Genomic DNA, 114,435 nt, shown 5'->3' on the forward strand with positions numbered 1-114,435 from the left:
CGATACTTTGCTTTGGTTTTAGGCGTTTTTCCGCCACGTGGCGCATCGCTGGACAATTCAGACAACGAAAAACCGAACTCTGCTGCGGCTTTTTCTGCCGCTTTCAAAGCCTCTTGCCGTTCGCGTTTTTCGGCGCTGACAAGCGCTTTTTCTATTTCATCACGTAAAGATAACAGTTCTTTTCGCGACATTTGTTCCAGATTGATCCCCATCAGTCCTCTCCGATTGAATTAAAATACGGTGCGTATTGGCGCGCACCGTATTTCCAAAAACAGGATTATTCCATCCCAAAGATTTAAAGGACAGAAACGGGGAAAAAAGAAGTAAACGCCTCAATTATTCAGCGGCAAGCGTCTTGGGGTCTGCCAAAACAACGATATCGCCCATAATTGCGTTCAATTCAAAGTTCTTAGGGGTGTAAACCTTGGCCACCCCCATGGCTTTCAATTTTTCGGCATCTTCATCGGGAATAATCCCACCGACAACAACCGGAATATGGGACAGCCCTTCTTTTTGCAGGCGTGACAATACCTCTTCGACCAGCGGCAGGTGGCTGCCGGACAGGATGGACAGGCCGATCACATGCGCGTCGTCTTCGCGCGCGGCGTCCACGATTTCCTCTGGGGTCAGGCGGATGCCCTCATAGCTGATGTCCATACCGCAATCTCGCGCACGGAAGGCGATCTGTTCGGCCCCGTTGGAATGGCCATCCAATCCGGGTTTGCCGACCAGGAACTTGAGACGACGACCCAGTTTGTCACTGACCGCGTCGACCGCAGCGCGCAGATCGTCCAACCCTTCGGTTTTGTTTGAAACCGAGCCTGAAACGCCCGTTGGACCGCGATAGGTGCCATAGACTTTGCGCATCTCTTCCGCCCATTCGCCTGTGGTGACGCCTGCCTTGGCCGCAACGATCGAGGGTTCCATCACGTTGGCTCCGGTCTGCGCTGCTTCGCGCAAGGCTGCCAAGGCTGCCGTGACTGCTGCGTCGTCGCGTTCTGCACGCCATTGGCTCAGGCGATCGATCTGTTCTTGTTCAACCGCAGGATCGACAACCATGATGCCGCCATCTTCGGTCTGCAAAGGTGAGGCCTCACCTTCAATCCATTTGTTCACACCAACAACAACGGTTTCGTTCCGTTCGATCCGGTTCAGTCGGTCTGCGTTCGAGTCTACGAGGCGGGATTTCATGTACTCGATGGAAGCTACCGCGCCACCCATCGAGTCCAGGTTTGCCAACTCGGCCCGCGCACCTGTTTTCAGGTCTTCAACTTTGGCATCGACGGCGGGGTTGCCATCGAACAAATCGTCGAATTCCAACAGGTCAGTCTCATAGGCCAGAATTTGCTGCATCCGCATCGACCATTGCTGATCCCAGGGGCGCGGCAGGCCAAGTGCCTCGTTCCACGCAGGCAACTGCACCGCACGGGCGCGCGCGTTTTTCGACAGCGTCACTGCCAGCATCTCGATCAGGATGCGATAGACGTTGTTTTCAGGCTGTTGTTCGGTCAGACCCAGCGAGTTCACCTGAACGCCATAGCGGAATCGGCGGAATTTGGGGTTCTCGACACCATAGCGTTGTTGCAGAATCTCGTCCCAAAGATCCACAAAGGCGCGCATCTTGCACATTTCGGTAACAAAACGGATACCCGCGTTTACGAAAAACGAAATCCGACCGCACAGCGCTGGAAAATCTTCTGCCGGTACGCGCGGGCGCAGTTCGTCCAACACGGCGATGGCAGTGGCCAACGCATAGGCCAGTTCCTGTTCCGGTGTCGCGCCAGCTTCCTGCAGGTGGTACGAGCACACGTTCATCGGGTTCCACTTGGGAACGTTGGTATAGCAATACTCGGCCACGTCCGCGATCATCTTGAGCGACGGTTTGGGCGGGCAAACATAGGTGCCGCGGCTCAGATATTCCTTGATCAGGTCATTCTGAACCGTGCCCTGCAATTTCGACACGTCTGCGCCTTGCTCTTCCGCGACAGCGATATAAAGCGCCAAAAGCCATGGGGCAGTGGCGTTGATCGTCATCGAGGTGTTCATCTGCTCAAGCGGGATTTGGTCGAACAGAACCCGCATGTCGCCCAGATGACAAACGGGAACACCTACTTTACCGACTTCACCGCGCGCCAAGGTGTGGTCGCTGTCATAGCCCGTTTGCGTCGGCAGATCGAAGGCCACGGACAGACCGGTTTGCCCTTTCGCCAGGTTCCCCCGGTAAAGCGCGTTCGAGGCTTTGGCCGTGGAATGACCGGCATAGGTTCGGATGAGCCAGGGGCGATCTTTCTGCGTCTGCGTCATAGCGGGGCCTCGCGTTTCGGTGGGCAATAAAATTACGTCTTGGGGTTCTAAAGCGCAATTTTTGGGACATGTCAATTCGCTGCGTTGCGGCATCCATTAATTGTTCAGATTGTGGGCAGTTGCGATTGGTGGCAATGTGCCGCCATGACGCAAACCGTGGAACTTCCGCTTTGGCTTTTCCTGCTGATCGTGGTCTTTGCCATGGTCACTTTTGCTTCGCATTTCCTGTTCCCTTCGGTGCGTTGGTTTTTTCGCCGCAGGTTGGAACGCGCCGTTTCGCGCCTGAATCAAAGGCTTCAACGTCCTATCCAGCCGTTTAAGCTGGCGCGGCGACACGACATGATTCAGCAGTTGATTTACGACCCTCAGGTCGGGCGTGCGGTTCAACAACATGCGCAGGACGAAGGCATTCCCGAGGCGGTCGCTTTTGAAAAAGCCCGTCGCTATGCGCGCGAGATTGTTCCGTCGTTTTCCGCTTTTGCGTATTTCAGCTTTGCCATCCGTCTCGCCCGTCTGTTGAGCAATACGTTTTACGAAGTCCGACTCAGCCATCAAGACGAGGCTGCGATAAAGAACATCGATCCGGACGCCACCGTGGTTTTTGTGATGAACCATCGCAGCAATATGGACTATGTGCTTGTGACCTATCTGGCAGCACAGCAATCAGCCTTGTCTTATGCTGTTGGCGAATGGGCGCGCGTTTGGCCGCTAAGCCGTTTGATTCGCGCGATGGGAGCTTACTTTATTCGGCGAAAATCAGGCAGCGAGCTCTATCGGCAAGTGCTGTCCTGCTATGTGCGCCATGCGACCGAAGCTGGTGTGACGCAAGCCATGTTCCCGGAAGGCGGCTTAAGCCTGACCGGCGCACTGGGTCGCCCAAAGTTGGGTTTGCTGAAATACATTATGGATGGAACCTCGCCCGACGGGCGTGATGTGGTTTTTGTCCCCGTCGCACTGAACTATGACCGGGTGCTTGAAGATACCATCCTGACCCGCGCTGCCTTGGGGTCAGAGCGCCGGTTTCGCGCTCGGATTGGCGTGATCTCGCGCTGGATCCTCAAGCAGCTCTGGCGACGTCTGATCGGGCGGTACAAGCGATTTGGCGTTGCCTCTGTACGATATGGAGTTCCGATTTCGCTGAAGGAATTCCGCGCTGTCAGCGATGACGATGTCATGACGGATTTGGCCCGAGAACTGATGCAACGCATCGGGCAGGCGATCCCGCTGGTTCCGGCCCCTGCGGCTTGCCGGTTGTTGCAACAGAACGGATCTTTGCCTGAAGAGGCCGTTCGATCCCAAATACTGTCCATGTTGGCCGAAGACGGCCACACGTCGGATCAGGACGAAACGGCAGTGGATAACGCCGTGAATCAGTTGGTCGAGCGCAGGATCTTAAGCCGCCAGGGGGACAATCTGACCCTTTCAGGTCAACGTGAGGATCTGTTGGGCTATTATGCAGCTTCTGTGCCAATCGACAGGAAATCCGATAATACTGCGGCTGCAAAATAACTTTCTGCATCCGCTGGGTCATAAAATTACAAATCAAGGCCGAAAACGGTTGCATTATTACTTGGCGGTCAATATTCCAGTCTGTGAAGCGCGCGATTCTGCGTTGCGGCAATGGTATTGAGAAAAAGGAGGCCAGCATGGCTTTGGACACCGAAAGCGGTATCGCGTCGTACGAGGCACCCGAAAAGGACCTCTATGAAATGGGTGAGATCCCTCCGATGGGATTTGTCCCCAAGCAGATGTATGCTTGGGCCATCCGCAAGGAGCGCCACGGCGAGCCGAATACTGCAATGCAGCAGGAAGTGGTCGAGGTGCCCGAACTGGACAGCAACGAGGTGCTGGTTCTGGTGATGGCGGCTGGCGTCAACTATAACGGTGTCTGGGCCGCTCTAGGTCAGCCAATCAGCCCGTTTGATGGTCACAAAGCCCCCTATCATATTGCCGGTTCGGATGCGTCAGGCATTGTCTGGGCCGTCGGCGACAAGGTGAAGCGGTGGAAAGTGGGTGATGAGGTCGTTATCCACTGCAACCAGGACGATGGCGACGACGAGGAATGCAACGGTGGTGATCCGATGTACTCTCCCAGCCAGCGAATCTGGGGCTATGAGACGCCGGACGGGTCGTTCAGCCAGTTCACTCGCGTTCAGGCACAGCAGTTGATGCCGCGCCCCAAGCATCTGACCTGGGAAGAAGCAGCATGCTACACCCTGACTCTGGCGACCGCTTACCGGATGCTTTTTGGCCATGAGCCGCATGATCTGAAACCGGGCCAGAACGTTCTGGTTTGGGGTGCGTCGGGTGGTCTGGGGTCCTATGCGATCCAGCTGATCAACACGGCCGGTGCAAATGCGATTGGCGTGATTTCGGACGAAAGCAAGCGCGACTTCGTCATGGGCTTGGGTGCCAAGGGTGTTCTGAACCGCAAGGACTTCAACTGCTGGGGTCAATTGCCCACGGTGAACACGCCGGAATATGCCGAATGGTTCAAAGAGGCCCGCAAGTTTGGCAAGGCGATCTGGGACATCACCGGCAAAGGCAACAATGTGGATATGGTGTTTGAACACCCCGGTGAAAGCACGTTCCCGGTTTCGACCTTTGTTGTCAAAAAGGGCGGTATGGTCGTGATCTGCGCCGGCACTACCGGCTTCAACTGTACCTTCGATGTGCGCTACATGTGGATGCATCAAAAGCGCCTGCAAGGGTCGCACTTTGCGCATCTCAAACAGGCGGCTGCCGCAAACAAGCTGATGGTCGAACGTCGCCTGGATCCCTGCATGTCAGAAGTGTTCACCTGGAACGATCTGCCCGAGGCGCACATGAAGATGCTGCGGAACGAACATAAGCCGGGCAACATGTCTGTCCTTGTACAGGCACCCCGCACTGGCTTGCGCACCCTTGAAGAGGTTCTTGACGCAGGTTGATCCCTCTTTGGGAAAGTAGACAAAAAAAAACACCCGCGAATCGCCTGGCCGGTTCGCGGGTGTTTTGCGTTTTGACAGAGCCTTTCGGACTTTCAAACACTTACATTTTCTTCCCCCGCTATTTTTGGGGAGTAGAAACCGGTGAATAGGTCGAAAAAGATCATACATGTTATGGTTGTGTTAACGCTTCGTTAACTGTTTCAGAGAGACCCTAATGGCGCAGAATGAGTGGATATTGGACGTATTGTCGGACCTCAATGCTTTCGCCGTTGCGAACGGGTTGAGCGCGCTTGCCGAGCAGCTGGATGACACAAGGCTGATCGCTGCGGCCGAGATTGCGTCCCTGAAGAACGAGGCACGAGCGCCCGCGGATGGGAACGGAAGTCGAATTGGGTCAAATCCTACTGGATTTGGAAAACACCAACACGCTTGAAGAGCTCAGCAACGTTGCAGAGCGATTGCGTAGTATTCTTCAGGTCGAACATCTGACCTATCACTGGGTTGATGGCGCGGGCGATCAGTACGGTTACACCACGTATTCAGATACCTGGGACGAACGCTATCGGGACAAGAACTACCATCGGATTGATCCGGTTATTCTTGGATGTTTCCAAAGATTTCATCCGGTCGACTGGAAATCTCTGGACTGGTCAAGCAGGATCGCAAAATCCTTTCTTCAAGACGCCCGTAACCACGGTGTTGGCAATCAAGGCTATTCCATTCCGATCCGAGGTCCGAACGGACAGTTTGCCCTATTCACCGTAAACCACAGTTGCGATGATCAGACCTGGCAACGTTTTATTTCGACCTACGGGCGGGATTTGATTTTGGTTGCGCATTTCATCAACCGCAAAGCGCTTGAGTTCGAAAAAGACAGGCAACCGGATTCCACGCGTAATCTGTCACCACGGGAAATAGACGCTATTACCCTTTTGGCTTTGGGCTACAGCCGTGCCCAAGTGGCGCATTCGCTGTCGATTTCAGAGCATACGCTGCGGGTCTATATCGAAAGCGCCCGATCGAAATTGGGCGCTCATAACACCACGCATGCAATCGCAACCGCGCTCAGCCGAGGATTAATAGTGGTTTAAGACCAGCGCGCACCCCACACGCAATATTAACCACGACTCTGTACCCCCTTCGTTCCTGCACAGGACGACAAGGGGAATAAGTCATGTTGCGTTATTTATATGCCGATGAGTTGCACAGATTTCCAACTCTGGCAGAGGGGATGTTCAAGGATCGAGCGGATCAGTTCAAAACCCGGCTGGGGTGGGATGTCCATGTCAATGAACAGGGGAAGAGCGGGATGAGTATGACGCACTCAACCCGCTTTATGTCATCTGGGAAGAGCCAGACGGCAGTCATGGCGGGTCGATGCGGGTGTTGCCCACAACGGGTCGGGTGATGATCAACGAGGTTTTCGGGCATCTCAACGGCGGCAAACCCATTTGCAGCCCGTTGATCTGGGAAGTGACACGGTTCTGCCTGTCACGCAACGCAGGCCCTCATACGGCCGGGGCTATTATGCTGAGCGGCGGTGAGATGATGGAAGGGTTTGGCTTGACACACATCGCCGGTGTGTTTGATGCGCGTATGATCCGTATCTATCGTCTGATCGGCTCATCGCCCGAGGTTTTGGGCACTCAGGGCAGTGGGCGGGATCAGATCTCGGTCGGGTTGTGGCCTTATTCTGCGGATGATTGCAACCGCGTCGCGAAACGTGCTGGCATCCCGCGCGAACTGTCGCGCCTGTGGTTCAACACAGCGTTTGGGCCCAAAAAACAGCACCGGTTTGCCTTGTCCGCATAAGCGGTTGAAAACGCCATTCCGCATCTGGTGATGGTCGGCGCGGCCCTGTAGGGTCGCGCCATGTCTTTGCAAAATGTAACCTTCTCGGATGATCAGGCCGCCGCATTTGACAGCATCGCCGAGATGCTGAGATCAGCAGGTGTCGATCTGGAAGATGACGCCCTTCTCAAACTGCCGGGGGCGGGGAAATCGGGCGTAATGGCCGTGATCGGCAAGGCTGGTTCTGGTAAAACCCTGCTGCTGGCTGAACTGTATAAGGCGCTGGCAGAGACCGGGGTACAGGTCGTGTCCGGCGACTATGAAAGTCGCAAGTCCAGGGACAAGCGTAGCCTTGCTATCCTGGCCCCCACCAACAAGGCCGCAAGTGTTCTGCGTCTGCGCGGCGTGCCCGCCACCACAATTCACCGCATTCTCTACACGCCTGTGTACGACCCGGAATACGAGCGCATCGCTGAATGGCTGGCGGGCAATGACGAACGACCCGAGATTGAAGGACTGACCGATGAAGCCCTGGATCGGGCTGCGGCGTTTTACGAAAACAACAAGTCCATGCCTGGGGCACTGGCTGCTGCCGGATTGCGGGGATCGGATTTCATCACGGGGTGGAAACGGCGCGACGAACCTTTGGACATCGGGTTTGTCGATGAAGCGTCGATGCTGGACGACCGTCAATTCGAGGATCTGAAAGAGATTTTTCCAACCCTTTTGTTATTCGGTGATCCGGCACAGCTGGCACCGGTAAATCAATCGGGCAGCATGGTTTTTGAGTCCTTGCCCGAACCCAGAAAACTGACGCTTCAACGCGTTCACAGACAGGATGCAGACAACCCAATCCTTGATCTGGCCCATGCTCTGGCTGACTCGGCGATGGGGTTTGAAGACTTCGAGCGTTTGGTCGAAGAGACGGCGCGCCGTGACGACAGGGTGGTCTGGGGGCAGCGGGTCGAAGTCGACCTGATGGCGCGCAGCCCGGTTTTGGTTTGGCGCAACGCAACACGCATTCGACTTATTCAGGCGTTCAGGAACGTCCATGGCGCACCAGAGACCGAGTTATTGGAAGGGGAACCGCTGATTTGCGACGGGATCGAACTGCCTTTGAAACATCGCAAGAAACGGCTGGATCTTGAGGCGCGTGGGCTGATCAAGGGGGCTCAGGTGGTGTACCTGGGGCCGGGGCGAAAGCCGGGATTCTCGCGGCTGCATGTGATGGGTGCCGAAGACCCTCAGGTCAGCGCGGCGTCGATTGTCCAGATCGAGAAGCCGGATGAGGAAGAACCGTTCATTCCCTTTGCGGCGCGTATGGGCGCAACGTTCCTGCACGGTGCGGCAGTGACGATACATAAGGCGCAAGGTTCTCAGTGGGACACGGTTCAGGTTTTTGCACCGGACATCTACGCCGCAGCCCGAATGGGCCGGACCGAGGCAGGACAACCCTTGTGGAAACGTTTGGCTTATGTGGCGATCACGCGCGCGCAGGAACGTCTGATCTGGGTCGTCCGCAACCGATTGTCGAAGCCAACTTATCCGCTGCGAGTGGACGACCTGCGGGCTGTCCCGGCGGCGTCACTGACATTGGAGGCGGAAGAGACATGACATCCATTATCGTTACCGGCGCAAGCTCTGGTATAGGACTGGCCACGGCGGAACTGTTCCTGGCCCAGGGGTGGACCGTCGGCGTGTTGGCACGCAGTGCGGATAAGCTGAATGCCCTGGCACAAAAGCACGGCAACGCCGTTGCGCTGCCTGCGGACGTAACAGAGCCTGAGGCAGTGAAGACTGCGTTCCGAAAGTTTACGGACGAGGTTGGTCGTCTGGATGTCTTGTTCAACAACGCAGGCATCTTTGCACCGGGCGGTACTATCGACGAAATTGCGCTGGAGGATTGGTATCAAAGCGTCAACGTCAACCTGAACGGCATGTTCCTGTGCGCACGCGAAGCCTTTGGGATCATGCGGCATCAGGACCCTCAGGGCGGACGCATTATCAATAACGGCTCGATTGCCGCCCATGTTCCGCGTCCGAACTCTGTGCATTATTCGGCGACTAAACATGCAATTACCGGGCTGACCCGCAGCCTGTCTCTGGATGGGCGGTGCTTTGGAATAGCCTGCGGGCAGATCGACATCGGGAACGCCCGGACACAGATGGTTCAGGGGCTGGTGGACGCGGCGCAGGCGGCGGGGGAAACGCCTGACCCGACCATGGCCGTCGAAGACGCGGCGCGATCTGTTCTGCATATGGCAACCCTGCCGCCCGAGGCGAATGTTCAGTTCATGACCGTCATGGCGACGACCATGCCCTATATCGGCAGGGGATAACCGTCACTTGTCGCGCAACAGACGGAATGCCGTCGAAGCACCCCAGCCAGCAGCAATTGCGATGACCAGAGACATCAGACCGTACCAAACAGGTTGCTGACGCGACATGTTGTACAGGAACCGTTCCAGGCCAACTTTGCGGACATCGATGGTTGTTTCGTACTGCGAAACCACCTCGCCACCGCGCGTCAGGAAGATACGGGCGGCATAATCCCCCTCTGTCAGGTCGGCAGGCATGTCGATTGAGGTGCGGAACAGTGTTTGTTCGTCCACGGCGACCGTGTCTTCGCGGATGGAATACAAGTCTTCTTCCTCGCGAATGCGAACTACCGCGTCTGCGAAATCCTGCGCGCCGCGGATATGCATCGCGGCACCAACGGACCGGATCGCACGTTCTATCGAAATGCGATAACGAAGATCTTCGGTGTCAGTCAGAATGTCATCTAACGGCCCGCTGGTTGCGACCGCGTAAAAGCTGGGCGCAAGATCGACGAGAACACTGTCGGTGTTGACCCAGATCCCCAGCTTCCGTTCTTTGCGGCGTACCGTGACAGGCTCGGACGGACCAGCGACCGCAACGATGACCTCGACCGGTGGGCCGGACGGAATCGGGGTTTCCCGTTTGATGGCCCCAAAAATGAGAAGCTCTGAGCCGTCAAAGGTCGCTGTAATCGCAACGCGATCCTGGCTAAGACCAAGGACAACCTGTTCTTCCGCAGCAAACGCGGGCAGGCACATAAGACAAACGGCGGCAATGAGTGAACGCAGCATTCTCAGTGCCCTCCGCCGGTTCCAAGCGAATAAAGCTCGGCAGGTTCAAGAAGCAGATCAAGCGCAAGCTTGCCGCACACCGCCAGAACCAAAGCAGCCAGCAAGACGCGCAGTTGTTCTGCCGGCATACGCGCGCCAATCACAGTACCGATCTGCGCGCCAATCACACCGCCAACCAGCAGCAGAACCGCCAGAACAATGTCAACCGTATAGTTCGTGGTGGCGTGCAGCATCGTGGTGAAGGCCGTCACAAAGATGATTTGAAACAGCGAAGTGCCGACAACAACCTTTGTGGGCATGCCCAACAGGTAAATCATGGCGGGAACCATGATAAAGCCGCCGCCGACACCCATGATTGCAGACAAAACCCCGACGCAAAGCCCAACCATAACAGGTGGAATGACCGAGATGTAAAGACCAGATGTGCGGAATCGCATTTTGAAGGGCAGGGCATGAATCCAGCCCCGTTGACGGCGTTTCGCGGCAACAGCTCCGCCTCGTTTTGCCTTTCGTAGCGCCCTGAGGCTTTCGACGAACATCAGGCTGCCGATGACGCCAAGGAAAACGACGTAACACAGTTTGACCAGCAGATCGACCTGACCCAGGCTTTTGAGATAGTTGAAGACAACCACACCCAAAGCGGCCCCGATCAGGCCCCCGACAAGCAACACAGTCCCCATCTTTAGGTCTACGGTTTTTCGTCGGAAATGGGCCAACACGCCGGAAAAGGACGAAGCAACAATCTGATTGGCCTCGGTCGCAACCGCCACCGCTGGTGGAATGCCGATGAAGAACAGCAGCGGCGTCATAAGAAAACCGCCGCCGACCCCGAACATTCCGGACAAGACGCCAACCATTCCACCCAAACCAAGCAGGAGGAATGCATTCACCGATACTTCGGCTATGGGCAGGTAAATGTACATGATACCGTCACTTTGTGTTTTGCGTCGCCGCGCTGCCGCATGCAGTCCATTGGTAAGCCATTGATGCAGTTTTTTGCATGTATATCATTGTCACATGCCTCCCGGCTCGATGAGCCCAAAGATGTCTTCTGATTGCAAAACGAGATCAGCTTTGATTTTGAAAGCACCGCCCAACGTTAGGGAAGCGCTGACAGAAACTTTGGCTATGGGCAGATAGACTTGCATACCCCCTTAGAGCGGGTGCGGCATGCAAAATCAACTCTGCATGCCGCTCTGCAGCGAACAGGACCCAGAATTGATCCTGAACTGGACTTATCAGCGTTCCTTTACGTACGGTTCGCCACCGGCACGTGGGGGAACGGCTTTGCCGACAAACCCGGCCAGAATCACAACTGTCAGGATGTAGGGCAGGGCGTCCATCACCTGTACCGGGATCACAATTCCGCCCAGGTCGATATTCTGGAAACGCAGGGCAACGGCTTGCAACAGGCCAAACAGCAGACAGGCCCACATGGCATGCCAGGGGCGCCATTTCGCAAAGATGAGCGCCGCCAGTGCGATGAACCCGCGCCCGGCTGTCATTTCCTTGACGAACCCGGCCTGCAATGCGGTGGCCAGATAGGCACCTGCAATGCCGCACAAAACGCCACAGATCGCGACTGCTGCGAAGCGCAGGCCAACAACGGATACGCCTGCTGTATCAACCGCCGCCGGGTTTTCACCCACCGCCCGCAATCGCAGGCCAAAGCGGGTGCGATAAAGAACCCACCATGTCGCCGGAACCATCAGAAACGCCACATAGACCAGGATTGAGTGACCCGAGAGCAATTCTGAATAAATCGGGCCGATAATCGGCACACCGCTGATTGCTTCCGCAAATGGGAAATTGATGGGCTCAAATCGCCCACCTCCAAACAGGGACGGTGTCCGCCCGCCTTGCTGGAACCAGCTTTGGGCGACCAGTACGGTCAAACCCGAAGCGAGAAAGTTGATCGCCACGCCCGAGATCAGCTGATTGCCCCGGAATGTAATTGACGCCAGCCCGTGGAGCCCCGATAGCAATAATGAAGCTGCAATGCCCGCCAGCAAGCCCAACCAAACTGAACCGGTAACAGCCGCAATGGCTGCGGAAAAGAACGCCGCTATCAGCATTTTGCCTTCGAGGCCAATGTCAAAGATACCAGCACGTTCCGAATAAAGCCCGGCCAGACAGGCCAGCAGCAGCGGGGTGGACAGGCGGATGGTCGAATCCAGGACCTGGATGAGGGTAACGAAGAATTCCATCACTCAGCCCTCTTCCGCATACCAAGGAACAGTTTTTCAAGCGGCATTCGCACCATGTTGTCCAACGCCCCGGTGAACAGAATGACCAACGCCTGAATAACAACGATCAGCTCACGTGGGATCGAGGCCCACAAAGCCAGTTCTGCCCCGCCCTGATAGAGGAAGCCAAACAGTAAGGCGGCTAGAAAAACGCCAAACGGGTGGGATCGGCCCATCAGCGCGACGGCGATTCCGATAAAGCCCGCGCCCTCGGTCGAGTTCAGAACCAGCCGCTCGGCCTCGCCCATCACGTTGTTGATGGCCATCAAACCTGCCAGCGCGCCCGAAATGAGCATGGCTATGATGGTGATCCGCACAGGCGAAATACCAGCGTAAACCGCCCCGGTTTCCGAGTGGCCATAGGCGCGGATTTCGTACCCCAGCCGGGTCCGCCAGATCAGTGCCCAGACAACGACACAGGCCAGCAGCGCGATGAAGAACGTGATGTTCGCCGGAGCCCCGCGGAACACCACATTCTCAGCGGTTGAGAATATCGACTGGAAGGTCGGCAGGTGAACGGTTTCGGGGAATCGTGCGGTGGCCGGGTCCTGCGATCCTTGCGGGCGCATGACATTGACCAGCATGTAGTTCAGGAACGCGGCTGCGATAAAGTTGAACATGATCGTGGTGATCACGATGTGGCTGCCGCGTTTGGCTTGCAAATAGGCCGGAATGGCAGCCCAAAATGCGCCGAACAGCATTGATGCGGCGCAGGCCGCAAGCAAGGCAACGCTCCAATGGGGCCAGTCGACATAAAGGCAGACCATGGCGACGCCAAGCCCGCCCAGCATCGCCTGACCTTCGCCGCCGATGTTAAAGAGGCGCGCATGAAACGCCACGGCAACCGCAAGTCCGGTGAACATGAAATTTGTCGCGTAGTAAAGCGTGTAGCCCCAGCCATAGGTCGACCCCAGCGCGCCGGTCACCATAAGCTGAACCGCTTCGATTGGGTTTTCTCCGATGGCGAGGATGACCAGCGCCGACAGGATTGCGGCCAGTATCAGACTGATCAGCGGGATCAGGATGACATCGGCCCATTTGGGCATTTTTTCCATGTTACGCGGCCTCTCCCGCAACACCGGCCATCAACAGGCCCAGTTCTTTTTCATCCGTCTCATGGGGCAGTCGTTCACCCATGATGTGTCCGTCAAACATCACCGCAATCCGGTCGGAAAGCGAAAAGATCTCTTCCAGCTCGACCGAGACCAACAGAATGGCTTTGCCCTGATCACGCAGAGCGACGATCTGCTTGTGAATGAACTCGATCGCACCGATGTCTACGCCGCGTGTGGGTTGTCCGACCAGCAGCAGATCCGGGTTGCGCTCGATCTCGCGTGCGACAACGATCTTTTGCTGGTTGCCGCCAGAAAAGCTCTTGGCCGCCAACCATGGATCGGGCGGGCGAACGTCGAATTTTTCGATCTTGGCTTCGGTATCGGCGCGCAAGGCGGCATTGTCCATGAAGATGCCGCGTTTGTATGCCGGGTCACGATGATAGCCGAAGGCGACGTTTTCCCACGCGTGGAAATCCATAATCAAACCTTCGCGCTGCCGGTCTTCCGGCACATGTGCGATATGCTGGGCGCGGCGGGCCTGACCGTCCGATCCTGCGCCACTCAGTGCCAAAGGCTGACCATTCAATTTGATCGAACCCTGGCCCGGGCGCATACCGCCCAGAACCTCAAGCAGCTCGGATTGTCCGTTGCCAGCCACCCCGGCGATGCCGACGATTTCACCTGCGCGGACGGTCAGATCAATGCCTTTGACCCGTTCCACTCCGGTCGAATCGAAAACGCTCAGCTTTTCAATCTCAAGAATGGGTTTACCGGGTTTGGCAGGAACTTTGTCGACCTGAAGCAGAACCTTGCGGCCTACCATCAGTTCGGCCAACTCTTCGGGGCTGGTTTCGGACGTTTTGACAGTTGCCGTCATCTGCCCCCGTCGCATGACCGAGACGGTGTCGGTATTCTCCATGATCTCACGCAGTTTGTGCGTAATCACGATGATCGTTTTCCCCTCGGCCCGCAGGCGGTCGAGAATGCGAAACAACTGATCTGCTTCAGCCGGGGTCAGTACGCCGGTTGGTTCGTCCAGAATCAGAATCTCAGCCTTGCGATACAACGCCTTCAGAATTTCGACGCGCTGTTGCATACCGACACCGATCTCGTCGATGCGTTTGTCTGGGTCGACGAACAGTTCGTACTCTTCTTCCAGGTCTTTCAACTCTTTACGCGCCTTGGACAAAGACGGGGCGAGCAGCCCGCCATCTTCGGCACCCAGCACGATATTTTCCAGAACGGTAAAGTTTTCAACCAGCTTGAAATGCTGGAATACCATCCCGATGCCAGCAGCGATTGCGGCCTGGCTGTCAGGGATATCTGTCTTGGATCCGTTGATCCAGATTTCGCCTTTGTCGGCTTTGTAGAAGCCGTAGAGGATGCTCATCAGCGTGGATTTGCCCGCGCCGTTTTCACCGATGATCCCGTGTATTGTACCGGGGGCGACACTGATGGAGATGTCTTTGTTGGCCTGAACCGGCCCAAAGGCTTTGGAAATCCCTTTGAGCTCAATGGCGGGGACGGTCATGTCTTGTCCTCAATTGCCGAAAGGGCCGCACGGACGGCGCGGCAGAGTGGAAAACGGGGCGGAGGAAACCCCCACCCCGTATGTATTTTTAGAACTGCAGTGCCGGGCAGCTGTCGTTCTCGTAATAGCTGACAACGTTGATGTCGCCGTTGATGATGGCGCTACGCGCATCGTCCACAGCGTCTGCCATGCGGACGGACACGAGGGCTTCGTTGTTTTCATCCATCGCAACGCCAACACCGTCTTCGGCCAGACCCATGGTGAAGATACCGGTTTCTACGTCGTCGCCTGCTTTCATCGCTTCATAAACGGCAACATCCACGCGCTTGAGCATCGAGGTCAGAACTTTGCCCGGGTGCAGGTGGTTCTGGTTGCTGTCCACGCCGATTGACAGGATGCCTTCGTCGGCAGCGGTTTGCAGAACGCCAACGCCGGTGCCACCGGCGGCTGCGTAGATCACGTCTGCGCCTTGGCTGATCTGTGCCTTGGTCAGTTCAGATCCTTTCACAGGATCGTTCCATGCTGCCGGAGTGGTGCCGGTCATGTTGGCCACGACGTTGATGTCAGGGTTCACAGCCTTGGCACCCTGCGCGTATCCACAGCCAAAGTGACGGATCAGCGGAATGTCCATACCGCCGATGAAACCAACAGTGCCCGATTCCGACGCCATCGCGGCCATCATGCCAACCAGGTACGAACCTTCATGCTCGGCAAAGCCAATCTGACGGATGTTTGGAATGTCCAACCAGTTCACGTCAACGGCGACGAACTTGGTATCCGGATAGTCGCCCGCGACTGCTGACAGCGGATCAGCCATGCCAAAGCCCATGGTGATGATCGGGTTTGCACCGGATTCGGCAAAGCGGCGCAGGGCCTGCTCACGCTGTGCTTCCGACTGGATTTCGATCTCACGGTACTTTCCACCGGTCTCATTTGCCCAACGCTGCGCGCCGTTATAGGCGGCCTCGTTGAACGACTTGTCAAATTTGCCGCCCAGATCAAAGATCAGCGCCGGTTCAGCCAGAGCGGCACCTGCAGTCAGAGCGACGGCAGCGGCAGCGCTCATCAAGGATTTCATCAGGGTCATTTCGGTCTCCCAGTTTTATGTTGGCACGGGATCAGATTAGTCCCGTTTACCCACGTTTAGCGAGCATAACTGTTGTGATGGCGGGTATTAAGGGGGTTTGCAACCGTCATGGTCAATTGATTCCTGACCAAATGGTCCAAAAAATGTTCACTTGCCCTTAGGGCAGGCGGCATTCCATCACCAGAGCGTCGGTTTTTGTACCCGTTTCGCGCGAATAATACGCACGCCGCACGCCGCAGCGATGATACCCGCAGCGTTCATATAGGGCGATTGCCGCCACATTGTCAGCTGCGACGTCCAGAAAGGCCCGGTTTGCCTCCATGGCCGCGGCCTGACGGTGCCATTCACGCATCGTTTCCAGGGCCAGCCCCTGACGTTGTACCGAAGGGTGAGTCGCAATTGTCAGCAGCTCGGCCTCGCCCGCGATCACCTGAAACAACGCAAAGCAGCGCGGATCACCAACGTAATGCGTAATCGGGTTGTCCAGAAGGCTTTCAAATTCGCTGGCGGACCAGGGGCGCGACTGCGTAAACGCAGCGGCATGAGTCGTTGCCATGTCGTGCGGCGTCATTCGTCTAACATGACCGGAGGCACATCACGCGACGGGGCCGCGTCTGCGGGCCGGACATACAGAGGTGCCGGCGGTGCGCTGACATCGCGCCAACGTTCAGCCGTCAGACGTGCAATGGCTTGGGCGTGTTGGTCCGGGTCATTGCAGGAAAACAGCGATCCAAGTGCCTCGGCCTCTACCCTGGGCATCAGGCGTGGATCATCGCCGACGGCCTGAACATAAACCTGATCGCGCGGGGCTGGTATACATGGAATCTGGTCCGCGCCGCCGAGCTCCATCAAGGCATCGAAGCCTGAAACACCAACGGCAGGGACGCCGAGGCCCAAGGCAAGTCCGCGTGCGGCAGAGACCGAGATTCGAATGCCAGTGAAATTACCCGGGCCGACACCCACGCCTATGGCGTCAAGATCGGACCAAGCGCAACCACCCTGAGCAATTATGTCTTCGAGCATCGGCATCAGGCGTTCGGCCTGCCCGCGCGACATTGCTTCGGCCCGAGAAGTTATGATTTCACGACCGCGCAACAAAGCGGCCGCGCAATGCGCGGCCGATGTATCAAATGCCAGAATCGTCGGGTCAGACGGCAACAGGGCGAACCTCGGTCACTTCGGGGATGTAGTGACGCAGCAGGTTCTCGATACCCATTTTCAGTGTCAGCGTCGAAGACGGGCAGCCTGCGCAGGCCCCCTGCATGTGCAGGTAAACAATGCCGCGATCAAAACCGTGGAAGGTGATGTCACCACCGTCCTGAGCCACCGCCGGACGCACGCGGCTGTCCAGCAGATCTTTGATCTGATTGACGATTTCAGCGTCTTCCCCAGTGTGTTCTGCATGGCCAGATGCGGCAGTTGCATCTGCACCCATCACGGGTTGACCCGATTGGTAGTGCTCCATCACTGCACCCAGGATCGCCGGTTTGATGTGATCCCACTGAACCTCATCGGATTTGGTGACAGTGACAAAATCGTTGCCAAAGAACACGCCGGTCACACCGTTAACAGCAAAGATTCGTTTGGCCAGAGGAGATTTCTCGCCCGCTTCCAGCGTTGGGAAATCTGCAGTTCCAGCCTCAAGCACCGTTTGGCCGGGCAGGAACTTCAACGTGGCCGGGTTTGGGGTGGATTCGGTCTGGATGAACATGAGGCAGCTCCGTCTGATGTGCCTCTGATATGCGCGCAGGGGCGCGGGAAGTCAAGATTTGGAACGGTTCTAAATTGAAGCCGCGTGTTCCAGCGCCTCATCCAGACGGTCGTCGCCCCAATACAATTCGTCATCGACCAGAAAACTGGGCGCTCCGAACAGATCAAGGTCTTTGGCGCGGTTGGATTGCGCAAACAGCGCAGCCTTGATGTCCGGGTCCTGCACGCGGCCCAAGGTGTCAGTTGGCAAGCCTGCCGTTTCCAGGCAATCCATCAGCACGTTCTGATCCGAGATATCGCGCCCCATCCCAAACTCTGCGCTGTAGACCGCCCTGACAAAAGCGGCCCGCCCATTTTGACCTTCAATAGCCAGCGAGAGACGTGCTGCCGAAAGAGAATTCTGCGGAAAGGGATCAGGTCGTACTAATGGCAACCCCCGCGCCGCACACAGGCGTTCCATGTCACGCCACATGTACCGCCCCTTGGCAGGGTAGAGATTAAACGGAGACGTTTGCCATCCCTGAGCTGCAAAAATGGGACCAAGCAGAAAAGGGTGCCATTCGACCGAAACACCCTTGGCTTGCGCCGCGGCTTCGATTCGCATTGCGCTGAGATAGGAATAAGTCGAGGCGAATTCGAACCAGAACTGTATCGTCTTCGCCATCGTCGGTCCTCAGGTGATTTCTTCCAGCTTTTCTTTGCTCAGATCGCCGGGAACAATGGTGATCGGGATCGGAAGGCTGCCCGAGTTTTTCGTCAACTGAGTCACCAGCGGGCCTGGGCCCTTTTTGTCGGTGCCCGCCCCAAGTACAAGAACTCCGATTTCGGGATCAGACTGAACATGTTCTATGATCTGTGGCACCGGATCGCCTTCGCGGATGGCCAGTTCGGGTTCCACATTCTGTTTGTCGCGCATCCATTTTGCAAAAACCTCGTAATGCGCATGGATACGTTCACGCGCTTCTTCGCGCATGGTTTCGGCGACACCGATCCAGTGGTTGAACTCGTCTGGCGGGATCACCGACAGTATCGTCACTCCGCCACCGGTATGTGCGGCACGCATCGCGGCAAAGCGCATGGCGTTCAAGCATTCGCGGCTGTCATCCAGAACAACTAGAAACTTACGCATGGGTGTCCTCTTCAAGTTTCACAGATCATGCCCCAGCGGTTGCGTTGTGGCAACTCGGACACGTTCAAAGTGACATGCTAGCGTTCGCTTGCAGCCCAATCCCAGTAAAGTCCACGGGCGCGGCGGGCAATAGGGCCAACTTGAAATTGCGTATCGTCCAGAGCTGTAACAGGTGTCACCTTGTTCATGTTGCCTGACATGAACACTTCGTCTGCCCCGTGAAAATCCTCGAAACTCAAAACCGTTTCGTGGACCGCAACACCGTCGTCGCGCAAGTTCTTGATATGTCGCGCGCGCGTGATCCCCGCCAGAAACGTGCCGTTGGGGGCCGGGGTGAAGACCTCGCCGTCTTTGACCATAAAGATGTTTGCCGTTGCGGTTTCAGCCACGTTCCCCATCGCGTCTGCGACCAGAGCGTTCGAGAACCCCTTTGACCGAGCTTCTTGCAACATGCGTGCATTGTTGGGGTACAGGCACCCGGCCTTGGCGTTTACAACTGCACTTTCCAAAACAGGGCGGCGAAACCTTGTGGTTGTCAAAGTGACCGAGGCTGTGTCCGGTGCCATCGGGATCTGTTCCAGACAAATGGCAAAGCCCGTGCTGTTTTCCTGTGGGACAATGGCGGTCTGGTCGCCGTCGATCCCCCAATACATCGGCCGAATATAGACAGCGGTATCTGCGTCGTAGGATTGCAATCCTTCGCGCACCAGCTCCACCATATGTTCAGCTGTTACAGTCGGGGTCAGCATCAAAGCTTCTGCAGATCGGTTTACCCGCGCACAATGCGCATGCAAGTCGGGTGCAAGGCCCTCGAAATATCGAGCGCCATCAAAGACAGAAGACCCCAACCAGGCCCCGTGATCGGCGGCGCGCATGATGGGTGCATCCCCTTCATGCCACTGGCCTTCGAAATATGTGCGGATATTCTTGCCTGTTGCCATGATGCCCTCCCAAGCTTTGGGCAAACCTAGGAGGGCGTCAGAAAAAGGTCCAGTGCAATCAGCGTGATGCTGACCCAACCATGCCTACGATTTCGTAGGTCTTGTGCAGGATCGGAGCAGCAATCTCACGCGCACGCTCGGCTCCGCGTGCCAGGATGCGATCAATTTCAGCCTGATCTGCCATCAAACGAGACATTTCGGTCGAGATCGGCGCCAGTTTCGCCACCGCCAGATCGGCAAGCATCGGTTTAAAGTCACCAAACTGCTTGCCGCCGACCTCGGCCAGAACCTGTTCGACACTTTGATCGTTCAGCGCCGCGTAGATATTGACCAGATTGCGCGCCTCGGGGCGATCCTCGAGCCCATCAACATCCGACGGCAGCGCGTCCGGGTCGGTCTTGGCCTTGCGGATTTTCTTGGCAATCGCGTCGGCATCATCGGTCAGGTTGATCCGGCTCATGTCTGAAGGATCTGACTTCGACATCTTTTTGGACCCGTCCCGCAAGCTCATGACGCGGGTGGCCGCGCCTTCGATCACCGGCTCGGTAACGGGAAAGAAATCAACGCCAAAGTCGTTGTTGAACTTGATGGCGATATCACGGGTCAACTCCAGATGCTGTTTCTGATCCTCACCGACCGGCACATGGGTCGCGTGATAGATCAGAATGTCAGCCGCCATCAGCGACGGGTAGGCAAACAACCCCAGCGAAGCGTTCTGCTGGTTCTTGCCTGCCTTGTCCTTCCACTGGGTCATGCGTTGCATCCAGCCCATCCGGGCGACGCAGTTAAAGATCCAGCCCAGTTGTGCATGTTCGGGCACCTGGCTTTGGTTGAACAAAATCGACTGTTCGGGGTCGATGCCCGCTGCGATGAAGCCTGCGCATAATTCGCGAGTGTTGTGGGACAGCGCGGCGGGGTCCTGCCAAGTGGTGATCGCGTGCAGATCGACCATGCAATAGATGGTTTCGAAATCTGCACCCTGCATATCCACAAAGCGCTTCATTGCGCCCAGATAGTTGCCCAGGGTCAGCCCGCCCGAAGGCTGGATGCCGGAAAACACGCGCGGCGTGAACTGGGTCTCGGTCATCGAAGGGAACTCCCGTCTGGAAAAATCAGCCCCCGTCGCTTACCCATGAGGCACAGGGACGTCAACAGCCGCGAAAGGCCCGCCCAATGAGCAGTGAGCATTACACACCCGCCGTGAACCCTTTGCCGCCCGTTGTCGTGGCGCTGGTTCTGTTCATCATCGGCATTGAACTCGCCTTTACGCTGGGATCGCGCGGTTTGGTCGGAGGGCCAACAGCGGTCGGCTGGCGGCTGGACGCAATACAACATTATGCGTTTTCGGCGGATATCTTCGACTGGATGGTGCTGAACGGGCGCTGGCCGTTTGAACATGTGATCCGGTTCGTGACCTATCCGTTTGTCTCGGCCAATTTCACGCAGGCGGTGTTTGTTTGCGTCTTCGTTCTGGCCATGGGCAAGATGGTCGGTGAAGTGTTTGGCGGCTTCCCCATGCTGTTGATCTTTGTCGTCTCAGGGATCGGGGGCGCGTTGGCTTATGCCGTTCTGTTGGATCCCCGCTATCCCCTGATCGGAGGGTTTCCTCCGGTTTACGGCCTGATCGGCGCATTTACTTGGTTGTTGTGGCGAAAGCTGTCTTTGGTTGGCGCAAATCAGGCACGGGCATTTCAGCTCATTGCCGTTCTTATGGGCATTCAATTTCTGTTTGGTCTGATCTTCGGCGGCAATTGGGAGTGGGTCGCCGATCTGGGCGGGTTTGCCACCGGTTTTGGCGTATCTTTCCTTGTCGCACCCGGCGCCTGGGATCGCATCGTTGGGCGCATACGCCGCGACTGATCAGGAGCGGCGCAGGGCGCGTTTGAACTCGGAAAGTTTGAATGCGCCCAAGAGGTGGCCCAGGCCGAAGTAAGAAGTCGCAGCGACCATAATCAGGACAAGCAGCGCCAGATATCTCCAACCGGGAACATTCAACGTCCAACCAAACGCCAGAAGCGCCGCATACAAGACCACGCCCATGCCAATTGAGGCCAGCACGATCCGACCCGCGCGCTGTTTGAACCGGTCATCGAACCGGGCTTCGTCTCCCATGTTGCGCGCGCCTATGGCCAACAGAACGACCATGGCCCAACCCGCTGTCGATGCAGCAATGGCGGGTGCGATCCAGCCCACAAGCGGGAAGAGGCCAAACGCCAAAGCCGCATTCACGATCATCGCCACGACAGCATAGTAAAACGGAGAGCGCGTGTTCTCGCGTGCGAAATACAGAGGCTGCAGCAGTTTTTGCAGCATGAAGGCCGGTAGTCCGATGCCATAGATGGCAACGGCCAGCGCTGTGGCTGTGGTATCTTCAGAGGTGAATTGCCCCCGTTCGAACAGAACCGAGACCAGCGGGTTCGGGATGACCAGAAACGCCACGGTCGAAGGCAGGGTCAGCAGCAACATGAACTCTCCGGCACGGGAAAACGCGTTGCGCGCGCCTTCTTTGTCTTCGGCGCGCAGACGGCGTGACAGGTCGGGCAGTAGAACAATACCGATGGCGATACCAACCACGCCAAGCGGCAGTTGGTACAGCCGATCTGCCGCAAACAGCCAGCTCACGGCCTTTTCGGTTTTCGACGCCACCAATTGACCGACCACCAGATTAACCTGCGTGACCCCCATCGCCAGAGCGGCAGGGACCGCGATGCGGACCATCCTGCGCATCTCGGGCGTGAGTTTAGGCAGGCCGGGTCGAATGCGGATACCAGCCCGTTCTGTTGCAACCCAGACCAGCGCCAATTGGGCGATACCTGCAGCCGGAATAACAGAGATCAGCCACCGAATGACCTCGCCGCCTGAAAGGGCTCCGGCGATCAGCGCCGTACAGGCAAAGATGTTCAACAAAACCGGTGCGGCAGCTGCAGCCGCGAACCGCCCCTTCGCGTTCAAAACACCGGAGAATAGCGCGGCCAGAGACATGAACAGGATGTAAGGAAAGACGACATAGCCATAGTCCACCGCCAAATCGAAACGCTCATCACCATAGAAACCTTCGGCTGTCAGCCAAACCAGACCGGGCATGAACACCAGCGCCAGCCCAACCAGTGCCAAAACGGCCAGCGCCAACAGGTTAAACGCATCCTGCGCAAAGCCCTGCGGATTCTCATCCGCTTCCAACCGCTTTGAGAACATGGGCACGAAGGCCGCGTTAAAGGCACCCTCGGCAAAAAAGCGGCGGAACATGTTCGGCAGGCGGAAGGCGGCAACAAACGCGTCCATCACCGGCCCGGGGCCGATCAGCGCGGTCAGCAGAATTTCCCGCAGAAATCCCAGAATGCGGCTGGCGAGTGTCCAAAAGCCAACCGTGAAAAAGCCCGAAATCAACCGGATTTGCTTCATGAGGCTGCACGCTCGGCACCCTCGGTGATCGCCTTGCGCAGCTTCGCCTCAAGCCCGCGCTGCTTGCTTTCCGAGTGGTATTTCAGCCCGAACATGTCCTTGACGTAAAAGGCGTCCACGACCTGTTCGCCGTAGGTCGCAATCACGGCATTGGCAATGTACACATTCGCGGCCGCCAACGTCCGGGTCAGGTCATAGAGCAGACCAGGGCGGTCGCGCGTATCAACTTCGATGATCGTGTAGATTTCGGATCCATCATTGTCGAAAGTGATATGGGTCGGCACGTTGAAGGCCCGTTCGCGTTTCTTGATCTTGTCGCGTGATTTCAGGGCTTCCTTGGCAACCACTTCGCCGCGCAGTGTCTTGTGGATCATCTGCGTCAGGCGGGGCAGGCGCGCGGCTTCGAAGGGGCGTCCTTCGGTGTCCTGAATCCAGAACGCATCCGTGACGTAACCGTCTTTGGTTGTGTAACTGCGGGCATCCACGACGTTTGCGCCGACAAGGGCCAATGCCCCAGCGATACGGGCAAAAATCCCTGGATGGTCGCCCATTGCAAAGCAAGCCCGCGTTGCGTCGCGATCTTCGTCAGGTTCAAGCCTGATCTCCATCGCGCCCGGATCACCACTTTGGTCCAGTGCGTGCAGCATCTCTGCAAACTCGACATGCGTCGCCAGATTGAGACCCTGCCAATACGGATCGTAGTGACGCGCTGTTTCAGTTTTGAGGTCTGACTTGGACCAGCCCGCCAATTTCGTGCGAAGTGCTTTCTTAGCCTCAGCCCCGCGATTGGCGCGGTTGAGGTCTTCCATACCAGTTTCCAGCGCACGCTTGGTTTCTGCGTGCAAGGCGCGCAGCAAGGTGGCTTTCCAATTGTTCCAGGTGTTGGGGCCGACGCCGCGAATGTCACAGACGGTGAGAACGGTCAGCAGATCCAGCCGTTTGACCGTTTGAACGGCCTTGGCAAAATCACGAACAGTTCGCGGGTCCGAAATATCGCGTTTTTGCGCCATGTCTGACATCAGCAGGTGATACCGGACCAGCCATTCAACCGTTTCCGACTCTGATTTGCTCAGCCCCAATCGCGGGGCCACTTTGCGCGCGATCTGTGCACCCAGGATCGAATGATCCTCGGGCCGACCTTTGGCAATGTCGTGCAGCAGTAGCGCGACATACAGCACTTTTCGATTTACGCCGCGCTCAAGGATCGAAGAGGCAAGCGGCAAGGATTCCACCAGTTCTCCGCGTTCGATCTGGGCCAGGTTGATGATGCACTGGATGGTATGCTCGTCCACCGTGTAGCTGTGATACATGTTGAACTGCATCATCGCCACGATGTGTTCGAACTCGGGCAAAAAGGCCGACAGGACGCCCAATTCGTTCATCCTTCGCAAAGCACGTTCCGGGTTGCCGTGTTTCAGCAAAAGATCCAGAAAAATGCGCTTGGCTTCTTTGTCGTTGCGCATCTCGTCATCGATCAGATGTAGATTGGCGCTGACAAGGCGCATTGCATCCGGATGGATCAGCATGCCGGTCCGCAGCCCTTCTTCGAACAAACGCAGAAGGTTTAGTTTGTCCAACAGGAACGTGTCGGGGTCGGCCACGTCGAGACGCCCGTGAACCACTCTATAGCCATCCTTGACCCTTGGGCTTCTGCGGAAAATACGCTCCAGCAACGGCGCGCTTTTCATATGCAGCGCTTCGAGCTTGGTCAGGAAAATCCGTGTCAGTTCACCGACCCGAGTTGCCTCGCGGAAGTAGCGCTGCATGAAGACCTCGACCGCCCGCCGCCCGGCGCGGTCTTCATAGCCCATGCGCGCGGCCACTTCGACCTGCATGTCAAACGTCAGTTGCTCGGTGGCGCGGCCCGTCACCAGATGCAGATGCGATCGCACGGCCCACAGGAACTCTTCGGCCTGAACAAAGGTCTCGAACTCTTCTGGCGTGAACAGACCCAGAGGAACGAGTTCGGCCACGTCCTGCACGCCATAGACATATTTTGCGATCCAATAGAGCGATTGAAGGTCACGCAGACCGCCTTTTCCTTCTTTCACATTGGGTTCGACCATATAGCGCTCACCTTGTTTGAGGTGGCGTTCGTCCCGTTCTTTCAGCTTAGCTTCGATGAATTCGCGTTCGGTTCCTTTGAACAAATCGCTTTTCAGACGTTGATCCAGCTCGTCCGCCAGGGCCTTGTCACCGGCCAGATAGCGTTGTTCCAACATGGCGGTGCGGATCGTGAAATCCTCGGCGCCCAGCCGCAAGCAGTCTTTTATCGTACGAGAGGAATGGCCGACTTTCAGCCGCAAGTCCCACAGAATGTAGAGCATCGATTCGATGACGCTCTCGGCCCAGGCTGTGATTTTGTAGGGGGTTAGGAACAGCAGGTCGACGTCCGAAGATGGCGCCATTTCCCCGCGCCCGTATCCGCCAACGGCCAAAACCGCAATCTTCTCGCCTTGGGTGGGCGTCGCAAGCGGATGTAGGCGTGTGCTGGACACCAGCATCGCCGTACCGACCAGCTGATCTGTCAGATAGGTGTAGGACCGCGTCAGTGCGCGCGCCGCAAAGGGTTGTTCGCCAAAGGCTTCGGCGATAGCGGCGCGTCCGGCCTTTTGCGCGTCGCGCAGAATACGCACCGTTTCAGCCCGCATATTGCTGTTGTCTGTGCAGGACTCAAAAGCCAGCGCCAGCGCGTCACGGACGCTGGCACTGTCGAAGATGTCTTCAGCGGGGCAGATTAATGAGGTTTCAGGCACAGGGCTGGCGCCCGGCAGATCAGAAGCCGGCGCCAGAGAAGCTTTGTGGGGCAGGGTCAATCACAACCACCTGTTTGTTCTGGATCGTGGCCACGGCCAGACCGCGTTCGTTGGTGCCGTTCGGACGCAGGCGGAATATGCCGCCAACGCCCTGGAAACCGGCGTTCTGAGTCAGGGCTGCAGAGGTCAGCGCGTCGGATTTTCCCTGGCTGACCAACGCGCCGATGGCTGCGATACCGTCATAGGCCAACCCGCTGATCGGATGGGGCGCTTCGCCGTATGTCGCGTTGTAACGTTGGCGGTAAGCTTGTGCCTTGGACGGATCAGGCAGGGCAAACCATCCACCCTGAACACCCGGCAGTTCCAATGTTTGCGGGGGAATATCCCAGCGAGTCAGACCGATGAATTGCGTCGTGGCCTGTGACACTCCAGCCTCGGGCAGCAATTGCGAGAACAATGGCAGCGCACCAGCCGTTGTTGCCGTCAGGAAAATCGAATCGGCCCCTGTCGAATCAACTGTGGCTTTGATGGAGGGCACCGAGTTGATAACGCCTTGCTGCGAGCGGTCGTATCCAACAGTGCCGGCGTTGTTGACCCGGCTGCTGGCCAGCGCGCTGGCAATGGCGGCTTGTCCCAGCTGACCTGCGGCGTCGTTGCTGTGCACGATCACCGTATTAGCCTTGCCCTGGCTGCCCGCATAGCTCACCAACCGGTTGGCCGTATTGTCAAACGTAGGGCCAAGGACAAAGACGTTCCCACCCGCTATGCTGGTGTTGTTCGAAAACGAAAGAACGTTGATATTGTTGTTCAATACCGCCAACCCGGCGGCATTTGCAGCCTGCGCGTAGACCGGTCCGATGATGATCTTGGCGCCGTCCGCAACGGCTTGCTGGGCCACCGCTGTCGCCGTGTTCGGGTTTCCGGCAGTGTCGTAAACGCGCAGGTCAATTGTCACATTGGGCAGATCAGACATTGCCAGACGCGCGGCATTTTCCAGACTTTGCGCCAATGCCGCATCGCCTGACTGGCCAGATCCGCTGGGAACAAGCAAGGCAACCGGGACCGGAGCAGAGGTATTGATCGAAGGTCCACCCCCAAGGCCGCCCGGTTCACAGGCGGCCAGAAACGCCGCGGTTGTCAGGGCAGCAGCAGCTTTCGCCAACTTGCTAACGGGCTTGCAAACGGTGAACATCTAAATGAAAACTCCCTGATCCGACGGCTATGAATGCTTCTGTTCTGTCGAGCCGCGATAATAAACGTCACGCTGTGAGGGTCCAGCTTTGAATTTCCAAAAGATCAGATTGGCTGCGGGCCTGTATTTTGTTGCCACTCCGATTGGAACCGCGCGCGATATTACGCTCAGGGCGTTGGATGTTCTTGCTTCAGCCGACGTGATCGCAGCGGAAGACACCCGCAGTTTGCGCCGTTTGATGGAGATTCACGGCATCCCACTCGAGGGGCGCCGGATCCAAGCCTATCATGACCACAGCGGCGCAGGTGCGCGCGATAAACTCATGCAGGCATTGGCGCAGGGGCAATCGGTTGCCTATGCGTCCGAAGCGGGAATGCCGCTGATTGCGGATCCGGGCTATGATCTGGGCAAGCAGGCGGCTGAGGCCGGACACATGGTGACCTGCGCCCCCGGTGCGTCGGCTGCCTTGACAGCGCTGACCTTGGCAGGTCTTCCGACAGACGCGTTCTTTTTTGCAGGATTTCTGCCCAATGCATCCGGCGCACGCCGCGCCCGGATTGAGGCATTGAAGGACATTCCCGGCACGCTTGTGTTCTACGAATCCCCAAAACGTGTCTCCACCAGCTTGTCAGATCTGGCCATGGTTCTGGGGGCGGATCGACAGGCAGCGCTATGTCGCGAATTGACCAAGAAGTTCGAAGAGATCCGCCGAGGCACCCTCGCGGAATTGGCCGAAGATTATCAAGGCAAGTCAGTCAAAGGTGAAATCGTTGTCCTGGTCGATCGCGGCCATTCGCAAAGCGTTAACGAATCCGACGTAGAAGAAGCACTTAAGCGAGCGTTGGAAAGCCACTCGGTTCGGGATGCGGCGGATCTTGTTTCAAAAATGTATGACCTGCCGCGCCGACCGATTTACCAGAAAGCTCTGAAGCTGGGAAAATGATGACATGGGTCGGCGGACAAATCAGGGCTCTGTTTCCTACCACGCCGGGCAGGCGGCAGAGCTTCGGGTTGCTGAGGATTATGAGCGCCGTGGCATGGCCATTCTGCATAGACGCTGGCGCGGCGCGGGTGGTGAAATCGATCTGATCGCGCGCAACGGGGCTGGGCTTGTGTTCATCGAAGTCAAGAAAAGCAGTAGTTTTGAAAAGGCGGCGGCTCGGATCAGCGCCAAGCAGATTGATCGAATCTACGCCTCAGCTGCTCAGTTTCTAGAGAAAGAGCCAAACGGGCAACTCACCGAAGTGCGCTTTGACGCAGCTCTGGTGGATGGGTCTGGCGCAGTTCAAATCATCGAAAACGCCTTTGGTCACAACTAAGCCCCATTGAACCCCAGGGCCTGCTGGGCCATGTATCTGGCGTGAAGCTGAGGGACACGCCATGAAAATCGCCTTTCAAATGGACCCGATCGGGGCCGTGGACATCAACGCCGACAGTTCATTTCGTCTGGCTGAGGAAGCGCAGGCGCGCGGGCATTCGCTGTTTTTCTATGGGCCTGATCAACTGGCCTATCAGGAAGGCCGCATCACGGCGCGTGGCCACGACATGACAGTGAAGCGGGTCGCAGGTGATCCGGCCGACTTGGGACCCGAACGCGAGGTTGATCTGGCTGATTTCGATGTGGTCTGGTTGCGACAGGACCCTCCGTTTGACATGCATTATATCACGTCCACGCATTTGCTGGATCGTCTCAAGGGTCAGACTCTGGTGGTCAACGACCCGTTCTGGGTGCGCAATTATCCGGAAAAGCTGTTGGTGCTGGATTTCCCTGACCTGACACCGCCGACAACGATTGCGCGCGACTTAAAGACGATCAAAGCGTTCAAGGAGAAGCACGGCGATATCATCCTCAAACCACTTTATGGCAACGGCGGTGCAGGTGTGTTCCGACTGGACGCCAATGATCGTAACCTAACATCTCTGCACGAGCTGTTCACCGGCTTCTCGCGTGAGCCTCTGATTGTGCAGAAATTCCTGCCTGACGTTAGCAATGGCGACAAGCGGGTGATTTTGGTCGATGGTGAGCCCGTTGGCGCGATCAACAGGGTTCCTGCTGCGGGCGAGACACGATCGAACATGCATGTGGGCGGGCGTCCGGAAAAGATCGGTCTGTCAGAGCGTGATCATGAGATTTGCGCAGCAATTGGCCCCCTGCTTAAAGAAAAAGGTCAGATCTTTGTCGGGATCGACGTCATTGGAGACTATCTGACCGAGATCAACGTGACCTCCCCCACCGGCATTCAAGAGCTTGAGCGCTTTGATGGCGTCAACATCGCCGAAAAAATCTGGCAGGCCATCGAAGCCAAGATTTAAGCCATGACCCGGGCGCTGATGCGAAAGCTTAGCGCCTCGGCTACGTGCGATCTGTGGACGTTTGCGGATCTTTCCAAATCGGCGATTGTGCGCGCTACGCGCAGAATGCGATGAAACGCGCGGGCGGACAGGCCAAACCGGTCCGCCGCTTTCAGCAAAAGCTCTTTGCCTTCCGCATCGGGTGTTGCGATCTCCTCCAGAACCTTCCCTTCTGCATCCGCGTTTTGGCGCAGGTGTGGCGTTTCTTGAAATCGGTTCGCCTGAATGGCGCGGGCGTTTTGGACCCGTTCAGCAACTGTAGCGGAGCTGTCGCCGGATGGCGGCAAATCAAGATCAGTGAATTCCACCGGCGGTACTTCAATCCTCAGGTCGAACCTGTCCATCAACGGCCCTGATATGCGGTTCAGATAGTCCTCGCCACAGCCCGGCGCGCGTGAGCAGGCACGAGAGGGGTCTGTCAGATAACCGCATTTGCAAGGGTTGGCTGCGGCCACCAGCATGAACCGGCAGGGATACTTCACATGCGCATTTGCGCGCGCCACCATGACTTCGCCGGTTTCGATGGGTTGGCGCAAGGTTTCCAGAACAGTGCGTGGAAATTCAGGAAATTCATCCATGAACAGCACGCCGTTATGAGCCAGCGAAATCTCACCGGGTTTTGCGCCTTTGCCGCCCCCGACGATTGCGGCCATGGATGCCGTATGATGGGGCTCGCGAAAAGGGCGCGTGCGATTGATGCCGCCTTCGTCCAGCAAACCGCACAAGGACTGGATCATCGAGGTCTCTAAAGCCTCAACTGCGGTCAGGGGGGGCAAGATTCCGGGCAGCCGCGCGGCCAGCATGGATTTACCCGATCCCGGCGTTCCGATCATGATCAGGTGATGACGTCCTGCGGCAGCGATCTCCAGGGCGCGTTTGGCGCGTTCCTGCCCTTTTACATCGCGCAGATCCCGCGCGCTGGGCGTCAGGTTCACCTCGCCGGGCTGGGCGGCTGGTAGGGGGGATTGGCCCGAGAAATGGCGCACAACATCGCCCAGAGACCCCGCGCCGATCACCTGCGTTGCGTCGACCCAGGCCGCCTCGGCGCTGGAGGCGCGAGGGCAGAGCAACATACGATCATCAGATGCCGCCGTCATCGCCGCGGGCAGGGCACCAACCACCGGGACCAGAGAACCGTCGAGTGAAAGCTCTCCCAAAGCTACGGTGCTTTCAGCGGCGTCGGCTGGAATGATCTCTAGGGCCGATAGCAGCGCGACGGCTATGGGTAGGTCGAAATGGCTACCTTCTTTGGGTAGGTCGGCGGGGGACAGGTTGATGGTGATCCGCTTTGAGGGCAAGGCGATTGCCATCGCGCTCAACGCGCTGCGCACGCGGTCGCGGGCTTCGGATACCGCCTTGTCTGGCAGGCCCACGATGGAAAAGGCGGGCAGGCCGGGGGATACGGCGCACTGCACTTCGACCGGGCGGGCATCGACCCCTTGGAAGGCAACGGTATGTGCACGGGCGACCATGGCAGTCCTGTTCTTGGTTAACAGGACGTTGCTGCCATGGTTGTGGTTTAAGAGTCGTTAACGGATGCGCGCAGGGCAGTGAATTTGGGCCACGCGCCGGGGTCAGCCACAGTTTTGTCGCGGCAGAATGGATTGCAGAACCCCCAGTATTGGCCATCCAATTCCAGAAAATCCGCAACCGGTTTATCGGAATACGGACAAGCCTCGTTGAGGGAAGGGCCGCCTGATACCGGTTTGGCGTTCGAGTCCCCTCCGACCGGCCAGGGCATCGATGCCAACTCCTGCGGATAGGGGAATGGGTCATACTGAACTGTCATACCCATTGCGCGCCATTGTCTGACGGCTGGGTCCGACAGGAGGTCTAAACAATAGGCCCGGTTCGCCTCGGACACGGGCAGCCCATAGCCGATGATCCGTGCTGCGACGGGCGTGTAGAACACATCTGCCAGCGAATAGGTGCCGAACAACGGACCGTCTTGCGCACCCGAGATACGCCGCGCGTGTGCCCAGAGTGTCTCAATCCGTTCAAGATCTGCCAGCGTTCCAGAAGTCGGAACAAATCCTTTCCAAACGTGCCGCAACTGCATTGCGCATTGGCCGCGCAGGGCGCTGAACCCTGCAACCATCTCAGCGCAAAGCCAGCGGGCGGTTGCCCGTGCGGCGGGATCTTCAGGCCACAACTGTGCGTCTGGGTGACGCTCGGCCAACGTTTCGGCCATGGCCAGGCTTTCGCCCACAACCGTTCCCTCGGGCAGGCGTAGCGCGGGAACCAGACGGGCTGGCGCCAGCGGTTCCATGTCTTGTTTCATGCTGCCCGAGTACAGGCCGATCATGTGGCTGCGATAAGGCAGATTGAACTTCTCAAGCATCAACCAGCCGCGCATGGACCAACTGGAGAAGAGGCGGTCACCGATGTACAAATCATAAGTCATACATGAACGATGCCGCAGGCCGGCTGCCCAGTAAAACAGTGATTTGTGCGGCGTCAGTTCACGGAAGGTGATTGATCTTGCCGACCGACCATTTGTTGTCTTCCAAGGCGATATCCGTGACAGACAGATTATCGATCCGGTGCGAAAAGGTTTGCTGCCCATCTAGATTCAAAGCGCGTTGCACTTGCGTGAGGATCACGCCGAAATGCGCGACGATCACCAGATCGCGCCCCGTGTGCTGAGCCACAAGCGCGTCGATTGCGGTATCGACCCGATTGCGGACGTCGTTCCAGCTTTCGCCCTTCGGTGGGCGGACGTCGCCGGGGTTATCCCAATAGGCAAAGGCCAGTTCAGGGTCTTCTGCTTCGATATCGGCGAAGCCGCGCAATTCCCATCTTCCAAAGTGGATTTCCCGAAGGTCCGGATTGTGAGGCAAGCGAAGGCGTGGCCCCTGAATTGCTGACGCTGTGTCTACAGCGCGCGACAAGTCGGAAGAGATCACAATTGCCTCGGACGGCAGATGATCATGCAGGCGTCTCAAGGCTGCTGTATCGCTCAGGTCCGCAGGCAGATCCGACCAACCGACCATGGTTTTTGCATGTGTCGGCCCGTGACGGACAAGATGCAGGCGCGTCATGGCAATTGGCCTTTCAGAACAGATGGCAATCCGGCTGTCACCTGTACGACCAGATCCGCCTGCGCCGCCAAGGCTATGTTCAGTCGCCCCTGCGCCTCGCGGAATTGGCGAGCGAGGGCGTTGTCCGGGACGATCCCGTGACCTACCTCGTTCGAGACAATCACAACCTGGGCCGGGCAGTCGTTCAGGGCGTCCAGCAGGTTGGTCTGTGCCACTTCCAGATCGGATTCCGCCAGAAGATGGTTGCTTAACCACATGGTGGCACAGTCGATCAGACAAATCTGATCGTGCGGCAAGCGGGCCAGCACCGGTCCCAGATCAAGAGGTTCCTCAAACGTGGTCCAGCCGTCGCCACGCTGTGTCAGATGGCGTTTGACCTTTTGGCGCATCTCGTCATCAAACACTTGTGATGTCGCAAGATAATTCCTGCTTTTCCCTGTGGAAACAATAAGTTCTTCAGCAAAAGCCGACTTGCCCGAGGCAGCCCCCCCAAGAACCAAGGTTAAATCCGACGACACAATTCTTACCTTTGGATGATCCACTTAGTGTTGTTTTGCGTATCGGTCATAGGTCGGCAAAGCAAGCCCGGCCAGCGCCTGCAAAACAGGGGAGAGGTTGATGGCACTGGATAACGCGACAGACTTTTCGATGTCCCGGCAAGCGATGAAGGCTGAGTTGCTGGATGCGGAAACCGAACTAAAGCTGGCTTACGCGTGGCGCGATGAGCGTGATGAACAAGCTCTGCATCGGTTGATCACTGCGTATATGCGGCTGGCGATTTCGATGGCTGCCAAGTTTAAACGCTATGGCGCGCCTATGAATGACCTTATTCAAGAGGCTGGGCTGGGTCTGATGAAGGCGGCAGACAAGTTCGACCCTGATCGCGGTGTGCGATTCTCGACCTATGCCGTTTGGTGGATCAAAGCGAGCATTCAGGACTATGTGATGCGCAATTGGTCCATGGTTCGGACCGGGTCCACATCTGCACAAAAGTCGTTGTTTTTTAATATGCGGCGGGTTCAGGCCCGTTTGGAACGCGAGGCAGCCACCGAAGGTTTGGAGTTGGATCGTCACCAGCTGCATCAGATGATTGCCACCGAAATTGGTGTTCCCCTGCGTGATGTCGAAATGATGGAAGGGCGTCTTTCCGGTTCAGACTTTTCGCTGAATGCGGTGCAGTCTGCGGACGAAGACGGGCGCGAGTGGATCGATGCGTTAGAGGACGATCGCGAACAGGCTGCGGAATCTGTTGAACACAGCCATGACACAGCGCAACTGCGCGAGTGGTTGCTGATCGCGATGAACGCGCTGAATGACCGCGAACGTTTCATTGTACGTGAGCGCAAGCTGCGAGAGCCTGCAAGGACGTTGGAAAGCCTTGGAGATGAGCTGGGTCTGTCAAAAGAACGTGTGCGCCAGCTAGAGGCCGCGGCTTTTTCAAAAATGCGTAAGAACCTTGAAGGTCAGTCGCGCGAGGTGCAACACTTCATTGCATGAAACATCTTGCGATTCTTGTGTGTGTTCTGGGTCTTATGGTCGCCGCAGTGCGACCTGGCGGAGCAGAGGCTTTAATACCTGACACAGCTCTGACTGCGATGCATGGCGCCGATGTCTTGATACTTGGTGAGGTACACGACAACCCCACCCATCACCACATTCAGGCTGCAGCACTGACCGCTTTTTCCCCTTCGGCAGTTGTGTGGGAAATGGTCACTGAAGAAGGCGCGCAGCGGTTGGCGCAAAAGGCAGTGTCGGACCCGGAAGAGTTGGGCCGTATCCTGAAATGGGCTGAAAGCGGATGGCCTCCGCTCAGCATGTATTATCCTGTTTTCCAAGCCTCAACTGCGCCCGTGTATGGGGCCATGGTGCCAAGGACTGCCGCACGCGCTGCGATGGAACGCGGGGCGGCCACCGCTTTGGGCGCGGATGCGGCGCGATTTGGTTTGACGGTTCCTTTACCACCCGATGAACAGGCAGCGCGAGAGGCGGATCAACTGGCCGCTCATTGCGACGCGTTGCCTGCTGAAATGCTGCCTCAGATGGTTGCAATTCAACGCTTGCGTGACGCGGTGCTTGCCCGTGCAGTGGTGCGTGCGATGGAAGAAACCGGCGGACCGGTTGCAGTGATCACCGGCAATGGTCATGCGCGCAAGGACCGTGGGATCCCGACCTATCTTGCGCGTCTTCAACCGGGTTGGAAGGTTGTTGCAGTAGGACAATCCGAGGACGGGATTATCGATGGTGATTTTGACGTGGTAATCGACAGCCCATCGATAGAGCGCGAAGACCCCTGCGCGGCGTTCCAGGTGCAAAATTAATCTCTGGAACTACCTGCTGGCCTTGCCTAATGTCGGGGCCGACCGGGACGGGAAGGGCTGAACATGCTGTCATCCAAACGCATTTTGCTGATCATTGGCGGGGGGATTGCGGCCTATAAGTCGCTGGATCTGATCCGCAGGCTGCGCGAGCGTGGAGCGGCTGTGACACCCGTTCTGACCCGCGCAGCGGAAGAGTTTGTAACCCCCTTGTCCGTGTCCGCACTTGCAGGCGAAAAAGTCTATCGCGATCTGTTCGATCTGACTGATGAGGCTGAGATGGGGCATATTCAGCTCTCACGCTCGGCCGATTTGATCGTCGTGGCCCCTGCAACGGCGGATCTGATGGGCAAGATGGCCTCTGGGCTGGCAAACGATCTGGCATCGACCCTTCTGATGGCGACAGACACGCCTGTTCTTTGCGCGCCCGCGATGAATGTACGGATGTGGGACCACCCGGCAACGCAACGCAACCTAAAGCAGCTGCAGGCGGATGGGGTGCGTTTTGTTGGGCCAAATGAAGGCGACATGGCCTGCGGCGAATACGGTCCGGGCCGCATGTCCGAACCGTTGGAAATCGTTGCGGCGATTGAGGCTCAACTGACAGCGGGAGCTTTGGCTGGCAAACGTGTGCTCGTGACCTCGGGCCCCACGCACGAACCGATTGATCCTGTGCGCTATATCGCGAACCGGTCGTCCGGTGCGCAAGGCTCCGCTGTGGCACAAGCGCTGGTGGATTTGGGGGCCGAGGTGATCTTTATTACCGGTCCCGCAGATGTGCCCCCTCCGGCAGGTGTACAGGTCGTACCGGTAGAGACGGCGCAACAGATGTCTGACGCGGTCGATGCCGCTCTGCCCGTCGATGCGGGCGTGTTCGCGGCGGCGGTCGCCGATTGGCGTGTGGCCAGTGCATCGGACAAGAAACTGAAGAAAAGCCGGGATGGCCTGCCGGTTCTGGAATTTGCCGAAAACCCGGACATTCTGAAACGTGTATCCCAGATGGATATGGGCCGCCCGCCGCTGGTGGTTGGCTTTGCGGCTGAAACGGACGATGTGGTTGAACACGCCACCGCCAAACGTCTTCGCAAAGGCTGTGATTGGATAGTTGCGAACGATGTTAGCCCGGCAACCGGCATCATGGGTGGATCCGAGAATGCGGTCATTCTGATCTCGGACAGTGGGGCCGAGGAATGGCCGCGCTTGGGCAAGGACGAAGTTGCCCGGCGTCTGGCGGCAAAGATCGCGGACGCATTGACAGACTGAAGGAAAGGCAAGGGCATGGTTGCAATTCGAGTGATCCGCGAAGACGGTGCAGACCCTGCTGTCGCGCTTCCGTCTTATGAAACAGCTGGTGCCGCCGGGGCGGATGTGCGCGCCAACTTGCCAGGTGGCACCCCTATCGTGTTGGAACCCGGCCAGCGCTCTCTCGTGCCAACCGGCCTGCGCATCGAAATACCTCAGGGGTACGAGGTTCAGGTCCGTCCCCGCTCGGGACTTGCGCTGAAACACGGGATTACACTGCCCAACACACCTGGCACCATCGACAGCGACTATCGCGGACCCTTGGGGGTGATCGTGATGAACGCGGGCCAGGACCGTTTCGAAATTGCCCATGGTGAGCGCATCGCGCAACTGGTGGTCGCCCCTGTCGTGCAGGCCACATTCGAACTGGCTGAAGAATTGGGTGAAACCGGTCGCGGGTCTGGCGGCTTTGGCTCAACCGGGCGCGGCTGATGCTGCTGGTTTTTGTTCTGGCTGCGGGACTTTGGGGCGTTGGCTATATTGCCGGCACGTCAAAAACAGCGCGTGTGGTTTCGGTCAGTGTGTTGTTGGCCGGAGTGATCCTGTCTCATCTGATCTTGCCAGACGGGCATCCGCTGCGTCAGGCGACAGGCGGCTCGGCGGCAATGTGGTTGATCCTTGTAGGTTTCGGCGCGATTGTTTTGGTGTATGGCAGGGGGCTGAAAGCCCTGCGCAATCGCGCAGAGTCCGTTTCAGATCAGGAACCTGCCATGCCCACCGACCGATTTACCGAGACCGAGCTGGACCGCTATGCCCGTCACATCGTTTTGCGCGAATTGGGCGGTCCGGGGCAGAAAAAGCTGAAAAAAGCACGGGTTCTTGTGATTGGCGCGGGTGGTTTGGGTGCCCCGGCTTTGCAATATCTGGCTGCAGCGGGTGTGGGCACAATCGGTGTCATAGATGATGACGTTGTCGAGAACGCCAACCTGCAGCGGCAGGTCATTCACCGGGACACAGATATCGGCATGCCCAAGGTTTTCTCGGCACAGCAGGCGATGGAGGCACAGAACCCGAACGTGGTGGTTCTGCCCTATCATCGCCGGTTGAGTGATGAGATCGCGGCCGATCTGTTTGCCGATTTCGACCTGATCCTTGACGGGACCGATAATTTTGACACGCGCTATCTGGCCAACCGCACGGCCGTCGCGCTGGGCAAACCGCTGATCTCGGGGGCCTTGTCGCAGTGGGAAGGGCAGCTGAGCGTGTTTGACCCGGCCAATGGCAGCCCGTGCTACCAGTGCATTTTCCCCGAAGCGCCAGCCCCCGGTCTGGCCCCGTCCTGTTCCGAGGCCGGAGTAATCGGCCCCTTGCCCGGCGTTGTTGGGTCGATGATGGGGGTTGAGGCGATCAAGGTGATCACCGGCGCAGGTATGGCGTTGCGTGGCGAGATGTTGATCTATGATGCTCTGTACGGCGAAAGCCGCAAGATAACGCTGACCCGTCGCGCCGATTGCCCAGTCTGCGGCACCGCGAACGATTAACCTTTCTTTACGCAGGCTTTGGGTTCTGGAACACCCGGCCTTGGCGACTTAGCTATAGGGTCAAAGGAGATCCGAATGACCAACCCGATCCTGTCCAGCTGGACCACCCCGTTTGAAATTGCCCCCTTTGCCGAAATCTCGGACGATGATTTCGCCCCGGCGCTGGATCAGGCAATGACGGCGCATAACGATCAGATCGCGGCGATTGCTGAGAATTCTGACGCTCCGACCTTTGCCAATACGATTGAGGCTTTGGAGGCTGCGGGCGAGCAGTTGGACAAGGTTCTGTCGGTCTTTTTCACGGTTGCAGGGGCAGACAGCAATCCCAGACGGGAAGAGTTGCAGCGAGAGTTCTCCCCCAAGCTGTCGGCGCATTTTTCCGGCATTTCTTCGAACAAGGCGCTGTTCAAACGCGTGGCCGACCTGTGGGCGCGGCGCGATGATCTGAACCTGACAGAAGAACAGGCGCGTGTGCTGATGTTGACCCATCGCGGTTTCGTGCGTGCTGGCGCAGCACTGGCAGGGGAAGACGACACCCGGATGCAAGAGATCAAGTCGCGCCTCGCCTCTTTGGGGACGTCCTTTACTCAAAACCTGTTGGCAGATGAGCGGGACTGGTTCATGGACCTGACCGAAGAGGATCTGCAGGGCCTGCCGGATTTCGTCGTGGATGCAGCCCGCGCTGCGGGGCAAGAGAAAGAGGCGCAAGGACCAGTGGTGACCCTGTCGCGGTCGCTGATTGTACCGTTCCTGCAATTCTCACCTCGTCGGGACCTGCGCGAAAAGGCATATCGCGCCTGGGCCGCGCGCGGGGCCAATTGGGGCGACACCGACAACCGCGACATCGCTGCCGAGATTTTGACGCTGCGTGAGGAACGCGCCAAGCTGCTGGGCTATGACAGTTTCGCCGACTACAAGCTGGAAACCGAAATGGCCCGCACACCGGATCGCGTGCGTGAACTGTTGATGCAGGTGTGGGAACCGGCAAAATCCCGTGCCGATGCTGACGCCGAGATCCTGACACAGATGATGCAGGAAGACGGCATCAACGGCCCGCTGGAAGCCTGGGATTGGCGCTACTACGCCGAAAAGCGGCGCAAGGCGGAGCACGATCTGGATGAGGCGGCCCTGAAACCCTATTTGCAACTGGACCGTATGATCGAGGCATCCTTCGCCTGCGCAAATCGCCTGTTCGGGCTGGAATTCGCGCCGCTGGACGTTCCGCTCTATCACCCGGATTGCCGGGCTTGGGAAGTCACACGTGACGGGCAGCACATCGCCGTTTTCATCGGTGATTACTTTGCGCGGGGATCGAAGCGATCTGGTGCGTGGTGCAGCGCGATGCGGGCGCAGGCAAAGTTCCCGCAGGTTCAGGCACCTGTTGTGATCAATGTCTGCAATTTTGCCAAGGGTGATCCGGCGCTGCTGTCTTATGACGACGCGCGGACATTGTTCCACGAATTCGGCCATGCCCTGCACCAGATGCTGTCGAATGTGACCTATGAAAGCATTTCTGGCACCTCGGTCGCGCGCGATTTCGTAGAACTGCCCAGCCAGCTTTACGAACACTGGTTGGAAGTGCCCGAAGTTCTGGCCGAGTTTGCGACCCATGCCGAAACGGGCGAGCCAATGACGCAAGAGATGCTGCAGAAAGTGTTAAACGCCGCCAACTTCGATCAAGGGTTCCAGACGGTGGAATATGTCGCCTCGGCGCTCGTTGATCTGGCCTTCCATGACGGCGACGCCCCGGCAGATCCGATGGCAAAACAGGCCGAAGTTCTGGCGGAATTGGGGATGCCACATGCTATCGGAATGCGCCACGCCACGCCCCATTTTGCCCATGTCTTTGCCGGTGATGGCTATAGCTCGGGCTATTACAGTTACATGTGGTCCGAGGTGATGGATGCCGACGCCTTCGCCGCCTTTGAAGAGGCAGGCGGTGCCTTTGATCCCGAGCGCGCCAAGGCGCTGGAAGACAACATCCTGTCCACCGGCGGGTCGCGAGAGGCGGAAGACCTGTATCTGGCGTTCCGGGGTCGATTGCCGGGTGTGAACGCCCTGTTGAAAGGCCGCGGTTTGATCGCGGCCTGATTTCAGTAGCCCAGAGTGCGGTCTACGAGGTGCACAAAGGGCTCTCCGGCTTCACCGCGCCGGATATTCTCGCAAATGACCTGCGCGGCTGTGATCGGGCGGGTTTCAGACGCGATATGCGGAGTAACGGTGACATTCGGGTGCGCCCAATAGGGGTGCTCGGCAGGCAAGGGCTCGACACGAAACACGTCCAGTGTTGCGTGACCGACGTGACCTGTGTTGAGGGCATCCAATAGCGCATCGTCATCGATCAGCGGGCCACGACCCGGATTGATGATCCGTGCGCCCTTAGGCAGCAAGGCCAGCGTTTCGGCGTTCAGCGCGTTTTCTGTGGCAGGTGTATCAGGAAGCAACAGCACCACGATCTCTGCCTGAGAAAGCGCTTGCCGCAATCCTTCTGGACCATGCAGACAAACAATGCCGGGAATGTCTTTGGCGGTACGGCTCCAACCGGAGACTTGAAAGTTCAGCGCTGTCAGGGCTCGGGCTGCGGCCTCACCCAACGTGCCCAATCCCAAAATACAGACGTTACGCTCTTGGGCCAAGGGCGGGGCAACAGGGGTCCAGACGCCATCCTGAACGGTAATGTGCTGGTCCATGCCCAGATGGTAGCGCAGGACGTGGCCCACAACCCATTCGGTCATGCCCTGCGTCAGCCCGTGATCCACCATCCGCGCCAATGGGACAGTCAGCGTTTCATTATCCGCGATCTTCTCGACACCTGCCCAAAGGCTCAACACCGCTTTCAGTCGCGTATAGGGGGTGAAGTCTTGCAAACCGCCATTCGGAGCATAGACGACATAGTCCACTTGATCCGGCTCAAACTCGGTGCTCAGCCGTGCGTCGACATTGGCCTCTGCCAGGAAATTGGTCAGCAGCGGCTCAAACACGGGCCAAAGCGCAGGGCGCGCGGAAAACAGGACGTTTGCGGGCATCGGGGGCCTTTCAGATCAACGGGGGCGGTGGATATGTGCGCTTTGGACGATGCCAAATGCGGCCATCAGCACCAACATGGCCGAGCCGCCATAGCTGACCATTGGCAGCGGCACACCAACGACCGGCGCCATGCCCATCACCATCGACATATTGACGGCGAAGAACAGGAAAAAGTTCAGCGCAATGCCCAGAGTGACCAGCGAAGAAAACCGATCCTTGGTCGCAAGCGCTGTAACCATGCAGAACACAAGGATCAGCGCGTACAGGATTAACAGGGTGATGCCGCCGACAAAGCCGAACTCTTCCGCCAGCGTCGTGAAAATGAAGTCGGTGTGCTTTTCAGGCAGGAAGTTCAACCGGGACTGTGTCCCTTGCATGAACCCACGTCCATTCCAGCCCCCGGACCCAAGGGCGATCTTGGACTGGGTGATGTGATACCCGGCCCCAAGTGGGTCGGTCGAAGGGTCCAGAAAGGTGTCAATCCGGCGGAACTGATAGTCCTTGAGCAATTGCCATTCGGTCCCGCGGCTGTTGAACACAGCGGCGATCAAACCTACCACCGCAGCGATAACAGCCGCAAAATACGCCCAGTGGACGCCTGCGAGGAACATCAAGCCGCCGCCTGCCGCCAACAACAGGATCGACGTGCCCAGATCGGGTTGTTTCAGAACCAGCAGGGTAGGCAATATGATCAGGGCCACCGGAATAAAGACCCATAGCGGTCGGGACGTCTTGTGGGATGGCAGCCAGTCGTAATAGGCCGCCAGGACCATGACCAGCGCGACCTTCATCACCTCTGAGGGTTGCAGGCGCATGAAGCCAAGGTCTATCCAGCGCTGCGCGCCCATGCCGATAGTGCCGAACAGCTCGACAAACACCAGCAACGCGACCGAGCCCAGATAGGCCAGAACGGACATGTTGCGCCAGAACCAGATTGGCACCAGTGCAATGATGAACATTGCAGTCAGGCCAAGACCGAACCGTTCCATCTGCGGCTCGGCCCAGGGCGTCCACGAACCACCCGCAACCGAATACAACATCAGGAATCCAGCGCTGGCCGTGCTGATCAGCAGCAGGGTCAGCGGCCAGTTCATGTACAGGAATTTGCGAAATCCCGACGGTGTCGATTTGACCGCGTACTCAAGATAGCTCATGCGCGGTCCTTTCCGTCAGGACGCGCTTTGGGGCGACGGTCGCCCTCAAGCCGTTTTTGCTGTTCCTTGATACGGTCACGGTCGCCGACCGGATACGCGTCGAGCGGTGGTGTGCCGTTATAAAGGGCCTGAAGCATGATGTCCCGCGCCACCGGGGCTGCGGCCTTGGACCCCCCGCCACCATGCTCGACCACGACGGCAATCGCGTATTTGGGTTTGTCGTACGGGGCAAAACTGACGAACAACGCGTGGTCGCGGCGTTCCCAGGGTAAGTCTTCGTTCCGGATCACGCCTGCTGCACGTTCGGCCTTGGTAATGTTTCGTACCTGGCTGGTGCCGGTTTTACCCGCCATGCGGAAATCTTCCGCAATAATACGGCTGCGATAGGCCGTGCCACGACGGTCGTTTGAAACAGACCACATCGCTTCGCGGATATGTTTGAGATTGGCGGGGCTGATCTCAAGCGGTTCCCCCGCGCCGCTGGGCTGTTCAACCCCGTTGATCGACCGCACCAGACGAGGCGAAACCGCACGACCAGTGGCGATCCGCGCGGTCATGACAGCCAATTGCATGGGCGAGGCCAACATAAAGCCTTGTCCGATGGATGCGTTTGCGGTGTCGCCGATGAGCCATTCTTCGCCGTGGATCCTTTGTTTCCATTCCTGATTGGGCGCCAGTCCAGCGCGTACAGCGGACATGGGAATGTCATGCTTGATGCCCAGCCCAAGCGTGTTGGCCATTTCAGAGATTCGGTCGATGCCGACCTTTATCGCCACGTCGTAGTAGTACACGTCGCAACTGCGTTTCAGTGAAGTGTTGAGGTCCACCATGCCATGGCCGCCACGCTTCCAGCAGTGGAAGCGACGGCTGCCGACTTTCAGATGGCCGGGGCAGTAAACGGTGTTTCCGGGGCCGACGACTCCGGCCTCAAGCGCTGCCAACGCCGTAACCATTTTAAAGGTCGAACCCGGAGGGTAAGTACCCTGAACTGTCTTATTTGCCAGCGGGCGGTACTTATCTTGCGTCAGCATCCGGTAATCTGCGACCGAGATTCCACGCACAAACAGGTTGGGATCGAAACTGGGGGCCGAGGCCATCGCGCGCAGGTCACCGGTTTCACAATCGATGACGACGGCAGCGGCGCTTTCGCCAGCCAACCGGGCCTGTGCGTATTGTTGCAGGTCCGCGTCAACAGACAGTTGCAAATCGGCTCCGGGCTGGCCTTCCTGTCGGTCCAGCTCGCGCATGACGCGACCGGTTGCGTTGACTTCGACGCGCTTGGCACCGGCCTTGCCGCGCAATGAGATTTCCTGTTTTGCCTCAAGACCCACTTTGCCGATCTGAAACCGGGGGATTCGCAGAACGGGTTCAGGGTCTTCGATCTGGCTGAGGTCGTAGTCACTGACCGGTCCGACGTAGCCCACGATATGAGCAAAATCTTCATAGCGTGGATATTGCCGTGTCAGACCCACTTCGGGTGTGACACCCGGCAAGGCGGGGGCGTTGACGGCAACTTTCGATATGTCCTCCCACGTGACCTGATCGGCCAGCGTGACCGGCAGGAACGGGGCCGAGCGGCGCATCTCGGTCCGGGCGCGTTCGATTTCATCATCGTTCAGAGGGATCAGTTCTGACAGTTTTCCGATCACTTGATCCACATCGCCGGCGTCTTCGCGCACAATGACGATACGGTAGGATGGAGAGTTTTGGCCAATGATCTGCCCGTTGCGGTCATAGATCCGTCCGCGATTTGGGGGGATCAGGCGGATGTTGATGCGGTTTTCTTCCGCCAACAGGCGATACTCATCGGCCTGATCCACCTGCATGAACCGCATACGTGCCGCCAGCCCGCCAATGAAGGCCGCCTGCAGGCCGGCCAACAACAGCGCACGCCGTGGCAAGCGTTTATAGGCCAGGCCCTGTGATTTGGGCTTGCGCGGCTTCATGCCCGACCTCCTTCCGCGCCGGTATCAGAAACGGTCATGCGACGGACACCGAACACGCTTTGGCTCAGTGCAACGATGACCGGATAACAGGCAATTGTCAGCACGAGCTGGATCATGACAGGCAACAAAGCGGCCTGTTGCACGGACAAGATTGAAAGAACGATCCTGTTCGCGAAAAACACACCCGCGATGACCACGCTAACCGACATCCATTCTCCGACGAAACCGGCATCTTTCATACCCGGTGCCGCCGAACGCAGATAGGCTGATCCAAAGACAACCAGTGCCGCCAAAAGGCCCGGTGGGCGTTGCAGAAGAAGGTCGGCCATCAGCATCACGACAGCCACAAGCAAGGTCGGAACATAGTCGGGGCGGCGCAGCACCCAGGCGAAAGTCAGGGCAATCAGAACGTCGGGATAAGGCCAGCGATCTGGTTGCGCATCCAGCGGCAACAAATGCAGGAACAGCACACCAAATGCCAGCGCTGTGTAGAGACCGCGCATCGCCCAGTTATGCGAGGCAGACTTATCCATCACTAAGCTCTTCAGGCGACAGGGCGGCTTCGGGCCGGGTTGGGCCGACTATACCGCCGGGGTCCCGAATGATCGGGGCCGAGTTGAAGCGTAGAACGCGCAGAAACTCCAGCCGTTCGAAATCAGCGGACAGACGCACCCGCAACCGGCCGCCCGGATCCGTTGCGATCTGGCCGATCAGCAAACCAGCCGGGAAAACGCCACCGTCACCTGATGTAATAACCCGGTCGCCGGGGCGGACCAGTTCACGGCTTTCAAGGAATTCAACAACCGGTGCCGACGTGTTGTCCCCTTTGATCAACGCGGTCTGGCCCGAGGGCTGGATGGTGGCAGGGATGGCGCTGGTGGCATCTGTCACCAGAATAACGCGGGCTGTATCGGAACCGACGCCCGAGATCCGGCCGACAAGGCCGATGCCGTCCATCGTGGCCCATCCATCGACGATGCCGTCGCGTTCGCCCACATTCAGCAGAACGGATTGCCGGAAAGGTGAGCCGCTGTCGGCCATCACAACACCGGTGATATAAGTCAGGCGCGGATCAAGACGTACGTTGTTGAGATCCAACAAACGCGCGTTTTCCTGCTCCAGTTGCAGTGCCGCTTCTTTCCAGGCGCGCATCAGGCGAAGTTCGCTGCGCAGTTCGCGGTTTTGCTCGCTCAGGCGCTGGTAGCTTTGGAAGTCACGAACAAGATTGACTGTCGCAGTCACAGGCACCATGGCCCATTCCATCGAGGGTACAACTGCATCCACCACTTGCGCGCGAAACCGTTCAACGCGCGGGCTGTCGATGCGCCAGATCAGGAAGATTCCCAACAGACAAAGGATCACGATCCCCAGCAACAAACGACGCAAGGGGGTTGTGTAGTCATCGCGCTGTGATCGGTCTTTTGCCACAGGTTACCTTCCCGTGCTGCTCGTGCCGAATTCAGACTGCCCCTAAAAGGTGCGCGCCTCAGCTCTCGTAGTCAATCGCGTGGCGCAGCTGTTTTTCATATTCTAGCGCCTTGCCGGTGCCCAAAGCCACACAATTCAGGCTTTCGTCGGCAATCGACACGGCCAGACCGGTCTGTTCGCGCAGGGCCAGATCCAGATCACCGAGAAGCGCACCTCCGCCAGTCAGCATCACGCCTCGGTCCACAATATCCGCAGCCAGATCGGGCGGAGTGGTTTCCAGAGCGGTCATAACCGCCTCACAAATCTGCTGCACGGGTTCCGAGAGCGCTTCGGCCACCTGGGCCTGGCTGATCTCGATTTCCTTGGGTACACCATTCAGCAGGTCGCGCCCTCGGATGTGCATCGACTGGCCACGGCCATCGTCGGGCATACGAGCGGTGCCGATGGTGGTCTTGATCCGTTCAGCCGTGGATTCGCCGACCAACAGGTTCTGTTGACGACGCAGATACGAAATGATGGCTTCGTCCATCCGGTCGCCACCGACGCGGACCGAGCGGGCGTAAACAATGTCACCCAGCGACAGAACTGCAACCTCGGTTGTGCCGCCGCCGATGTCGACGACCATGTTGCCGGTCGGGTCGGTGATCGGCATCCCGGCGCCAATCGCGGCTGCAATTGGTTCTGCGATCAGGCCTGCACGGCGCGCGCCTGCGGACAGAACCGACTGACGGATCGCGCGTTTTTCGACCGGGGTCGCACCATGGGGCACACAGACGATGATCTTGGGTTTTGAGAAGGTCGAGCGTTTGTGCACCTTGCGGATGAAATGCTTGATCATTTCCTCGGCGGTGTCGAAATCCGCGATCACACCTTCGCGCATTGGGCGGATGGCTTCGATTGAACCGGGGGTCCGGCCCAGCATCAGCTTGGCGTCTTCGCCGACAGCCAGAACTTTCTTCACTCCGTCCTTGACGTGATAGGCAACCACCGAGGGTTCAGACAGGATGACACCGCGCCCCTTGACGTAAACCAGCGTGTTTGCTGTTCCAAGGTCGATAGCCATGTCCGCTGTGAACAGGCCGCCCAGATTGCCAAAGATCCCCATGTTTCCCCTGATCCTGTATGTCGGTTTTTCTACTGCCCGCGACTCGACGGTTCCGGGACGGATGACTTATAGGGTGCCATCACGCCCGGTAAAAGGGCTGATTCCGCGACAATCAGCACCTTTCCGCCTTATTGATTGGGACTTTAGAAGGCAAAATGCTCTCTTATCAACACATTTACCACGCCGGTAATCTGGCTGATGTCCAAAAGCACGCATTGTTGGCCTGGGTGCTGAATTATCTGACACGCAAGGACAAGCCGCTCAGCTATGTCGAAATGCATTCCGGTCGAGGGTTGTACAAGCTGGATGCCGAGGAGGCCGTGCGTACCGGAGAGGCCGCAGCGGGGATTAAGCGAGCGCAGCAAGAAGGGTGGTTCGGACCTGATCATCCGATGACGCAAGTTTTGGAAAGTGTTCAAAATCGTCACGGCAATGCCGCCTACCCGGGTTCACCCTTGGTTGCGGCCAATCTGCTGCGGGATCAGGACAGCTTGCATTTTGCGGAACTTCACCCACAAGAACATGCCGCTCTGGCCTTGGCCATGTCGCCCTACGGGGCCAAGGTTTACCAGCAAGACGGTTTTGCGCTGGCGCAATCCTTGCTTCCGCCCACACCACGCAGGGGGATGCTGCTGATCGACCCGAGCTATGAGGTGAAAACCGATTATGATCGTCTACCCGGGATCATCACCAAGCTGCACCGAAAATGGAATGTCGGGGTCATAGCGTTGTGGTATCCCATCCTGTCGGACAAGCGCCACCAGGCCATGATACGTGCTTTGAAGTCGCAGAACTTGCCCAAAGCTGTCTGTCACGAGGTAAAGTTCCCCCCAGTTCGTAAAGGACATCGAATGGTCGGTTCCGGTATGTTCATCATCAATGCCCCGTTTGGCATCGAAGACGAAATGAAGCGTCTGTCCGCTTTGTTTGACCAGCTTTGAGCAGAGTTGGGTGAAACCTACCAATGCTCCCGCCTCGTTTGCCCGCATTAACGATGCCGTCAAACAAGTTGGGCCCGGCAGCGCCCTAAGCGCGCTGCCGGGCCCAAAACCCAAGAAGGGACGGCGAAGCCGGGCTGCCGCGGGTGCGGGAGCCCTTGGGCCGTTCAGGTCAGGTCTTTATAGCTGATCTCACGCGTATCAGCACCGGGACCCGCTTTCTCACGCCGTACGATCAGGCGGTTCAGCGCGTGGATATAGGCTTTGGCAGAGGCCACAACCGTATCCGTGTTCGCAGATTGACCGGTTGCAATCATACCGTCCTCGCTCAGGCGAACTGAAACGGTGGCCTGTGCATCGGTGCCTTCGGTGACAGCGTGAACCTGATACAATTGAAGGCGGGCTGTGTTGGGATAGATTGCCCGGATCGCTTTAAAGGTCGCGTCCACCGGTCCGTCACCATGTTCAGTGGCGATAACGTCTTTGCCGTCCATTTCCAACTCGACCGTGGATTCTGCCTGACCACCCGTGCCGCAGGTCACTTTCATCGAGACAAGCTGCAGGTAGTCATCGTGCTCATCCATGGTCATCAAGGCGATGAGGTCGTCGTCGAAAACCTCTTTCTTGCGGTCGGCCAGATCCTTGAACCGCACGAAAATGTCACGCAGCTGGTTGTCACCGACCTCAAAACCCAAAGTCTCAAGCTTGTCGCGCAAAGCCGCTCGGCCCGAGTGTTTGCCCAACGGCAGAGAAGTACCGGACAGGCCAATGTCCTCTGGGCGCATGATTTCGAAGTTTTCGCGGTTCTTGAGCATCCCGTCCTGATGGATGCCGCTTTCATGCGCAAAGGCGTTCTTGCCAACAATGGCCTTGTTGAACTGCACGTTGAACCCCGACACTGTCGCCACCCTGCGTGAGATGTGCATGATCTTGGTGGTGTCGATGCCGGTGCGCCAAGGCATGATGTCATTGCGGGTGCGCAGCGCCATGACAACTTCTTCCAGCGCTGTGTTGCCTGCACGTTCGCCCAACCCGTTGATTGTGCATTCAATCTGGCGCGCACCACCCGCAACGGCCGCCAGCGAGTTCGCGGTCGCCATGCCAAGGTCGTTGTGGCAGTGGGTGGCAAAGATCACCTCATCCGCGCCCGGAACCGTTTCGATCAGGCGTTTGATCAGGTCAGCGCTTTCGACCGGTGCGGTGTATCCCACGGTGTCCGGGATATTGATCGTTGTGGCCCCGGCTTTGATCGCAATCTCGATTACGCGGCACAGGTAGTCCCACTCGGTCCGCGTCGCATCCATAGGCGACCACTGAACGTTCTCGCACAGATTACGCGCATGGCTAACCGTTTCGTGGATCTTGTCGGCCATCTCATCCATGGTCAGGTTCGGAATGGCGCGATGCAGCGGAGAGGTGCCGATAAACGTGTGGATCCGGTTTTGTTCGGCGTGTTTCACGGCCTCCCAGCAGCGGTCAATGTCGGCAAAGTTTGCACGGGCCAGACCGCAGATGCGGCTGTTTTTAGAACGTTGCGCGATTTCGGAAACGGCCTTGAAGTCGCCCTCGGATGCGATGGGGAAACCGGCTTCGATGATGTCGACGCCCATCTCGTCCAGCAGCTCGGCAATCTCCAGCTTTTCGTCATGGGTCATGGTCGCGCCGGGGCTCTGCTCGCCGTCGCGCAAAGTGGTATCGAAGATCAAGACGCGGTCTTGGTCGGTCACGTTGGTCATGGGAATCTCTTTCTTGTCTGTCCTAAAGCCTTTTTGGCGCGCTGGCGTCCTCCTCTGAGCGGGCGCGCCGGATGGCACGCTCAGAGGCGGATTAGGATCAGTAGGCCACGCAGAGACGCACCGCGCAGGGCGGTGTCGGCACAAAGGATATCTGCACGGTTGATCATGGGATTGAGGTTATACAGAGCCCGCCAGGAATGAAAAGACCAATTTGCGCCCAACAGGTCCTGCGCTGGCTTTCTAATTCCGGACCAACTTGATTGTGTCCTCTGCGCAGCTAGCTGGATGCAGATGAAAACAGCATTGATCATCGGAGCCTCGGGCGGAATTGGCGCAGCGGTTTGTAGAGCCTTAGAGGCGCAGGGCGTCTCGGTAACGGGCTTGTCGCGGTCATTGGATGGGTTCGATCTGACTGATCCTGACCGTGCGTTGCCGATCATTGATGGGCTGTCCGATCCCTTTGACTTGATACTGGTCGCGTCCGGGGCGTTAGAGATCGAAGGGGCTGCACCGGAAAAGACAATTCGTGCGGTTTCAGCCAAGGCGATGATGGATCAGTTTGCGCTCAACGCGGTAGGTCCGGCTTTGGTGCTGAGCCGAGCGCACAGGCTTTTGCCCCGCAAGGGGCGGTCGGTTTTTGCGGTTCTTTCAGCGCGTGTGGGATCCATCGGGGACAATCGGATGGGGGGCTGGATCAGCTACCGGGCCGCCAAGGCTGCGGTCAATCAAGTTGTCCATACCTCGGCCATCGAACTGTCGCGGACGCATAAACAGGCGATTTGTGTCGCCTTGCATCCGGGAACCGTGAAAACTGCGTTCACGCAGAAATACTTGAACCGTCATCCAGCCGTCGAGCCTGAGGATGCCGCCCAAAACCTTGTATCCGTGATCAATGGACTTACACCAGCGGATACCGGCGGTTTCTTTGATTGGGCCGGGCAACCCGTTCCGTGGTGAGGGTTTACCCGTCGGAGGCTTCTGGCGTTTCGGCCTGATCGTCTGGCGCAGGCTGTGGATCCGGGGTGTCTGACTCGCTTTGCTGGTCAGAGGCTCGACCCGGTAAAACTCCGTTTTCCCAAATACCGGTTTCTTCTTGCCCGTTGGCATAGCGCATCGTTCCGCTGCCCTGCCGCTTGTTGTCGACAAAATTGCCTTCGTACACATCGCCGTTCGAATAGGTAGCAACGCCCACGCCTTCGATCTTACCTTCGGACCAGTCGCCTACGTATTTGAAACCGGCAGGTGTTACGATTTCCCCAGCGCCATGCCGTTTTCCGTTCAGAAAATCACCAGTATAGATGGTGCCGTCGGAATAGGTCGCTTTGCCCTTGCCTTGGCGAACGCCATCGACCCAGTCGCCGTCATAGACCGAGCCGTCCGCGCGCGTCACGACGCCCTTGCCATGGCTTTGCGCGTTCTTGAACTGGCCTTTGTAGATCATTCCGTTGGCATACGTGGCTGTGCCCTGACCCTCGATCACGCCAGCGATCCAATCACCTTCATAGGTTGACCCATCAGGATAGGTGATGCGGCCCGTCCCCTCAGCCAAATCGGCAACAAAATCGCCGACATAAACCGAGCCATCGGGATAAGTCAGCTCTCCCAGACCTTCGATCTGTCCCTGGTTCCAGTCGCCGGTATACACAAAGCCGTCCGTGCCGGTGAACGTGCCCTTGCCCTGGCGGCGATCATCGACAAAATCGCCCTCGTACACGTCGCCTTGCGCGTGGGTCACTTTGCCTTTGCCCTGACGGCGCCCTTCTACCAGTTCGCCCTCATAGACATCGCCATTGGCATAGGTCAGACGACCGGTGCCGGTGATCTGATCCTGCGCCCATTCACCGGAATAGATCATGCCGTCGGGCATGGTTTGCTTGCCCGTGCCATCGCGCAATCCTGCGCTGACGTCCCCTTCATACACGCTGCCATCCGCATAGGTAATCCTGGCCTTACCTTGCCGCTGTCCATCAACCCAGTCGCCATCATAGATGTATCCGTCGGGAAAAGTCAGAACGCCTTTGCCGTGCCGCTGGGCATTCCTGAACTCGCCCTCATAGCGGGTGCCATTGGCGAATTCGGCAACACCTGTGCCGTTGATCGATCCGTTGGACCATTCACCGTCATAGCTGCTGCCATTGGCGTAAACGATCTTGCCGCGCCCTTCGGGCTGGCCCTTGGCAAAACTGCCTTCATAGATTGACCCGTCGGGATAGCGGGTCACGCCTTGGCCCTGAATCTCGCCTTCAACCCACTCGCCCGTGTATTCAAACCCGTTGGGCAGCCGGTAGGTTCCCGTCCCGTGGCGCAGCCCGTTTTCATAGGTGCCTTCATAGACGCCGCCAACCTCGTCATCTTTGATGATGACTGTTCCGTCCTGTGCAAACGCCGTCGCTGCGGACAGACTGAGCCCCGCTGCCAAAATCGAATATCGGATCACGTTCATTTTCGGTCCTGCCTGCCGGGTCATCGCTGGTTGCATCTTTGGAGGCAAAACTAGGATACCGTCGAGGGCAGGGCAACGGCTTTTGCCGCATTGGCCTTTTACTCGCGCGGTGATCTGCTAAATGGCAATAGGACTGACGAGGCAAGAGGGCAGCATGGCCGACCGTTTCTGTATCACTCTGGCGCAACTGAACCCCACTGTGGGCGACATTGAAGGCAATGCAGCCAAGGCGTTTACCGCTTGGGAGCAAGGCAAAGCAGCCGGTGCCGATCTGGTGGCCTTCCCCGAGATGTTCATCACCGGGTACAACACGCAGGATCTGATCCAGAAGCCAGTGTTCCACCGTGCGGCCATGGCGGCGGTTGAGGTGTTGGCCAAAACATGCGCAGACGGACCAGCGATTGCCATTGGCGCGCCTTGGGCGGAAGAGGACAAGTTGTTCAACGCCTACCTGATCCTCAAAAACGGGCGGATCACCAGCAAGGTCTTGAAACATCATTTGCCGAACGAAACCGTTTTTGACGAAGTGCGCCTGTACGATGCCGGTCCGCTGGGAGGGCCGTATTCGGTTGGGAACTTCCGAATTGGCAGCCCGATCTGCGAGGATGGATGGCACCCGGACGTAGCGGAAACCCTTGAAGAAACCGGGGCCGAGTTTCTACTGATCCCCAACGGATCGCCCTATTTCCGCGACAAGTATGACGTGCGCCTGAACCATATGGTGGCGCGTGTTGTCGAAACGGGTTTGCCACTGATTTACCTGAATATGGTGGGTGGGCAGGACGATCAGGTCTTTGACGGAGCCAGCTTTGGCCTGAATCCGGGTGGAGAGCTGGCCTTTCGGATGCCTGTTTTTGACGAAACTGTCTCACACGTGGATCTTGAGCGTGGTGACGATGGCTGGTTGATCGCGCCTGCCGAAATCGTTCCTCAGCCTGATGTGTGGGAGCAGGATTATCGCGCGATGGTGCAGTCGTTGCGCGACTATATGGGTAAGACGGGTTTCAAGAAGGCGCTTCTTGGTCTGTCCGGGGGCGTCGATTCCGCGTTGGTTGCAGCCATCGCGGTCGATGCCATCGGGGCCGAAAACGTGCGCTGCGTTATGTTGCCGTCGGAATATACCAGCCAGGCTTCGCTGGATGATGCCGAGGCCGTCGCCAAGGCATTGGGCGTGCACTATGATTTTGTGCCGATTTCCGAGGGCCGGGCCGCGGTAACGAATACTCTGGCGCCGTTGTTTGCGGGGCTGGACGAAGGATTGACCGAGGAAAACATTCAGTCCCGCCTGCGGGGGCTGCTGCTGATGGCGATCTCGAACAAGTTTGGTGAAATGCTGTTGACCACCGGCAACAAGTCCGAGGTCGCGGTGGGCTATGCCACGATCTATGGCGACATGAATGGCGGCTATAATCCGATCAAAGACCTTTACAAAACCCGCGTATTTGAAACCTGCCGTTGGCGCAACGCCAATCATCGTGACTGGATGATGGGTCCCGAGGGCGAGGTGATCCGCCCGTCGGTTATCGACAAACCGCCAAGTGCCGAGTTGCGGGAAGATCAGAAAGACAGCGACAGCTTGCCCGATTACCCGATTCTGGACGGTATCCTTGAGATTTTGGTCGATCAGGATGGCTCAATCGCCGACTGCGTCGCTGCCGGGTATTACGAAGCCGAGGCCCGGCGGGTCGAACATCTGATTTACATCAGTGAATACAAACGGTTCCAGTCCGCACCCGGTACGCGCCTCAGCAAGCGGGCGTTCTGGCTGGATCGGCGCTATCCAATTGTGAATCGTTGGCGCGATCGGACCTGAGTTTTACGGCAAGGTTAGATTACGCGGAAACAGTCGTGCACAAATGTGTCGATTGTTCTTAAATCGTGGGAAATCGGGTGCGATTTGAGGCACTTACAGCTGCCTCAGACTTGTTCCGGTGACATTTTTCTGCCACATTTTTGCTTAGAAGTTGCCCGATGTGGGGCGGGTGCGACGCAATTTAATCGGAACGCGTAAAATTGGTTCGCGGTACGAGCGACGCATCCCGGGTTGGATGTCTGAGTGAACGGTGTGGTGGTAAAATGTACAAGGAATATGACAATTCGCTTCATGCTCCTATGCGAATGCGGACGATGGAATCTCCGCCTCAGGAGCTGAATGAAGAAAAGTTGGATGCAGCAATAGCCGATATGCTGGACGAGCAGCGGGAATTGGACGAGCAAGCCGCCGCCCATTTCCGCACAGAGTTTCCAAGATTGCTGCCTCAGAAAGATGTGACTGCACAGGCCGCGCGTAAGCAAAGCGGGCTGTCTGCGATCCTGCGCCAGAAATGGGCAGAGTTGTCCGGCGCGGCTTAATACGCTTTTTGCTGACACTGATTTCGGCACCTGGGCCACAGGTGTCGAAAATACTGCAAGAGCGCTCGGAATTCACATTGCTTATCCACGGTAGGCAGGTCTCCATACTGGTCCAAGCGACTGATGTAAGACCTGTTGATGACCGCACCGAAACCAACCCCCGTCGAATCTGATCTGGCCCTGCCCAAACGTGTGGATGTTGTCGTCATTGGCGGAGGTATCATTGGCGTTTCAACAGCATTAGAGCTGGCTGAACGCGGCGCTTCTGTTCTTTTGTGTGAAAAGGGTCAGATTGCAGCAGAGCAGAGTTCGCGCAATTGGGGTTGGGTGCGTCTGGGTATGCGAGACCCAAGGGAAATTCCCCTGATGCAAGAGGCGTTGCGCATCTGGCAAACGCTGGACGAGCGTTTGGGGCGCGAAACAGGCTATACCCAATCCGGCATCCTTTTTGGGGCCTCTGGCGCAAGAGACGCAGCCAACCTGCAAAAGTGGATGCGCCATGTTGAGGGATTGCAGACCGGGGCCAGGATGGTGTCCGGCGGTGAGCTTTCCGATTTGCTGCAAGGGCACCAAACAGGTTTGACAACAGCGCTTCACATGCCGCAGGACGGTCGGGCCGAGCCGCAATGGGCTGCCCCGGCCATTGCCGAGGCTGCACGAAACCGGGGTGCAGTGATCATGACGCAATGCGCCGTACGTAGTTTGGATACTCGTGAGGGGCGTGTCGCGGGTGTCTTTACAGAACGTGGAAAAGTGGCCTGTGACCGGGTTGTCCTGGCTGGTGGGGCCTGGTCGCGGTTGTTTGCAGGCAACGCAGGTGTCGCAGTGCCGCAACTCAAGGTTTTGAACACGGTCCTTCGCACATCTCCCGTGCACGATGGGCCTGGACCCGCGTTGTGGTCCGACGATTTTGCCATCCGCAAGCGCGCTGACGGCGGCTATACCATCGCGTCTGGCCACGAAAACACAGTGGACATCGTGCCCGACAGTTTCCGGCTTGCGAGGCAGTTTCTTCCTGCCTTTGCGCAAGAGTGGAAGTCTCTGCGTTTTCGTTTGTCCAAACGCTGGACGATCGAAGCGCGACACGATCGGCGCTGGCTGCCCACCGATGTGACGCCGTTCGAGCAGTGCCGAATTTTGGACCCTGAGCCATCGCAGAAAACGTTGCGGCACGCTTGGGGCCGCGCCTGTAAGGGGTTCCCGGCGCTGGTTAACAGCGAAGTTGTGCAAAGTTGGGCCGGAATGATCGACGTTACGCCTGACGCCATTCCGGTGATCTCAGGTGTGGATGAGTTGCCGGGTCTTTTCATTGGCACAGGATTCTCAGGCCATGGATTTGGCATTGGTCCAGGTGCCGGGCGATTGATCGCCGATCTTGTCGCTGAAACGACGCCTTGCGTGGATCCGGCCACGTTTCGCCTGTCGCGGTTCACCGACGGTTCGAAAGTGCGACCGGATCCGGGGTATTAGTGGCTTAGCCCATCATCTGATAGCTGACCGGAACAAAGCGGAAGCCTTCGCCACGTGTCTCTACAAAGCCAGCAGCTGGAAACGGCATGTGATAGCCGATCATCGGCACCTTATCTGCGGCCAGCATGCCCAGAACGTTGCGCCGCGCTGCGGTCGCAGCCTCTTTGTCGGCGTCAAAGCTAAAGCTCCATTCTGGATGCGCAAACGACCAGACATAGTGGTTGGCCAGATCGGCCGTCAGAACCAGCCGCTGACCGTTGCTTTCGAGATGGAAAACCGTGTGACCGGGCGTATGTCCATAAGCAGCGATGGCTGTGATGCCAGACGACACTTCGCCCCCGTCCTCGATAAAGCTCATCTTTTCGGCCAATGGCGTGACCTTGGCCGCGACCATGTCGCCGACACGGTTTCCGGCTTCCATCCTGGACCAGAAATCGTATTCGGACGATGCCGTGACATAGCGTGCATTCGGGAAGGTAGGCGCGTCATTTGTGGTCATGCCGCCAATGTGGTCGGGGTGCATATGAGTGATAACAACCACGTCGATCTGATCGGGCGTGACGCCCGCATCGGCCAAAGCTGTCTGAATACCGCCTTGTCCCAAACCAGTGTCAAACAGAACAAGTTCGGATCCTGTATTGACCAGCGTCGGGGTGAAGAAGAACTGCGCCACGTCGGGTGAGATGAAGTTTTCGGCGGATACCTTTGCGAAATCTTCATCTGACACGTCCTGGCCAAACAGCGCTTTGGCGTCATCACGGGGGACGCTGCCGTCCAACAATGTGGTGACAGTGAAGTCACCCAGAGCAAACGATCTGGCGATGGTTGATTTCGCTTTGGTTTCAGTTCCCGCAGCCAGAATTGGCGTAGCGGCAGAGGCAAAAGGTAAAGCCGCTGCCGCACCAAGTGCAGCCCGGCGGGTCAGTTTGATAGTCATTTTGGGGTCTCCCTGTCTGTGCCAGCAATTCTTTAGATAGGTCCTATGCGTGAACTTGCCACCTGACGTTGCTGTGAACAGGTCTGCCGACTGGACAAATAGCCGATCCTGTGACAAGAGCCGCGCCAACAGGAGACATCCATGACAACCACCCGTTTCGCCCCGTCGCCCACCGGTTACATCCATGTGGGCAACCTGCGCACCGCCCTGATGAACTATCTGATCGCCCGCAAGGCTGGCGGTACATTCATCCTGCGTATTGACGACACCGATCCCGAGCGCTCGAAAGAGGAATATGTCGATGCCATCAAGCAGGATCTGGAGTGGCTGGGTCTGCATTGGGACAAGGTCGAGCGACAGTCGGACCGTCTGGACCGATATGCCGAAGCCGCCGATAAGCTGCGTGAAATGGGTCGGTTCTATGAGGCGTTTGAGACGCCGACCGAGCTGGACCTGAAACGCAAGAAGCAATTGAACATGGGCAAGCCACCGGTTTATGACCGGGCCGCGCTGAACCTGTCAGATGCCGAAAAAGACGCCCTACGCGCAGAACGTGGCAACGGTGTATGGCGCTTCAAGCTGGATCATGAGCGCATCGAATGGAATGACGGCATTTTGGGCGACATCTCGATTGATGCTGCTTCAGTTTCTGACCCTGTGCTGATCCGTGGTGACGGTCAGGTGCTTTATACAATTGCGTCCGTTGTGGACGATACCGAAATGGGTGTAACCGATGTGGTGCGGGGATCGGACCATGTGACCAACACTGCAACGCAGATCCAGATCATCGAAGCGCTGGGCGGACAGTGCCCCCGTTTTGCCCACCACTCGCTGCTGACCGGCCCGCAAGGTGAGGCTCTCTCGAAACGTTTGGGCACGCTGGCGTTGCGCGACCTGCGCGAACAGGGCGTGCAGCCGATGGCCTTGTTAAGCCTGATGGCGCGTTTGGGGTCGTCCGATCCGGTTGAGTTACGCTCGGACATGGCAGAATTGATCGAAGGGTTTGATGTGAACCGGTTTGGTGCGGCACCAACCAAGTTCGACGTACAGGACCTGTTCCCGCTGACCGCCAAGCACCTGCAATCGCTGCCGCTGTCAGATGTCGCTGATGCGGTAGAGGATGCTGGCGTTCCGGCTGATTTGGCGGAACCCTTCTGGGCCATGGCGCGCGAAAACATTACCACCTTGGCCGATCTGAAAGGCTGGTGGGAACTGTGCCGCGATGGGGCCGAGCCTCTGATTGCCGATGAAGATCGCGAATTTATTGCCGAGGCGATCGCTTTGTTGCCCGACGGCCCGTTTGATGGCGAGACCTGGGGTACTTGGACCAAAGCGGTGAAAGAGGCGACAGGCCGCAAGGGCAAAGGCCTGTTCATGCCGCTGCGCAAAGCCCTGACTGGGATGGAGCGGGGGCCGGAAATGGCGGCTCTGCTGCCCTTGCTGCAAGTGATCCGCGCACGGGGCTGATCGCCCCGTACCGAAACTATGTGAGCTTAGAATTTGAAATAGGCAGGCAAATCGTCTGCCTCTTTTTGTTGGTGTGGTTGGATAATCTTCACTGATGCGCGTTCCAGGCGGTTATCTACAAACGCTGTTTCGTCAGGTTTGAGCTGTTGGTGGCGGGGATATTTCGGCTCGGCCCGGTCATTCACGACAGGCGCGTCCCAGCCGTCGGTTGTGGCAAAGAACCGGTCCGCACCATCTTGTCCAAACGCCCTCAGGTATCCCTGCACAACGACATCAATATAACTGAGCAGCAAGGGATGGTGATTGCTGGGCGCGGTGTGCCGGTCATGGGGCACCGCATAAACCGCGATTTCGACATCATGCGTCAGGGTGTGTGAAATCGAATTTGTTGCCGGAACCCGGTCATAGGCCCATTCCCGCTGATCCAGTGCGGCCCAGTCGTTTTTAGGCACATGGGCGATCATGCCTTCGATCTCGGACTCGGGGTCGGGAATTGCGGTCAGGAACGCGACCGGACGCAGATCGGTATGGCGCCATGCCCGTTTCCAGCCTTTCAATTTCGCAGGGCGCGGGTCGGGAAAATCATGGGTGGCGAGGTTCACAAGGCTGCCATAGCCAAAGAAATAGGGGTCAGGCATGGATAAGGCGTCCTTTTGATCGATTGATGTATGTCAAACCGCTTTTTTCCCGGACATGCAATAAGGCTGCATCTAGAATTCAGGGAGGCCCTCATGCGGATTACCAAACGGACGAATATCGCTGTGCGCCTGTTGATGTACTGCGCAGCGCACCCGGACAGGTTGGTCACGAAGGCGGAGATTGCCGAAGTGTGCAACATCTCGGAAAACCATTTGGCACAAGTGATCAATCAACTGAGCCAGTTGAACTATCTGAGCACGCAACGGGGTCGCAATGGCGGCATGTCCCTGGCGCGCCCGGCGGAAGAAATTCGGATCGGTGCCGTTTTTAGGCATGTTGAAGGGGCCTTGCCCATTGCCGAGTGTTTTGCGGATGCGGACAATACCTGCCCCTTGACGGATGCCTGTCGGTTGCGGCTAGCGCTGCAAGACGCGGCCGAGGTATTTTACGCTTCACTTGATGATGTATCGCTGGATGCCTTGGTTTGTGACAACGATCCGTTGCTGAAGCTTCTGCAGCCCGTGGCCTGTGTGCGCTGAACTCAGTCGCTGGCGCGTAAAATGCGGGCCGGTCGGGCCGAAAGCGGGCGCAGCGCGAAGGCAAGACCTGCGCAGAGTGTGACACCGATCCCGGCCAGAACAATGCCGAAGGCCGAAGACCAGATGACCGCAAAATCCGTCTCGAATATATAGGTGGCAACGGCCCAGCCGCCCAGAATGCCGACCAGCAAGGCAACACAGCCCGCGGCGGCCCCCAGTAAGACAGAGCGCAGGCCAAAACTGCGCAGGATGCGGCCCCGATTGGCCCCGAGGGTTTTCAGGATTGCCGCTTCGTATCTGCGGGCAGGTTCGCCCGCTGCTGCGGCTCCGATCAAGACCAGAAATCCGGTCAGCAAAGACACGCCTGCGCCGTAAGATGTGGCGGCGGCTATCCCTGCCAACAGCCCTGAAACGCGGTCGATGGCATCGCGTACGCGAATGGCCGTGATGTTGGGGAACTGGCCTACGAGATCCCGGAGGATGGCGGCCTCGGCGTGCTCTTCAGCATAGACAGTGGCGATGAAACTATGCGGTGCACCGGACAGTGCAGAGGGGTTCATCGACATGATGAATCCCATGCCTGCGGTTGAAAAATCCACTTCGCGCAGGGATGTCAGTTCTGCCGTAATGTCGCGACCAAGGATATTGACGGTCAGTTGGTCGCCAAGTTGCAGGCCCATTTCGGCTGCTTCTTCTGCGGCAAAGCTGACTTGGGGCGTGCCCGAATAATCCTCGGCCCACCATTCCCCGTCGGTTACGTTTGCGTTTGCCGGGGGCTGAGCGGAGTAGGTAACACCACGGTCGCCTTCGAGCACCCAATGATCACCAGCCACATCACGGGCAGGGCGGCCATTGATCTGCGTGATGATCCCGCGCAGCATTGGCGCGCTTTCGATGCGGCTGACGGCAGGGTCCGAGGTCAGGCGGTCGGTAAAGCCTGGCATTTGATCTTTCTGGATGTCCACGAAGAAATATGAGGGCGCAACGTCCGGTAGATTGCCAGAGATCGCGTTGCGTAGCGTTCCGTCGATCTGTCCAACGGCGGCCAGAACGGACAAGCCCAGACCGAGCGACAGAACAACCGAGCCTGCGCCTTCACGCGGGTCTGAAATGGCGGACAAGGCCCATCGCAGGGCGGGGCGGCCGCGTGCCAGAGGCGCTCCGGCCCGTGCCAGTTTGCGAATGGCATAGGCTGAGAGGGTCAGCAAAACCAACGCGCCCACAAGCCCGCCGCTTGTCCAAAGGGTCAATCGGGTGGATCCACTGAACCAGGCGGCAACGGTGACAAGCAACACAAGTCCAATTCCTGTGGCGATGACAAAGATCGGGCGTGGGATCGCTCGGGCTGTGCTCAGCGCATCGCGAAACAGGGTTGCGGCCCGCACGTCCTCGGTTCTGGCCAATGGCCAAAGCGTGAACAGAAATGCGGTGAGCAGCCCATAGATTGCGGCCTCAATCAGTGGTTGCGGATAGAGCGAGAATACTGCCGGAACCGGTAACTGGCTTTCCAACAGAGGCGCCAGAAGCAGCGGAGCCAGCCCACCCAGCGCCAGGCCGAGCGCAATTCCGATGACAGACAGCACGCCGATCTGAAGCATGTAGGTTTGAAAAATCGTCGCTCGATCAGCCCCCAAAGTGCGCAGGGTCGCCACGGTTTCCGTTTTTTGGCTCAAGTACGCGCGCACGGCGGCAGAAACTCCGATACCACCTACGGCAAGGCCCGACAGACCAACAAGAACCAAAAAGGCGCTGAGGCGACCGACAAACTCGGAAATACCGGGGGCACCGTTGCGCGCATCGCTCCATCGCATTCCCGTGCCGTCGAAGGCTTTGTCAGCTTCGGCGGCGATTTCGGAAAGAACAATCGTGTCTGGCAGGTTCAAACGGTATTTGGTTGAGAACAAAGTCCCGGGCTCCAACAACCCGGACGCCTGTAGCGCCTCGGTTCGAACCAATGTGCGCGGTCCAAGGCCAAACCCACCTGCCGCGCTGTCGGGTTCGTTCACCAATGCGGCTGTCAGGATAAATTCCTGTGTCCCAAGCTTGAAGCGATCACCGACAGTCAGCCCAAGCCGGTCGATCAGCACGGGCTCCATAATTGCTCCGGGCAAGCCGGATGTCCCGTTTAGAGCGTCATCCAGCGTGATGTCTGGCTCAAGCTTAACCGAACCAATCAGGGGATACGCAGTGTCAACGGACTTGACCTGGGTAAGTGCGCGCTCCGGTCCGTCGGCACGGGGCACAACAGCCATCGAGCGGAAATCGACGATTTCGGACACCTGCTCGGATGCTTGCTGCATCCAGGCGCGCTCCGCCTCGTCGGCAAAGCGATAAGTGAACTCAAGCTGCGCATCGCCGCCCAAAAGCGAAGCACCTTCCTGCGCCAATCCGGTTTGAATGGCTTGCCGTACCGACCCGACGGCTGCGATGGCAGCGACGCCGAGGGCCAGACAGGCCAGAAAGATCCGAAATCCCCGCAAGCCGCCGCGCAACTCGCGTCGGGCGAGCCGCCCCGCCAGTCGCAGGCTCATTCGGCGGCCTCCTGCAGGGTTTCTTCTGCAATCCGTCCATCGCGTAAACGGACGACACGATCACAGCGTTCCGCCAGAGAACGGCTGTGGGTGACAAGTACGAGCGTGGCCTCATATTTCTGGCGCAGTCCGAACAACAGATCGACAATCGCGGCGCCATTTGTTTCGTCCAAATTCCCAGTCGGTTCGTCCGCCAACAAAATCTTGGGGCGCGGCGCTGAGGCACGTGCAAGTGCCACCCTTTGCTGTTCACCGCCCGACAATTGCGCCGGGTAATGATCGCGCCGATGCGACAGGCCAACAGCTTCCAGCTCAGCCTCGGCACGATCGAACGCATCTTTGTGGCCTGCCAATTCCAGCGGCGTAGCCACGTTCTCAAGCGCAGTCATGGTCGGGATCAGGTGGAAATTCTGAAACACCACGCCCATGTTGTTGCGTCGAAAGCGGGCCAGAGCATCTTCGTCCATGCTGGTCAGGTCCTGATCCAACGCGGTAATCTGCCCACTGGTCGCTTGTTCCAACCCACCCATCAACATCAGCAGTGAAGATTTGCCCGAGCCGGACGGCCCAATCAGGCCCAGTGTCTCACTCTTGGTCACAGACAACGTGATGTCATGCAGAATATCGACCCGTCCGGCATTGCCATCCAGTGACAAAGCAGCATTTTGGAGAGTGAGAACAGCAGACGTCATAGGTTTACCCGATTAAGGAGCGGTCTTTTGGGATATGGAGCGATCACCACTTTGCGCAAGGCTTTGATGACAGGTCTGTTTATCTTCTGCGGTTTCACGGCCACAGCCGAGCAAGTGGTGATTGCCGCCTTGGGGGATTCGTTGACGCAAGGCTATGGGCTGGTGGAAGAAGACGGGTTTGTTCCTCAGCTTGACCGTTGGCTTGAGGGCCAAGGAGCGGATGTGCAGGTGATCAACGCCGGTGTCTCGGGTGACACAACGGCGGGTGGGGCCGCGCGGGTGGAATGGACCCTGACACCGGACGTGGATGGAATGATCGTTGCCTTGGGGGGAAATGACCTGCTGCGCGGGATCGATCCTGCCGTATCGAGGGCCAATTTGAGCAAAATCCTTGAGGTTGCACGGGCAGGTGATGTCGCCGTTCTGCTCATCGGTATGCAGGCCCCCGGCAACTATGGGGCCGAGTACAAGCAGGCTTTTGACGCCATGTATCCCGAATTGGCCCAGGACTTTGGAGCATTGTTTGTCAGCAGTTTCTTTGAAGGGCTGACAGCCGAGGGCGATCCCGGCGCAGTGTCGCAGTTCATGCAGGCCGACGGCATTCATCCAAATGCCGACGGAGTCGCCCTGATTGTGGATGCGCTGGGTCCGTCCGTTCTGGAGCTTGTAGGGCAGGCAGCGGCCCCCTGACTTTGATCAGACGACAGTGACCACTGTTCCGATTGGGACACGATTGTATAGGTCAATAACATGTTCGTTCAGCATACGGACGCACCCGTTTGACACTGCATGACCAATGGTTTGCGGCTGCGTTGTGCCATGGATGCGGAAATACGTGTCGACGCCGTTCTGGAATAGATACAGCGCTCGCGCGCCCAAAGGGTTATCTCCGCCACCGGGTTGGACATAGTCATTGTCCTTGAACTTTGCATAGGCCACCGGGTCGCGTTCGATCATCTCGTCGGTCGGGCGCCAGGTCGGCCATTCCTTCTTCACGGCGATCGTCGCTGTCCCGGTGAACTCCAATCCCGCCTTGCCGACCCCACAGCCATAGCGGATCGCCTTGCGAGGCTCAGTCACGTAGTAAAGATAGAACGAGCGGGGGGCGACCAGAAGCTGCCCAGGCACAAATTGCTTTTTGATGCGCACGAATTGCGGCGTCGGATCATACTCGACCGCTTTCTTGGCGCTGGCGATTCCCGGCAACAGGCTGGCTGCTGTTCCGGCCAGAAAAACACGGCGTGTAAACATCGAAAACCCTCATCGAATGACCAATGAAACTTAAGAACAGTTTCAGTATGATATGATATTTGGTCAATTCTGGGGCAAACATCACGTGGTCGTGATGTGTTCCGGTCGCCACGCAGGCGAGCAGGAGGGAAAGGGCAAGGCCATGCCTTACCCTTAGACTGGCTTAGGCCAGCTGGATGTTGTCGGCGCTTTCACGGCCGTCACGACCAGCGCGCAGCTCATACGTGACCTTCTGGTTGTCGGCCAGACCGGTCAGGCCCGAGCGTTCGACAGCCGAGATGTGAACGAAGATGTCTTTGCCGCCATCTTCGGGTGCGATAAAGCCGTAGCCTTTGGTGGTGTTGAACCATTTTACGGTGCCTGCGGGCATGTCCGTTGTCTCCTGTTTGGTGCTGCCCACGGGGATGCGGCAGCCTGGCGTCGTTGTCTGGATCGATAGACTGAGCGCCGTAAAAGGAGACAGTGGGTCGAAATAGAAAAACGTAAGCTCCTTCCATATGGCATTGAGGTGGCCATGTGGCAAGGGATGATCGCCTGGATTGAACCTTGGCCCCAGAGCCTATTGCGGTGTTTCAAGGGGTTTTTGATCAAAGGGTGGGAATTGCCGTGCCCGGCTCATACGACCGGTGGTTATCCCCGTTTCCGAATAAACGCATAACGAGTCTATTGAGAATCGCAGCTTTGCTTGCGGCCCTTTGAGGCACAGGATCAGAGTCGTCTTGTTAGGACGGTATCCTTTTATCTTATAAGTCTCCATTTCAACTCAATTATTGAGATATTTGAAAAATGACGCTGAAATGCTATAATTAATTACAGTGCCGTGGGGGCGTTTATGAGAGTTATTTGCACATTGGCGGTTCTGTTCTGGGCCGGAGCATCAGAAGCATTGACCACCTTGGATGGGGCGGAAAGCGTGAATGTGGATGATGAAGTTAGGTCTGAGCTTCTCTCGGGCTTTGACAGCGAAAGACATCAAGAAGAGTTGGAATGGGAAAACCCCGGTTTGCCCCTGATCTCTGAACCCTATGACGAAAATCGGTATTTTGAAGAGCTGGAATTGTTGGGGGAACGTACAGATCAAGAGGGTGGCATGACGGAAGGCACTTTGGCGCAGGCGAACCTTTCGGCTGTTCCGATACCAGCCAGTTGGTTGCTGCTGGTCGGCGCTTTGGCCGGGCTGTTTGGTCTGGGCAAACTCCGCGGAAACCGGTCAGCTTAAGGGCTGCAACTGCGATCATCCATTAGAGTTTTGACTGGGGCGCCGGAGTTTGGTTGCTCGGAGGGGTCTTAATGCATTTAAATTTGGCTGGATGGCATCCAACCGATTGGCCTTGTTCGTCGATACATCGCGATATTCGCGCGAGTAGAGTTGATCCGGAGTGGCGCGATTGTGGGACGGAAGGGGCGTTCGGGGAACCGTAGGATGGGTGATTTCACCCATCATTTGATGAGGTAGATTGGGATTGAGGCGCGATGGGTGCAAGCACCCATCCTACGCTTGCTACAAAATAGGTGCTTCGGACAGTCTCGACCTTTGAACATCGGCTTTCATGCCGTATCGGTTCACGAGTGAAGCAACGACTTCCAAGAACCATTTAGGGCTTTCAGGATGTACCAAGACGCTTTCTACAAGCTCGTTCAGATCAACCGTAACTTGCACACCATAGTCGACCTCATTAATTCTGTCGCTGTTCGGGGTTTTCCCAAAACTCGGGAAAACTACCCTCACCTCATTCTCGTGTCGAAAGCTCATCCTTTTGTGCATCACAGGCCATAGTGTGTTGTTAAACGGGATGACGACATTTTCGTAGTCAGCATATATCACACCTCCCAAAAAAATCTCTTCAGGCAGAGCGGCAGCCAATTTTTCGTACGTAGTTTGGATGGCGAGGCCTTGATTTAAGAGTGAGTACAGCCTCCACATTGCGGCTGATTCATGGTCATTCAAATGCCAGCAACTAACGAAATTCTCTTTTGGAAATTGTTTGAATGCATTTCGAATTTGCTGTTCGGGTGTTCCGTTTGGAAAGCTCTTGTCTTCTGCCTCAGAAATGATCTGTTCCGAAACAGTCGCGATTGCAGCGATAGTGGCGCTGGTCAAAGATCCTTCAAAATTGTCCCCAAGTTTGTCCGCGCGAGTAAAGAACATCGCTCTTGTTGTAAGAAGCGACACAAACTTGGCCAGGTCCATGTACCTCCAAACCCGACTACGTGGGTTTGGAGGTTGCCTAAAGCAATCATGCTCAAGTTTGGCAGGCATTTGCCATCCTACCGCGCAAACTTCTTATGCTTCAACCGCTTGGGCTCCAGCGCGTCCGGTCCCAACCGGCGCTTTTTGTCCTCTTCATAGTCCTCGAAGTTGCCCTCGAACCATTCCACATGTGCGTCACCCTCAAACGCCAGAATATGCGTACAAATCCGGTCGAGGAAGAAGCGGTCGTGCGAAATCACAACGGCGCAGCCGGCGAAATCGACCAGCGCGTCTTCCAGCGCGCGCAGGGTTTCGACGTCCAGATCGTTGGTCGGTTCGTCGAGCAGCAGGACGTTGCCGCCCTCTTTCAGCAGGCGGGCCATGTGGACGCGGTTGCGTTCACCGCCTGACAGCAGAGAGACCTTTTTCTGCTGATCGCCGCCTTTGAAGTTGAAGGACGAGCAATAGGCGCGGGAGTTGACCTGCGCGTCACCCAGCTGAATGATCTCGGCGCCACCGGTGATCGCCTCCCACACAGTGTCGTTGTCTTTCAGGTCGTCGCGCGATTGGTCGACATAAGACAGCTCGACCGTGTCGCCCAGTGTGATGGTGCCGCTGTCGGGCTGTTCCTGACCGGTGAGCATCTTGAAGAGCGTCGATTTCCCCGCGCCGTTGGGGCCGATGACGCCGACAATGCCGCCGGGGGGCAGGGCGAAATCCAGCCCTTCGATCAGTTGCTTGTCGCCCATGTGTTTCGAGAGACCCTCGACCTCGATCACCTTGCCACCAAGGCGCTGGCCGTTAGGGATGACGATCTGGGCGCGGGTCAGCTTTTCGCGTTCGGACTGCTCGGCGAGTTCGTTATAGGCGTTAATCCGGGCCTTGGATTTGGCCTGACGGGCCTTTTGACCCTGACGCATCCACTCCAGTTCGCGCTGCAGGGTCTTCTGCTTGGACTTGTCCTCGCGGGCTTCCTGCTCCAGCCGTTTGGCTTTTTGTTCCAGCCATGCGGAATAGTTGCCCTCGTAAGGAATACCCCGGCCACGGTCGAGTTCCAGAATCCAGCCGGTGATGTCATCCAGGAAATACCTGTCGTGGGTGACGATCAGGATGGTGCCCTTGTAGTCGATCAGGTGCTGTTGCAACCACGCGATAGTCTCGGCGTCCAGGTGGTTGGTCGGTTCGTCCAAGAGCAGCATGTCGGGCGCTTCGAGCAGCAGTTTGCAGAGCGCCACGCGGCGTTTCTCACCACCCGAGAGGTTGGCGATATTGGCATCGTCCGGCGGGCAGCGCAGTGCCTCCATCGAGACGTCGATCTGGCTGTCGAGGTCCCACAGGTTTTCCGCGTCGATCGCGTCCTGCAGGGTGGTCATCTCCTCCATCAGCTCGTCCGAATAATTCTCGGCGATCTCCATGGCGATTTCGTTGAAGCGGTCGACCTTGGCCTTTTTCGCGGCGACGCCCAGCATGACGTTTTCGCGGACGGTCAGCGATTCATCCAACTGCGGTTCCTGCGGCAGATAGCCGACCTTGGCACCCTCAGCCGCCCAAGCCTCACCAGTGAAATCGGTATCGAGGCCGGCCATGATCTTCATCAGCGTCGATTTACCCGCGCCGTTGACGCCGACGACACCGATTTTCACGCCGGGCAGAAAGCTCAGGTGGATGTTTTCAAAGCACTTCTTGCCACCGGGATAGGTCTTGGAGACACCCTGCATGTGGTAGACATATTGATAGGCGGCCATGTCGCGTCCTCTGGGTCGGGGAAATTGAGTTGAAACGTTGGATATCCGAGGCGGGCGTGCTGGGCAAGCTGGTGGTTTTGTGAATTTCGATTAGTGCCGGTTTCACCTAAACAGGCTTGATCATACAAGGGGTATAGATTGTCTGAATTGGCAAAGTTGATTGAAGGTTGGGCGCAGCCGGGGCGTGTCGAATGGATCGGCCTTCGGTCTGAGAGGCGGTCAGTGATGAATATTGCGGACGACGTATTGATCGCCACTGACGGGCTCGACGGCGACCGTGGCCACGCTGGCAAGCGGGCGGTGACTCTGATCCAGCAGGAACATTTGACGGCGATTGGGTCGTATCTGGGGCAGGGGCCGATTGCGCCTGAAATCCTACGGCGGAATCTGGTGGTGTCGGGGATCAATCTGGCTGCGCTCAAAGGGCGCGATGTTCAGGTAGGAGAAGCCATTTTGCGGTTTACCGTGATCTGCGCGCCGTGCAGTCGGATGGAGGAAGCGCTGGGCAAAGGCGGGTATTCTGCCGTGCGTGGGCATGGGGGCTGGTGTGCCGAAGTCCTCCGCCCGGGGCGTGTCAAGCTGGGTGATGCGGTGCAACCTGTTGATTGACAACCCCCCTGAGTTCTGAACATCAGCAGGGGATGGAGCGTTATCATATTCCATATGCGCGACCCGGGCAGGTGATCGGGCTGTTCGGAGGGTCTTTTGATCCTCCGCATAAAGGCCATGTACATGTCACTCGTGAGGCGATGAAGGCGTTTGGGCTGGATCGGGTGTGGTGGCTGGTATCGCCGGGTAATCCGTTGAAGGAGCATGGGCCAGCCCCGATGGCGCGGCGGTTGCAAGCTGCGAAAGCTGTGATGCAGCACCCGAAGGTCGACGTGACGGATATCGAGGCGCTTACAGGTACGCGGGCGACGGCGGATACTCTGGCAGCGCTTCGGCGGCTGTATCCGCAGGTTCGGTTTGTCTGGTTGATGGGGGCTGACAATCTGGCGCAGTTCCACAAATGGAAAGACTGGCGGCTGATCATGGGTAGCGTGCCTGTTGGAGTGGTGGCGCGGCCGGGGGATCGGATCTCGGCCCGGATGTCCCCGGCGGCGCGGCTTTATGCGAAATACCGGATCGACGGGCAGGCGCGGCATCTGCTCGGTCGCGCGCAAGCCCCGGCCTGGTGTTTCGTCAATGTGCCGATGGTTGATGTCAGCTCGACCGAAATCCGGACGCGCGGAGAGTGGCGCGCGCAAGTGTTGCCGGAATAGCCCCTATGGGCGCATAATCTCAGCGAGAGGTTGTGCGATTTTATTCTGTGGGATTTTAATTCAGCTATGGCTGATCGTTTTTCACGTCGTGTGTTTCTGGGGGGATTTGGGGCGTCTCTGATCCCGGCGGCAGGTCTTGCGCAGGCCCCGCTAGTTTCTCTCAGGCCGCAGATCCGTGGGGTGCCGTTAAGCGGGGCCGAGCGTCTGGTGGCTGCCGCTGGATTAAAGGGCGAGGTTGTTTTCGCGGTTGCGGATGTGGCGACCGGGGCGCAGCTGGAGGTGTTTGGCGATGGGGCCGCCTTGCCCCCCGCCAGTGTCGGCAAAGCGTTGACCGCACTTTACGCGCTGGATGTTCTGGGCGCGGATCACCGGTTTGAAACCCGTTTGGTGGCAGATGGTCGGATCGAAAACGGCATTCTGCATGGCGATTTAATCCTTGTAGGCGGTGGAGACCCCTTGCTGGACACAGATGCGCTGGCCACGATTGCGGCCAACCTGCGCGAGGCTGGCATTACCGAGGTGCGCGGTGCGTTCAAGGTCTATGACGGCGCGCTGCCATTTGTGTTCAGCATCGACCCTGGACAGCCGGATCATGTGGGGTACAGTCCTGCCATCAGCGGGATTTCGTTGAATTTCAACCGGGTACACTTTGAGTGGAAGCGCGCGGGCAAAGGATATGACGTCAGCATGGACGCACGCAGTGCGCGTTATGTTCCTGCGGTCGACGTGGCCTCGATGCGGGTCGAGAGCCGAAGCCTGCCGATTTATACTTATCAACCAAGCGCGCGGCAGGATCGCTGGACCGTGGCGAAGGGTGCGCTGGGCAATGGTGGGGCTCGCTGGTTACCGGTGCGCAAACCCGCGCTTTACGCTGGCGATGTGTTTAGAACATTGGCGCGATCAAACGGGATTGTGCTGGGGCGGGTGCAAGTAACACGACAAAGCCCGCAGGGCGTGGATCTTGTGGTGCATCGCAGTGATCCCTTGGAGAGCATTCTACGCGGGATGTTGAAATATTCGACCAATCTGACGGCTGAGATGGTCGGAATGGCGGCGACAAAGGCACGGGGTGTCTCTCCTGGGAACTTGGAAGAGTCGGCGGCCGAGATGAACCGGTGGGCCTCGGAGAGTTTTGGTGTGAACGGTATCGCCATGGTCGATCATTCCGGTCTTGGTGATGCTTCGCGCATTGTACCCGCAGATCTGGTTTCGGCCTTGGTGGTCGCACAGAAGGCAGGGAAACTGCGCCCGTTGATGAAACCTTTTGCTTTGACCGATCGGAATGGTCGGGTCGTCAAGAACCACCCAGTTAAGGTTGACGCCAAGACAGGGACACTGAACTTTGTTTCCGGGCTGGGCGGTTTCCTGACAACAGCAGACGGGGTCGACCTGGCCTTTGCTATCTTCACGGCAGACGTGGCGAAACGCGCACAAATACCACGTGCTCAGCGTGAACGTCCGGATGGCGCGCGCAGCTGGAACCGAAGGTCGCGAAAGCTGCAACGCGCACTGCTTGAACGGTGGGGTTCGCTATATGGCAGTTAAGCTGTGAAACCCGACGACGCCAGTTGTCATACGGCGTGACGCGCGCGGGCACCGCGTTCAATTGCGGCTGCGTGTAGGCGGTCGATACTCAATTCGTACCGGATTTCTTCTAGCAAACGCAGCTCGGTCTCGGCCAGCGATCCATCTGCGGCGGCAACATCGCAGGCCAGCGCATAAGCCGTTTCGTTCAGCCGTTCGGGAAGGTTGTCGCGGATCAGGCCAAACAGAGCATCCAGCCCGTCTTCCTGTTCAAACAGATCAAACACGATCTGTGATACGTGGCGCATACGATCTATGTCATATCCGGCGAAGACCGGCAGCATGTTCACCGCCACTTCGATCTTGACCAGTTCAGCAGTTCGGATCGTTTCGTCAGATGCCGAAATCGCAACCATGATCGCCACAAGGCAATCCTGTGGGGACATCGGGTGGGGAACTTGTTCGGTCATTCGGTGCATCCTGCTTGGGGTTCTTCAAAAGCGCAGGATAGAAGGGGGGCAGGGCAGGTTCAACATCTTGTTTTGCGGCGTTTGTGCGGCAGGTTGAACCGGTCAGGTATTCATCACTGCCATTCCACTCAGCAAAAGCCCGGCCCCGATCCAATAGCGCAGCCCCAGCGTTTCGCCGAAGAACAGCCACGAGGCGAGGGGAACCAGCACAAAACTAAGCGCCATGAACGGATAAGCTTGTGACAAAGGCACATGTCTAAGCACATAAATCCAAAGGATGGTAGCGGATCCGTAGATCGCAAGTGCGACAAGCAAAAAAGGGTCAAAAAGGGTGTGTACTACGCCCACTAAGCCTGTGGCGTCGCGTCCGTCGATCCGCCCACCTGCGAGCTTGAACAACACCTGACCGGCGGAAATCATGACAGGCGTCAACAGCAAGCCCGTCCAGATCAATACCGTTGGCGCGGTGGCGCTCATGCCGCCTGGTCCTTTACGGGCTTTTCGTTGCTTTGATCTACAGGGCGGTCTTCGCAGTAATAGATGTCGCGCCCGATATCTTCGCAGACATGTACGCTTGGGCTGGGATGTACAGCGCGCAAAAAGCTGTGGGTGTAGGGGAAGAAGTTAAAGTGCGGATTGAAGCTGTAGCGGTATTCCCTCTCACGCGGGACCACAATGATGACGCGCTTGCGCGCGACCCGGCGCAGTTCAGCAATCGCTTGGCGATAATCCAGCAGGTGCTCGATCACATGGGTGCAGACAACGGTGTCGAAGCTGTTGTCGTCAAAGGGCAGATCTTCGATCCGCGCGGCGACATAGGTAATGTTGTCCAGAGCTTCCGCGTCGTCGATCACAAAATCCACGCCGGTCATGGCGGCTATGTCTGGGCGCTGGGCACGGATACGCTGTAAAAGAACACCAGTGCCGCAACCGACATCGCAGATGCTGTCGCCCACGATGTCTTTGGCAATCCGATCTATGCAGGCTTCGGAATTGTCGGTTCCGTCATGAACGCGCGGATGGTCGCGATACAGGGTTTCGTATTCTTCGTCTGTCAGAAAAGGCGCACGTTCACGGAATGCCGCCAGCCGGGTTATATGTTCACCCCAGACCCGACGAGCAAGCCAGTGAAAGGCGGCGCTGTCGCGTAAGATTGGCGGTACGATGTCTTCAAGCACAAAGCGGATCAGATTGGTCGTTTCGCGTCGCATCTTTTGTCCTGTGGTCCGGTAAGCTTCCTGATCTTGCCCTAGTCATACATGGCCCGAGAAGCCCGTGAAATATGCGGCCCAAGTCAGAGCGTGCGGCCCGTGTCTTTTTTGTTTCGGAGAGTACAATCGCCCCAGCATTGTGGCTTCAGTAAGGCTGAGCTGTGAAACCTGAGTCACGGACCGACTGAAGACAGCGTTCGACTATTCGGAGTAGTGCAGGAGACTTTAGCCCTTTGAGCATGGGGAAACTCCGGTTTCTGGTCAGTTATGGCAGGAAACGGGCCAGTGCTTTATTGACTCATGCTGCACTGGCACAATAGGAGGGGCCGGTCCGGTTGCATGGGGCAACCAAGGCACCTTTCCCGATGGAGCACATTGAAATGTCTGAACTGCGTGAAACCGCGATGTCGTCCAAGGCCTGGCCTTTTGAAGAGGCGCGCCGGTTGCTCAAACGCTATCAGAAAGGTGCGCCTGAAAAGGGGTATGTGTTGTTTGAAACCGGCTATGGCCCCTCGGGTCTGCCGCATATCGGTACCTTCGGTGAGGTTGCGCGGACCACAATGGTAAAGCGTGCGTTCGAAGCGCTTTCTGACATTCCGACCAAGCTGATCTGTTTCTCGGATGATTTGGACGGGATGCGGAAGGTGCCCAGCAATGTGCCGAACCCGGAGATTCTGGAGCAGCATTTACAGCGCCCTTTGACCTCGGTGCCGGATCCGTTTGGTGAATATGACAGCTTTGGCGCGCATAACAACGCGATGCTGCGGCGGTTCTTAGACACATTTGGGTTTGAGTACGAATTCTACTCGGCCAAAGAATTCTATGAATCCGGGCAGTTTGACGAAATTCTCAAGCGTGCGGTTGAACGCTATGATGAGATCATGGCGATCATGCTCAAGAGTTTGCGTGAAGAGCGCCAGCAGACCTATTCGATTTTCCTGCCGCTGCACCCTGAAAGCGGGCGGGTCATGTATGTGCCGATGAAAAAGGTCTGCGCTGAAACATACACCGTGACCTTTGACGATGAGACAGGCAAGGAATGGACCGTTCCCGTCACCGGGGGCCATGTGAAGCTGCAATGGAAGCCGGACTTTGGCGCGCGCTGGGCCGCTCTGGGTGTCGATTTCGAGATGTACGGCAAAGAGCACGCGACGAACGAAAAGATCTATGACTCGATCTGCCGTGCGCTTGGCGGCCGTGCGCCTGAGCATTTCAGCTATGAGCTGTTCCTGGATGAAAACGGTCAAAAAATCTCGAAGTCGTCCGGCAATGGCGTGTCGATTGACGAATGGCTGACCTATGCGCCAACCGAGAGCTTGGCGTATTTCATGTATCAGAAGCCCAAAACGGCCAAGCGGATGCATTTTGATGTGATCCCGAAAGCATACGATGAGTATCATCAGCAGTTGCGTGCCTATCCGGGGCAGGATTTGAAGGCGCAGTTGAACAACCCGGTCTGGCATATCCATGGTGGTGACGTTCCTGAATCGACGCTGATCGTGCCCTTTGCGATGTTGCTGAACCTCGCATCCGTATCGGGGGCGGAGGACAAAGAAACGCTATGGGGCTTTATTCGCCGCTATGCGCCCAACGCAACGGCCGAGAGCCACCCTGACCTGGATCAGGCGGCTGGGTTCGCTGTGCGTTATTTTAACGACTTCGTCAAACCGACGCGCAAGCACCGCGCACCGACGGATCAGGAACGCGAGGCACTGGAGGCACTGAAGGCTGCGCTTGAAGCCTATGATGGCCCCACCGAGGATGAGGCGCTGCAGTCGGTGGTCTATTCGATCGGGCGCGAGCGGTTTGACCCGATGCGCGGCTGGTTCACAGCCCTTTACGAAGTGCTTCTTGGCGCGTCGCAAGGCCCGCGTTTCGGGGGGTTCATCGCGCTGTATGGTGTGCCGGAAACAATTGCTCTGATCGACAAAGCACTGGCCGGAGAGCTGGTCTGATTTGACCTGAACAGGTCTGGGGCTACCCTATCTGCAGGAGGTGGCCCCATGCGTCGATTATTGCTTGCTCTTTCCTTGAGTGCCGGACTGGTGTCGGGGGCGTATGCCCAAAGTTCTGAAATCGAAGCGAACATCGCGGCGCAGATACAAGCCTTCAAGGCCGATGATTTCGCGACGGCCTTTACTTTCGCCAGCCCAAACATTCAGCGGCTCTTCCAAAATCCGGACAACTTTGGAGCAATGGTCCGCAACGGGTATCCCATGGTTTGGCGACCTGCTGATGTACGCTTTCTGGAACTGCGCGAGATTGCCGGGTCATTGTGGCAGAAAGTCATGATCACCGACGGCGATGGGCGCGTTCACATTTTGGACTACCAAATGATCCCTTTGGAAGGTGGTTGGAAAATAAATGGCGTTCAATTGTTGGGTAACGCTGACCCTGCGGCTTGAGGCAACACCACCGTCACGGTGAGATGAGCCGTGGTTAATTCCCTTTCGGTATCCAGACTTTCGCGTTCGGGGTGGACCTGAACACGGGGTTTGGACGCGTCGCATGACCTGCGCGACGCGATTGAGAAAGGGATTTCAATGAACAAGGCAATCACTGACGGCATCGTGTTCATGCCACCTCAATTCGCGAATGGCCTGACAGTCTGGTCTGCCGGGGACGGGACTCCGGGCTCGCCGACCTATGGCGGGTCCGGCACAGGGGTTTTTGCGCCTTCGGATGCGGATTTTGGTGGCTGTCTTGAGATTCTGAAAGTGAACACAACACAGCAGCTGCGCTATATGGGGCAGACGCCGATATTGCCCGGTTGTTACCTGCAGATCAAAGCGCGTGTCAAAGCGATTAGCGGGCCATTGCCTTCGGTGCGGATTGCCGCTTGGGCCGGGGGTGCAGGGGATGCACATGTTGCAGGCGTTGTGGAGCAGGGTCCGGCAACTCAGCTATCGGGTTATGGTTCAGTGCATGAAATTACGGCGATAGTTGGCACCGGCCAACGTCCGGGAGTGGATATGCCTTGGGGTCTTGCCGCGTTGTATGGGCATTTTGGCTTGGACATCGAAGGGGCCAACGGTGCCTTGGTGCGCGTGGATGATCTTGAGATATCCGACGTCACCAATGTCTTCCTTCGTGAAATGATCAGTCTGGTGGATGTTCGGGATTATGGCGCGGTCGGTGATGGTGTTACGGACGACTCCACCGCGTTTGAGGCCGCAGATCAGGCCGCTGGCGGGCGTCGCGTCTATGTTCCGCAGGGAAACTACTATCTTGGGGAAAACACCAGCATGACCTCTGAGATGGAGTTTGAAGGCACCGTTACGATGCCGGATGACAAGATGCTGTTGCTGACCAAAGACTTCCATCTGCCAAGTTACATTGCGGCCTTCGGTGATGAAGAGCTTGCTTTCAAAAAGGCGTTTCAGGCGTTGCTGAATAACGCGGATCATGAATCGCTTGACCTGGGCGGTCGCAAAATCTCGGTAACGGCTCCGATAGACATGGCCGCAGCGGTTCCGAACAAACAAGGCTTTTCCACCCGCCGCGTGATCCGCAACGGTCAGTTCGATGTCAAGAGCAGCACGGCCTGGGATACCGAGACCTTCACATCGGTGGCAACCTATGATCCTTCGGATAGAACGCGACTGACCAATGTGGCCAATGTGGCGAATATTCCTGTGGGTTCGTTGGTGCAGGGCAGTGGTGTGGGCCGCGAAATCTATGTGCGGTCAAAAAACGTTGGTGCTGGTGAGATCATCCTGAACGCGCCAATCTATGATGCGTCGGGCACGCAGACGTTCACGTTCCACGCGTTCAAGTACCTTCTGGATTTCAGCGGCTTCAACACACTGCGTAAATTCGGCATGGAGCAGATCGAGTTTCAGTGCAACAGCAGATGCAGCGCCATTCGGCTGGCCACGTCGGGCGGCACATTCCAGTTGAAAGACTGTTTTGTCAGCCGCCCGAAAGACCGGGGGATCACCTCGATTGCGACAGGGTGCAAGGGGATGCTGATCGACAATTGTCAGTTCCTGTCGGCGGAAGAATCCTTGCCTGTGACGGATCGATCGTCAATCGGGCTGAACACCAATTCGAACGACGTGAAACTGCGCCACAACCAGGCCGTGCGCTTTAAACACTTTGCCGTTCTGGGCGGTGACAACAACATGGTTCTCGGTAATCATTTTTTCCAAGGTGATGGCATTCCGCAAGGCGTACGCACCGCTGGGTTGATCATGATCGGCACGTATAACAGTTCCACTATTGCCGAAAACTATGTCGACAATTGTTTCATCGAATGGACCAATGAACGGGACGCGTCGCCCGCTTTCACCAGCGGGTTCTCGTTCAGCGCCATGAGCATCACGGACAATATCTTCTATTCAAGTCAGGCGCCGTCCTGGTTCAGCTTTATCATTATTCGTCCTTATGGGGCCGGGCATTTCCTGAATGGTTTGGCTGTGACTGGAAACAAGTTTCGGGCCACTAGTGGTTCGATAAATCGGGTGGAAAGGGTGGACACATCTTTTGCGGATCTCAACAACAACAGGCACACGAATGTGACGTTCCAGAACAACACCTACCACGGTGTCACAAAAATGACCGCGCACCCGCTGAGAGTCCGGCGTCAGCAAAACTCGGTCGCAAGTTATTGGCCAGTTTTGTCGAATGGAGAACTGCCGTTCAATGGTAAAGCGCGTAGTTGCGACAGCATTACCGTGCTCGGTGGGCTTACCGGGGTTTTCAATAACCAGGTTTTTGCGGCACCTCACGTCCTGCCCGAGCAGGGGTCGCTGGGTGCTAGCCTGACCCTGAGATGGCCTGAGCAGGTTAAGGGCGAAGTCACTGCGTTGATTCGGATGGAAAAATAATGGCAGCACTGGCCGCTCTAAATAGGGCGGCCAATTCTTCGGGTTTGCCAGGAACACCTCGAGTTGCTTTGCGGTGTGACAGGAAATAGGCGACGTTTTTGTTGGGTGTGCTAGGTTGAGGAAAGCAAATGGAGAATCCCGATGCCGAAAATCGCCAAAGACGCCAGTGTTCAAACAGTTATCACAACCTTCGAAATGACGCCGGGTACTTGTCAGGACCTTTTGGAAGCCTTGACCGACGCTTATGCCGAATTCATTTCCAAGCAGCCGGGTTTTGTTTCCGCAGGGCTGCATGTGAACGACGCGCAAACCCGAATCGCCAACTACTCGCAATGGGAACGGCGCGAAGATTTTCTGGCCATGTTGCGGACGCCTGAGATGCGCGACCGCAACCGCAAGATCAACGAACTATGCAAAAGCTTTGAGCCGGTCATGTATGACGTGGCGGAGACATTCTGAAATTCCTGACCTGAATCAAAGCCTGCAGTATTAATTTGTTTCAAAGTGAGCCTGCAAAACGGAGGCTCACGCTATGTATCACAACATTCTTGTCCCTATCTCATTCGATGCTGAAAGAGACACCTCCGGGCCGTTGAAACTGGCTCAACTGTTGGCCACACCAGACGCGCAGGTGACATTGCTGCATGTGGTCGAGCATATTCCGAACTATGCGATTTCGTATATGCCGCCCGAATACCTGACCGAAGCACGCAAGGCGATTCAGACGGAATTGGATGAATTGGCAGCGCAGTTGCCAAATGCGCGTGGATTGGTGATCGAAGGACACTCTGGCCGCACAATTCTGGATTGGGCCGAAGCCAACTCTCCCGACCTGATCATCATGGCGTCGCACCGTCCGGGCATGCAGGATCTGCTGCTGGGTTCAACTGCTTCACATGTCGTACGACATGCTGGGTGTGCTGTGCATGTGGTGCGCTGAACGTCAGAAATCACTTGCTGTCAGGCGATAGGCTTTGCCAAAACCGCCGTTCTGCAAACCATCCTTGATGGCGAACCTGACAAAACTGAAATCGGCGAAATCGATATACAGTTTTGCCTTAGGCCGCAGGCTCAGATACCGCTCACGCAGCGGGGCATACTCTGGCATGTCCCGGTATACCCAATGCGCCACAGCGTGAAGTGTCAGACGGGGATGGGTCAGCGGGTCGCCTTTGTCTTCGGGCTTTCCGACCAGAAGGGCACAATTCGGGTTGGCGTTCAGGGCTTGGGTGTGTTCGGCCAGTGACGAGATCAGCGTGACAGGGCAGCCATCCGTATCCGTAGCCAGCGCGATACGGGACAGTGTTGGCAAACCCGTCTGAGGATGCAAAACCGCCAACGCAGCAAACCGCGCCTGCTCCAAAAGCTCTTTGGCCTGCGCGCGGACCGTTTCGTCTGGGGTTTGGTAGGGACCGGTCACGGTTTGGCGAGACCTCGCAATCAGGGTTTGGCAGTGACACTAAAGCGTAAATCGGCGGCCCGCCAACCTTTCGATCCGATTGCCTCGGCTTTGCCACATATCCATCGTAAGACCCAGGCATGCTGTTCAAGAAACCCATGCAGGACGCGCCTGACCTGAACCCAAGATCAACCCGCCGACACCAGCGGGCCGAGGCCACGCGTCGGCAGGCACTGTCTCCGGTACGCATACTGATCATGGTACTATTGCTGCCCCTCACGACTGTGCTGATCGCGGTGGGCGTTTTCATTCGGGTGTCCGAGTATAATAGGGATGAGGCCGTGATCCACCTGATCGCGCTGGCAGGGTGTGACGCGACGCAGGCCATGGGGATCGGGCCGTTCCGGGAAGGTCAGCCGGGGTACCACACGCGCAATGACCCGGATGGAGACGGCGTTGCCTGTGGGTTTGCCGAGACGCCTGCACCGCAGGCCGCGCTATCTGAAAGCCGCCCAGAGCCGCAACAACGTGCGGTCGGTAACGCCAAATTCGTGCGCCCATAGCGGGCAAAGGGAACCCGTTCAGGACAAATGCGCGCCTGCACAGGTGCGAAAGATTCGCACCTGCGGCGCTGCATCGATCAGGGGAAATTCTGCGACCCCGTCTTGTGTGAAAGCATAGGCGACCTGGTTGTACTCCAACCCATCCAGCACGTTCCCAAAGCCGGTATCCGTCACCGTCAACGCAGATCCTCCGTCGGACAAGACATGGCGTGGGGTGGCGATTTCGATGGGGTTTCGTCCTTCGAACCGCATGGCAAACCACGGGGACTGAGCCCAGACCTGATCTTTCCGAGTAACCGTCAGCGTATAGAGCGGCGCAGACGGGTCATAGGTCAGGAAGATCGTCGCCGCACCTGTGTCATGCGAAAGCGTGCAGATATCGCCCACCGTCGCCTCCCACGCGAAAGCCGGGGTGGCCAGGATCAGAGAAGTCAGGATTGCACGCATGGATGGGGATGTAGCCGCTGAACAGGGCAAGACAAGGCCCCGGGGACGCTGGGCTGCAACCCTGAAGTGTCAGAGGCTTGCGCGCAGTGAGGCGCGTGGTTGAAAATGGCCGAAAATCCTACGCATCAATCTGAGATTTCAAGCCCCTGTGCTAGGATGCGCGCGGCGCGGCCGTTCTGGCTGCGCCACATGACAGTTCTGTCACGTGAGGGAGGAAAGCAATGTTTGCACGTATTACCCAATTCAAAATGAAGCCCGGAACGCGCGAGGCCGCCACGGCAAAAATGAACGAATTGAAATCCGAGATCATGGGCATGCCCGGCATGCATTGCTTTACCAACGTGATGAACGAGGACGGATCGGGCTATGTGATCTCGGTGGTGGAAAGCGAAGCGACCTCGAACGCAAACGCGCCCAAAGTGGCCGAGCTGTGGGGCCATTTCGCCGAATTCATGGAAGGCCCGCCCTCACCGGTCGGATATGATGTGATTGCACATTGGGATAAGGGGTAAAGCTTAGGGCGGGGACAGACCCGCCCTTTCTTTTGATCTGCGAGAACAGCGCTTTCAGCCGGACGTATTGTGCAGATAGGCAAGGCGATAAGCAAGCGCAACGCCACCCGCACCGCCGACAACATTGCCAATCGTAACCCAAAACAGGTTTCCAAAGACGGCGCCCCAACCAAGGTCGGCACCTGCAAGTGCGCCTTGCGGCAACAGGTACATATTGGCGACCGAGTGTTCCAACCCCATCAGAACAAACGCCGCAATCGGCCAGAGTATTGCCATCACCTTTCCCACGACCGATCTGGCGGCGAAGCTCAGCCAAACGGCAAGGCAGACCAACGCGTTGCACAAAATGCCACGCGCAAAGGCCTGTGTCTGAGTGAGGTCGATTTTGCCATTTGCGATCGCAGATGCTGTGGCGCCCGTGGGACCTTCGAGCAATCCGGTTGCAGCAAATGCCAGGGCCAGTGCAATAGCTCCGACCAAATTCCCGAGATACACGAGCCCCCAGTTCCGCAGCAGGTCACGCAGTGAAATTTTCCGGTCCACCGCCGCAATGGTCATCAGAGCGTTGCCAGTGAACAGCTCGGCCCCGCCGACTACCACCAGGATCAGGCCCAGCGAGAACACGACGCCACCCAGAAACCGGGCCGGTCCGAAGCCCGGATCGACACCGGTCATGACCATGGTATAGGCCGCGCCGCCAAAGCCGATGAAAACGCCCGCAAGAATGGCCAGCGTCAATGTCTGGCCGACTGACAGATGCGCCTTGGCAACGCCTGCGGTTTCGACCAGCTCGGCGATTTGGGCCGGTTTATAGGCGTCCACGCCGGTTGGGTTTTGCACTTTCATGCACTCCAGCTTGCCGACATTTTTTTCTTCGGTATTGATTGGGATCAAAGTTGTGGGGTGAAAGGCCCATCGGGTTCAGGTGAATAGCGGGCTGTGCGCACGGTGAATAGTGCATTGGATCATATGCTTGCTGGGCAGGGTGTTGGGGTGGATTATGCGCTCGTGGATTACTGAATTGTGTACTTAACCTGGTTGGGAGATGCGGCCGTGATTATTATATCCCTGCCAGCTACGAAAATTTGATCACCAACTTGGGCGCAATGTTGATGTCGCGAATACCTGCAACTTGGTCCTGAGGTGTATTCGGAGGAACAATAATAGGATAGGTACTCGTACTGCTGGATCCATAATAAGGAATACCGCCGATGTTTCCTGAGAAAGTACTCTGACTACTTGGGTTAACAATTAGCGGCGTGCTATTTACCGTAGTTTTTGAGCTGTGAATCAAAACGTCCCTGCGCACAAACTGAGCTTTCCCATTTGAGTATCCATTGAAGTACACAGTGGTAGTCCCTGTTGGTCGCGTTCGTCCCAAAATATCGGCTGCCCCAAATGCATTCGGTAGGCTTTCAGTGTTTTCTATGGTGAGTACGGTATCTCCGACACCAGCAATGTACTCGCCGTTAATTGATTTAGAAGTAGTTCTAATTTTTGAGTGATCCTGGATTTCACCACACGCCGTTAGCGCTAAGGTTGTAGCAATAAAAAGATGAAACCAAAGGTACTTCATTATTTTTCCGAGACTTACCTTGCCGCACGATGTTATGATCGCTGCGGTAATTCAACCCAAAGAATAGTTGAAAAGATTACCTTTTCCGCCGCTTCACATTCCCACCCCGCTGCCCCGGCCTGCCAGCCGTTGACCGTCCGCGCGACTTCACTGCGTCTTCCGAGGCTTTCTCGACCGCCCATTGCCGCGCCATGGGGTCGTCGGCGACGGCCAGATCGACCGCTTCCAGACGTTTGATCTCGTCCCGGATATTGGCGGCCTCTTCGAATTCCAGGTTCTCGGCGGCCTTGCGCATCTTCTCGCGCAACCCGTCCAGATGCGCTTCCAAATTCGCGCCGTGCATCGGTTTGTCGATGGTGGCGGTGACGCGGTTCATGTCGACGTCGCCTTCGTAGAGACCTGCCAGAACGTCCTCGACATTCTTTTTCACCGTCTCGGGGGTGATGCCGTGTTCCTCGTTATAGGCGAGCTGTTTGGCACGGCGGCGGTTGGTCTCGTTCAGCGCGCGCTCCATTGAACCGGTGATCTTGTCGGCATACATGATCACCCGACCATCAGCGTTACGCGCAGCGCGGCCGATGGTTTGCACCAGAGAGGTCTCGGACCGCAAAAAGCCCTCTTTATCCGCATCCAGAATCGCGACCAGGCCGCATTCGGGGATGTCGAGCCCCTCGCGCAGCAGGTTGATGCCGACCAGCACATCGAATGCCCCCAACCGCAGGTCGCGCAGGATTTCGATGCGTTCCAGCGTGTCGATGTCGGAATGCATGTAGCGGACTTTGATGCCCTGCTCGTGCAAATATTCGGTCAGGTCCTCGGCCATGCGTTTGGTCAGCGTGGTGACCAGCGTGCGGAAGCCGTTGGCGGCGACCTTACGCACTTCGTCCAGCAGGTCGTCGACCTGCATGGAGACAGGGCGGATCTCGACCTCGGGGTCCAGCAGGCCGGTGGGGCGGATCACCTGTTCGGTGAAGACGCCGCCGGTCTGTTCGATCTCCCACTTGGCCGGCGTGGCCGAGACGAAGACGGATTGCGGGCGCATGGCATCCCATTCCTCGAACTTCAGGGGTCGGTTATCCATGCAGGACGGCAGGCGGAACCCGTGTTCGGCCAGCGTGAATTTGCGCCGATAGTCGCCCCGGTACATGCCGCCGATCTGCGGAACGCTGACGTGGGATTCGTCGGCAAAGACGATGGCATTGTCGGGGATGAATTCGAACAGGGTCGGGGGCGGTTCACCCGGAGCGCGGCCCGTGAGGTAGCGCGAATAGTTCTCGATCCCGTTGCAGACGCCAGTAGCCTCGAGCATTTCCAGATCGAAGTTGGTGCGTTGTTCCAGACGTTGCGCTTCCAGCAATTTGCCTTCGCCCACCAGTTGGTCCAGCCGGATGCGCAGTTCCTTTTTGATCCCGATGATCGCCTGCTGCATCGTGGGTTTCGGCGTCACGTAGTGCGAGTTCGCATAAACGCGCACCTGCTCCATCGTGGCGGCGCGTTCGCCTGTCAAAGGGTCGAACTCGGTGATCTGTTCCAGTTCCTCGCCAAAGAACGACAGTTTCCAGGCGCGATCCTCAAGGTGGGCGGGCCAAATTTCCAGTGAATCGCCACGCACCCGGAACGAACCGCGCTGAAACGCCTGATCGTTGCGGCGGTATTGCTGTGCGACCAGATCGGCCATCACTTGCCGCTGGTCGTATTCATTGCCGACCTTCAGATCCTGCGTCATCGCCCCGTAGGTTTCGACCGAGCCGATACCGTAGATGCAAGACACTGACGCCACGATGATCACATCGTCACGTTCCAGCAGCGCCCGCGTGGCCGAGTGGCGCATCCGGTCGATCTGTTCGTTGATCTGGGATTCTTTCTCAATGTACGTGTCCGAGCGCGGCACATAAGCTTCGGGTTGGTAGTAGTCGTAATACGAGACGAAGTATTCCACTGAGTTTTCGGGGAAGAAGCCTTTGAACTCTCCGTAAAGCTGCGCGGCCAGTGTTTTGTTCGGTGCAAGGATGATGGCTGGGCGCTGGGTTTCCTCGATCACCTTGGCCATGGTGAATGTTTTACCCGTCCCCGTCGCACCTAGCAGAACCTGATCGCGCTCGCCGTCCAATACGCCGCCAGCCAGTTCCCTGATGGCCGTCGGTTGGTCACCTGCCGGGTTGAACTCGGTGTGCATCACAAACTGCTTGCCGCCTTCCAGTTTCAGGCGGGCGCGCACGTCGTCGGCGGTCAGTTGGGTCTTGTCGGAATGGGCGTAAGGCATCGGCAGGCTCCGCAGTCAGGCCCCTACATTTGTTCTTATTTTGTCCGTCTGCAAGGGCTGATCCGGATTCATTGCGCTCAACACAGTCGGATGCCATGCGGTTGGTGAATCATTGTGATGTCCCGACGTTTGATGTGTCTCTGATTTATCCCGGGCCAATGACAATTTCTGACATTAGGTCGCGGGCAACAGCCGCGACAATTGCAATCTTGCCCCCGGACGCTCTCTGACGCATAAACGGCTGAGCCAAGTGAGTACGGAGAGGCGACATGCGCGCACGGATTTACCAGCCTTCGCGAAACGCGATGACTTCGGGGATGGCCAAAACCCGCAAATGGGTTCTGGAATACGCCCCGGCCTCGGCGCGTGAGGTCGATCCGCTGATGGGCTGGACGTCGTCCAATGACACGCAGACGCAGGTGCGCCTGAAATTCGACACCAAGGAAGAGGCTTTGGACTACGCCAAGGACAACGGTATCGAAGTGCAGGTCAGCGAGCCGCACAAGCGCAAACCGAACCTGCGTGCCCGTGGCTATGGCGAGAATTTCGCCACCGACCGGCGCGGCCCCTGGACCCACTGAATGATTGAGATTCGCAGGGCCGATCCAACCTCGGACGCCCTTCGCGCCGTGGTGGACGCGCATTTTGCTCATAGCGAAACGGCAGGTCCTGCCGAAAGCAACCATACAATGGACGCCGAGTCGCTGGCCGGGCCGGGGATTCGGTTCTGGGCGATTTATGAGGGTCAGCAACCTTTAGGGTGTGGCGCGATGAAGATGCTGCCCGACGGAACCGCCGAGGTGAAGTCAGTGCATATTCTGGCGCAGGCGCGGGGCCGTGGTTTGGCGCGGCTGATGATGCAGCACTTGGCAGACTTGGCACGTGCCGAGGGGATTGAGGCCCTGGTTCTGGAGACCGGAGCAGCCCATCTTTCCGAATATGAAGCCGCCCGCAAACTCTATGAGACATTGGGATATTCCTATTGCGGCCCGATCTTTGGCTATCAGGACGACCCAAACAGCGCCTTCATGCGCTTGGCCCTTGAACCCGGACAATAAAAACCGCAAGAAGGGCGCAGCGGTCCCTTAGCTCAACTGGATAGAGCAGCTGACTTCTAATCAGCAGGTTGAGGGTTCGAGTCCTTCAGGGATCGCCATCTTCATACGAAGTACTTGAAGCCAATGAAGCGCGCAGGCTCGTTTTGCTCTGTCGCCAAAACGACTCGTTGTTTCGTTGGGTGCGGGTATGTTTCTGAATCCACCATGCGACAGGTTGATCAGCACAGGTATCGGAAAATTTAAGGGGCTGGACGAGGGGGTCATGCCAGCCCCTTTTAAGGGGTCACAGAGTGGTAGTGTGTGTGTTCCTTAATTGAAACCTACCCTGATTCACCGCGTTCGGAAATTGGGGGATTCCCGTAGACACGCAAATGCGCGGAATTCGGCGCGTGGTGTATCATCGGAAGACCACGGTAGACCTTGTTTGGCGACCCCTTCGCGTGGGGCGTCGCAAAGATTTCTGATCCATTGAAAAAAGATATTGCAACCGGTTGCAAACAGAATCATTGTTACGTCCAACAACTAGATTCGGGAGAGCTGCATGTTGAAGGTTGGTTTGCTGGGCGCCGGACGCATCGGACGGGTACATGCGCAGGCCATTTCGGCCCACCCAAACAGCAAGCTCTGTGCTGTTTCAGACGCAGTGCCAGAAGCGGCAGAAAGCCTTGCCGGCGAATACGGGGCGCAGGCGCGTGGGTCGGACGAGATCATTGCAGACCCCCAAATTGATGCTGTTCTGATCGCAACGCCAACCGATACGCATTCTGACTTGATTGAAGCTGCCACAGCCGCAGGTAAAGCCGTGCTGTGTGAAAAGCCGGTTGATCTGAGCCTGGAACGTGCTGCGCAATGTCTAAATGCTGTGTCCGGGCGGGGTAAGCCTGTGATGATTGGGTTTAACCGCCGGTTCGACCCCAATTTTTCGGCGTTGAAAGCAGGTTTAGAGGCGGGTGAAATCGGCAAAGCAGAGCTGCTGTCGATTACCTCGTTTGACCCGGCGCCGCCTCCAGTCAGCTATGTCAAAGTGTCTGGTGGGCTGTTTCGGGACATGATGATCCACGATTTCGACATGGCAAACTATCTTATGGGCGAGGTTCCGGTTGTCATTACGGCCGTCGGGTCGTCTCTTGTAGATGCCGAGATTGGCGCGGCTGGTGATGTGGATACCGCTGCGGTGACAATGACTTATGCAGATGGTCGTATTGCTGTTATCAAGAACTCGCGCCGTGCGGCCTATGGGTATGACCAGCGGGTCGAGTTGCTGGGTTCAGGCGGATTGCTGCAAGCGCAGAACATGCTGGAAAATACGGTGGTCAAATCGACGGCAGAGGGCGTTGTCGGGGCAAAGCCAACCTATTTCTTTCTCGAACGTTACATGCCCGCTTACAAGGTGGAATGGGCCGCGTTTGTCGACGCTGTTGTGACCGGTTCAGAGGTTCCTGTTTCGTTGAAAGACGGTGTTGCCGCGCTTGCCATGGCCGAGGCCGCGACCCTGTCGATGCAATCCGGACAACCGGTTCGGATGGAAGTAGTTTTGAAACCGGTTGCAAAATGATCGAAATTCTTCAAACTTACGTCAGCTCGGTTTTTGTGCCGCAGCCAATCAGATTCGGCACAGCCGGATGATCGGGGTTGGTCCCCCGACTTAAGATCAGACTGAAATCATGGGAGGAAACTGAAATGAAGAAATTTGTGAAAGGCGCGCTAGCTGCAGGGGCTTTGGCCCTGGCGACACCTGCGTTTGCACAGGAAATCGTGGTCGTATCGCACGGCCAGGCCAACGACGCATTCTGGAACGTTGTGAAAAACGGCGTCGAGCAGGCTGGTAAGGATGTCGGCGTGAACGTCGAATACCGCGCACCAGAAACTTTTGACATGGTGGCGATGTCGCAGTTGATCGATGCTGCCGTGAACCAGGAGCCCGACGGCCTGATCGTCTCGATCCCGGATGCGGATGCGCTTGGCCCGTCAATTGAACGTGCCGTAGCTGCCGGTATCCCGGTGATCTCGATCAACTCGGGTTCGGACGTTTCGAAAGATCTGGGTGCTTTGCTGCACGTGGGTCAGGACGAGTTTGACGCGGGCAAAGCTGCAGGTGCCGAGCTGGCATCGATGGGCGGCAAAACAGCGATTTGTGTGAACCACGAAGTCGGCAACGTTGCGCTGGATCTGCGCTGTGCAGGTTTCGCGGAAGGTTTCGGCGGTGACGTCGAAGTGCTGCCGACCTCGAACGACCCGTCGGAAATCGAGTCGAAAGTTGCCGCTGCTCTGGCTGCAAACGAAGCGGTCGATACTGTGATGGCATTGGGTGCAAGCTCGGCCGGTGAACCGACCGTTGCCGCAGTCAAAGCCTCGGGCCGTGATGTGAATGTTGCCTCCTTCGACCTGTCGGCCAACTTCCTGCAGTCGATCGCGGACGGTGACGCCGCCTTTGCCATCGATCAGCAACAGTATCTGCAGGGGTATCTGTCGGTGAACTTTATGGGTCTGCACGCCAAATACGGCCTGATGCCCGGTGGCAATGTTCCTTCAGGTCCCAACCTGGTGACTCAGGAGAAGGCCGCTCAGGTGATCGAACTGTCCTCGCAGGGCATTCGCTGATCCATTCCGGAACCTGAATAAACTGGGACGGCGCAGCAGCGCCGTTCCAACCCAAATGGGAGGAAACGATGAGTGACTCAGCTCAAGTCGCCGGGGACGAAAGGGTCAAAAAAGAGCCTTTTATGACCAAACTCATGAAGCGGCCCGAACTCGGTGCGATGGCCGGTGTCGTGCTGGTGGTTATCTTTTTTGCCATCACAGCAGACGACTCGATGTTTACCCTGGCCGGGATCATGAATTTCATGACACCTGCCGCACAGTTGGGAATTCTGGCCATCGGTGCCGCTCTGTTGATGATCGGGGGGGAATTTGACCTGTCCATCGGCTCGATGGTGGCGTTTGCGGGCCTGTTCTTTGGCGTCTGTGTGGTCACCTGGCAGTTGCCGCTGATCGTCGCGATCCCAATGACTTTTGTTTTCGCAGCATTTGTCGGGGCGATAAACGGAAACATCGTGATCCGATCAGGTCTGCCATCCTTCATCGTGACCCTGGCTTTCCTGTTCATTCTACGCGGTCTGTCGTTGGTTGGCCTGAAGGCCGCCACCGGAGGATCGACCCAGTTGCGTGGCGTTCGTGACGTGGTTGAGAACGACTGGCTGGCTCCGTTCTTTTCAGGCGAGGCATTTGGCGGCCTGTTTACCTGGCTGGCCGAGAAAGGCATGATCGAAACCTTCAAAAGCGGTGCGCCTAAAGTGCCCGGAATTCCGGTCGAAATCCTGTGGTTCATCGTGCTGGCGCTTGCAGCCACTTATGTGCTGTTGCGTACCCCGGCAGGGAACTGGATTTTCGCGTCGGGCGGCGATAGCACGGCGGCGTCAAACTCTGGTGTGCCGGTGAACCGGGTCAAAGTTTCGCTGTTCATGCTGACTGCCTGCTGTGCCGCACTGGTCGCCATCATTACCGTAATCGACGCGGGTTCGACCGACGCACGTCGTGGGTTCCAGAAAGAGTTTGAGGCGATCATCGCAGCCGTAATCGGCGGCTGTCTGCTGACCGGCGGTTATGGCTCGGCCATTGGCGCGTTCTTTGGTGCGATCATCTTCGGTATGGTTGTCATCGGACTGACGTATACGGACTTCGATCAGGACTGGTTCCAGGTCTTCCTAGGCGCGATGCTGTTGATTGCGGTTCTGTTCAACAACGCGATCCGTAAACGCGTAACCGGGGAGCGTTGATATGACCGAAGATACCAAGTTCCACCACGGCGATGCGGCGACTGATGTGGCGCCCATCGTGGAAATGAAGAACATCGAAAAGCACTTTGGCAACATCATCGCTTTGGCGGGCGTCAGCTTTGACGTCAAACCGGGTGAATGTCATTGCCTGCTGGGCGACAACGGTGCAGGGAAATCGACCTTCATCAAGACCATGTCGGGCGTGCACAAACCCACCAAGGGCGAGATCTTCTTCGAAGGCAAACCGCTGCATTTCGACACGCCTCGGGATGCGATGGAGGCGGGCATTGCGACCGTTTTCCAGGATCTGGCGATGATCCCACTGATGAGCGTCACGCGCAATTTCTTCATGGGGCGCGAACCGACCAAAGGTAAGGGCCTGATGAAGCGCTTCGATGTCGAACAGGCGAATGATGTCTGCATGGAAGAGATGCGCAAAATGGGCATTAACCTGCGTGGGCCGGATCAGGCCGTGGGCACTTTGTCTGGTGGTGAGCGGCAGACCGTCGCCATTGCCCGCGCCGTGTATTTCGGTGCCAAGATTCTGATCTTGGACGAACCGACCTCGGCCCTTGGCGTACGTCAAACCTCGAACGTTCTGGCGACTATCGACAAGGTACGCAGTCAGGGGGTTGGCGTGGTCTTCATCAGCCATAACGTGCGCCATGCTTTGGCAGTGGGTGACCGGTTTACCGTGCTGAATCGCGGCAAAACGCTGGGTACGGCGACCCGTGGTGAGATTACCCCTGAACAGTTGCAGGACCTGATGGCCGGTGGTCAGGAAATGGCCGAGCTGGAAGGGTCTTTGGGCGGTACAGTCTAAACTTTGAACACCCGGATGCCCTTTCGGGGGCATCCGAACGGGCGGTGACACCTGAGCTCACACTCAATTCAGGCTTGAGGCATTGGCCTGACATCTTCGTAAAAAAGCAACCTGTGGGCCGCTGGCAGCGGTTTCAAGTTGAAAGGGATCATGATGAGCAAGACAGTCCGACTGACAGCGGCGCAGGCTCTGGCGCGTTATCTTGGGGCGCAGATGAACGAGGCCGGAGAGCCCTTTATCGCAGGTGTCTGGGCCATTTTCGGCCATGGCAACGTTGCCGGTTTGGGTGAGGCGCTGCATGGTGTGAAAGACAGCCTGCCCACCTATCGTGGCCATAACGAACAGACCATGGCGCATTGTGCGATTGCCTATGCCAAGCAACTGGGCCGCAAACGGGCGATGGCTGTGACCTCGTCGATCGGGCCGGGGGCCACCAATATGGTTACCGCTGCCGCTCTGGCCCATGTGAACCGCCTGCCTGTTTTGCTGCTGCCCGGAGATGTGTTCGCAACGCGTGGTCCTGATCCGGTTTTGCAGCAACCCGAAGTGTTCTCGGATGGAACCATCAGTGCAAATGACTGTTTCAGACCGGTCAGCCGCTATTTCGACCGCATCACGCGCCCGGAACACCTGCTGACGGCTTTGCCGCGCGCCTTCCGTACCATGACGGACCCGGCGGACTGCGGTCCGGCCACCTTGGCCTTTTGCCAGGATGTACAGGCCGAGGCATATGATTATCCCGAAAGCTTCTTTGAGCCTCGCGTCTGGTATCAGCGTCGCATTCGCCCGGATGAGGGTGAGCTGGCGCGGGCTGTGGCGGCAATCAAGGCGGCCAAACGCCCTGTGATCGTCGCGGGTGGCGGCGTGCATTATTCGGACGCAACCCCCGCGCTGCAAAGCTTTGCCGAGGCGCACAACATCCCGGTGGCCGAAACACAGGCGGGGAAATCCGCATTGGCATGGGATCATCCGCTGAACCTGGGGCCCATTGGTGTGACTGGTGGCGAACCCGCCAACGACATCTGCGCCGAGGCTGATCTTGTGCTGGGCGTTGGCACTCGATTTCAGGATTTCACCACCGGGTCCTGGGGTCTGTTTGCCAACCCCGAGCGTGAACTGATCAGCCTGAATACCGCCGCTTATGATGCCGAAAAGCACGGCGCAATGCCGCTGCAATCCGACGCGCGCGTTGGTTTGGGAGAACTCACCGAAGCGTTGGGTGACCACCGCGCGCCAGATCTGCCTGCGGCGCTGAAAACCGACTGGTTTGGCAAGGTTGATGCGCTGACCGATGCGCCAAAAGACAGCAATGCGCTGCCGACGGATATGCAGGTGATCGGTGCGGTGCAGCGGGCCGCCAATGAAAACACCGTGGCGATGTGTGCCGCAGGCACTATGCCGGGGGAGCTGCACAAGCTGTGGAAAGCACCGCGCCCAGGGGCCTATCACATGGAATACGGTTTCAGCTGCATGGGCTATGAGATTGCGGGTGCCATGGGGATCAAGATGGCCCAGCCGGATCGAGATGTGATCTGCTTTACCGGTGACGGCACCTATATGATGGCGAATTCCGAAATGGCGACGGCAGCGATGATGGGGATTTCCTTTACCGTTGTTGTCACCGATAACCGAGGTTTCGGCTGCATCAACCGCTTGCAGATGGGCACGGGCGGGGCCGAATTTAACAACCTTCTCGACCACACAGTCCACGAAACGGCTTCTGCCATCGACTTTGCGGCCCATGCGGCAGCGATGGGGGCGACCTCGGTCAAGGTCAGCTCAATTTCCGAGCTTGAGGACGCGCTGGCCAAACGCAGCGACGTCAAAGGTCCATACGTTGTGGTGATCGACACCGACCCGTACCCCTCGACCGAATATGGCGGAACGTGGTGGGAAGTGGCTGTGCCCGAGGTCAGCATCCGCCCCGAAGTGAATGAAAAACGCGCGGCTTATGAAGTCGCCATCAAGGAAAGAAACACGAAATGAGCGTGAAGATCGGTATCTCTCCGATTGCGTGGCAGAATGACGACCTGCCGGATTTGACTGCGGCCTATACGATGGAACAGGCGCTGAAAGAAGCGCGCGAGATTGGCTATACCGGCGTCGAGCGTGGCCAGCGGATGCCCGGCGACACCGAAGGCTTGCGCGCCTATCTGGACGCAAACGACATCGCGCTTTGTGGCGGTTGGTGTTCGGGCGCAACCTTGGTCAACGACTTTGACGCCGAGGTTGCCGCTGTTCGTGAGCAAGTAGAGCAGTTTGTTGCACTGAACAGCCCGTGCATCGTTTATGCCGAATGCTCCAACACCGTTCAGGGGCAGATCGGCACGCCGGTCAATGCCCGCCCCAAATTGTCCAAAGACGAGGTTCTGGCCTATGCCGCCAAGCTGAGTGAGTTGGCCAAGTGGAAGGCTGATCAAGGTATGCCGATGGCATATCACCATCACATGGGCACGATCATCGAAAGCGAGGATGAGGTGAACTGGCTGATGGAGGGGTCAGGCCCCGAACTGAAGCTGTGTTTCGATACCGGCCATTTGCTGTTCGGTGGTGGCGATGTGATGGCCACGCTGAACCGCTGGGGTGATCGCGTACATCACGTTCACTTCAAGGACATCCGCCCTGATGTTGTGCAAGACACGCGTGAGAACAACCGCAGCTTCCTGGATGCAGTGATCGCAGGAGCCTTCACCGTGCCTGGCGATGGCTGCATCGATTTTCAGGCCGTCGCAAATGCATTGAAAGCGATGGATTACAACGGTTGGATCGTGGTCGAGGCAGAACAGGACCCTGCCAAAGCGCCGCCCTACGAGTACTCCAAAATGGGCTACGACCACATCGTCGAAGTTTGCGGCAAGGCAGGTTTGGAGATCAGCACTTAAATCACCGCCCCACGGGGCAACACCGAAGCCATGAGAGAGGAGTATGTCATGGTGCATCAAGAACTTGGGTATGTCGGCTATTTCGACCGGGAATCCTGCGATCTGGATGAATTCAAGGTGCTGACCTCGCAAAACTTGACAGCCGATGCGGTTCCTCATGCCGTAGCGGTGGAAAAGAACGTGCCTGTCTACGACATGGACGTGTTGCGCACTGCGTTGACAGATGCCGATCAGCGAAAGTCCCTTCTGGCAGAATGGGCAAGGGTTCTGGGCAAATCTGCTGGCGTGATCGTTCTAAAAGGTGCCTATGCAGATACTTCGGTGATCGACCGGGCAAGCGACGTCTTCCGCGAGATCATCGAAGAAGAGCGCGAGGGCGCTGGCGGCGAGGGCGATCACTTTGCTGCGTCGGGTGCCAATGACCGGATCTGGAATGCGCTGCAAAAACAGTGCCTGCGTGATCCGGAAGGGTTCGCACTCTATTTCGGCAATGCTGCAGTTGCAGCGGCGTGTGAGGCGTGGCTGGGGCCGAATTACCAGATGACCGCGCAGGTCAATCAGGTGCGTCCGGGCGGCAAAGCACAGCAAGCGCATCGGGATTACCATCTTGGGTTCCAGACTGCGGACAGCGCAGCGCGGTATCCGGCGCATGCCCATCACCTGACGGCTGCGCTAACCCTGCAAGGTGCAGTGGCGCATTGCGATATGCCGGTCGAAAGCGGGCCAACCAAGCTGCTACCATTTTCGCAGCTTTATGCGCCCGGATACCTCGCCTTCCACGACCCCGCGCACAGGGACCATTTCGAGCAGGCCTACATCCAGTTGCCACTGAACAAGGGCGATGCGGTGTTCTTCAACCCCGCGCTTTTCCACGCAGCGGGGGAAAACAGCAGCAACGGCATTCACAGGATGGCCAATCTGCTTCAGGTGTCGTCAGCTTTCGGGCGCGCGATGGAAGCCGTCGACCGTGCCGCCATGTCTCAAGCGGTGTTTCCTGCAATTGCGGCCTTGAAACAACGTGGTGATCTGAGTGCCTTGGAAATCAAAGCTGCGATCGGAGCAACCGCCGAGGGGTATCCGTTTCCAACCAACCTCGACACCGATCCACCAGTTGGTGGCAATGCGCCGGACAGCCAGGCCGATATCCTGCGCCGCGCTGTGTCAGAGGGATGGAGCGAGTCGGAATTGGCCGATGCTTTGTCAGCCTTGCGTAACAGACAGGCCGCATAAGGCCCAATCGGGCGGGTCGTTGAGCCCGCCCCAATCGGAGAAGAACTATGGCAGACCTGCTCAAAAAACCCTTTGGCACCCGTGGCAAGGTGCATGCCATCACCCCGGCCAGCGCCGGATGGCGGTATGTAGGGTTTGGGCTTTATCACCTAAAGGCCGGGGACCGGGCAGCTGAAGTCACAGGAGACCGGGAAGTCATTCTGGTGATGGTCGAAGGCAAGGCGAAAATCACTGGTGCCGGGCAGGATTGGGGCGTGTTGGGCGACCGGATGAACGTGTTCGAAAAGACGCCGCCGCATTGCTTGTACCTGCCCAACGGCACCGAATGGGAAGCTGTCGCCGAGACCGATTGCATAATGGCCGTGTGTTCGGCGCCGGGCAAAGGCGGTCATCAAGCGCGCCGGATCGGGCCGGACGGCATCACACTCACCGAACGCGGCAAGGGTGTGAACACGCGATACATCAATAACATCGCGATGGAGAACGAGGACTATGCCGATAGCCTTCTGGTGACAGAGGTCTTCACACCAAACGGGCACTGGTCTTCATACCCCAGTCATCGCCATGACGAGGATGACTTCCCCCGGATCACCTATCTGGAAGAGACCTATTACCATCGACTCAACCCTGCCAATGGGTTCGGGATACAGCGGGTTTACACCGATGACGGTCAACTGGATGAAACGATGGCCGTATCCGATGGCGATGTTGTGACTGTCCCGCGGGGTCATCACCCTTGCGGCGCACCCTATGGGTTTGAGATGTACTATCTGAACGTCATGGCGGGACCACTGCGGAAATGGCGATTTGTACCGGCCCCTGAGGTCGAATGGATCATGGAGCGTGACGGATGAGCAAAGATTTCGCCAATTACCCATGCCTTGCAGGCAAGACGGTTTTCATTACAGGCGGGGCCGGAGGAATTGGTGCGGAAACTGTAAGGGCCTTTGCCAATCAGGGGGCCAAGGTCGGGTTCCTAGACCTCAATGCTGAGGCTGGGCTTGCGCTGCTGTCGGACTTGGAAGGCGAGCACGCGTTTGCCCAATGCGATTTGCGCGACATTGAGGCGATGAACGCCGCAATGGGGCAGTTGGTTGAAGAGTTGGGTGAAGCGGATGTGTTGGTCAACAATGCCGCCCATGATGACCGCCACGACTGGCGCGATGTGACGCCAGAGTATTGGGATGAGCGTATGGCGACCAATATTCGCCACATGTTTTTTGCCATTCAGTCGGTGGCTCCCGGCATGATCGCGAAGGGTGCGGGTTCGATCATCAACATCGGGTCGAATTCATGGTGGGAGGCCGGAGCGGGTTTTCCCGCTTATGCCACCGCCAAATCCGCAGTCCACGGCCTGACCCGTACCATGGCGCGCGAGTTGGGGGATCATCGCATTCGCGTGAATGCGGTCGTGCCCGGCTGGATCATGACCGACCGTCAGAAAGACCTGTGGGTCACGCCCGAAGCGCTGGCCAAGCAGGTGGACCGGCAATGCCTGCCGGACCCGATTGAACCGGTTTATGTCGCCCGAATGGTGCTGTTCTTAGCCTCGGACGACGCCGCAATGTGCAGCGCCGGGAACTTCATGGTCGAAGGTGGTTCGATCTGAGAACGTCGAAACATCTGGAGAGCTGACATGCCTCAACCCTTTCAGCTTGCGGTGTGCGCTGAAATGCTTTGGCTAGACAAACCCATGGACTGGCGTGCCGCGCGGCTGACCGAAATGGGGTTTGGTGTGGGCCTTTGGAACTGGCCTTCGTGGGATCTGGGCAAGCTGGAAAGCGTTGGCGCGAACTACACGATCATGAACGGGTATCTTCAGGGGCGCCTTGCTGACAAAGAAGGCGCTGACATGCTGCTGCGATCTGCGCGCGAGACAGCGCGGATTGGTAAGCGCTTGGGTGTGGATCGTCTGAACCTACACGGTACTGGTTTGGGCGATGGTGGAATTCCAATCCGGCAGCACGAGGTCGTGACCGGAGACATGTGGCTGAGGGCACGGGACACATTGCAACGTATCTGTGATCTGGCGGAACAGGAAGATGTTGTTTTCACGCTGGAAAACCTAAACCTGCTGGACCATCCCGGCTGTCCCTTTGGGTCGACCGAAGACGTTCTGGCACTGGTTTCGTCTGTCAATCATCCACGTTTGCGCATCAATCTGGATCTTTATCACACGCAAATCGGTGAAGGGGATCTGCTCCGTTGGTGCAAGAAATGCCTGCCATGGATCGGAGAAGTTCAGGTTGCTGACAATCCCGGCCGGTGTGAACCCGGAACCGGTGAGATCAATTATGCCGCCGTTGCAAGGGCGCTGGATGACATGGGGTATCATGGACCTGTCGGTCTGGAGGCTTTCGCAGCAGACAACCCGGAAACGGCGCTTGAGGCCTTCCGGGTTGCTTTTACGATTTAAAGGCGCTCGCGGACGTTATCGTTGGGGTGGCGCGCCAAAGGCACGGATTACGGTGCGGGCAGCGGCCTCGACCGGGTCGTGGGTTTCCTTCAGTATGGTGACCCGATCAAACCTTTCAGGATCACGATTGACGGCGTCTCGCATGGCGTGACCAAACGCCATACGCAGTTCCGTCCCGATGTTGAACTTGCAGATCGAGGTCTCTCGTGCCAGTTTGCTGCGCTGTTCTACCGGCACGCCTGACCCGCCGTGAATGACCAAAGGCACCTCGGTCAAGGCATCAATCTCGGCGATGCGCGCCTCGTCCAAGCCCCCTTCTTTGTTTTGCTGCAAGTGAACATTGCCAACCGAAATCGCCATCGCGTCCACCCCGCTTTCACGTGCGAACTGTGCGGCCTCTTCGGGATCGGTGCCGTTTGAACCTTCACCGCCCGAGTACCCGACAAAGCCGATTTCGCCTTCGCAGGAAATCCCTGCTGCGTGGGCCATTTCGGCAATTGCGGCGGTCTCATCAATATTCTGTTGCAATGGCTTGCGGGACCCGTCGAACATCAAAGACGTAAACCCGCTGTCCAGCGCGATCTTGCAGTCTTCGAACGTGTACCCGTGATCCAGATGAGCCACGACCGGGACTGAGGCATTTTCAGCCAGATAACGGAACATCTTGCCTAAAATGGGAAGTGGTGTGTGTTCGCGACAGCTGGGTCCGGCCTGCAAAATCACAGGCGCATTTTCGGCTTCGGCAGCGGCCACGTAAGCGCGCATGTCTTCCCAACCGAGTGTAACCAGCCCGCCAACGGCGTAACCCTGTTCATAGGCTGGCTGCAGGACGTCTTTCAGTGTGACGAGGGTCATTTGAACTTCGCGATCATGTCTTTGATGCCCGGGATCGTTTCGATCTGATAGGCATGTGTGGGTTGGAAATACTGCACCAGCGAGCGTTGGCTCAGCCCGCCGAGGATGGTGAAATAATACATCTCATAGCCCGGTAGAACGCAGCATGGATGATAGCCCTTGTCGATGCAGATAGTTGAGCCATCGACGATGTGATAGGCGTCGCCAGGCTCGTTATCCACGCGTTGCAACATTTGAAGGCCCGAGCCCCAGTTGGGTTTGAAACGGAAATTATAGGTCTCGTCGTGGCGCGTTTCGTCCGGCAGGCGGTTGGTGTCGTGCTTGTGGCTGGGAAAGCCCGACCAGCCGCCCTGACCAACTGTAAACAGCTCGCTCACCAACAGGCGACCGACTTTGTCGTGCTGTTTTTGCCCCAGGATGTGCTTGATCTTTCGATGGGTTTTGGTGTCGTCGCTGCCGTATTGAACAAGGTCGTGCTGGCGCACATCAAACGGGTCCAGCACCTTGTCGTATTTGGCGCCGGCAATGAACACTTCGGTCTCATCCGACACGCAGATCATCTGCACTTTCGCGCCGACAGGCACATAGACGCCTTCGGGTTCGCCATCCCAGACATCTTCGCCCCGGTTACCCAGCTTCGGGAAGGCAACGCCTTCGACGTCGACATCGACGCTGCCGGTGGCTGGAACGATGCAGGTTTCATAGCCGGGAACCTGGTATTCGAACGCCTCACCCTTTTTCAGCTTAACGATGTTGAAATAATTCAGCGGAACCGTTGGGTCATCGGCATCGACGATGGGCTTGTTCTGATTGTCATAGGGCGCGATGTGCATGGGTGTCTCCTATGTGGTCGGGCCGGGGTGTGAGGCAAGGAACGCGTCTAATTCCGAGGTTATCGGCATGGCTGGCGCGCATCCTGGCTGGGATACAACGATCGATGCGCAGGCCGAGCCGCGCATGACAGCATCCCTCAAGTCATGGCCCGCAGCAATTGAGGCCAACAGACCCGCCATGAAACTGTCGCCTGCCCCATTGGGTTTGACGGCAGTAACCGGATAGATGCCGGTTTCGATCTCTTGCCCGTCCAGCAGCGTGACGGCACCTTTTTCGCCCATTTTGTAGATGACGATCCGACCGGGTTTTTCTGCCAGCTGCTTGGCCTTGGCAAAGCCCTTGTCGATACCGCCAGCCATGAACCCGAACTCTTCGTCATTGCCGACGATCAGGTCGCTGGCTTCACCGGCCCGCGACAAGACTTCGGCGGCTACCTCGGGCGAAGGCCAGCTGTAGGGGCGGTAGTCGATATCGAATATGATTGGCAGGCCAACAGCTCGCGCGTTTTCGAACGCACGGAATGTGGCGCTGCGTGATGGTTCGGATGCAAAGACCGTGCCCGCCGAGATGACTGCCGAAAAGGACGAATAATCGACCTTGTCCATGTCCTCTTCGGTGACCTGAAAATCGACGGCCCCGTTGCGGTAGATGACATTCTGAAAGTTTTCGATCCGGCTTTCGTAGACGGCCAGCGACATACGGTATTCACCGCCCAAGACGCGGATATAGGTGGTGTCTACGCCATAGTGGCGCAGGCGGTTCAGGCAGAAACGACCGACCGCATCGTCTGAGACTGACGTGATCAGAGAGGCCTGACTGCCCAATTTGACCAACCCGGCGCAAATATTTGCTGAAGAACCACCCAGATCAGCATGGAAAGTGTCGGCATCCTCGCTTTTGACACCGATCGGGTCCGCATACATATCCATGCCAGCACGCCCGAAAACGGCGAAGCGGTTTCCTTTGATACCGTCTATCAAAGCGCTCAAGTCATGTCCTCCGGCAAAGTGGGGTGTGCAAAGTTTGGACCTTGCGCTGAATCGATTCACACGATACTGATTTTGCAACCGGTTGCAAATGATATGTTCGGAGCCGTTGCAGATGCCTGAAATCGGAATTGGAATTGTGGGTGGCGGCTATATGGGCAAGGCCCATTCCGTTGCCATGTCGGCCGTTGGCGCGGTTTTCAACACCGCATTAAGGCCCCGGCTTGAAGTCATTTGTGCGTCCAGCCCCGAAAGCGCTGAACGTTACCGCCTGGCCTATGGTTTTGAACGCGCGACTGACGATTGGCGTGTGCTGGTTAAAGACCCCATGGTCGAAGCCATTGTGATCGCCTCACCGCAATCCACGCATCGTCAGATTGCCGAAGCAGCTTTTGGTCTGGGCAAGCCCGTGTTGTGTGAAAAGCCCTTGGGTGCATCGCTGGAAGACAGTCAGGCAATGGTTGCGGCGGCCGAAGCCGCAGGCGCTGTGAACATGGTTGGGTTCAACTATATCCGCACGCCCGCCAGCCAGTTTGCCCGCCAACTGATCGCCGATGGAGAGATCGGCGACATCACGTGGTTCCGGGGTGAGCACACCGAGGATTTTTACGCTGATCCGCAGGCCCCCGCGACGTGGCGCACAACGGGCATGGCCAATGGCACAATCGGCGACTTGGCCCCGCATATGGTGAACGGAGCGATGGCCCTGGTTGGTCCGATTGCGCAGGTGATGGCCGATGTGGAAACCGTGCATAAAACTCGGCCCGGAGGTGAAGTCACGAATGACGACCATGCCCAGATGATGTGCCGGTTCGAAAACGGCGTTATGGGCAACCTGTATTTCAGCCGCGTCGCGACGGGTCGTAAAATGGGCTATGCGTATGAAATATCGGGCACAAAGGGCGCAATCCGGTTCGATCAGGAGGATCAGAACGCGCTGTGGCTGTATAAGCGGGAAGGGCCCGAAGCCGCGCGTGGGTTCACCAAGATCCTGACAGGTCCCGCGCACCCGGATTATGAACCCTTCTGTCAGGGCCCGGGTCACGGCACCGGCTATCAGGACCAGATCATCATCGAGGCCAAGGACTTTCTGCAGGCCATACATACCGGAGAAGCGATCTGGCCGACCTTCCGTGTCGGGCACGAGGTCAACCGCGTGCTGGCCGCCGCCTTGGCGTCCTCAGACCAGCGACAATGGAAAGACATCAGCGATTTCTGATCGCTCAATCTATGAAATTCTAAAGAGAGACGATGACAATGGCTAAGTTGAGATGGGGCATGATCGGAGGCGGTGAAGGAAGCCAGATCGGACCTGCCCATCGATTGGGTGCTCAGGCTGACGGGCTGTTTGAGTTTGTTGCTGGCGCGCTGGACCACCGGCCTGAAGCGGGCCGCGAATACGCGCAACAACTGGGTGTTGCTGCCGACCGTGCATATGGCAACTGGCAAGAGATGCTGGCGGGCGAGAAAGACCGGGATGATCGAATTGATCTGGTGACCATCGCCACGCCAAACTCGACTCATTTCGAGATCGCCAAAGCGTATCTTAAGGCGGGCTTTAACGTGTTGTGCGAAAAGCCGATGACCATGACGGTTGAGGAGGGTGAAGAAATCGTCCGCGTGGCGGAAACTTCAGGCAAGATCTGCGCGGTGAACTATTGCTATTCCGCTTACCCAATGGTGCGCCAGGCGCGTGCGATGGTGCGAGCAGGCGACATCGGCAAGGTGCGGTTGGTTGTGACGAACTTCAGCCACGGTCATCATGGCGATGCCACAGATGCGGACAATCCACGTGTGCGTTGGCGCTATGATCCTGCGATGGCGGGTGTCTCGGGGCAGTTTGCAGATTGCGGTATCCACGCGCTGCATATGGCCAGCTTTATCTGCGATGACGAGGTGAAGACCCTTTCCGCCGATCTGGCCTCGACCATCGCGAGCCGTGAACTGGAAGACGATGCAATGATCAACTTCCGGATGGAGGGCGGCACGGTTGGACGCCTTTGGACGTCATCGGTGGCAATCGGGCGGCAACATGGCTTTGACATTCAGGTCTTTGGGGAAACCGGCGGGCTGCGTTGGGCGTCCGAGCAACCCAACCAGTTAATCTATACCCCGGTGGGTGGGCGTACCCAAATCATCGAAAAGGGCGAGGGCGGTCTTCACGACGAGGTTCAGCGCTTGTCTCGGGTCGCAATCGCGCACCCCGAAGGGTTCCCGCTGGCCGTAGCTAATATCTATTGCGATCTGGCCGATGCAATTCGTGGTGAAAGCCGGGATGGGCTGCCGGGGGCGGCTGATGGGGTCCGCTCCATCGCCGCTGTCCATGCGGCTGTTGCTTCGGGCAAAGCGGAAGGTGCGTGGCAGGATGCCCGTCCGCCAATGTTTCGCTGATCAGGGGCGGGGCCGCAACGTGCCCCGCTCAATCACCCGGCAAGGGAAAATACGGGCCTCGGGATAGCGCTGGGGCTCTTTCAACATCTCAACAACCAGATCTACGGATGAGGTGATGATCTGTTTGATCGGCTGGTGGATCGTCGTCAGGTCGATGTTTTCCCAGCGCGACATTTCCATGTCGTTCAATCCAATGATTCCAACATCTTTGCCCGGCTGCAAACCGTGATCTTTCAGCGCTGAAAGTGCGCCAATCGACAGGATGTCGTCACCGCAGAAATAAGCCTGGGCTGGGTTGTCGGCCAAAAGGCCCAGCATCTCGGCCCGCCCTGCCTCGAAAGAGTAAGCTCCAGCAAAACAATGGTTTACTTCAATCTCCGGGTGCTCAGCCATCTCTTCCATAAAGCCGCGATGTCGATCCAGGGCCGAGGTCGCGTCTTTGGGCCCGCCCAGATAGCCGACGCGTGTGTACCCGCGCGCCAAAAGTTCACGGGCGGCCATACGCCCGCATTCCACGTTGTCGATGCCGACGACATGCACTTCGGGTGAAGTGGCCGAACGTCCAAATGTATGCACCACGGGCACGCCCGCGTCGTGAAAAGCTTTGGCAAAGCTCGGCGGCAGCGTTGACGACGCCACGATGGCAGCATCAACCGAGTATTGCCGCAACATGCGGACGGAATTGGCGGGCTCGGTCTCGTCCGTTAGGTTCACAATCAATGGGCGCAGGCCGCGTTCCTGCAAGGCGCGTGTGAATTGATCGAAGACCTCAAGGAAAATTGGGTTGTGGAAGTTGTTCGAAATCAACCCGATCAGCTTTGTCCGCCCCGTCGTCAAAGACGAAGCAAGTGCGTTGGGGCTGTAACCCAATTCGCGTGCCGCTTTTTCGACTTTGCCGCGAGTTTTTGCCGAAACCGAAGCGCCTTCGGTGAAGGTGCGAGAAACAGCAGATCGCGAAACACCGGCAAGGGCAGCTACGTCTTTGAGTGTCACGCTCAAGGGTGGCTCCAAGGGCAAAAGGGAAGGGGCATTGAGGCGATTGTCATTGTAAGTTCATTATGCATTATCGACCAATTCCCGCAACCGGTTGCAAAACATCATAAGACAGATATTCAGTCGTAAAATCTTCATCGAAATATGAATTACGTGTTCCGAAACAGCACAGATGCCAAGACTCTGCCTTTCGGTTCAGTTGCCTTGGCCTAGGACACACTGGAAAGGGACGCAAATACAACTGCGCTCAGCACCCAGTGATCAAAAATGTCTATTTCGCGGAAATGGGCGCTGTGTGTTCAATTGAAACAGAACCCTTGGTATTTTTCGTAAAGGTTAGAAGAAAATCTTCGTTTTGGTTCATTTGAACACTGTGGTACTTCATGTGAACGTTACAGAATCGCTTTACAGGGCGGTCAGGCGTCAATCTTGACACGACCTGCCCCAACATTGCTTTGTGACCCAGCCTGGAGGAACCAATGAAAACAACGACGAAATACGCTGCTGCGACCGCTGCGATTTTCGCTGCGCCTACCGCCTTTGCCGCCGATAAGGCAGAAGTTCAGTTCTGGCACGCCATGGGCGGCCAGTTGGGCGAAATCACCGACAAGTTTGCCGATGATTTCAACGCACAGTCGGACAGCTGTGTGATCAACTCGACCTACAAAGGCAACTACACCGAGAACATGACCGCCGCCATCGCCGCCTTCCGCGCGGGCGAGCAGCCGCATATCGTTCAGGTTTTCGAAGTTGGCACTGCAACCATGATGGCCGCAGGCGACAAGGGTGCGATCTATCCTGTCTACAAGCTGATGGAAGACGCTGGCATCGAATTCGATCAGTCGAAATATCTGCCGGCTGTGATTTCATATTACACGGACACCGACGGCAACTTGCTGTCGCTGCCTTTCAACTCGTCGACCCCGGTTCTGTGGTACAACAAGACCGCCCTGGACGCGGCGGGTGTTGCCGTTCCGACGACATGGGATGAAGTGGAAGAGGTGGCGCGCGCGCTGAAGGCCAACGGTGTTGAAAAGCCGTTTTCTTTCGGCTGGCAGTCGTGGTCGAACCTCGAAAACTATTCGGCTTGGCATAACATTGACTTTGGCTCAGAAGAAAATGGCTTTGCCGGCCTGTCGACCGAATTCACCTTCAACAACGACGCGGTTGTAAACCATATCCAACGTATCGCCGACATGGGCAAAGAGGGTCTGTTCGTCTATGGCGGTCGTCGGGGTGACAGCCGCGGTCAGTTCGTGAACGGTGAAACCGCGCTGTGGATCAACTCGTCGGCTTATTATGGCGGCTTCAAGAACGACATCAAGGATTTCGAGTTCGGTCAAGCCATGTTGCCGTTGGATTCCGCTCTGGCTGACGCCCCGCAAAACTCGATCATCGGTGGCGCGACCCTTTGGGTTCTGAACGGACACGAACAGCCCGAATACAAGTGCGCGGCCGAGTTCTTCCAGTTCCTGTCAGAGCCTGAGCAGCAAGCCAATTGGCATCAGACCACGGGTTACGTTCCCATCACCACAGCTGCGTATGAGCTGTCAAAGGAACAGGGTTTCTATGAGACCGATCCGGGCACCGATACCGCCATCAAACAGCTGAGCCTGAACGAGCCCACACCGGCTTCGAAAGGTCTGCGCTTTGGCAACTTCGTTCAGATCCGTGACGTGATCAACGAAGAGCTGGAAGCTGTCTGGTCGGGTGAAAAAGACGCTCAGACCGCAATGGATGACGCTGTTGAACGTGGTAACGCCCTGTTGCGCAAATTCCAGGACGCAAACAGCTAAAATACCCCCTCATGGCGCGGTCCCCTTTGGTTTGAGGGGGCCGCGTTCTCGATCCTACTGACTACTGAGATCCGACATGCAGAAACGCGTCGTCTTCCGATCCAAGCTGCTGCCTTACCTTCTGGTGGCACCACAGATCGCCATCACGCTGATCTTCTTTTTCTGGCCATCCTATCAGGCGTTGGAAAGCTCTTTCTTTGTTGAAGATGCGTTTGGGTTTTCCCGCAACTGGGTTGGAATGCAGAATTATGCAGAACTGTTTGCCGACCCCGGTTATCTCAGATCATTCAAAACCACGCTGATTTTCAGCGTTTCGGTTGCCGCCCTCGCCATGAGCATCTCGCTGGGCCTGGCCGTTGCGGCCAACCGTGTGATCCGGGCCGCGACCGCGTATCGTACCCTGCTTATCTGGCCCTATGCGGTTGCGCCCGCTTTGGCCGGGGTGATCTGGTATTTTCTGATGAACCCAAGCCTTGGCATTGTCGCCTATTGGCTGAAAGGGTTGGGGGTGAACTGGAACCATTATGTGAATGGTGATCAGGCGCTGTTGCTGGTGATTGTCGCGGCGGCGTGGAAGCAGATCAGCTATAACTTCCTGTTCTTTTTGGCCGGTTTGCAAAGCATCCCGAAATCGCTGATCGAGGCTGCTGCCATTGACCGTGCCAGCCCGGCGCGGCGGTTCTGGACGATTGTGTTCCCGCTGCTGACGCCCACCACATTCTTTCTGCTTGTGGTCAACCTTGTCTATGCCTTCTTTGACACCTTTGCCCTGATCCACGCGACAACAGAAGGGGGCCCGGTCGATGCGACCTCGATCCTTGTCTATCGCGTTTATTCCACCGGCTTCGTCGGTCAGGATTACGGCAGTTCAGCTGCCCAGTCGGTTATTCTGATGGCACTGGTGGTTGGCATGACCTTCATCCAATTCCGCTATATCGAGCGTAAGGTGAACTACTGATGGTCGAAAATCGCCCCTTCCTGACCTTCTTGACCCATGCTGCGCTGATCATCGGTGTGCTGTTTCTGTGCTTTCCGGTCTGGATGGCGCTGGTGGCATCAACACACAGTGCCGGTGCGCTGTCCTCGTCCCCCATCCCGATGTGGTTTGGCAATCAGGGCTGGCAGAACTATTCCCTGTTGATCAGCCAGGGCCTGCCCGAAGCGGGCGGAGTACCGCTGGGCCGCATGATGCTGAACAGTGCGATTATGGCCTTTGGGATCACCTTCGGCAAAATCGCCATCTCGATCATCTCGGCCTATGCAGTGGTCTATTTCAAGTTTCCGTTCCGCATGGTCTTTTTCTGGATGATCTTCATCACCCTGATGCTGCCGGTCGAGGTGCGCATTCTGCCCACCTTTGATGTGGTCACCAAAATGGGGCTGCTCAACAGCTATGCAGGGCTGATCGTGCCGCTGATTGCCTCGGCCACAGCAACGCTTCTGTTCCGTCAGTTCTTTCTGACCATCCCTGATGAACTGGTCGAGGCCGCGCGGATTGATCGCGCCGGACCATTGCGCTTCTTCTGGGACATCCTGCTGCCGCTGAGCCGCACAAACATCGCGGCGCTGTTCATCATCCTTTTCATCTTTGGCTGGAACCAATACCTGTGGCCGCTTTTGGTGACCACGGACGAAGGTCTCTACACCATCGTTATGGGCATTCAGCGCATGGTGAATTCGGGTGAAAGCCTGCCGGTCTGGCATCTGATCATGGGTACGGCCGTTCTGGCGATGATCCCGCCGGTTCTGGTTGTGATTGCAATGCAAAAGCTCTTTGTCAAAGGGCTTGTGGAAAGCGAGAAATAATATGGCCAATCTGAGCATCAGATCCGTGGGCAAAACCTATCCCGGCGGCGTGTCGGCTGTGCGCGACGTCAATGTCGAGATCCAAGATGGTGAGTTCGTCGTACTGGTCGGCCCATCGGGCTGTGGCAAGTCGACTATCCTGCGGATGATTGCAGGACTTGAAACCATCACGACGGGTGATCTGGATATTGATGGTCGGCGTGTGAATGATTTGGAACCCGGAGATCGGGACATTGCAATGGTGTTCCAGAACTATGCGCTTTACCCGCATATGACTGTGCGCGCGAATATGGAATATGGCCTGAAAAACGAAGGTCTGCCGAAAGACGAGATTGCCGAGCGCATTGCCGAGGCATCGCGTACGTTGCGCCTGTCGGAGTATCTGGATCGCAAGCCGCGCCAGCTTTCGGGCGGGCAACGCCAGCGCGTAGCCATGGGACGCGCCATCGTACGCAAACCAAAAGTGTTCTTGTTCGATGAACCGCTGTCTAACCTCGACGCCAAGCTGCGTACTCAATTGCGGGCCGAGCTGAAAGCCCTCCATGCCCGGCTGAACGGCACCTTTATCTATGTGACCCACGATCAGGTCGAAGCGATGTCGCTGGCAGACCGCATCGTGATCATGAGCGAGGGTCAGATCGAACAAATCGGCACACCGATGGACCTGTATCTGCGCCCTGCAACGCGCTTTGTCGCAGAGTTTATCGGCACACCGGCGATGAACTTCATCGACGCAACGGTTGGGTCTGATGGGCATTCTTTGCAGATCGGAGAGCAAATGATTGCGTCCGACGCGCCCATTCAGGCACCGGCAGGCACATCGGTGAATGTTGGCATTCGCCCGGAACATCTTCACCGTGGGCACGGCCATGCGATGCACGTGAAGCTCACAACCGGTTTTGTCGAACAGCTTGGCGCGGACACGATCGTGCATGGCGAAGTGTCTACCAACGGCACGCCTTCGCCTCTGGGTGTTCGTCTTCAGGGTGTTCACATGCCTGAACCTGGCAGTGAACTGGAACTTGGGGCGGCTTTGTCAGATCTGCATCTATTTGATGCGGCCTCTGGGCGTCGTTTGAATACATGAGCGCTGACACAAGCAGGCGGTCATCGATCCCATCTAAAGAGCCGTCGGGACCCATATGGGACGACATCTCGCGTGCCGTCACGCCGGATATGGCGTTTCGCTGGTACGAAGACATTCGCGATCGCCTGCCCACAGCGCCAAGCCAAACGGGCGCGTTGCAACATATCCCCGATCTGGGGGAAATTGCAGATCATGCCGACGTGTTCGTCTTTGATGCGTATGGTGTGCTCAATACGGGAAAGATCCCGATACCGGGTGCGGCCCGGCGCGTCTCTGACCTGCGCGCGGCTGGTAAATCAGTGTTTGTGCTGACCAATGCTGCCAGTTACGCGGCCACCCAAGCGCGCGAAGTTTTCCGGGATCTGGGCTTTGATTTTACGTTGGAAGAGATCGTTTCCAGCAGAATGGTGTGCGAGCGACATTTGCCGCATCTGCCAAGCGGTCAGAGTTGGGGTGTTGCTGCCCCTGCTGATTGGGCCGGGGATGAGGTCGATGTGCCCACATTACAACTTCTGGACGACATTGAAGTCTACGATCGGGCGGGCGGCATCCTGTTTCTGAGCACGCTGGACTGGAACAGCGATCGTCAGGCGATGTTGCTCGACAGTCTGGCCCGCAATCCTCGGCCCGTTGTTGTGGCGAACCCGGATCTGGTTGCGCCGCGTGAAACCTGCCTGACGCGCGAGCCCGGATTTTACTCACATGACTTGCAATCCCGGCTTGGGCTGAAGCCGCAGTTTCACGGCAAACCCTTTGCATCCGTGTATCGTGAGGTCGAACGCAGGTCGGGCGCGGTCGACCTGCGTCGTATTGTCATGGTCGGGGATACGTTGCATACCGACATTCTGGGGGCGCAATCGCATGGCTGGAGATCAGTTCTGATCACCAATCACGGCCTTTTTGCCGGCCAACGCGTGCAAAAATACATTGATGACAGCGGGTTGTACCCGGATTGGATCGCACCAAACATCTGAAAGGGGCGGGGTCTTGGACTTGAACGACAGGCAAAGGACGATCCTGGATCTGATCCGTCAGTCGGGTCTGCAATCGATTACGGACTTGTCCCGGCAATTCGACGTGGCCACACAGACCATTCGACGCGACATCAATGCGCTGTGCGACGAGGGCCTCGCGCGTCGGGTACATGGCGGGGTGGTGGCCCCCAGCAATCCGGTCAATCTGAACTTCAGATCGCGCCGAGTTATGAACGAAGGGGCCAAGCGCGCCATCGGTCAGGCCGCCGCTCAATTGATCCCGCAGGGGGCAACGGTGATGCTGGGCATCGGAACCACCGTGCAATACGTGGCCGAGGCCTTGCTGGAGCATTCCGATCTGACTGTTGTCACCAACAACCTTGAAGTCGCAACCATCTTTTGCGGTTCGGTCACGGCCGAGGTCCATTTCACTGCAGGTGTCCTGCGGCCTGAGGATCGCGATGTGGTTGGCGGGCAAACATTGCTGGATTACCAAAGGTTCCGCGCAGATTTTGGTGTGATCGGGGCAGGTGGCTTGTCACCGAACCATGGGCTGCTGGACTACAAGGCCATTGACGCGGATGTCAGTCGCATGATCCTGCAGCAATCCCGTCAAGCGCTGTTGGTGGCTGACGCGGGCAAGTGGAACAGATCGCCGAAGTTTCAGGTCGCGGGTTTCGACAGGATCGACACCATGGTGACAAATGAAGCACCACCTTGCGAAATTGAGGGCCTCAGCCTGCATCACGTTGCAGAGCAGAACCTCTGAATCTCCAGGCGCGGTTCTTCGAGGCAAACGAAAAGGCCCGCAGAAAACCTGCGGACCTTTTCATGGTACTTTCCGAGCAACTTACTGCGGGATTTCGCCTTCCAGCCCTTCGACATAGAAGTTCATGCCGGCCAGCGTGCCGTCATCAGCCACTTCGCCTTCAGCCAGCCAGTCGCTGCCGTCCTGCTTTTTCAGCGGACCGGTGAAGGGGTGGTACTCGCCCGCAGCCATGGCGGCTTTCAGTGCCAGGGCTTCTTCCTTCACATCAGCCGGAACGGCGTCTGAAATCTCGCCAATTGCAACCATGCCTTCGCGGATGCCATCCCAAGTGTTGGCGCTTTCCCAAGTGCCATCCATGACGGCTTGGGTCCGGGCAATATAGTAGGGAGCCCAATCATCGATGATCGACGAGACGCGCGGGAACGGAGCGTATTCGCTCATGTCAGACGCCTGACCAAAGGTGACAACATTGCCAGCCTCTTGTGCAGCAGCCTGCGGCGCGGTCGAGTCGGTGTGTTGCAGGATCACGTCTGCACCCTGTTCGATCAGAACGGTGGCGGCGTCAGCCTCTTTTGCCGGATCAAACCAAGTGTAGGCCCAAACGATCTTGAACTCGACATCCGGGTTCACCTTCTTGGCGTGGATATAGGCCGAGTTGATGCCACGGATAACTTCGGGGATCGGGTAGGACCCGATATAGCCGATGATATTCGACTTGGTCATGTTGCCCGCGATATGGCCCTGGACGGCGCGACCTTCGTAGAAACGTGCTGAATAGACCGAGACGTTGTCTGCTGTCTTATAGCCGGTTGCGTGCTCGAATTTAACATCCGGGAATTTCTTGGCCACGTTGATGGTTGGATCCATGTAGCCGAACGAGGTGGTGAAGATCAGGTCAGCGCCTTCCAGCGCCATCTGGGTCATCACACGCTCAGCGTCCGGACCTTCTGGAACCGACTCCACAAAGACGGTTTCAACCTTGTCGCCAAAGTGGTCCTCGACAGCCAGACGGCCCTTGTTGTGCTCATAGGTCCAGCCACCGTCACCCACGGGGCCGACATAGACGAAGCCGACCTTGGTTTTGTCTTCGGCCATGGCCCCCGAGGCCAGGCCCAGTGCCATGGCGGCACTTGCCAGAAGTGTAGTGAATTTCATGTGTTACTCCCCAAGTTGGTTCAGTTGGCCCCTAGTTCGAGGCATGGAAGGTCCGGCCCAGTGAGGCAGGTGCGCTGCTCTTGTCGGCCGAAAGGATCACAAGCACAAGGATCGTGATGATGTAAGGCGACATTGCCAGATACTCGACAGGAATGGCAACGCCCGCTGCCTGCAAATTAAGCTGCAACACGGTGATGCCGCCGAACAAATAGGCACCCAACAAGGCGCGCCACGGTTTCCAGCTGGCAAACACCACCAAGGCCAGAGCGATCCAGCCCACACCGGCTGTCATGCCTTCGGTCCACTGCGGCACGCGGATCAGGCTGATATAGGCACCGCCCAGACCCGCACAGGCCCCGCCGAACAGGATTGCCATGATGCGGATCTTGATGACCTTGTAGCCCAGCGCGTGTGCGGCATCGTGGTTTTCGCCAACCGCGCGCAGGATCAGGCCGACGCGGGTGTATTTCAGCGTCGCCCAGACCGCTGCGGTCAAAGCGATACCGACATAAAGGATCGGGTCATGCTGGAACAGGATCGGGCCGATGACCGGGATATCGCTGATCACCGGGATATGGATGTCGCCCATGCTCGGGGGTTTGACACCCACATAGCTTTGCCCCATCAACGCGCTGAATCCCAGCCCGAACAGGGTCAAGGCAAGACCACTTGCCACCTGATTGGCCAAGGCCACCTGTGTCAGCAAAACAAACAGCAGTGACAGCACCGCCCCCCCAATGGCCGCCGCGACAAAGCCCAACCAAGGCGAGCCAGTCTCGACCGAGATCGCAAAGCCACTGATCGCGCCCACGATCATCATGCCTTCGACGCCAAGGTTCAGAACGCCTGCTTTTTCAACGACCAACTCTCCGATCGCGGCCAGCAGCAGGGGGGTTGCGGCCACCATCAGCGAGGCAACCAGAAGGACGGGATTGATTTCACCAAGGTCCATTATGCCACCTCGCTACGCGCCGCACGGATGCGGTAGTTTGTCAGAAGATCGAAAGCCAGAAGGAAGAACAAAAGCATCCCCTGGAAGACTTGGATCGCAGCAGCGGGCAGACCCAGCTGAGACTGCGCGATTTCCCCGCCAATATAAGTCAGCGCCATCAGGCCTCCGGCCAGCAGGATGCCCACCGGATGCAGGCGGCCCAGAAAGGCAACGATGATCGCGGTGAAGCCATAGCCAACGTTAAAGTCTATGCTGACCACGCCCGAAGGCCCTGAGACCTCGAACATCCCTGCCAGCCCGGCCAGTGCCCCGGACAGGCCCAGACAGAACAGGATTAGCCGCGCCGGGTTCACGCCTGCAAATTTCGCCGCACGTGGCGCTTCACCTGTCAAACGGATGTGAAAACCCAGCATGTGCCGGTTCAGCAGCACATAGGCAAAGATCACAGCAATCAGTGCTGTAACCACGCCCCAATGCATCCCAGACCCGGCGATCAACTCGGCATTATGCGCGCTGTCATATTGCTGTAGGTTGCGCGATCCGGGAAAGCCAAAACCTTCTGGGTTCTTCAGCAGACCCAGCGAAACCGAGGCTAGCATCTGCTCGGCCACATAGACCAGCATAAGCGACACCAGGATTTCATTGGTGCCAAAACGCACTTTCAGAAAGGCCGGTATCATCGCCCAAAGCCAGCCGCCGAACGCGCCTGCGATCACCATGATCGGGAAGATGTAAAACGCATCCAAAGGATAAAAGGCCAACCCAGCCCCGGCGCCAAAGATGGCACCCATGATGTACTGACCTTCAGCGCCGATGTTCCAGATACCAGCCCGAAAGCCCAGCGACAGACCGATGGCAATCAAAACCAACGGCGCGCCTTTGACCAACAATTGTGGGCGATAGTAGAAGGCAAACTCGCCAAACAGCGGTTCCCAGAAAATGGTGCCAATGGCTTCGATCGGGTTCTTGCCCAGAATGGCAAACAATACCCCTCCAAACACCATTGTCGCCAGCACCGCCACCAGAGGGGTCGCATAGGACCACGCCTTGGACGGCTGTGGCCGTTTCTCCAACACAATCACCTGCTCATCCCCCTGCGTTCTTCATCTTTTTTAAAATACTCTCGCCGAAGGCGACGCCACAGTTCACACATGCGCCACCTCCATGCCATGGGCGCCGCCCATCATCAGGCCGATCTCGTCCACGGTTAGTCCTGTAGTCGCGCGCGGTGCGCTTAGCCGTCCTTCATTCAACGCCGCAAAGCTGTCCGAGATTTCCATCAGCTCATCCAGATCCTGGCTGATGCAGACCACGGCAGTCCCTTTGGCGGCCAGATCCAAGATGGCTTGCCGGATTGCTGCCGCCGCCGCCGCATCCACGCCCCAGGTGGGCTGGTTTACAACCAGAACATCGGGGTCTTGCAACACTTCACGACCGATCACGAATTTCTGCAGGTTCCCGCCAGACAAAGACCGGGCGGCATTTTCAGGACCCGGCGTGCGGACGTCAAAAGCGCTGATGATCTTTTCGGCAAAGCTCTTGGTTTCGGCCCACTTTAGGAAACCGTTGCTTTCAAGCCCTTCCCGCACCGACCCGGTCAGCAAGGCGTTTTCCGTCAGGCTCATATCCGGGGCTGCCGCATGACCCAGCCGTTCTTCGGGGGCCGTCAGCACACCCAGCTTGCGCCGCGCGGTGGGGCCGAGCTTGCCGATCCGCTGGCCGTTGAACTTGATCGCATCTGCGGCGGTCAGGATTTCACCGGACAACACGCCCAGCAATTCATCCTGCCCATTCCCGGCAACGCCACCAATGCCCAAAACCTCACCCTTGCGGACAGTCATGTGGATGTTCTTCAGCGCCGTACCGAATTCCGAGGGCGACGGGACGGACAGTCCACTGACATCCAGCGCAACTTCACCAAATTCACGCCCCGACCGTTCAGGCGTTTGCAGGGTTGATCCCACCATCATCTCGGCCATGTCCCGCGCGGAAGTTTCAGCAGGCACGCATTCGCCCACATTCTTGCCCAGCCGCAGGATCGTCGCGTGATCACACAGCGTGCGGATTTCTTCCAGCTTGTGCGAGATGTACAGGATCGACGTCCCTTCGGATCGCAGTTTGTTCAGCGTTTCAAACAGAATATCAACCTCTTGCGGGGTCAGCACGCTCGTCGGTTCGTCCATGATCAGCAGTTTAGGGTCCTGCAACAGGCAACGGATGATCTCGACGCGCTGCCGCTCACCCGCCGACAGATCGCCAACCGTGCGGTATGGGTCCAAAGGCAATCCGTAGGTCTCGGACACTTCGCGGATTCGCGAGGCCAGATCGCCCATCGGCGGCGGGTTCTCCATCCCCAACGCAATATTCTCGGCCACGTTCAAAGCGTCGAACAACGAGAAGTGCTGGAACACCATCGCGATCCCGTCCGCCCGCGCGGAGCGCGGCTCGGGCGGCGCAAAAGGCTGACCGCGCAGCAGCATCGTGCCGCTGTCGGGCTTCACCAACCCATAGATCATCTTGACCAGCGTGGATTTGCCCGCGCCGTTTTCCCCCAGCAGGGCGTGAACTTCGCCCTCGCCGATGTCAAAAGACACCTGATCATTGGCCACGACACCGGGATAGGCTTTGGTCAGCCCTTGCAGGCTCAGAAGTGGAGTGGTCACGCGCTCAGGTCCTTCTTCAACTCGTTCTGCCGGGCCGGGCGCAACAGCTGCGCGGCGACGCCGACGGCGATCATCTGCGGGTGTTTGCCCAGGTTCGGATCACCAATTGGACAGGTGATCCGGCCGATCCGCTCGGGCGAATGCCCAAGGGCCACCAGCCGCGACCGGAATCGCGCCCATTTCGTAGCCGAGCCGATCAGTCCCGCAAAGCGGAAATCATGAAAAAGCAGCCTGTTGCACAGCTCCAGGTCCAAATTGTGTGAATAGGTCAGCACAAGATGCTCGGCATCGGTCGGTGCGTGTCGAACCAGTTCGGCCGGTTTGGTAGCTGGAACCGTGGTAACTCCGGCGGCAATCGTGTCGGGAAACCGATCCAAGCCGGTGTCGATCCAGGTGATCGCAAGGTCGGGCAGGGGTGAGAGTACATCCACCAAAGCCCGTCCGACATGACCGGCCCCCCAAATCCAAAGGTTCCGGTTTGGTTTGTGCACTGGCTCGATCATCCAGCCGTCAATCATCTGGGGTTCAGGTGTGATCCCCTGACCACGCGCAGTTGCCAGCACTCGTTTTACCGACAGCGGCATCTCTTCGCCAGATGTGGCACGTGCGATGAGAGTCTCATCCAGCGTTTCCAGCGCCGCGCGGTCATAGACCTCGCTGAGCAACGAAACCGCGCCACCACAACATTGACCCATCTCGGGTCCAAGCGCGTGGTGGGTTAGGCGCGACGTGTGGGTTTGCGCCCGCGCCGTTTTGGCCGCCTGGTATTCCAGAGTCCCTCCGCCGATGGTGCCGGACTGTCCGTCCTTCCAGACAAGCATGGCCGCGCCAACCTCGCGCGGAGACGATCCTTTGATCCCGGCAATAACCACCCGGACCACTCGTCCATGGGTTTCGACCGCCTCCCTCAAAGCCTCCAGGTCAAATCCCATCAGATGCCTCCCTTCATCCTTTGGACACCGCGCCAGACTTCTTCGGCCGTGGCAGGTGCGTCTAGCGCGGGGTAGGTGTCGCCACAGGCCGCGACCGCGTTGGACAGGGCCAACCATGCCGAGATGCCCAACATAAAGGGCGGCTCGCCAACCGCTTTCGAGCGATAGATCGTGTCTTCGCGGTTCGCGCCATCCCAAAGCGCGACATTGAAAATGTCAGGCCGGTCAGAGCAGGCAGGGATCTTGTAGGTCGAGGGCGCATGTGTACGCAGGTTGCCCTTGTCATCCCAGACCAGTTCCTCGGTCGTCAGCCAACCCGCACCTTGCACGTAACCGCCTTCGACCTGCCCGATATCCAGCGCCGGGTTCAGCGATGCGCCCGCGTCATGCAGGATGTCCGTGCGTAGAATGCGGTTTTCACCGGTCAGAGTATCGACGGCAACCTCGGTGACGGACGCGCCATAGGCGAAGTAGAAGAACGGGCGTCCGCGTCCTGCGATCCGGTCCCATTCGATCTTGGGCGTTTTATAGAATCCGGTTGCCGACAAGCTGACCCGGCCCTGATAGGCCAACGCTGCGGCTTCGGCGAATGTGTATTTCTCTTCCCCGACCATAACGTGACCATCGGAGAAACTGACCATCGATGGATCAGCCTGATGCCGTTCTGCCAGATAGTCTGCCATCCGGTCGCGGATCGTATCACAAGCGGCTTTCACTGCCATGCCGTTCAGATCA

General features: G+C 57.5%; 110 protein-coding genes, 1 tRNA gene and 1 pseudogene (2 of these 112 only partly in view). 56 read left to right on the top strand and 56 right to left on the bottom strand.

Features of this window, described 5'->3' with window-relative positions; translation table 11 throughout:
- Both GS636_RS08195 and GS636_RS08200 read right to left on the bottom strand, forming a co-directional pair.
- On the bottom strand, nt 1-212 hold the 5' portion of the coding sequence (locus GS636_RS08195; protein ID WP_171093651.1) for an H-NS family nucleoid-associated regulatory protein. Its footprint begins 106 nt before the window's first position; the window shows 212 of its 318 coding nt (coding positions 1-212); its start codon is at nt 210-212; its stop codon lies off the left edge, out of view.
- A gap of 124 nt (nt 213-336) precedes the next feature.
- Nucleotides 337-2,397, bottom strand: a complete 2,061-nt coding sequence (locus GS636_RS08200; RefSeq protein ID WP_256369059.1) for a protein meaA — start codon at nt 2,395-2,397, stop codon at nt 337-339.
- 51 nt (nt 2,398-2,448) lie between these two features.
- Between GS636_RS08200 and GS636_RS08205 the strand changes: the two genes are divergently transcribed.
- The 6 genes and pseudogenes from GS636_RS08205 to GS636_RS08230 all read left to right on the top strand — a co-directional run bounded on the left by GS636_RS08205 (nt 2,449) and on the right by GS636_RS08230 (nt 9,364).
- Nucleotides 2,449-3,813 (top strand): 1-acyl-sn-glycerol-3-phosphate acyltransferase, encoded by a 1,365-nt coding sequence (locus GS636_RS08205; protein ID WP_171669102.1) that lies wholly within the window; start codon nt 2,449-2,451, stop codon nt 3,811-3,813.
- Nucleotides 3,814-3,950: 137 nt separating this feature from the next.
- Nucleotides 3,951-5,234, top strand: a complete 1,284-nt coding sequence (gene ccrA / locus GS636_RS08210; protein WP_171669103.1) for a crotonyl-CoA carboxylase/reductase — start codon at nt 3,951-3,953, stop codon at nt 5,232-5,234.
- A gap of 371 nt (nt 5,235-5,605) precedes the next feature.
- Nucleotides 5,606-6,325, top strand: a complete 720-nt coding sequence (locus GS636_RS08215; RefSeq protein ID WP_171183979.1) for a LuxR family transcriptional regulator — start codon at nt 5,606-5,608, stop codon at nt 6,323-6,325.
- 83 nt (nt 6,326-6,408) lie between these two features.
- Nucleotides 6,409-7,046: pseudogene (locus GS636_RS08220) on the top strand (acyl-homoserine-lactone synthase).
- A 60-nt stretch (nt 7,047-7,106) separates the two neighbouring features.
- On the top strand, nt 7,107-8,639 hold the full coding sequence (locus GS636_RS08225) for an ATP-dependent RecD-like DNA helicase (RefSeq protein WP_171669104.1): 1,533 nt from the start codon (nt 7,107-7,109) through the stop codon (nt 8,637-8,639).
- Entirely contained in the window at nt 8,636-9,364 is a 729-nt protein-coding gene (locus GS636_RS08230) for an SDR family oxidoreductase (RefSeq protein WP_171669105.1), read from the top strand. The genes GS636_RS08225 and GS636_RS08230 overlap by 4 nt, the downstream gene beginning before the upstream one ends.
- 3 nt (nt 9,365-9,367) lie before the next feature.
- Here the strand turns inward: GS636_RS08230 and GS636_RS08235 are convergent, their stop codons facing one another.
- The 13 genes from GS636_RS08235 to trpS form a co-directional block, all read right to left on the bottom strand.
- Nucleotides 9,368-10,135 (bottom strand): TIGR02186 family protein, encoded by a 768-nt coding sequence (locus GS636_RS08235; RefSeq protein ID WP_171669106.1) that lies wholly within the window; start codon nt 10,133-10,135, stop codon nt 9,368-9,370.
- 2 nt (nt 10,136-10,137) lie between these two features.
- Nucleotides 10,138-11,058, bottom strand: a complete 921-nt coding sequence (locus GS636_RS08240) for a sulfite exporter TauE/SafE family protein (protein ID WP_171669107.1) — start codon at nt 11,056-11,058, stop codon at nt 10,138-10,140.
- A 315-nt stretch (nt 11,059-11,373) separates the two neighbouring features.
- Nucleotides 11,374-12,342: an ABC transporter permease gene (locus tag GS636_RS08245; protein WP_171093630.1), complete on the bottom strand. Its 969-nt coding sequence runs from the start codon at nt 12,340-12,342 to the stop codon at nt 11,374-11,376.
- Complete coding sequence (locus tag GS636_RS08250; protein WP_171669108.1) at nt 12,342-13,436, bottom strand: ABC transporter permease; 1,095 nt, start codon at nt 13,434-13,436, stop codon at nt 12,342-12,344. Before GS636_RS08250 ends, GS636_RS08245 begins: the two co-directional genes overlap by 1 nt.
- A gap of 1 nt (nt 13,437) precedes the next feature.
- Nucleotides 13,438-14,967, bottom strand: coding sequence for an ABC transporter ATP-binding protein (locus GS636_RS08255; RefSeq protein ID WP_171647382.1), 1,530 nt, complete (start codon nt 14,965-14,967; stop codon nt 13,438-13,440).
- 88 nt (nt 14,968-15,055) lie between these two features.
- Nucleotides 15,056-16,054: a BMP family protein gene (locus GS636_RS08260; protein ID WP_171093623.1), complete on the bottom strand. Its 999-nt coding sequence runs from the start codon at nt 16,052-16,054 to the stop codon at nt 15,056-15,058.
- 157 nt (nt 16,055-16,211) lie between these two features.
- Nucleotides 16,212-16,610, bottom strand: a complete 399-nt coding sequence (locus tag GS636_RS08265) for a GNAT family N-acetyltransferase (protein WP_253762695.1) — start codon at nt 16,608-16,610, stop codon at nt 16,212-16,214.
- 11 nt (nt 16,611-16,621) lie between these two features.
- The gene (tsaB, locus tag GS636_RS08270; RefSeq protein WP_171669110.1) at nt 16,622-17,212 is read right to left on the bottom strand and encodes a tRNA (adenosine(37)-N6)-threonylcarbamoyltransferase complex dimerization subunit type 1 TsaB; all 591 of its coding nucleotides are present in this window, start codon (nt 17,210-17,212) and stop codon (nt 16,622-16,624) included.
- Nucleotides 17,202-17,765 carry a NifU family protein gene (locus GS636_RS08275; protein ID WP_171669111.1) on the bottom strand — a complete coding sequence of 188 codons (564 nt, stop codon included), beginning with the start codon at nt 17,763-17,765 and terminating at the stop codon, nt 17,202-17,204. Before GS636_RS08275 ends, tsaB begins: the two co-directional genes overlap by 11 nt.
- A 69-nt stretch (nt 17,766-17,834) precedes the next feature.
- Nucleotides 17,835-18,428, bottom strand: a complete 594-nt coding sequence (locus GS636_RS08280) for a 2-hydroxychromene-2-carboxylate isomerase (RefSeq protein ID WP_171669112.1) — start codon at nt 18,426-18,428, stop codon at nt 17,835-17,837.
- Between the two features lie 9 nt (nt 18,429-18,437).
- On the bottom strand, nt 18,438-18,893 hold the full coding sequence (locus GS636_RS08285) for a universal stress protein (protein WP_171093614.1): 456 nt from the start codon (nt 18,891-18,893) through the stop codon (nt 18,438-18,440).
- Between the two features lie 77 nt (nt 18,894-18,970).
- Entirely contained in the window at nt 18,971-19,834 is an 864-nt protein-coding gene (locus tag GS636_RS08290; RefSeq protein WP_171669113.1) for a branched-chain amino acid aminotransferase, read from the bottom strand.
- 58 nt (nt 19,835-19,892) lie between these two features.
- Complete coding sequence (gene trpS, locus GS636_RS08295; protein WP_171669114.1) at nt 19,893-20,921, bottom strand: tryptophan--tRNA ligase; 1,029 nt, start codon at nt 20,919-20,921, stop codon at nt 19,893-19,895.
- Nucleotides 20,922-21,007: 86 nt separating this feature from the next.
- Between trpS and GS636_RS08300 the strand changes: the two genes are divergently transcribed.
- Nucleotides 21,008-21,694 carry a rhomboid family intramembrane serine protease gene (locus GS636_RS08300; RefSeq protein WP_171093608.1) on the top strand — a complete coding sequence of 229 codons (687 nt, stop codon included), beginning with the start codon at nt 21,008-21,010 and terminating at the stop codon, nt 21,692-21,694.
- Here GS636_RS08300 and murJ read toward each other — a convergent pair whose 3' ends face one another.
- From murJ to GS636_RS08315, 3 genes are read right to left on the bottom strand one after another with little or no spacing between them, the layout of a single operon-like run.
- Entirely contained in the window at nt 21,695-23,236 is a 1,542-nt protein-coding gene (murJ, locus tag GS636_RS08305; RefSeq protein WP_171669115.1) for a murein biosynthesis integral membrane protein MurJ, read from the bottom strand. It abuts the gene before it with no gap.
- Nucleotides 23,233-26,052 (bottom strand): [protein-PII] uridylyltransferase, encoded by a 2,820-nt coding sequence (locus tag GS636_RS08310; RefSeq protein ID WP_171669116.1) that lies wholly within the window; start codon nt 26,050-26,052, stop codon nt 23,233-23,235. The genes murJ and GS636_RS08310 overlap by 4 nt, the downstream gene beginning before the upstream one ends.
- Entirely contained in the window at nt 26,012-27,184 is a 1,173-nt protein-coding gene (locus GS636_RS08315) for a penicillin-binding protein activator (RefSeq protein ID WP_171669117.1), read from the bottom strand. The genes GS636_RS08310 and GS636_RS08315 overlap by 41 nt, the downstream gene beginning before the upstream one ends.
- An 88-nt stretch (nt 27,185-27,272) precedes the next feature.
- Between GS636_RS08315 and rsmI the strand changes: the two genes are divergently transcribed.
- The 3 genes from rsmI to gshB all read left to right on the top strand — a co-directional run bounded on the left by rsmI (nt 27,273) and on the right by gshB (nt 29,497).
- Nucleotides 27,273-28,127 (top strand): 16S rRNA (cytidine(1402)-2'-O)-methyltransferase, encoded by an 855-nt coding sequence (gene rsmI, locus GS636_RS08320; protein ID WP_171669118.1) that lies wholly within the window; start codon nt 27,273-27,275, stop codon nt 28,125-28,127.
- Nucleotides 28,128-28,131: 4 nt separating this feature from the next.
- Entirely contained in the window at nt 28,132-28,503 is a 372-nt protein-coding gene (locus GS636_RS08325; RefSeq protein ID WP_171184005.1) for a YraN family protein, read from the top strand.
- Nucleotides 28,504-28,564: 61 nt separating this feature from the next.
- Complete coding sequence (gene gshB / locus GS636_RS08330; RefSeq protein WP_171669119.1) at nt 28,565-29,497, top strand: glutathione synthase; 933 nt, start codon at nt 28,565-28,567, stop codon at nt 29,495-29,497.
- On the opposite strand, the gene GS636_RS08335 is transcribed toward gshB, so the two are convergent.
- From GS636_RS08335 to cobU, 4 genes are read right to left on the bottom strand one after another with little or no spacing between them, the layout of a single operon-like run.
- Nucleotides 29,494-31,008, bottom strand: coding sequence for a YifB family Mg chelatase-like AAA ATPase (locus tag GS636_RS08335; protein ID WP_171669120.1), 1,515 nt, complete (start codon nt 31,006-31,008; stop codon nt 29,494-29,496). The genes gshB and GS636_RS08335 overlap by 4 nt on opposite strands.
- Nucleotides 31,009-31,055: 47 nt before the next feature.
- A complete protein-coding gene (locus GS636_RS08340; RefSeq protein ID WP_171669121.1) occupies nt 31,056-31,940 on the bottom strand; it encodes a glutathione S-transferase in 885 nt (294 codons plus the stop codon).
- Between the two features lie 58 nt (nt 31,941-31,998).
- Entirely contained in the window at nt 31,999-32,577 is a 579-nt protein-coding gene (locus GS636_RS08345; protein WP_171669122.1) for a histidine phosphatase family protein, read from the bottom strand.
- Nucleotides 32,574-33,095 (bottom strand): bifunctional adenosylcobinamide kinase/adenosylcobinamide-phosphate guanylyltransferase, encoded by a 522-nt coding sequence (cobU, locus tag GS636_RS08350; RefSeq protein WP_171184015.1) that lies wholly within the window; start codon nt 33,093-33,095, stop codon nt 32,574-32,576. Before cobU ends, GS636_RS08345 begins: the two co-directional genes overlap by 4 nt.
- Nucleotides 33,096-33,195: 100 nt before the next feature.
- Here cobU and GS636_RS08355 point away from each other — a divergent pair, with 100 nt between their 5' ends.
- The 6 genes from GS636_RS08355 (at nt 33,196) to GS636_RS08380 (ending at nt 39,766) form a co-directional block, all read left to right on the top strand.
- Nucleotides 33,196-34,074 carry an RNA polymerase factor sigma-32 gene (locus tag GS636_RS08355; RefSeq protein ID WP_171093586.1) on the top strand — a complete coding sequence of 293 codons (879 nt, stop codon included), beginning with the start codon at nt 33,196-33,198 and terminating at the stop codon, nt 34,072-34,074.
- Nucleotides 34,071-34,895, top strand: a complete 825-nt coding sequence (locus GS636_RS08360; protein ID WP_171669123.1) for a ChaN family lipoprotein — start codon at nt 34,071-34,073, stop codon at nt 34,893-34,895. Before GS636_RS08355 ends, GS636_RS08360 begins: the two co-directional genes overlap by 4 nt.
- A gap of 63 nt (nt 34,896-34,958) precedes the next feature.
- Nucleotides 34,959-36,155, top strand: coding sequence for a bifunctional phosphopantothenoylcysteine decarboxylase/phosphopantothenate--cysteine ligase CoaBC (gene coaBC / locus GS636_RS08365; protein WP_171669124.1), 1,197 nt, complete (start codon nt 34,959-34,961; stop codon nt 36,153-36,155).
- Nucleotides 36,156-36,170: 15 nt separating this feature from the next.
- The gene (dut, locus tag GS636_RS08370; RefSeq protein ID WP_171669125.1) at nt 36,171-36,626 is read left to right on the top strand and encodes a dUTP diphosphatase; all 456 of its coding nucleotides are present in this window, start codon (nt 36,171-36,173) and stop codon (nt 36,624-36,626) included.
- Nucleotides 36,626-37,675, top strand: coding sequence for a molybdopterin-synthase adenylyltransferase MoeB (locus GS636_RS08375; protein WP_171669126.1), 1,050 nt, complete (start codon nt 36,626-36,628; stop codon nt 37,673-37,675). The genes dut and GS636_RS08375 overlap by 1 nt, the downstream gene beginning before the upstream one ends.
- Nucleotides 37,676-37,750: 75 nt before the next feature.
- Nucleotides 37,751-39,766 carry a M3 family metallopeptidase gene (locus tag GS636_RS08380; protein ID WP_171669127.1) on the top strand — a complete coding sequence of 672 codons (2,016 nt, stop codon included), beginning with the start codon at nt 37,751-37,753 and terminating at the stop codon, nt 39,764-39,766.
- A 2-nt stretch (nt 39,767-39,768) separates the two neighbouring features.
- Here GS636_RS08380 and GS636_RS08385 read toward each other — a convergent pair whose 3' ends face one another.
- The 6 genes from GS636_RS08385 to GS636_RS08410 are packed head-to-tail and all read right to left on the bottom strand — an operon-like array spanning nt 39,769 to nt 46,335.
- Nucleotides 39,769-40,701, bottom strand: a complete 933-nt coding sequence (locus tag GS636_RS08385) for a glyoxylate/hydroxypyruvate reductase A (protein ID WP_171669128.1) — start codon at nt 40,699-40,701, stop codon at nt 39,769-39,771.
- A gap of 15 nt (nt 40,702-40,716) precedes the next feature.
- Complete coding sequence (gene rodA, locus GS636_RS08390) at nt 40,717-41,856, bottom strand: rod shape-determining protein RodA (RefSeq protein WP_171093572.1); 1,140 nt, start codon at nt 41,854-41,856, stop codon at nt 40,717-40,719.
- Nucleotides 41,853-43,802: a penicillin-binding protein 2 gene (gene mrdA / locus GS636_RS08395; RefSeq protein ID WP_171669129.1), complete on the bottom strand. Its 1,950-nt coding sequence runs from the start codon at nt 43,800-43,802 to the stop codon at nt 41,853-41,855. The genes rodA and mrdA overlap by 4 nt, the downstream gene beginning before the upstream one ends.
- The gene (locus tag GS636_RS08400) at nt 43,799-44,335 is read right to left on the bottom strand and encodes a rod shape-determining protein MreD (RefSeq protein WP_171669130.1); all 537 of its coding nucleotides are present in this window, start codon (nt 44,333-44,335) and stop codon (nt 43,799-43,801) included. Before GS636_RS08400 ends, mrdA begins: the two co-directional genes overlap by 4 nt.
- A complete protein-coding gene (gene mreC / locus GS636_RS08405; RefSeq protein ID WP_171105509.1) occupies nt 44,328-45,230 on the bottom strand; it encodes a rod shape-determining protein MreC in 903 nt (300 codons plus the stop codon). Before mreC ends, GS636_RS08400 begins: the two co-directional genes overlap by 8 nt.
- 58 nt (nt 45,231-45,288) lie before the next feature.
- Complete coding sequence (locus tag GS636_RS08410; protein WP_039523195.1) at nt 45,289-46,335, bottom strand: rod shape-determining protein; 1,047 nt, start codon at nt 46,333-46,335, stop codon at nt 45,289-45,291.
- A 155-nt stretch (nt 46,336-46,490) separates the two neighbouring features.
- Between GS636_RS08410 and GS636_RS08415 the strand changes: the two genes are divergently transcribed.
- A complete protein-coding gene (locus GS636_RS08415; protein ID WP_171669131.1) occupies nt 46,491-47,276 on the top strand; it encodes a 23S rRNA (adenine(2030)-N(6))-methyltransferase RlmJ in 786 nt (261 codons plus the stop codon).
- Between the two features lie 164 nt (nt 47,277-47,440).
- On the opposite strand, the gene GS636_RS08420 is transcribed toward GS636_RS08415, so the two are convergent.
- Nucleotides 47,441-49,009 (bottom strand): 2-isopropylmalate synthase, encoded by a 1,569-nt coding sequence (locus GS636_RS08420; RefSeq protein WP_171093561.1) that lies wholly within the window; start codon nt 49,007-49,009, stop codon nt 47,441-47,443.
- Nucleotides 49,010-49,300: 291 nt separating this feature from the next.
- Here GS636_RS08420 and GS636_RS08425 point away from each other — a divergent pair, with 291 nt between their 5' ends.
- Nucleotides 49,301-49,966, top strand: a complete 666-nt coding sequence (locus tag GS636_RS08425; protein ID WP_171669132.1) for an SDR family NAD(P)-dependent oxidoreductase — start codon at nt 49,301-49,303, stop codon at nt 49,964-49,966.
- A gap of 4 nt (nt 49,967-49,970) precedes the next feature.
- On the opposite strand, the gene GS636_RS08430 is transcribed toward GS636_RS08425, so the two are convergent.
- The gene (locus GS636_RS08430) at nt 49,971-51,452 is read right to left on the bottom strand and encodes an MORN repeat-containing protein (RefSeq protein ID WP_171669133.1); all 1,482 of its coding nucleotides are present in this window, start codon (nt 51,450-51,452) and stop codon (nt 49,971-49,973) included.
- Between the two features lie 154 nt (nt 51,453-51,606).
- On the opposite strand from GS636_RS08430, the gene GS636_RS08435 reads away from it, so the two are divergent.
- From GS636_RS08435 to GS636_RS08445, 3 genes are all read left to right on the top strand, one after another.
- Nucleotides 51,607-53,265, top strand: a complete 1,659-nt coding sequence (locus tag GS636_RS08435) for an NAD+ synthase (protein WP_171669134.1) — start codon at nt 51,607-51,609, stop codon at nt 53,263-53,265.
- A 314-nt stretch (nt 53,266-53,579) separates the two neighbouring features.
- The gene (locus GS636_RS08440) at nt 53,580-53,804 is read left to right on the top strand and encodes a hypothetical protein (RefSeq protein ID WP_171093553.1); all 225 of its coding nucleotides are present in this window, start codon (nt 53,580-53,582) and stop codon (nt 53,802-53,804) included.
- A gap of 138 nt (nt 53,805-53,942) precedes the next feature.
- Complete coding sequence (locus GS636_RS08445; protein WP_171669135.1) at nt 53,943-55,274, top strand: FAD-binding oxidoreductase; 1,332 nt, start codon at nt 53,943-53,945, stop codon at nt 55,272-55,274.
- 4 nt (nt 55,275-55,278) lie between these two features.
- Here GS636_RS08445 and GS636_RS08450 read toward each other — a convergent pair whose 3' ends face one another.
- Nucleotides 55,279-56,211 carry an MBL fold metallo-hydrolase gene (locus GS636_RS08450; protein ID WP_171669136.1) on the bottom strand — a complete coding sequence of 311 codons (933 nt, stop codon included), beginning with the start codon at nt 56,209-56,211 and terminating at the stop codon, nt 55,279-55,281.
- A 141-nt stretch (nt 56,212-56,352) separates the two neighbouring features.
- Here GS636_RS08450 and gltX point away from each other — a divergent pair, with 141 nt between their 5' ends.
- A complete protein-coding gene (gene gltX / locus GS636_RS08455; RefSeq protein WP_171669137.1) occupies nt 56,353-57,678 on the top strand; it encodes a glutamate--tRNA ligase in 1,326 nt (441 codons plus the stop codon).
- A 26-nt stretch (nt 57,679-57,704) separates the two neighbouring features.
- On the opposite strand, the gene GS636_RS08460 is transcribed toward gltX, so the two are convergent.
- Nucleotides 57,705-58,316 carry a gamma-glutamylcyclotransferase family protein gene (locus GS636_RS08460; RefSeq protein WP_171669138.1) on the bottom strand — a complete coding sequence of 204 codons (612 nt, stop codon included), beginning with the start codon at nt 58,314-58,316 and terminating at the stop codon, nt 57,705-57,707.
- A 93-nt stretch (nt 58,317-58,409) separates the two neighbouring features.
- On the opposite strand from GS636_RS08460, the gene GS636_RS08465 reads away from it, so the two are divergent.
- Nucleotides 58,410-58,856, top strand: a complete 447-nt coding sequence (locus tag GS636_RS08465) for an Rrf2 family transcriptional regulator (protein ID WP_171184054.1) — start codon at nt 58,410-58,412, stop codon at nt 58,854-58,856.
- A 2-nt stretch (nt 58,857-58,858) separates the two neighbouring features.
- Here the strand turns inward: GS636_RS08465 and GS636_RS08470 are convergent, their stop codons facing one another.
- Both GS636_RS08470 and GS636_RS08475 read right to left on the bottom strand, forming a co-directional pair.
- Nucleotides 58,859-61,387, bottom strand: coding sequence for an ABC transporter permease (locus GS636_RS08470; RefSeq protein WP_171669139.1), 2,529 nt, complete (start codon nt 61,385-61,387; stop codon nt 58,859-58,861).
- On the bottom strand, nt 61,384-62,079 hold the full coding sequence (locus GS636_RS08475) for an ABC transporter ATP-binding protein (protein ID WP_171669140.1): 696 nt from the start codon (nt 62,077-62,079) through the stop codon (nt 61,384-61,386). The genes GS636_RS08470 and GS636_RS08475 overlap by 4 nt, the downstream gene beginning before the upstream one ends.
- A 27-nt stretch (nt 62,080-62,106) precedes the next feature.
- On the opposite strand from GS636_RS08475, the gene GS636_RS08480 reads away from it, so the two are divergent.
- Complete coding sequence (locus tag GS636_RS08480; protein WP_371808709.1) at nt 62,107-62,769, top strand: arylesterase; 663 nt, start codon at nt 62,107-62,109, stop codon at nt 62,767-62,769.
- A 6-nt stretch (nt 62,770-62,775) separates the two neighbouring features.
- Here the strand turns inward: GS636_RS08480 and GS636_RS08485 are convergent, their stop codons facing one another.
- Nucleotides 62,776-63,330 (bottom strand): L,D-transpeptidase, encoded by a 555-nt coding sequence (locus GS636_RS08485; protein WP_171647348.1) that lies wholly within the window; start codon nt 63,328-63,330, stop codon nt 62,776-62,778.
- A 163-nt stretch (nt 63,331-63,493) separates the two neighbouring features.
- A complete protein-coding gene (locus tag GS636_RS08490; protein WP_171093536.1) occupies nt 63,494-63,700 on the bottom strand; it encodes a cold-shock protein in 207 nt (68 codons plus the stop codon).
- Nucleotides 63,701-64,162: 462 nt separating this feature from the next.
- Between GS636_RS08490 and GS636_RS08495 the strand changes: the two genes are divergently transcribed.
- On the top strand, nt 64,163-64,549 hold the full coding sequence (locus GS636_RS08495; protein ID WP_171184062.1) for a hypothetical protein: 387 nt from the start codon (nt 64,163-64,165) through the stop codon (nt 64,547-64,549).
- Nucleotides 64,550-64,831: 282 nt separating this feature from the next.
- Here the strand turns inward: GS636_RS08495 and GS636_RS08500 are convergent, their stop codons facing one another.
- Nucleotides 64,832-65,521, bottom strand: coding sequence for a DUF2971 domain-containing protein (locus GS636_RS08500; protein ID WP_171669141.1), 690 nt, complete (start codon nt 65,519-65,521; stop codon nt 64,832-64,834).
- A 77-nt stretch (nt 65,522-65,598) separates the two neighbouring features.
- Nucleotides 65,599-67,266, bottom strand: coding sequence for an energy-dependent translational throttle protein EttA (ettA, locus tag GS636_RS08505; RefSeq protein ID WP_010442471.1), 1,668 nt, complete (start codon nt 67,264-67,266; stop codon nt 65,599-65,601).
- Between the two features lie 138 nt (nt 67,267-67,404).
- On the opposite strand from ettA, the gene GS636_RS08510 reads away from it, so the two are divergent.
- The 3 genes from GS636_RS08510 (at nt 67,405) to dacB (ending at nt 70,073) form a co-directional block, all read left to right on the top strand.
- The gene (locus tag GS636_RS08510; protein ID WP_171184066.1) at nt 67,405-67,875 is read left to right on the top strand and encodes an MOSC domain-containing protein; all 471 of its coding nucleotides are present in this window, start codon (nt 67,405-67,407) and stop codon (nt 67,873-67,875) included.
- A 32-nt stretch (nt 67,876-67,907) separates the two neighbouring features.
- The gene (locus tag GS636_RS08515; protein WP_171669142.1) at nt 67,908-68,528 is read left to right on the top strand and encodes a nicotinate-nucleotide adenylyltransferase; all 621 of its coding nucleotides are present in this window, start codon (nt 67,908-67,910) and stop codon (nt 68,526-68,528) included.
- 66 nt (nt 68,529-68,594) lie between these two features.
- Nucleotides 68,595-70,073 (top strand): D-alanyl-D-alanine carboxypeptidase/D-alanyl-D-alanine-endopeptidase, encoded by a 1,479-nt coding sequence (gene dacB / locus GS636_RS08520; RefSeq protein WP_171669143.1) that lies wholly within the window; start codon nt 68,595-68,597, stop codon nt 70,071-70,073.
- 26 nt (nt 70,074-70,099) lie between these two features.
- Here dacB and GS636_RS08525 read toward each other — a convergent pair whose 3' ends face one another.
- The 3 genes from GS636_RS08525 to GS636_RS08535 all read right to left on the bottom strand — a co-directional run bounded on the left by GS636_RS08525 (nt 70,100) and on the right by GS636_RS08535 (nt 71,733).
- Nucleotides 70,100-70,522 (bottom strand): tellurite resistance TerB family protein, encoded by a 423-nt coding sequence (locus GS636_RS08525; protein ID WP_171093520.1) that lies wholly within the window; start codon nt 70,520-70,522, stop codon nt 70,100-70,102.
- 102 nt (nt 70,523-70,624) lie between these two features.
- Nucleotides 70,625-70,999: an EamA family transporter gene (locus GS636_RS08530; protein ID WP_171093518.1), complete on the bottom strand. Its 375-nt coding sequence runs from the start codon at nt 70,997-70,999 to the stop codon at nt 70,625-70,627.
- Entirely contained in the window at nt 70,996-71,733 is a 738-nt protein-coding gene (locus GS636_RS08535; protein ID WP_171669144.1) for a class I SAM-dependent methyltransferase, read from the bottom strand. The genes GS636_RS08530 and GS636_RS08535 overlap by 4 nt, the downstream gene beginning before the upstream one ends.
- A 380-nt stretch (nt 71,734-72,113) precedes the next feature.
- Here GS636_RS08535 and GS636_RS08540 point away from each other — a divergent pair, with 380 nt between their 5' ends.
- The 5 genes from GS636_RS08540 (at nt 72,114) to GS636_RS08560 (ending at nt 77,502) form a co-directional block, all read left to right on the top strand.
- Nucleotides 72,114-73,688, top strand: coding sequence for a lysine--tRNA ligase (locus GS636_RS08540; protein WP_171647344.1), 1,575 nt, complete (start codon nt 72,114-72,116; stop codon nt 73,686-73,688).
- 48 nt (nt 73,689-73,736) lie between these two features.
- Nucleotides 73,737-74,138 (top strand): DUF4864 domain-containing protein, encoded by a 402-nt coding sequence (locus GS636_RS08545; RefSeq protein WP_171184075.1) that lies wholly within the window; start codon nt 73,737-73,739, stop codon nt 74,136-74,138.
- A gap of 138 nt (nt 74,139-74,276) precedes the next feature.
- The gene (locus GS636_RS08550; RefSeq protein WP_171669145.1) at nt 74,277-76,562 is read left to right on the top strand and encodes a glycosyl hydrolase family 28-related protein; all 2,286 of its coding nucleotides are present in this window, start codon (nt 74,277-74,279) and stop codon (nt 76,560-76,562) included.
- A gap of 141 nt (nt 76,563-76,703) precedes the next feature.
- Entirely contained in the window at nt 76,704-77,021 is a 318-nt protein-coding gene (locus GS636_RS08555; RefSeq protein ID WP_171093509.1) for an antibiotic biosynthesis monooxygenase, read from the top strand.
- Nucleotides 77,022-77,094: 73 nt separating this feature from the next.
- A complete protein-coding gene (locus GS636_RS08560; RefSeq protein ID WP_171093507.1) occupies nt 77,095-77,502 on the top strand; it encodes a universal stress protein in 408 nt (135 codons plus the stop codon).
- Nucleotides 77,503-77,505: 3 nt separating this feature from the next.
- On the opposite strand, the gene GS636_RS08565 is transcribed toward GS636_RS08560, so the two are convergent.
- Nucleotides 77,506-77,982 (bottom strand): pyridoxamine 5'-phosphate oxidase family protein, encoded by a 477-nt coding sequence (locus tag GS636_RS08565; protein ID WP_171669146.1) that lies wholly within the window; start codon nt 77,980-77,982, stop codon nt 77,506-77,508.
- Between the two features lie 119 nt (nt 77,983-78,101).
- Here GS636_RS08565 and GS636_RS08570 point away from each other — a divergent pair, with 119 nt between their 5' ends.
- Complete coding sequence (locus tag GS636_RS08570) at nt 78,102-78,524, top strand: excalibur calcium-binding domain-containing protein (RefSeq protein WP_253762697.1); 423 nt, start codon at nt 78,102-78,104, stop codon at nt 78,522-78,524.
- 18 nt (nt 78,525-78,542) lie between these two features.
- Here the strand turns inward: GS636_RS08570 and GS636_RS08575 are convergent, their stop codons facing one another.
- A complete protein-coding gene (locus GS636_RS08575) occupies nt 78,543-78,971 on the bottom strand; it encodes an excinuclease ABC subunit B (RefSeq protein WP_171669147.1) in 429 nt (142 codons plus the stop codon).
- A 221-nt stretch (nt 78,972-79,192) separates the two neighbouring features.
- On the opposite strand from GS636_RS08575, the gene GS636_RS08580 reads away from it, so the two are divergent.
- On the top strand, nt 79,193-79,483 hold the full coding sequence (locus GS636_RS08580) for a hypothetical protein (RefSeq protein ID WP_171620929.1): 291 nt from the start codon (nt 79,193-79,195) through the stop codon (nt 79,481-79,483).
- A gap of 54 nt (nt 79,484-79,537) precedes the next feature.
- On the opposite strand, the gene GS636_RS08585 is transcribed toward GS636_RS08580, so the two are convergent.
- From GS636_RS08585 to uvrB, 3 genes are all read right to left on the bottom strand, one after another.
- Entirely contained in the window at nt 79,538-80,329 is a 792-nt protein-coding gene (locus GS636_RS08585; protein WP_171184086.1) for a formate/nitrite transporter family protein, read from the bottom strand.
- Between the two features lie 229 nt (nt 80,330-80,558).
- Complete coding sequence (locus tag GS636_RS08590; RefSeq protein ID WP_171669148.1) at nt 80,559-81,059, bottom strand: hypothetical protein; 501 nt, start codon at nt 81,057-81,059, stop codon at nt 80,559-80,561.
- Between the two features lie 76 nt (nt 81,060-81,135).
- Entirely contained in the window at nt 81,136-83,322 is a 2,187-nt protein-coding gene (gene uvrB, locus GS636_RS08595) for an excinuclease ABC subunit UvrB (protein WP_171184090.1), read from the bottom strand.
- A 269-nt stretch (nt 83,323-83,591) separates the two neighbouring features.
- Here uvrB and GS636_RS08600 point away from each other — a divergent pair, with 269 nt between their 5' ends.
- The 13 genes from GS636_RS08600 (at nt 83,592) to GS636_RS08660 (ending at nt 95,507) form a co-directional block, all read left to right on the top strand.
- Nucleotides 83,592-83,903, top strand: coding sequence for an ETC complex I subunit (locus tag GS636_RS08600; protein WP_171105518.1), 312 nt, complete (start codon nt 83,592-83,594; stop codon nt 83,901-83,903).
- Nucleotides 83,904-84,380: a GNAT family N-acetyltransferase gene (locus GS636_RS08605; protein WP_171669149.1), complete on the top strand. Its 477-nt coding sequence runs from the start codon at nt 83,904-83,906 to the stop codon at nt 84,378-84,380.
- A gap of 21 nt (nt 84,381-84,401) precedes the next feature.
- Nucleotides 84,402-84,478 (top strand) — tRNA-Arg (locus GS636_RS08610).
- A 443-nt stretch (nt 84,479-84,921) separates the two neighbouring features.
- The gene (iolG, locus tag GS636_RS08615) at nt 84,922-85,935 is read left to right on the top strand and encodes an inositol 2-dehydrogenase (RefSeq protein ID WP_171669150.1); all 1,014 of its coding nucleotides are present in this window, start codon (nt 84,922-84,924) and stop codon (nt 85,933-85,935) included.
- A gap of 125 nt (nt 85,936-86,060) precedes the next feature.
- On the top strand, nt 86,061-86,981 hold the full coding sequence (locus GS636_RS08620) for a sugar ABC transporter substrate-binding protein (RefSeq protein ID WP_171669151.1): 921 nt from the start codon (nt 86,061-86,063) through the stop codon (nt 86,979-86,981).
- A gap of 68 nt (nt 86,982-87,049) precedes the next feature.
- Nucleotides 87,050-88,156: an ABC transporter permease gene (locus GS636_RS08625; protein ID WP_171093486.1), complete on the top strand. Its 1,107-nt coding sequence runs from the start codon at nt 87,050-87,052 to the stop codon at nt 88,154-88,156.
- Between the two features lies 1 nt (nt 88,157).
- Entirely contained in the window at nt 88,158-88,979 is an 822-nt protein-coding gene (locus tag GS636_RS08630; RefSeq protein WP_171093484.1) for an ATP-binding cassette domain-containing protein, read from the top strand.
- 153 nt (nt 88,980-89,132) lie between these two features.
- Nucleotides 89,133-90,965, top strand: a complete 1,833-nt coding sequence (gene iolD / locus GS636_RS08635) for a 3D-(3,5/4)-trihydroxycyclohexane-1,2-dione acylhydrolase (decyclizing) (RefSeq protein WP_171669152.1) — start codon at nt 89,133-89,135, stop codon at nt 90,963-90,965.
- Nucleotides 90,962-91,861 (top strand): myo-inosose-2 dehydratase, encoded by a 900-nt coding sequence (gene iolE / locus GS636_RS08640; RefSeq protein WP_171093480.1) that lies wholly within the window; start codon nt 90,962-90,964, stop codon nt 91,859-91,861. The genes iolD and iolE overlap by 4 nt, the downstream gene beginning before the upstream one ends.
- 48 nt (nt 91,862-91,909) lie before the next feature.
- Nucleotides 91,910-93,091 carry a phytanoyl-CoA dioxygenase family protein gene (locus GS636_RS08645; protein ID WP_171669153.1) on the top strand — a complete coding sequence of 394 codons (1,182 nt, stop codon included), beginning with the start codon at nt 91,910-91,912 and terminating at the stop codon, nt 93,089-93,091.
- A gap of 47 nt (nt 93,092-93,138) precedes the next feature.
- Entirely contained in the window at nt 93,139-93,945 is an 807-nt protein-coding gene (gene iolB / locus GS636_RS08650; protein ID WP_171669154.1) for a 5-deoxy-glucuronate isomerase, read from the top strand.
- Nucleotides 93,942-94,700, top strand: coding sequence for an SDR family NAD(P)-dependent oxidoreductase (locus tag GS636_RS08655; protein WP_171093475.1), 759 nt, complete (start codon nt 93,942-93,944; stop codon nt 94,698-94,700). The genes iolB and GS636_RS08655 overlap by 4 nt, the downstream gene beginning before the upstream one ends.
- Nucleotides 94,701-94,727: 27 nt before the next feature.
- Nucleotides 94,728-95,507, top strand: coding sequence for a TIM barrel protein (locus tag GS636_RS08660; protein WP_171669155.1), 780 nt, complete (start codon nt 94,728-94,730; stop codon nt 95,505-95,507).
- A 15-nt stretch (nt 95,508-95,522) separates the two neighbouring features.
- Here the strand turns inward: GS636_RS08660 and GS636_RS08665 are convergent, their stop codons facing one another.
- The 3 genes from GS636_RS08665 to iolC are packed head-to-tail and all read right to left on the bottom strand — an operon-like array spanning nt 95,523 to nt 98,185.
- Nucleotides 95,523-96,362, bottom strand: a complete 840-nt coding sequence (locus tag GS636_RS08665; RefSeq protein WP_171669156.1) for a class II fructose-bisphosphate aldolase — start codon at nt 96,360-96,362, stop codon at nt 95,523-95,525.
- On the bottom strand, nt 96,359-97,195 hold the full coding sequence (locus GS636_RS08670; RefSeq protein WP_171669157.1) for a 5-deoxy-glucuronate isomerase: 837 nt from the start codon (nt 97,193-97,195) through the stop codon (nt 96,359-96,361). Before GS636_RS08670 ends, GS636_RS08665 begins: the two co-directional genes overlap by 4 nt.
- Before the next feature lie 9 nt (nt 97,196-97,204).
- On the bottom strand, nt 97,205-98,185 hold the full coding sequence (gene iolC / locus GS636_RS08675; protein WP_171669158.1) for a 5-dehydro-2-deoxygluconokinase: 981 nt from the start codon (nt 98,183-98,185) through the stop codon (nt 97,205-97,207).
- Between the two features lie 112 nt (nt 98,186-98,297).
- Here iolC and GS636_RS08680 point away from each other — a divergent pair, with 112 nt between their 5' ends.
- Together GS636_RS08680 and GS636_RS08685 are read left to right on the top strand one after the other, a co-directional pair.
- The gene (locus GS636_RS08680; protein ID WP_171093464.1) at nt 98,298-99,401 is read left to right on the top strand and encodes a Gfo/Idh/MocA family protein; all 1,104 of its coding nucleotides are present in this window, start codon (nt 98,298-98,300) and stop codon (nt 99,399-99,401) included.
- A 38-nt stretch (nt 99,402-99,439) separates the two neighbouring features.
- Entirely contained in the window at nt 99,440-100,573 is a 1,134-nt protein-coding gene (locus GS636_RS08685; protein ID WP_171669159.1) for a Gfo/Idh/MocA family protein, read from the top strand.
- On the opposite strand, the gene GS636_RS08690 is transcribed toward GS636_RS08685, so the two are convergent.
- The gene (locus GS636_RS08690; protein WP_171669160.1) at nt 100,574-101,572 is read right to left on the bottom strand and encodes a LacI family DNA-binding transcriptional regulator; all 999 of its coding nucleotides are present in this window, start codon (nt 101,570-101,572) and stop codon (nt 100,574-100,576) included. It abuts the gene before it with no gap.
- Between the two features lie 473 nt (nt 101,573-102,045).
- Here GS636_RS08690 and ugpB point away from each other — a divergent pair, with 473 nt between their 5' ends.
- From ugpB to GS636_RS08720, 6 genes are all read left to right on the top strand, one after another.
- Nucleotides 102,046-103,362 carry a sn-glycerol-3-phosphate ABC transporter substrate-binding protein UgpB gene (gene ugpB / locus GS636_RS08695; RefSeq protein ID WP_171093458.1) on the top strand — a complete coding sequence of 439 codons (1,317 nt, stop codon included), beginning with the start codon at nt 102,046-102,048 and terminating at the stop codon, nt 103,360-103,362.
- Between the two features lie 76 nt (nt 103,363-103,438).
- On the top strand, nt 103,439-104,320 hold the full coding sequence (ugpA, locus tag GS636_RS08700) for a sn-glycerol-3-phosphate ABC transporter permease UgpA (protein WP_171093456.1): 882 nt from the start codon (nt 103,439-103,441) through the stop codon (nt 104,318-104,320).
- Nucleotides 104,320-105,168, top strand: coding sequence for a sn-glycerol-3-phosphate ABC transporter permease UgpE (gene ugpE, locus GS636_RS08705; protein WP_171669161.1), 849 nt, complete (start codon nt 104,320-104,322; stop codon nt 105,166-105,168). The genes ugpA and ugpE overlap by 1 nt, the downstream gene beginning before the upstream one ends.
- Nucleotide 105,169: 1 nt before the next feature.
- Nucleotides 105,170-106,255, top strand: a complete 1,086-nt coding sequence (gene ugpC, locus GS636_RS08710) for a sn-glycerol-3-phosphate ABC transporter ATP-binding protein UgpC (protein ID WP_171669162.1) — start codon at nt 105,170-105,172, stop codon at nt 106,253-106,255.
- Nucleotides 106,252-107,229 (top strand): HAD-IIA family hydrolase, encoded by a 978-nt coding sequence (locus tag GS636_RS08715; RefSeq protein WP_171669163.1) that lies wholly within the window; start codon nt 106,252-106,254, stop codon nt 107,227-107,229. The genes ugpC and GS636_RS08715 overlap by 4 nt, the downstream gene beginning before the upstream one ends.
- 13 nt (nt 107,230-107,242) lie before the next feature.
- Nucleotides 107,243-107,998, top strand: coding sequence for a DeoR/GlpR family DNA-binding transcription regulator (locus GS636_RS08720; RefSeq protein WP_171669164.1), 756 nt, complete (start codon nt 107,243-107,245; stop codon nt 107,996-107,998).
- 81 nt (nt 107,999-108,079) lie between these two features.
- Here the strand turns inward: GS636_RS08720 and GS636_RS08725 are convergent, their stop codons facing one another.
- From GS636_RS08725 to xdhB, 6 genes are all read right to left on the bottom strand, one after another.
- Complete coding sequence (locus tag GS636_RS08725; RefSeq protein WP_171184156.1) at nt 108,080-109,153, bottom strand: BMP family ABC transporter substrate-binding protein; 1,074 nt, start codon at nt 109,151-109,153, stop codon at nt 108,080-108,082.
- A 31-nt stretch (nt 109,154-109,184) separates the two neighbouring features.
- Nucleotides 109,185-110,105: an ABC transporter permease gene (locus tag GS636_RS08730; protein WP_171184158.1), complete on the bottom strand. Its 921-nt coding sequence runs from the start codon at nt 110,103-110,105 to the stop codon at nt 109,185-109,187.
- Nucleotides 110,105-111,187, bottom strand: a complete 1,083-nt coding sequence (locus GS636_RS08735; RefSeq protein ID WP_171093912.1) for an ABC transporter permease — start codon at nt 111,185-111,187, stop codon at nt 110,105-110,107. The genes GS636_RS08730 and GS636_RS08735 overlap by 1 nt, the downstream gene beginning before the upstream one ends.
- Nucleotides 111,188-111,250: 63 nt before the next feature.
- A complete protein-coding gene (locus GS636_RS08740; RefSeq protein ID WP_171669165.1) occupies nt 111,251-112,768 on the bottom strand; it encodes an ATP-binding cassette domain-containing protein in 1,518 nt (505 codons plus the stop codon).
- On the bottom strand, nt 112,765-113,700 hold the full coding sequence (xdhC, locus tag GS636_RS08745; protein ID WP_171669166.1) for a xanthine dehydrogenase accessory protein XdhC: 936 nt from the start codon (nt 113,698-113,700) through the stop codon (nt 112,765-112,767). The genes GS636_RS08740 and xdhC overlap by 4 nt, the downstream gene beginning before the upstream one ends.
- Nucleotides 113,700-114,435 carry the 3' portion of a xanthine dehydrogenase molybdopterin binding subunit gene (gene xdhB, locus GS636_RS08750; RefSeq protein ID WP_171669167.1) on the bottom strand. The gene runs 1,667 nt beyond the window's last position, so 736 of the gene's 2,403 nt are visible here — the last part of the coding sequence; its start codon lies beyond the right edge, outside the window — the gene reads right to left on this strand; the stop codon is at nt 113,700-113,702. The genes xdhC and xdhB overlap by 1 nt, the downstream gene beginning before the upstream one ends.

It is taken from the genome of Ruegeria sp. HKCCD4884 (genome assembly GCF_013110855.1).
Taxonomy (GTDB): Bacteria; Pseudomonadota; Alphaproteobacteria; order Rhodobacterales; family Rhodobacteraceae; genus Ruegeria.

Bases quoted from the DNA above. Each gene is read 5' to 3' on its own strand.
- GS636_RS08200 (WP_256369059.1), bottom strand. From the start codon at position 2,397: ATGCCGCAACGCAGCGAATTGACATGTCCCAAAAATTGCGCTTTAGAA.
- GS636_RS08205 (WP_171669102.1), top strand. From the start codon at position 2,449: ATGACGCAAACCGTGGAACTTCCGCTTTGGCTTTTCCTGCTGATCGTG.
- ccrA (WP_171669103.1), top strand. From the start codon at position 3,951: ATGGCTTTGGACACCGAAAGCGGTATCGCGTCGTACGAGGCACCCGAA.
- GS636_RS08215 (WP_171183979.1), top strand. From the start codon at position 5,606: ATGGGAACGGAAGTCGAATTGGGTCAAATCCTACTGGATTTGGAAAAC.
- GS636_RS08225 (WP_171669104.1), top strand. From the start codon at position 7,107: ATGTCTTTGCAAAATGTAACCTTCTCGGATGATCAGGCCGCCGCATTT.
- GS636_RS08230 (WP_171669105.1), top strand. From the start codon at position 8,636: ATGACATCCATTATCGTTACCGGCGCAAGCTCTGGTATAGGACTGGCC.
- GS636_RS08235 (WP_171669106.1), bottom strand. From the start codon at position 10,135: ATGCTGCGTTCACTCATTGCCGCCGTTTGTCTTATGTGCCTGCCCGCG.
- GS636_RS08240 (WP_171669107.1), bottom strand. From the start codon at position 11,058: ATGTACATTTACCTGCCCATAGCCGAAGTATCGGTGAATGCATTCCTC.
- GS636_RS08245 (WP_171093630.1), bottom strand. From the start codon at position 12,342: ATGGAATTCTTCGTTACCCTCATCCAGGTCCTGGATTCGACCATCCGC.
- GS636_RS08250 (WP_171669108.1), bottom strand. From the start codon at position 13,436: ATGGAAAAAATGCCCAAATGGGCCGATGTCATCCTGATCCCGCTGATC.
- GS636_RS08255 (WP_171647382.1), bottom strand. From the start codon at position 14,967: ATGACCGTCCCCGCCATTGAGCTCAAAGGGATTTCCAAAGCCTTTGGG.
- GS636_RS08260 (WP_171093623.1), bottom strand. From the start codon at position 16,054: ATGACCCTGATGAAATCCTTGATGAGCGCTGCCGCTGCCGTCGCTCTG.
- GS636_RS08265 (WP_253762695.1), bottom strand. From the start codon at position 16,610: ATGGCAACGACTCATGCCGCTGCGTTTACGCAGTCGCGCCCCTGGTCC.
- GS636_RS08275 (WP_171669111.1), bottom strand. From the start codon at position 17,765: ATGTTCATCCAGACCGAATCCACCCCAAACCCGGCCACGTTGAAGTTC.
- GS636_RS08280 (WP_171669112.1), bottom strand. From the start codon at position 18,428: ATGGCGAAGACGATACAGTTCTGGTTCGAATTCGCCTCGACTTATTCC.
- GS636_RS08285 (WP_171093614.1), bottom strand. From the start codon at position 18,893: ATGCGTAAGTTTCTAGTTGTTCTGGATGACAGCCGCGAATGCTTGAAC.
- GS636_RS08290 (WP_171669113.1), bottom strand. From the start codon at position 19,834: ATGGCAACAGGCAAGAATATCCGCACATATTTCGAAGGCCAGTGGCAT.
- trpS (WP_171669114.1), bottom strand. From the start codon at position 20,921: ATGACCGAGACCCAGTTCACGCCGCGCGTGTTTTCCGGCATCCAGCCT.
- GS636_RS08300 (WP_171093608.1), top strand. From the start codon at position 21,008: ATGAGCAGTGAGCATTACACACCCGCCGTGAACCCTTTGCCGCCCGTT.
- murJ (WP_171669115.1), bottom strand. From the start codon at position 23,236: ATGAAGCAAATCCGGTTGATTTCGGGCTTTTTCACGGTTGGCTTTTGG.
- GS636_RS08315 (WP_171669117.1), bottom strand. From the start codon at position 27,184: ATGTTCACCGTTTGCAAGCCCGTTAGCAAGTTGGCGAAAGCTGCTGCT.
- GS636_RS08325 (WP_171184005.1), top strand. From the start codon at position 28,132: ATGGGTCGGCGGACAAATCAGGGCTCTGTTTCCTACCACGCCGGGCAG.
- gshB (WP_171669119.1), top strand. From the start codon at position 28,565: ATGAAAATCGCCTTTCAAATGGACCCGATCGGGGCCGTGGACATCAAC.
- GS636_RS08335 (WP_171669120.1), bottom strand. From the start codon at position 31,008: ATGGTCGCCCGTGCACATACCGTTGCCTTCCAAGGGGTCGATGCCCGC.
- GS636_RS08340 (WP_171669121.1), bottom strand. From the start codon at position 31,940: ATGACTTATGATTTGTACATCGGTGACCGCCTCTTCTCCAGTTGGTCC.
- GS636_RS08345 (WP_171669122.1), bottom strand. From the start codon at position 32,577: ATGACGCGCCTGCATCTTGTCCGTCACGGGCCGACACATGCAAAAACC.
- GS636_RS08355 (WP_171093586.1), top strand. From the start codon at position 33,196: ATGGCACTGGATAACGCGACAGACTTTTCGATGTCCCGGCAAGCGATG.
- GS636_RS08360 (WP_171669123.1), top strand. From the start codon at position 34,071: ATGAAACATCTTGCGATTCTTGTGTGTGTTCTGGGTCTTATGGTCGCC.
- coaBC (WP_171669124.1), top strand. From the start codon at position 34,959: ATGCTGTCATCCAAACGCATTTTGCTGATCATTGGCGGGGGGATTGCG.
- dut (WP_171669125.1), top strand. From the start codon at position 36,171: ATGGTTGCAATTCGAGTGATCCGCGAAGACGGTGCAGACCCTGCTGTC.
- GS636_RS08375 (WP_171669126.1), top strand. From the start codon at position 36,626: ATGCTGCTGGTTTTTGTTCTGGCTGCGGGACTTTGGGGCGTTGGCTAT.
- GS636_RS08380 (WP_171669127.1), top strand. From the start codon at position 37,751: ATGACCAACCCGATCCTGTCCAGCTGGACCACCCCGTTTGAAATTGCC.
- GS636_RS08385 (WP_171669128.1), bottom strand. From the start codon at position 40,701: ATGCCCGCAAACGTCCTGTTTTCCGCGCGCCCTGCGCTTTGGCCCGTG.
- rodA (WP_171093572.1), bottom strand. From the start codon at position 41,856: ATGAGCTATCTTGAGTACGCGGTCAAATCGACACCGTCGGGATTTCGC.
- mrdA (WP_171669129.1), bottom strand. From the start codon at position 43,802: ATGAAGCCGCGCAAGCCCAAATCACAGGGCCTGGCCTATAAACGCTTG.
- GS636_RS08400 (WP_171669130.1), bottom strand. From the start codon at position 44,335: ATGGATAAGTCTGCCTCGCATAACTGGGCGATGCGCGGTCTCTACACA.
- GS636_RS08410 (WP_039523195.1), bottom strand. From the start codon at position 46,335: ATGGGGATCTTTGGCAATCTGGGCGGCCTGTTCACAGCGGACATGGCT.
- GS636_RS08415 (WP_171669131.1), top strand. From the start codon at position 46,491: ATGCTCTCTTATCAACACATTTACCACGCCGGTAATCTGGCTGATGTC.
- GS636_RS08420 (WP_171093561.1), bottom strand. From the start codon at position 49,009: ATGACCAACGTGACCGACCAAGACCGCGTCTTGATCTTCGATACCACT.
- GS636_RS08425 (WP_171669132.1), top strand. From the start codon at position 49,301: ATGAAAACAGCATTGATCATCGGAGCCTCGGGCGGAATTGGCGCAGCG.
- GS636_RS08430 (WP_171669133.1), bottom strand. From the start codon at position 51,452: ATGAACGTGATCCGATATTCGATTTTGGCAGCGGGGCTCAGTCTGTCC.
- GS636_RS08435 (WP_171669134.1), top strand. From the start codon at position 51,607: ATGGCCGACCGTTTCTGTATCACTCTGGCGCAACTGAACCCCACTGTG.
- GS636_RS08440 (WP_171093553.1), top strand. From the start codon at position 53,580: ATGGAATCTCCGCCTCAGGAGCTGAATGAAGAAAAGTTGGATGCAGCA.
- GS636_RS08445 (WP_171669135.1), top strand. From the start codon at position 53,943: ATGACCGCACCGAAACCAACCCCCGTCGAATCTGATCTGGCCCTGCCC.
- GS636_RS08450 (WP_171669136.1), bottom strand. From the start codon at position 56,211: ATGACTATCAAACTGACCCGCCGGGCTGCACTTGGTGCGGCAGCGGCT.
- gltX (WP_171669137.1), top strand. From the start codon at position 56,353: ATGACAACCACCCGTTTCGCCCCGTCGCCCACCGGTTACATCCATGTG.
- GS636_RS08460 (WP_171669138.1), bottom strand. From the start codon at position 58,316: ATGCCTGACCCCTATTTCTTTGGCTATGGCAGCCTTGTGAACCTCGCC.
- GS636_RS08465 (WP_171184054.1), top strand. From the start codon at position 58,410: ATGCGGATTACCAAACGGACGAATATCGCTGTGCGCCTGTTGATGTAC.
- GS636_RS08470 (WP_171669139.1), bottom strand. From the start codon at position 61,387: ATGAGCCTGCGACTGGCGGGGCGGCTCGCCCGACGCGAGTTGCGCGGC.
- GS636_RS08475 (WP_171669140.1), bottom strand. From the start codon at position 62,079: ATGACGTCTGCTGTTCTCACTCTCCAAAATGCTGCTTTGTCACTGGAT.
- GS636_RS08485 (WP_171647348.1), bottom strand. From the start codon at position 63,330: ATGTTTACACGCCGTGTTTTTCTGGCCGGAACAGCAGCCAGCCTGTTG.
- GS636_RS08490 (WP_171093536.1), bottom strand. From the start codon at position 63,700: ATGCCCGCAGGCACCGTAAAATGGTTCAACACCACCAAAGGCTACGGC.
- GS636_RS08495 (WP_171184062.1), top strand. From the start codon at position 64,163: ATGAGAGTTATTTGCACATTGGCGGTTCTGTTCTGGGCCGGAGCATCA.
- GS636_RS08500 (WP_171669141.1), bottom strand. From the start codon at position 65,521: ATGGACCTGGCCAAGTTTGTGTCGCTTCTTACAACAAGAGCGATGTTC.
- ettA (WP_010442471.1), bottom strand. From the start codon at position 67,266: ATGGCCGCCTATCAATATGTCTACCACATGCAGGGTGTCTCCAAGACC.
- GS636_RS08515 (WP_171669142.1), top strand. From the start codon at position 67,908: ATGGAGCGTTATCATATTCCATATGCGCGACCCGGGCAGGTGATCGGG.
- dacB (WP_171669143.1), top strand. From the start codon at position 68,595: ATGGCTGATCGTTTTTCACGTCGTGTGTTTCTGGGGGGATTTGGGGCG.
- GS636_RS08525 (WP_171093520.1), bottom strand. From the start codon at position 70,522: ATGACCGAACAAGTTCCCCACCCGATGTCCCCACAGGATTGCCTTGTG.
- GS636_RS08530 (WP_171093518.1), bottom strand. From the start codon at position 70,999: ATGAGCGCCACCGCGCCAACGGTATTGATCTGGACGGGCTTGCTGTTG.
- GS636_RS08535 (WP_171669144.1), bottom strand. From the start codon at position 71,733: ATGCGACGCGAAACGACCAATCTGATCCGCTTTGTGCTTGAAGACATC.
- GS636_RS08540 (WP_171647344.1), top strand. From the start codon at position 72,114: ATGTCTGAACTGCGTGAAACCGCGATGTCGTCCAAGGCCTGGCCTTTT.
- GS636_RS08545 (WP_171184075.1), top strand. From the start codon at position 73,737: ATGCGTCGATTATTGCTTGCTCTTTCCTTGAGTGCCGGACTGGTGTCG.
- GS636_RS08550 (WP_171669145.1), top strand. From the start codon at position 74,277: ATGAACAAGGCAATCACTGACGGCATCGTGTTCATGCCACCTCAATTC.
- GS636_RS08555 (WP_171093509.1), top strand. From the start codon at position 76,704: ATGCCGAAAATCGCCAAAGACGCCAGTGTTCAAACAGTTATCACAACC.
- GS636_RS08560 (WP_171093507.1), top strand. From the start codon at position 77,095: ATGTATCACAACATTCTTGTCCCTATCTCATTCGATGCTGAAAGAGAC.
- GS636_RS08570 (WP_253762697.1), top strand. From the start codon at position 78,102: ATGCTGTTCAAGAAACCCATGCAGGACGCGCCTGACCTGAACCCAAGA.
- GS636_RS08575 (WP_171669147.1), bottom strand. From the start codon at position 78,971: ATGCGTGCAATCCTGACTTCTCTGATCCTGGCCACCCCGGCTTTCGCG.
- GS636_RS08580 (WP_171620929.1), top strand. From the start codon at position 79,193: ATGTTTGCACGTATTACCCAATTCAAAATGAAGCCCGGAACGCGCGAG.
- GS636_RS08585 (WP_171184086.1), bottom strand. From the start codon at position 80,329: ATGAAAGTGCAAAACCCAACCGGCGTGGACGCCTATAAACCGGCCCAA.
- GS636_RS08590 (WP_171669148.1), bottom strand. From the start codon at position 81,059: ATGAAGTACCTTTGGTTTCATCTTTTTATTGCTACAACCTTAGCGCTA.
- uvrB (WP_171184090.1), bottom strand. From the start codon at position 83,322: ATGCCTTACGCCCATTCCGACAAGACCCAACTGACCGCCGACGACGTG.
- GS636_RS08600 (WP_171105518.1), top strand. From the start codon at position 83,592: ATGCGCGCACGGATTTACCAGCCTTCGCGAAACGCGATGACTTCGGGG.
- GS636_RS08605 (WP_171669149.1), top strand. From the start codon at position 83,904: ATGATTGAGATTCGCAGGGCCGATCCAACCTCGGACGCCCTTCGCGCC.
- iolG (WP_171669150.1), top strand. From the start codon at position 84,922: ATGTTGAAGGTTGGTTTGCTGGGCGCCGGACGCATCGGACGGGTACAT.
- GS636_RS08620 (WP_171669151.1), top strand. From the start codon at position 86,061: ATGAAGAAATTTGTGAAAGGCGCGCTAGCTGCAGGGGCTTTGGCCCTG.
- GS636_RS08625 (WP_171093486.1), top strand. From the start codon at position 87,050: ATGAGTGACTCAGCTCAAGTCGCCGGGGACGAAAGGGTCAAAAAAGAG.
- GS636_RS08630 (WP_171093484.1), top strand. From the start codon at position 88,158: ATGACCGAAGATACCAAGTTCCACCACGGCGATGCGGCGACTGATGTG.
- iolD (WP_171669152.1), top strand. From the start codon at position 89,133: ATGAGCAAGACAGTCCGACTGACAGCGGCGCAGGCTCTGGCGCGTTAT.
- iolE (WP_171093480.1), top strand. From the start codon at position 90,962: ATGAGCGTGAAGATCGGTATCTCTCCGATTGCGTGGCAGAATGACGAC.
- GS636_RS08645 (WP_171669153.1), top strand. From the start codon at position 91,910: ATGGTGCATCAAGAACTTGGGTATGTCGGCTATTTCGACCGGGAATCC.
- iolB (WP_171669154.1), top strand. From the start codon at position 93,139: ATGGCAGACCTGCTCAAAAAACCCTTTGGCACCCGTGGCAAGGTGCAT.
- GS636_RS08655 (WP_171093475.1), top strand. From the start codon at position 93,942: ATGAGCAAAGATTTCGCCAATTACCCATGCCTTGCAGGCAAGACGGTT.
- GS636_RS08660 (WP_171669155.1), top strand. From the start codon at position 94,728: ATGCCTCAACCCTTTCAGCTTGCGGTGTGCGCTGAAATGCTTTGGCTA.
- GS636_RS08665 (WP_171669156.1), bottom strand. From the start codon at position 96,362: ATGACCCTCGTCACACTGAAAGACGTCCTGCAGCCAGCCTATGAACAG.
- GS636_RS08670 (WP_171669157.1), bottom strand. From the start codon at position 97,195: ATGCACATCGCGCCCTATGACAATCAGAACAAGCCCATCGTCGATGCC.
- GS636_RS08680 (WP_171093464.1), top strand. From the start codon at position 98,298: ATGCCTGAAATCGGAATTGGAATTGTGGGTGGCGGCTATATGGGCAAG.
- GS636_RS08685 (WP_171669159.1), top strand. From the start codon at position 99,440: ATGGCTAAGTTGAGATGGGGCATGATCGGAGGCGGTGAAGGAAGCCAG.
- ugpB (WP_171093458.1), top strand. From the start codon at position 102,046: ATGAAAACAACGACGAAATACGCTGCTGCGACCGCTGCGATTTTCGCT.
- ugpA (WP_171093456.1), top strand. From the start codon at position 103,439: ATGCAGAAACGCGTCGTCTTCCGATCCAAGCTGCTGCCTTACCTTCTG.
- ugpE (WP_171669161.1), top strand. From the start codon at position 104,320: ATGGTCGAAAATCGCCCCTTCCTGACCTTCTTGACCCATGCTGCGCTG.
- ugpC (WP_171669162.1), top strand. From the start codon at position 105,170: ATGGCCAATCTGAGCATCAGATCCGTGGGCAAAACCTATCCCGGCGGC.
- GS636_RS08715 (WP_171669163.1), top strand. From the start codon at position 106,252: ATGAGCGCTGACACAAGCAGGCGGTCATCGATCCCATCTAAAGAGCCG.
- GS636_RS08725 (WP_171184156.1), bottom strand. From the start codon at position 109,153: ATGAAATTCACTACACTTCTGGCAAGTGCCGCCATGGCACTGGGCCTG.
- GS636_RS08730 (WP_171184158.1), bottom strand. From the start codon at position 110,105: ATGGACCTTGGTGAAATCAATCCCGTCCTTCTGGTTGCCTCGCTGATG.
- xdhC (WP_171669166.1), bottom strand. From the start codon at position 113,700: ATGGGATTTGACCTGGAGGCTTTGAGGGAGGCGGTCGAAACCCATGGA.